Annotated in this window: 81 protein-coding genes (2 of these 81 only partly in view); 54 read left to right on the plus strand and 27 right to left on the minus strand. The window is 52.8% G+C overall.

Translation table 11 applies throughout. The annotated features are described in order from the left end of the window. The 3 genes from NSS83_RS29120 to NSS83_RS29130 all read left to right on the plus strand — a co-directional run. Positions 1-1,330, plus strand: the 3' portion of a protein-coding gene (locus NSS83_RS29120) for a 6-phospho-beta-glucosidase (RefSeq protein WP_341347004.1). The gene continues 128 nt to the left of window position 1, outside the view; 1,330 of the gene's 1,458 nt are visible here — the last part of the coding sequence; its start codon lies beyond the left edge, outside the window; it ends in the stop codon at positions 1,328-1,330. Between the two features lie 246 nt (positions 1,331-1,576). After that, a complete protein-coding gene (locus tag NSS83_RS29125) occupies positions 1,577-2,428 on the plus strand; it encodes a PRD domain-containing protein (protein ID WP_341187814.1) in 852 nt (283 codons plus the stop codon). A gap of 140 nt (positions 2,429-2,568) precedes the next feature. Continuing rightward, a complete protein-coding gene (locus NSS83_RS29130) occupies positions 2,569-4,464 on the plus strand; it encodes a beta-glucoside-specific PTS transporter subunit IIABC (RefSeq protein ID WP_341347005.1) in 1,896 nt (631 codons plus the stop codon). Positions 4,465-5,169: 705 nt separating this feature from the next. Here NSS83_RS29130 and NSS83_RS29135 read toward each other — a convergent pair. Then, positions 5,170-6,060, minus strand: coding sequence for a DUF2161 family putative PD-(D/E)XK-type phosphodiesterase (locus NSS83_RS29135; RefSeq protein WP_341347006.1), 891 nt, complete (start codon positions 6,058-6,060; stop codon positions 5,170-5,172). Between the two features lie 170 nt (positions 6,061-6,230). Between NSS83_RS29135 and NSS83_RS29140 the strand changes: the two genes are divergently transcribed. Next, entirely contained in the window at positions 6,231-8,126 is a 1,896-nt protein-coding gene (locus tag NSS83_RS29140; RefSeq protein WP_341187817.1) for a PrkA family serine protein kinase, read from the plus strand. 177 nt (positions 8,127-8,303) lie between these two features. Here the strand turns inward: NSS83_RS29140 and NSS83_RS29145 are convergent, their stop codons facing one another. Then, positions 8,304-9,203: a hypothetical protein gene (locus NSS83_RS29145; RefSeq protein WP_341347007.1), complete on the minus strand. Its 900-nt coding sequence runs from the start codon at positions 9,201-9,203 to the stop codon at positions 8,304-8,306. A gap of 162 nt (positions 9,204-9,365) precedes the next feature. On the opposite strand from NSS83_RS29145, the gene NSS83_RS29150 reads away from it, so the two are divergent. From NSS83_RS29150 to NSS83_RS29165, 4 genes are all read left to right on the plus strand, one after another. Then, complete coding sequence (locus tag NSS83_RS29150; RefSeq protein WP_341187819.1) at positions 9,366-9,950, plus strand: TetR/AcrR family transcriptional regulator; 585 nt, start codon at positions 9,366-9,368, stop codon at positions 9,948-9,950. A 91-nt stretch (positions 9,951-10,041) separates the two neighbouring features. Beyond that, positions 10,042-10,974: an AraC family transcriptional regulator gene (locus tag NSS83_RS29155; RefSeq protein WP_341347008.1), complete on the plus strand. Its 933-nt coding sequence runs from the start codon at positions 10,042-10,044 to the stop codon at positions 10,972-10,974. Positions 10,975-11,015: 41 nt separating this feature from the next. Continuing rightward, the gene (locus NSS83_RS29160) at positions 11,016-11,948 is read left to right on the plus strand and encodes a VanZ family protein (protein WP_341347009.1); all 933 of its coding nucleotides are present in this window, start codon (positions 11,016-11,018) and stop codon (positions 11,946-11,948) included. 38 nt (positions 11,949-11,986) lie between these two features. Beyond that, complete coding sequence (locus NSS83_RS29165) at positions 11,987-12,592, plus strand: DJ-1/PfpI family protein (protein ID WP_341348779.1); 606 nt, start codon at positions 11,987-11,989, stop codon at positions 12,590-12,592. A gap of 319 nt (positions 12,593-12,911) precedes the next feature. On the opposite strand, the gene NSS83_RS29170 is transcribed toward NSS83_RS29165, so the two are convergent. After that, a complete protein-coding gene (locus NSS83_RS29170; protein WP_341347010.1) occupies positions 12,912-15,335 on the minus strand; it encodes a transglutaminase-like domain-containing protein in 2,424 nt (807 codons plus the stop codon). A gap of 245 nt (positions 15,336-15,580) precedes the next feature. Then, a complete protein-coding gene (locus NSS83_RS29175; protein WP_341347011.1) occupies positions 15,581-16,978 on the minus strand; it encodes a SpoVR family protein in 1,398 nt (465 codons plus the stop codon). 290 nt (positions 16,979-17,268) lie between these two features. Between NSS83_RS29175 and NSS83_RS29180 the strand changes: the two genes are divergently transcribed. Next, positions 17,269-17,748, plus strand: a complete 480-nt coding sequence (locus NSS83_RS29180; protein WP_341347012.1) for a hypothetical protein — start codon at positions 17,269-17,271, stop codon at positions 17,746-17,748. Between the two features lie 104 nt (positions 17,749-17,852). Here NSS83_RS29180 and NSS83_RS29185 read toward each other — a convergent pair whose 3' ends face one another. Continuing rightward, a complete protein-coding gene (locus NSS83_RS29185; RefSeq protein ID WP_341347013.1) occupies positions 17,853-18,770 on the minus strand; it encodes a helix-turn-helix domain-containing protein in 918 nt (305 codons plus the stop codon). Positions 18,771-18,995: 225 nt separating this feature from the next. Here NSS83_RS29185 and NSS83_RS29190 point away from each other — a divergent pair, with 225 nt between their 5' ends. From NSS83_RS29190 to NSS83_RS29200, 3 genes are all read left to right on the plus strand, one after another. Continuing rightward, positions 18,996-20,792, plus strand: coding sequence for a sugar-binding domain-containing protein (locus NSS83_RS29190; protein ID WP_341347014.1), 1,797 nt, complete (start codon positions 18,996-18,998; stop codon positions 20,790-20,792). A 36-nt stretch (positions 20,793-20,828) separates the two neighbouring features. Further along, positions 20,829-21,944, plus strand: a complete 1,116-nt coding sequence (locus NSS83_RS29195; RefSeq protein WP_341347015.1) for a glycoside hydrolase family 88 protein — start codon at positions 20,829-20,831, stop codon at positions 21,942-21,944. Between the two features lie 119 nt (positions 21,945-22,063). Beyond that, positions 22,064-22,693, plus strand: a complete 630-nt coding sequence (locus NSS83_RS29200) for a hypothetical protein (RefSeq protein WP_341347016.1) — start codon at positions 22,064-22,066, stop codon at positions 22,691-22,693. A gap of 108 nt (positions 22,694-22,801) precedes the next feature. Here the strand turns inward: NSS83_RS29200 and NSS83_RS29205 are convergent, their stop codons facing one another. After that, positions 22,802-25,054, minus strand: a complete 2,253-nt coding sequence (locus NSS83_RS29205; RefSeq protein WP_341347017.1) for an FAD-dependent oxidoreductase — start codon at positions 25,052-25,054, stop codon at positions 22,802-22,804. A 138-nt stretch (positions 25,055-25,192) separates the two neighbouring features. On the opposite strand from NSS83_RS29205, the gene NSS83_RS29210 reads away from it, so the two are divergent. The 4 genes from NSS83_RS29210 to NSS83_RS29225 all read left to right on the plus strand — a co-directional run bounded on the left by NSS83_RS29210 (position 25,193) and on the right by NSS83_RS29225 (position 30,202). Continuing rightward, positions 25,193-25,990 (plus strand): AraC family transcriptional regulator, encoded by a 798-nt coding sequence (locus NSS83_RS29210; protein ID WP_341187830.1) that lies wholly within the window; start codon positions 25,193-25,195, stop codon positions 25,988-25,990. A gap of 107 nt (positions 25,991-26,097) precedes the next feature. Continuing rightward, positions 26,098-26,871, plus strand: coding sequence for a GNAT family N-acetyltransferase (locus tag NSS83_RS29215; protein ID WP_341187831.1), 774 nt, complete (start codon positions 26,098-26,100; stop codon positions 26,869-26,871). 283 nt (positions 26,872-27,154) lie between these two features. Continuing rightward, on the plus strand, positions 27,155-28,720 hold the full coding sequence (locus NSS83_RS29220; protein WP_341347018.1) for a glycoside hydrolase family 43 protein: 1,566 nt from the start codon (positions 27,155-27,157) through the stop codon (positions 28,718-28,720). A gap of 30 nt (positions 28,721-28,750) precedes the next feature. After that, positions 28,751-30,202: a glycoside hydrolase family 28 protein gene (locus NSS83_RS29225; RefSeq protein ID WP_341347019.1), complete on the plus strand. Its 1,452-nt coding sequence runs from the start codon at positions 28,751-28,753 to the stop codon at positions 30,200-30,202. 2 nt (positions 30,203-30,204) lie between these two features. Here the strand turns inward: NSS83_RS29225 and NSS83_RS29230 are convergent, their stop codons facing one another. Beyond that, positions 30,205-31,068, minus strand: coding sequence for an AraC family transcriptional regulator (locus tag NSS83_RS29230; RefSeq protein ID WP_341187834.1), 864 nt, complete (start codon positions 31,066-31,068; stop codon positions 30,205-30,207). Between the two features lie 73 nt (positions 31,069-31,141). Here NSS83_RS29230 and NSS83_RS29235 point away from each other — a divergent pair, with 73 nt between their 5' ends. From NSS83_RS29235 to NSS83_RS29250, 4 genes are all read left to right on the plus strand, one after another. Beyond that, positions 31,142-32,032 carry a pectinesterase family protein gene (locus tag NSS83_RS29235; protein WP_341187835.1) on the plus strand — a complete coding sequence of 297 codons (891 nt, stop codon included), beginning with the start codon at positions 31,142-31,144 and terminating at the stop codon, positions 32,030-32,032. Between the two features lie 55 nt (positions 32,033-32,087). Then, the gene (locus NSS83_RS29240) at positions 32,088-33,122 is read left to right on the plus strand and encodes an alpha/beta hydrolase family protein (protein WP_341347020.1); all 1,035 of its coding nucleotides are present in this window, start codon (positions 32,088-32,090) and stop codon (positions 33,120-33,122) included. Between the two features lie 34 nt (positions 33,123-33,156). Beyond that, a complete protein-coding gene (locus tag NSS83_RS29245; RefSeq protein WP_341347021.1) occupies positions 33,157-34,284 on the plus strand; it encodes a glycoside hydrolase family 88 protein in 1,128 nt (375 codons plus the stop codon). Between the two features lie 125 nt (positions 34,285-34,409). After that, a complete protein-coding gene (locus NSS83_RS29250) occupies positions 34,410-35,021 on the plus strand; it encodes a phosphoribulokinase (protein WP_341347022.1) in 612 nt (203 codons plus the stop codon). 81 nt (positions 35,022-35,102) lie between these two features. Here the strand turns inward: NSS83_RS29250 and NSS83_RS29255 are convergent, their stop codons facing one another. Further along, a complete protein-coding gene (locus NSS83_RS29255) occupies positions 35,103-35,594 on the minus strand; it encodes a DinB family protein (protein ID WP_341187839.1) in 492 nt (163 codons plus the stop codon). 261 nt (positions 35,595-35,855) lie between these two features. Here NSS83_RS29255 and NSS83_RS29260 point away from each other — a divergent pair, with 261 nt between their 5' ends. The 9 genes from NSS83_RS29260 to NSS83_RS29300 all read left to right on the plus strand — a co-directional run bounded on the left by NSS83_RS29260 (position 35,856) and on the right by NSS83_RS29300 (position 48,776). Next, positions 35,856-38,957 (plus strand): S-layer homology domain-containing protein, encoded by a 3,102-nt coding sequence (locus NSS83_RS29260; RefSeq protein ID WP_341347023.1) that lies wholly within the window; start codon positions 35,856-35,858, stop codon positions 38,955-38,957. 312 nt (positions 38,958-39,269) lie between these two features. Continuing rightward, positions 39,270-40,400 carry an IS4 family transposase gene (locus tag NSS83_RS29265; RefSeq protein WP_341182832.1) on the plus strand — a complete coding sequence of 377 codons (1,131 nt, stop codon included), beginning with the start codon at positions 39,270-39,272 and terminating at the stop codon, positions 40,398-40,400. 227 nt (positions 40,401-40,627) lie between these two features. Further along, positions 40,628-41,758, plus strand: a complete 1,131-nt coding sequence (locus NSS83_RS29270; protein WP_341182832.1) for an IS4 family transposase — start codon at positions 40,628-40,630, stop codon at positions 41,756-41,758. A gap of 284 nt (positions 41,759-42,042) precedes the next feature. After that, a complete protein-coding gene (locus tag NSS83_RS29275) occupies positions 42,043-42,792 on the plus strand; it encodes a response regulator transcription factor (RefSeq protein ID WP_341187841.1) in 750 nt (249 codons plus the stop codon). Further along, positions 42,789-43,724: a sensor histidine kinase gene (locus tag NSS83_RS29280; RefSeq protein ID WP_341347024.1), complete on the plus strand. Its 936-nt coding sequence runs from the start codon at positions 42,789-42,791 to the stop codon at positions 43,722-43,724. Before NSS83_RS29275 ends, NSS83_RS29280 begins: the two co-directional genes overlap by 4 nt. A gap of 104 nt (positions 43,725-43,828) precedes the next feature. Continuing rightward, on the plus strand, positions 43,829-44,746 hold the full coding sequence (locus NSS83_RS29285; protein ID WP_341347025.1) for an ABC transporter ATP-binding protein: 918 nt from the start codon (positions 43,829-43,831) through the stop codon (positions 44,744-44,746). Continuing rightward, positions 44,739-45,431, plus strand: coding sequence for an ABC transporter permease (locus tag NSS83_RS29290; RefSeq protein ID WP_341347026.1), 693 nt, complete (start codon positions 44,739-44,741; stop codon positions 45,429-45,431). Before NSS83_RS29285 ends, NSS83_RS29290 begins: the two co-directional genes overlap by 8 nt. A 241-nt stretch (positions 45,432-45,672) precedes the next feature. Beyond that, positions 45,673-47,487 carry an ATP-binding protein gene (locus NSS83_RS29295; protein ID WP_341347027.1) on the plus strand — a complete coding sequence of 605 codons (1,815 nt, stop codon included), beginning with the start codon at positions 45,673-45,675 and terminating at the stop codon, positions 47,485-47,487. 488 nt (positions 47,488-47,975) lie between these two features. Continuing rightward, positions 47,976-48,776, plus strand: a complete 801-nt coding sequence (locus NSS83_RS29300; protein WP_341347028.1) for a methyltransferase domain-containing protein — start codon at positions 47,976-47,978, stop codon at positions 48,774-48,776. 134 nt (positions 48,777-48,910) lie between these two features. Here the strand turns inward: NSS83_RS29300 and NSS83_RS29305 are convergent, their stop codons facing one another. From NSS83_RS29305 to NSS83_RS29315, 3 genes are all read right to left on the minus strand, one after another. Further along, a complete protein-coding gene (locus NSS83_RS29305; RefSeq protein ID WP_341347029.1) occupies positions 48,911-49,756 on the minus strand; it encodes a DegV family protein in 846 nt (281 codons plus the stop codon). Between the two features lie 203 nt (positions 49,757-49,959). Next, the gene (locus tag NSS83_RS29310) at positions 49,960-50,820 is read right to left on the minus strand and encodes an AraC family transcriptional regulator (RefSeq protein ID WP_341347030.1); all 861 of its coding nucleotides are present in this window, start codon (positions 50,818-50,820) and stop codon (positions 49,960-49,962) included. Positions 50,821-50,964: 144 nt separating this feature from the next. Beyond that, a complete protein-coding gene (locus NSS83_RS29315) occupies positions 50,965-52,650 on the minus strand; it encodes an alpha-glucosidase (RefSeq protein ID WP_341347031.1) in 1,686 nt (561 codons plus the stop codon). Positions 52,651-52,713: 63 nt separating this feature from the next. Here NSS83_RS29315 and NSS83_RS29320 point away from each other — a divergent pair, with 63 nt between their 5' ends. Continuing rightward, a complete protein-coding gene (locus tag NSS83_RS29320; protein WP_341188122.1) occupies positions 52,714-53,406 on the plus strand; it encodes an HAD family hydrolase in 693 nt (230 codons plus the stop codon). A 5-nt stretch (positions 53,407-53,411) separates the two neighbouring features. Here the strand turns inward: NSS83_RS29320 and NSS83_RS29325 are convergent, their stop codons facing one another. The 3 genes from NSS83_RS29325 to NSS83_RS29335 all read right to left on the minus strand — a co-directional run bounded on the left by NSS83_RS29325 (position 53,412) and on the right by NSS83_RS29335 (position 58,336). Then, the gene (locus NSS83_RS29325) at positions 53,412-55,730 is read right to left on the minus strand and encodes a glycoside hydrolase family 65 protein (protein ID WP_341187850.1); all 2,319 of its coding nucleotides are present in this window, start codon (positions 55,728-55,730) and stop codon (positions 53,412-53,414) included. A gap of 310 nt (positions 55,731-56,040) precedes the next feature. Then, on the minus strand, positions 56,041-56,703 hold the full coding sequence (gene pgmB / locus NSS83_RS29330) for a beta-phosphoglucomutase (RefSeq protein ID WP_341347032.1): 663 nt from the start codon (positions 56,701-56,703) through the stop codon (positions 56,041-56,043). Between the two features lie 598 nt (positions 56,704-57,301). Continuing rightward, the gene (locus NSS83_RS29335) at positions 57,302-58,336 is read right to left on the minus strand and encodes a LacI family DNA-binding transcriptional regulator (RefSeq protein WP_341187852.1); all 1,035 of its coding nucleotides are present in this window, start codon (positions 58,334-58,336) and stop codon (positions 57,302-57,304) included. Positions 58,337-58,921: 585 nt separating this feature from the next. On the opposite strand from NSS83_RS29335, the gene NSS83_RS29340 reads away from it, so the two are divergent. Further along, positions 58,922-66,610 (plus strand): pullulanase, encoded by a 7,689-nt coding sequence (locus NSS83_RS29340; protein WP_341347033.1) that lies wholly within the window; start codon positions 58,922-58,924, stop codon positions 66,608-66,610. 326 nt (positions 66,611-66,936) lie between these two features. Here the strand turns inward: NSS83_RS29340 and NSS83_RS29345 are convergent, their stop codons facing one another. Next, complete coding sequence (locus NSS83_RS29345) at positions 66,937-68,685, minus strand: alpha-glycosidase (protein ID WP_341187854.1); 1,749 nt, start codon at positions 68,683-68,685, stop codon at positions 66,937-66,939. A gap of 858 nt (positions 68,686-69,543) precedes the next feature. On the opposite strand from NSS83_RS29345, the gene NSS83_RS29350 reads away from it, so the two are divergent. From NSS83_RS29350 to NSS83_RS29380, 7 genes are all read left to right on the plus strand, one after another. Then, positions 69,544-70,878, plus strand: a complete 1,335-nt coding sequence (locus NSS83_RS29350) for an extracellular solute-binding protein (protein WP_341187855.1) — start codon at positions 69,544-69,546, stop codon at positions 70,876-70,878. 109 nt (positions 70,879-70,987) lie between these two features. After that, on the plus strand, positions 70,988-72,301 hold the full coding sequence (locus tag NSS83_RS29355; protein WP_341187856.1) for an ABC transporter permease subunit: 1,314 nt from the start codon (positions 70,988-70,990) through the stop codon (positions 72,299-72,301). Beyond that, complete coding sequence (locus NSS83_RS29360) at positions 72,298-73,146, plus strand: sugar ABC transporter permease (protein ID WP_341347034.1); 849 nt, start codon at positions 72,298-72,300, stop codon at positions 73,144-73,146. The genes NSS83_RS29355 and NSS83_RS29360 overlap by 4 nt, the downstream gene beginning before the upstream one ends. A gap of 117 nt (positions 73,147-73,263) precedes the next feature. Continuing rightward, a complete protein-coding gene (locus NSS83_RS29365; protein WP_341347035.1) occupies positions 73,264-75,444 on the plus strand; it encodes a methyl-accepting chemotaxis protein in 2,181 nt (726 codons plus the stop codon). A gap of 112 nt (positions 75,445-75,556) precedes the next feature. Further along, the gene (locus tag NSS83_RS29370; protein WP_341347036.1) at positions 75,557-76,216 is read left to right on the plus strand and encodes a Type 1 glutamine amidotransferase-like domain-containing protein; all 660 of its coding nucleotides are present in this window, start codon (positions 75,557-75,559) and stop codon (positions 76,214-76,216) included. 471 nt (positions 76,217-76,687) lie between these two features. After that, a complete protein-coding gene (locus NSS83_RS29375; protein WP_341348780.1) occupies positions 76,688-77,584 on the plus strand; it encodes an AraC family transcriptional regulator in 897 nt (298 codons plus the stop codon). 152 nt (positions 77,585-77,736) lie between these two features. Continuing rightward, entirely contained in the window at positions 77,737-79,242 is a 1,506-nt protein-coding gene (locus NSS83_RS29380; RefSeq protein WP_341347037.1) for an alpha-glucosidase/alpha-galactosidase, read from the plus strand. 478 nt (positions 79,243-79,720) lie between these two features. Here NSS83_RS29380 and NSS83_RS29385 read toward each other — a convergent pair whose 3' ends face one another. The 6 genes from NSS83_RS29385 to NSS83_RS29410 all read right to left on the minus strand — a co-directional run bounded on the left by NSS83_RS29385 (position 79,721) and on the right by NSS83_RS29410 (position 91,505). After that, a complete protein-coding gene (locus NSS83_RS29385) occupies positions 79,721-80,296 on the minus strand; it encodes a DUF2812 domain-containing protein (protein ID WP_341187860.1) in 576 nt (191 codons plus the stop codon). Then, positions 80,296-80,628: a PadR family transcriptional regulator gene (locus tag NSS83_RS29390; RefSeq protein WP_036692768.1), complete on the minus strand. Its 333-nt coding sequence runs from the start codon at positions 80,626-80,628 to the stop codon at positions 80,296-80,298. Before NSS83_RS29390 ends, NSS83_RS29385 begins: the two co-directional genes overlap by 1 nt. Positions 80,629-80,953: 325 nt before the next feature. Next, positions 80,954-82,114 (minus strand): sporulation protein YhbH, encoded by a 1,161-nt coding sequence (gene yhbH, locus NSS83_RS29395; RefSeq protein WP_341187861.1) that lies wholly within the window; start codon positions 82,112-82,114, stop codon positions 80,954-80,956. Positions 82,115-82,228: 114 nt separating this feature from the next. Beyond that, on the minus strand, positions 82,229-83,914 hold the full coding sequence (locus NSS83_RS29400; RefSeq protein WP_341347038.1) for a DUF11 domain-containing protein: 1,686 nt from the start codon (positions 83,912-83,914) through the stop codon (positions 82,229-82,231). Next, complete coding sequence (locus NSS83_RS29405) at positions 83,911-90,630, minus strand: hypothetical protein (RefSeq protein WP_341347039.1); 6,720 nt, start codon at positions 90,628-90,630, stop codon at positions 83,911-83,913. The genes NSS83_RS29400 and NSS83_RS29405 overlap by 4 nt, the downstream gene beginning before the upstream one ends. 230 nt (positions 90,631-90,860) lie before the next feature. After that, a complete protein-coding gene (locus tag NSS83_RS29410) occupies positions 90,861-91,505 on the minus strand; it encodes a methyltransferase domain-containing protein (protein WP_341187864.1) in 645 nt (214 codons plus the stop codon). A gap of 172 nt (positions 91,506-91,677) precedes the next feature. On the opposite strand from NSS83_RS29410, the gene NSS83_RS29415 reads away from it, so the two are divergent. Both NSS83_RS29415 and NSS83_RS29420 read left to right on the plus strand, forming a co-directional pair. Beyond that, positions 91,678-92,106, plus strand: coding sequence for a hypothetical protein (locus NSS83_RS29415; RefSeq protein WP_341347040.1), 429 nt, complete (start codon positions 91,678-91,680; stop codon positions 92,104-92,106). 199 nt (positions 92,107-92,305) lie between these two features. Beyond that, positions 92,306-94,582, plus strand: a complete 2,277-nt coding sequence (locus tag NSS83_RS29420) for a copper amine oxidase N-terminal domain-containing protein (protein WP_341347041.1) — start codon at positions 92,306-92,308, stop codon at positions 94,580-94,582. Between the two features lie 85 nt (positions 94,583-94,667). On the opposite strand, the gene NSS83_RS29425 is transcribed toward NSS83_RS29420, so the two are convergent. Beyond that, positions 94,668-95,123 (minus strand): hypothetical protein, encoded by a 456-nt coding sequence (locus NSS83_RS29425; RefSeq protein WP_341347042.1) that lies wholly within the window; start codon positions 95,121-95,123, stop codon positions 94,668-94,670. Positions 95,124-95,291: 168 nt separating this feature from the next. On the opposite strand from NSS83_RS29425, the gene NSS83_RS29430 reads away from it, so the two are divergent. Continuing rightward, a complete protein-coding gene (locus tag NSS83_RS29430) occupies positions 95,292-95,669 on the plus strand; it encodes a DUF423 domain-containing protein (protein WP_341347043.1) in 378 nt (125 codons plus the stop codon). Positions 95,670-95,755: 86 nt separating this feature from the next. Here the strand turns inward: NSS83_RS29430 and NSS83_RS29435 are convergent, their stop codons facing one another. After that, complete coding sequence (locus NSS83_RS29435) at positions 95,756-96,289, minus strand: hypothetical protein (RefSeq protein ID WP_341187869.1); 534 nt, start codon at positions 96,287-96,289, stop codon at positions 95,756-95,758. 213 nt (positions 96,290-96,502) lie between these two features. On the opposite strand from NSS83_RS29435, the gene NSS83_RS29440 reads away from it, so the two are divergent. Next, on the plus strand, positions 96,503-96,805 hold the full coding sequence (locus tag NSS83_RS29440; protein WP_341187870.1) for a DUF1805 domain-containing protein: 303 nt from the start codon (positions 96,503-96,505) through the stop codon (positions 96,803-96,805). A gap of 277 nt (positions 96,806-97,082) precedes the next feature. After that, a complete protein-coding gene (locus tag NSS83_RS29445; protein ID WP_036692784.1) occupies positions 97,083-97,544 on the plus strand; it encodes a Dps family protein in 462 nt (153 codons plus the stop codon). A gap of 76 nt (positions 97,545-97,620) precedes the next feature. On the opposite strand, the gene NSS83_RS29450 is transcribed toward NSS83_RS29445, so the two are convergent. After that, positions 97,621-98,100, minus strand: coding sequence for a MarR family transcriptional regulator (locus NSS83_RS29450; protein ID WP_341187871.1), 480 nt, complete (start codon positions 98,098-98,100; stop codon positions 97,621-97,623). 189 nt (positions 98,101-98,289) lie between these two features. Between NSS83_RS29450 and NSS83_RS29455 the strand changes: the two genes are divergently transcribed. From NSS83_RS29455 to NSS83_RS29490, 8 genes are all read left to right on the plus strand, one after another. Beyond that, positions 98,290-99,327, plus strand: a complete 1,038-nt coding sequence (locus tag NSS83_RS29455; RefSeq protein WP_341348781.1) for a nitroreductase family protein — start codon at positions 98,290-98,292, stop codon at positions 99,325-99,327. 149 nt (positions 99,328-99,476) lie between these two features. Beyond that, on the plus strand, positions 99,477-100,259 hold the full coding sequence (gene sufC, locus NSS83_RS29460) for a Fe-S cluster assembly ATPase SufC (protein ID WP_341187872.1): 783 nt from the start codon (positions 99,477-99,479) through the stop codon (positions 100,257-100,259). 25 nt (positions 100,260-100,284) lie between these two features. Next, entirely contained in the window at positions 100,285-101,586 is a 1,302-nt protein-coding gene (gene sufD / locus NSS83_RS29465; RefSeq protein WP_341187873.1) for a Fe-S cluster assembly protein SufD, read from the plus strand. Next, positions 101,583-102,809, plus strand: a complete 1,227-nt coding sequence (locus tag NSS83_RS29470) for a cysteine desulfurase (protein ID WP_341148910.1) — start codon at positions 101,583-101,585, stop codon at positions 102,807-102,809. The genes sufD and NSS83_RS29470 overlap by 4 nt, the downstream gene beginning before the upstream one ends. Further along, a complete protein-coding gene (gene sufU, locus NSS83_RS29475; protein ID WP_341187874.1) occupies positions 102,796-103,212 on the plus strand; it encodes a Fe-S cluster assembly sulfur transfer protein SufU in 417 nt (138 codons plus the stop codon). The genes NSS83_RS29470 and sufU overlap by 14 nt, the downstream gene beginning before the upstream one ends. Before the next feature lie 42 nt (positions 103,213-103,254). Next, positions 103,255-104,652 (plus strand): Fe-S cluster assembly protein SufB, encoded by a 1,398-nt coding sequence (gene sufB / locus NSS83_RS29480; RefSeq protein WP_341187875.1) that lies wholly within the window; start codon positions 103,255-103,257, stop codon positions 104,650-104,652. A 735-nt stretch (positions 104,653-105,387) separates the two neighbouring features. Next, complete coding sequence (locus tag NSS83_RS29485) at positions 105,388-107,157, plus strand: ABC transporter ATP-binding protein (protein ID WP_341187876.1); 1,770 nt, start codon at positions 105,388-105,390, stop codon at positions 107,155-107,157. Further along, entirely contained in the window at positions 107,154-109,022 is a 1,869-nt protein-coding gene (locus NSS83_RS29490) for an ABC transporter ATP-binding protein (RefSeq protein ID WP_341187877.1), read from the plus strand. The genes NSS83_RS29485 and NSS83_RS29490 overlap by 4 nt, the downstream gene beginning before the upstream one ends. Positions 109,023-109,124: 102 nt before the next feature. Here the strand turns inward: NSS83_RS29490 and NSS83_RS29495 are convergent, their stop codons facing one another. Beyond that, positions 109,125-109,373 (minus strand): hypothetical protein, encoded by a 249-nt coding sequence (locus tag NSS83_RS29495; protein WP_341347044.1) that lies wholly within the window; start codon positions 109,371-109,373, stop codon positions 109,125-109,127. Positions 109,374-109,638: 265 nt separating this feature from the next. On the opposite strand from NSS83_RS29495, the gene NSS83_RS29500 reads away from it, so the two are divergent. Both NSS83_RS29500 and NSS83_RS29505 read left to right on the plus strand, forming a co-directional pair. Continuing rightward, on the plus strand, positions 109,639-110,484 hold the full coding sequence (locus NSS83_RS29500; RefSeq protein ID WP_341187879.1) for a PRD domain-containing protein: 846 nt from the start codon (positions 109,639-109,641) through the stop codon (positions 110,482-110,484). A 246-nt stretch (positions 110,485-110,730) separates the two neighbouring features. Next, the gene (locus NSS83_RS29505) at positions 110,731-112,593 is read left to right on the plus strand and encodes a beta-glucoside-specific PTS transporter subunit IIABC (protein WP_341187880.1); all 1,863 of its coding nucleotides are present in this window, start codon (positions 110,731-110,733) and stop codon (positions 112,591-112,593) included. Between the two features lie 113 nt (positions 112,594-112,706). Here the strand turns inward: NSS83_RS29505 and NSS83_RS29510 are convergent, their stop codons facing one another. Further along, positions 112,707-113,747 carry an HD-GYP domain-containing protein gene (locus tag NSS83_RS29510; protein WP_341187881.1) on the minus strand — a complete coding sequence of 347 codons (1,041 nt, stop codon included), beginning with the start codon at positions 113,745-113,747 and terminating at the stop codon, positions 112,707-112,709. A gap of 108 nt (positions 113,748-113,855) precedes the next feature. After that, positions 113,856-114,104, minus strand: coding sequence for a molybdopterin converting factor subunit 1 (gene moaD, locus NSS83_RS29515; RefSeq protein WP_340755251.1), 249 nt, complete (start codon positions 114,102-114,104; stop codon positions 113,856-113,858). Between the two features lie 153 nt (positions 114,105-114,257). Between moaD and NSS83_RS29520 the strand changes: the two genes are divergently transcribed. Further along, positions 114,258-115,343, plus strand: the 5' portion of a protein-coding gene (locus tag NSS83_RS29520) for a bifunctional UDP-sugar hydrolase/5'-nucleotidase (protein WP_341347045.1). Its footprint extends 354 nt past the window's final position; only the first 1,086 of its 1,440 coding nucleotides appear in the window; its start codon is at positions 114,258-114,260; the stop codon falls past the right edge of the window.

Here is a 115,343-nt window from a genome sequence, read left to right on the forward strand (position 1 = left end):
GCCTAAGGATAAGCGCAAAGGGGATCATTCCATGGAGATCTCCTCGGAGCGGATCGCCCGGATTCTTGCCGGAGAGACGGAAGACTGGTTCCCGAAACGCGAAGGCGTTGACTTCTATCACCGTTACAAGGAGGACATTGCTCTATTCGCCGAAATGGGCTTCAAGGTGTTCCGGCTGTCCATTAACTGGGCACGGATCTTCCCGAACGGCGATGACGCTGAGCCTAACGAGCAGGGTCTGCAATTCTACGACGATGTATTCGATGAACTGCTGAAATACGGCATTGAGCCGCTGGTGACCCTCTCGCACTATGAGACACCGCTCGGTCTTACCCAGAAATATAACGGCTGGGCCAGCCGTGAAGTGATCGGATTCTATGTGAAGTATGCTGAGACTGTATTTACCCGTTACCGGAATAAAGTGAAGTACTGGCTGACCTTCAACGAGATCAATGTCATGCTGTTCAGCCCGTATACCGGCGGCGGAATTCTTACAGACCGCGTGGAGAACAAGCTGCAAGCGGTCTTTCAAGGTCTGCACCATCAGTTTGTTGCAAGCGCCTTGGTTACCAGACTGGGACATGAGATTATTCCGGGCTCACAGATCGGCTGTATGCTGGCCCGTATGGAGAGCTACGCGCATACCTGCAATCCGGCGGATGTGCGTAAGAGACAGCAGGAAGACCAGCTGAATCTGTTCTTCACGGATGTGCATGCGCGCGGCAAGTACCCGCGTTATATGAACCGTTATTTTGCCGAGAATCAGATTGAGATTGTCCGTGAGCCGGGGGATGATGAGCTGCTTGCTGCGAATACAGTAGATTTCATCTCGTTCAGTTATTATATGACGCTCACCGTGTCTGCAGGTCCAGAGGGTGAGGCCACGGAAGGGAATCTGCTGGGCGGTATCAAGAACCCGTATCTGAAGGCCTCCGACTGGGGCTGGCAGATTGATCCTGTAGGGCTGCGCATTACCCTGAACAACCTGTACGACCGTTACCAGAAACCGTTGTTCATTGTGGAGAACGGGCTGGGCGCCTATGACAAGGTGGAGGAAGACGGATCGATCCATGACCACTACCGGATTGATTATTTGCGGGAACACATCAAGGAGATGAAGGAAGCGGTACTGGATGGCGTGGAGCTGCTGGGCTATACGGCCTGGGGCCCGATTGACCTGGTGAGCATGTCGACTTCGGAGATGTCCAAGCGCTACGGCTTCATCTATGTAGACCTGGATGACACGGGAAGCGGCACGCTGAACCGCAGCAAGAAGGATTCGTTTGAGTGGTACAAGCAGGTCATTTCCTCGAACGGTGAAATATTGTAGTTGAAATGGGGCAAGCTAAGAAGCACAGGCCTTAATAAACCGTTTTCATAAAAGTGTTGTCATATTTACAATGATATGCTAAGATGCTGCTACAGGTAGAATAACTGGATTGTTACTGTTCATTCAGGCAAAACCAGAAACGGGCACTCTTTTGATGCCGTTTTGGTTTTGCCTTTTTTCACACAATAATGTTGTATCCCCGCGTGGTGGGGGGATTTTATTACTCTGACGGTGTAAGGTGATGGAATGAAAATTGCTAAGGTGCTCAACAACAATGTGGTCACCGTCCTCGATGCCAGCGGGAAGGAACGGGTCGTAATGGGCCGCGGAATCGCCTTCAAGAAGCAGCCCGGGGATGACGTTGAGGATGCCCAGGTAGAGAAAGTGTTCGCCCTGGAGAATAAAGAAGGTTCACAAAAGCTGATGTCGCTTCTCTCGGAGATCCCGCTGGAATATGTGGAATGCACCGATGAAGTGATCCGTTATGCCGAGACGGTGCTCGGGGAGAAGCTGCATGACAGCATCTATATCTCACTGACGGACCATATCCATTTCGCCATTGACCGTCACCGTCAGGGGCTTCAAATCAAGAATGCGCTGCTGTGGGAAATCAAGCGGATGTACCGCAAGGAATTCTCCATTGGACTCAAGGCGCTGCAAATTATCGAGGAACGGCTGGGTGTTCTCCTGCCGGAGGACGAGTGCGCTTTCATCGCGATGCATCTGGTGAATGCGCAGATGAACGGTGAGATGCGGGAGACGGTAAGCATCACGAATATCGTGAAGGACATCTTGAATATTGTCCGGCGTAGCTTCCTCATCGAGCTGGATGAAGAATCACTGGGGTATTACCGCTTCCTGACCCATCTGAAGTTCTTCGCACAGCGGGTGGTTCAGGGCACTCCGATGGAAGAGCGGGACCAGGATCATGCACTGCATGATTTGGTCATGAAGCAGTACCCTGCTGCCCATGCGGTTGCGGTGAAGATAGCGGACTATACCCGCAAGATATACAAAAGGGTCTTGTCCAAGGAAGAAATATTGTATCTGACCATTCATATTGAACGGATTATCCGTAGTGGGGATATAACAGAATAATGTGGTGCAGGATTGCTACTCGGTACAGAGGCAAAACCTAAACCCGGACAGTGCTGGAGGCAGAAGACTGCCTTTCCCCGCTGATCGGCGTTTAGGTTTTTTTTTGCGGAAAACATACTATAGCTAAGGAGCAACATCTTATGAATACAAAAGAGCTGTCCAAAGAAATATTGAAGCTTGTCGGCGGAGAAGAGAATATCGATCAGGTTACCCATTGTATGACCCGTCTGCGCTTCAACCTGAATGACAACAACCGTGCGGACAAAGCGGCCCTGCAGAAGACGGACGGGGTTATGGGCGTGATGATTAACGGCGGGCAATTCCAGGTCATTATCGGCAATGATGTGCCGGTGGTCTACAATGACCTGATTGGCAATATGTCCGTTTCTCCTGCGAGGAAGGCTTCCAGTGACAATGTGGAGAAAAAGAAGCAGAATCCGCTGAGCAAGCTGTTCGACTTCATCTCGGGAATCTTCACACCGATCCTGCCGGCCATTACCGGTGCGGGGATGATTAAGGGGATTGTCGCCCTGCTGGTAGCGGTGGGCTGGATGGGGACGGAGAACTCCACGTATATCATACTCTCGGCGATCGGGGACGGCGCCTTCTACTTCCTGCCGATTGTTCTGGCCATCAGCGCTGCCCGTAAGCTGGGAAGCAATATGTACATCGCTGCTGCGATCGGGGCGGCCATTCTGCATCCGACCGTCACCACGCTGCTGGGGTCTGGGGAGCCTGTTACCTTCGCTTCACTGCCGGTGGTAGCTGCAACCTACGCTTCGTCTGTCATTCCGATTGTGATTGCAGTATGGCTGGCCTCCTATGTGGAAAAAGCCGTTGATAAAGTAACCCATGCTTCGCTGAAGCTGATTATCGTTCCGACGGTTACCCTGCTGGTCATTGTGCCGCTTACCCTGATTGCCGTAGGCCCGCTGGGTGTTATTATCGGGGATGGCCTGACAGGAGGCATCAGCTGGCTGTTCGAGAATACGGGACTGTTCGCAGGCCTGCTGCTGGGCGGAACCATGTCTCTGCTGATCATCACGGGGATGCATTATGCCCTGATTCCAATTATGATCGCATCCATTGCACAGCTTGGCTATGACTATATGATTCCGATTATGATGGTAGCAAACTTCGCCCAGGCGGGCAGTGCGCTTGGTGTCTCTCTAAGAACGAAGAACAGCAAGCTGAAGTCCCTCTCTCTGTCTACAAGTATTACGGCCTTCATGGGAATTACAGAACCGGCCATGTACGGTGTGAATATGCGGCTTAAGAAACCGTTCATCGCTGCCCTGATCGGCGGAGCCGCCGGGGGTGCGTTCCTCAGCTTGTTCAAGGTAAAAGCGTATGTCATCGGCGGACTCGCCGGACTCTCCGGCATTCCGATGGTTCTCGGTGCGACCTTTGTCTATTCGGTCATCGGCTTCGCCATCGGGGCGGTAGTTGCTGCGGTTGTCACTTATATTATCGGCTTTGAGGATGAGCCGGAAGCTTCTGCTGCACCTGCGGTGACTCCTGCTGAGTCTGTAAACGCATCTGCCGCTACTGTAATCGGCGCTGCTGTTGAGTCTACGATGGTGAATCAAGAGGTATTCAGTCCGATTACCGGAGCGGTGAAGCCGCTGAGCGAAGTGAGCGACCCGGCCTTCTCGGAAGAGATTATGGGTAAGGGATATGCGATTCAGCCGTCCGAAGGCCGCGTAGTCTCGCCGGTTCAGGGAACGGTGTTCTCGCTCTCGAAGAGCGGACATGCGATTGGTCTGGTCAGCGATAGCGGAGCAGAGATGCTGATCCATATCGGCATCGACACGGTGAAGCTGAAGGGCCTGCATTTCTCGCCCAAGGTAACCGCCGGAACCCGGGTGGCTGTCGGCGATCTGCTGATGGAATTCGATCTGGTGGAGATTGAGAAGGCTGGCTACAGCACAATCACGCCGGTTATTATTACGAACATCCAGCAGTATCAATCCATCCAGCCTGCTGGCGCCAGCTCTGTTAAGGAGAAGGAACTGCTGTATACGGTGCTTGCTTAGGCCGAGCTAGGGGCCGGGCGCGAATAGCGAATGGCTGGAGCTTGGAGTGAATGAGTGAAGAGCTGGAGGTTTGGAGTGAATGAGTGAAGAGCTGGAGGTTTGGAGTGAATGAGTGAAGAGCTGGAGGTTTGGAGTGAATGAGTGAAGAGCTGGAGGCTTGGAGTGAATAAGCCAAGAGCTGGAGTATAAGTAAGTAGGATGTTCTAGAGTATAGGACAGGTAAGTGGATCGAGAAGGTACAAAGGAGTTGTCGCTCGCAGCAGGTCTGCGTGGGGACAACTCTTTTTGTTTGGCCGAATGTGTGCGGAAAACCGAATAGAATATGCTGGGGCGAGGCTGAGTGGGCCGGATGTATGCTAAAAAGCGAACACAATGCGCTGGGCGAAGGCAAGCGGGCCTAATGTGTGTGAAAAACTGAGTACAATCTGTTGGCGCCTGTCCAGGTAACCTTGTTCTGTGGAGATAGGTGGAAAACGAGCATCTAATTTGACTGGATTCCTGAGAATTGGGACTTTAGTTGGAAAAAGTACATTTATTCAGCTGGATTATGCTAGTTGAGCCAAAATGGTGGGAAGTAAGTGTTGTTTATCCAACTAATCTTTCGTGACGGGAAGAACTCAACAAATTAAGTGTTGATTGTCCAACCATTGGAGTGAGCTGCGGACGAACCCCGTGAGGTCCGCTACAGGCCAGGCGCGGGCGGGCCTACAACTTGCCCGCGCTGATCTCCGCGACCCTTGCATACTCGATCAGCGCCGCTTGTCCGGCGGCCGTGAGCGTGTAGCGGCCGCGCTGCACCCGGAAGAACCACGCATAGTAGTTCTTCTGCAGGATCGCAGCGGCGCCGGGCACGCCGCTGCGCTTCCGCAGCGCGGCGGGCGTGACGCCGCGCGCGCCCTCCGCCCGGCTGCGCGCAGCCGCCGGGCCCGGGCCCGCAGCGGCATCATCCGCCGCTGCGGCCTCACCCGCGGCCGCCGTCTCCCCGGCGGCCAGGGCCGTGCCCGGCGCGCCGCTTAGCGCCGCACGCCCTCCGCCGAGGCCGGCCGCTCCGGCGGCTTCGGCCTCCAGGGCTTGCAGCGCGAGTGCCACGCGCAGCGCCTTCTCGCGGTAGGCCGTCACGAGCTTGACGCGCGTGCTGCCGCCGGTGTTGTAGTCTCCGCTGCGTTCGCGGAACTCGTAGAGCAGCCGCTCACGGCGGCGGACCGCACTGCGCGCCTGCGGCGGCGCCTCGCCCGGCTCCGCGAGCACCTCGACGAGCGGGGCCTTCGTCTTGTAGAAGACGACGGTGATCAGCCCGAGGCCGAGCCGGCGGCACAGCCCGGTGAGCTCGCCCCAGCGCTGGTTGACCGCGCCCTTCTTCTCCCTGACGCGTTCTACCGCGAGGTAGACGTTAGGGCTAAGCCGCAATCGTTCAATCCCCTGCAGCAGCAGGGCGAGATTGAACGATTTTTTCATCTCCACAATGAGCGGCTGGGCCTCGTCCTCCCGGATGCCCACCAGATCACAGGTCCGCACCTCACCCTTGATGTCATAGCCTTGCCGCTCAAAAAAAATCTTCAAAGGAGCATACAGCTCCGTCTCCTGCTTGATCGCCATTCGTATTCACTCCTGCCCTGAATTGCAGCGTAATTATTCTATAGAAATCATGATTCTCTATTATAGCACAGCAAAAAAGAGGTCAACTATTCCGGGCTCGCCGCATAGGTATGTAATACACTTTCTAAGCTTGGTGGAGCAAGTAGGAGCGCAAGAGGAGGCAGCGAGCCATGGATATTTTTGAGCGTATAGCAACGCATCGGGCTGAGAACAACCGTTTGGCGTGGAGCGGCACTTTCAAGGATTATATAGAACTGCTTAGAGTAGACCCCTCTCCCGCCAAAACAGCTCATTCCCGCGTATACGACATGATCAAGTCACACGGCGTCGAGGACATTAACGGACGTAAACGGTATAAGTTTTTTGAACAGGAAATCTTCGGACTGGACCGTGCGGTGGAGAAGCTGGTGGAGGAATATTTCCATTCCGCCGCCCGGAGGCTGGATGTGCGCAAACGGATCTTGCTGCTGATGGGACCGGTTAGTGGAGGGAAGTCTACCTTGGTCACGCTGCTGAAGCGCGGCCTGGAGCAATATTCGCGCACGGATGCCGGAGCGGTATACGCCATTGAAGGTTGCCCGATGCATGAGGACCCGCTGCATCTGATTCCGCTGGAGCTGCGTCCGGAGATTGAACGGGAGCTGGGCGTGCGGATTGAAGGGAATCTGTGCCCGTCCTGCCAGATGCGGCTGAAGAATGAGTACCACGGGGATATTGAGCAAGTAACTGTTGTCCGGGTGCTGCTATCAGAAGAGGAGCGGGTGGGGATTGGCACATTCAGCCCTTCCGATCCGAAGTCGCAGGATATCGCGGATCTGACCGGCAGTATCGACTTCTCCACCATTACGGAATTCGGCTCGGAATCCGATCCGAGGGCCTACCGCTTCGACGGGGAGCTGAACAAGGCCAACCGCGGGATTATGGAATTCCAGGAAATGCTGAAATGCGACGAGAAATTCTTGTGGAATCTGCTGTCGCTGACCCAGGAAGGCAATTTCAAGGCCGGGCGGTTTGCGTTAATTTCGGCGGATGAGATGATTATTGCCCACACGAATGAGACCGAATATAAATCCTTCATCTCCAATAAAAAGAACGAAGCGCTCCAGTCCCGTATGATCGTCATGCCGGTTCCCTATAATCTGCGCGTCTCTGAAGAGGAAAAGATCTACGCCAAGCTGATCGGCCAGAGCGATATGAAGCATGTGCATATTGCCCCTCACGCGCTGCGCGCGGCGGCGATCTTCTCGATCCTGACCCGGCTCAAGGAGAGTAAGAAACAGGGGATGGACCTGATCAAGAAGCTGCGCATGTATGACGGCGAAGAGGTCGAGGGCTACAAGGAAGCGGATCTGAAGGAAATGCAGACCGAATACTTAGATGAAGGCATGTCCGGCATCGACCCGCGTTATGTCATTAACCGCATCTCCAGTGCCCTGATCAAAGGCGATCTGCAATGCATGAACGCGCTGGATGTGCTGCGTGCAATCAAGGACGGCCTGGATCAGCATCCTTCGATTACGAAGGAGGAGCGCGAGCGTTACCTGAACTTTATTTCCATTGCCCGCAAGGAATACGATATTCTCGCCAAAAGCGAAGTGCAAAAGGCCTTCGTCTACTCTTTTGAAGAATCCGCCAAAACGCTATTCGAGAATTATCTCGATAATATCGAAGCCTTCTGCAACTGGTCCAAAATCCGTGACCCGCTCACCGATGAGGAGATGGAGCCGGATGAGCGGCTGATGCGCTCCATTGAAGAGCAAATCGGCATTTCGGAGAATGCGAAGAAGGCCTTCCGCGAGGAGATCCTGATCCGTATTTCATCCTACTCCCGTAAGGGCAAGAAGTTCGAATACAATAACCACGACCGGCTGCGGGAAGCCATCGAGAAGAAGCTGTTCACGGATCTCAAGGATATCGTCAAAATCACCACTTCCTCCAAGACACCGGATGAAAGCCAGCTCAAACGGATCAACGAGGTCAGCCGCCGCCTGATTGATGAGCATGGCTACTGCCCGATCTGCGCCAATGAGCTGCTGAAATATGTCGGAAGCCTGCTGAACCGCTGACATAGCTCCACATAGACTTACCACTTCAGCGAAAAGGGAATATCCCGGGCCATCGTAATGGCTTAGGGATATTCCCTTTATGTTGTCTATATTGCCCGAGCCGCTGAGTAGCGAAGCCGTGCAGTGCAGACTGGGCAAGCGGTATTATCAGGTGAGCCCTTATCCTCTTGTAGGCTACTAATTCTCCTGCTCCTCCTGAGATTCCTGAGATTCTTTAGGCTCCTGGTGCTTCCCGCCAATCTTAAAGCTGAATTGGCCGTTATATTTGCCGAGCTGTCCGCCCAAGCCGATGCCGGCTCCCTGTCCGCCGCCGAGCTGCGCCTTGGCCTCAGCCCCGATGCCCTTCTTGCCGCCGAGCTGAACATGGGAGTCAAAACCTGCGCCTTGACTGAGGCCCAGATGAGCGCCCGCGTCAGCATTTAGCCCGTGATCGCCCCCGGCCTGCGCGCCCATCTGGACATCTGCTCCCTGTCCGCCGCCGAGCTGCGCCTTGCCTTGTGCGGCCACCCCGTATTTGCCGAAGGCCTGGGCTTCGGCGTTCACTCCGAGACCTTGCCCGCCTCCTAGATGGGAATCGCCTTGCGCTTCAATGCCATAGGAGGGGCTGCCGATATGGCCGCCTGCCTGTATATTTGCTCCGCTGTACGCCAGTTTTCCTCCGGCATTCAAGCCAATGCCGTGTTTACCCCCTAACTCGCCTCCTACATCGACATGAATTCCCTTGCCGCCGGCCTGACTTGCCCCGGGATGGCCGTCCACCGGCTTGTTCGCGGCAGCCGGATGTCCGCTTTCCAGGACATCCTGCGGTTTGCTGGCATTCTGAAGCTGCTGCCAGCCATCCGTTTTGTCCTCTGCATGGTCATTCTCAAGCTTACTTGGAGCAGCCTGAGATTCGGAGAACCGGGCAGTCTGCGTATTCCTGGCAGTTACACTCTGCTTATCAATCCTCGGAGCGGTCTCCTCAGCGGACTCCGAACGTACCAGGTGGTGATAATGCGAAAAGGGGAAGGGCTGCGGCAAATGCCGATAGCCTGACGGGTGAGCTTGACGGTCCGAATCTTCGTTCCTGTAATTCATGCGGGATACCTCCATTCTTGAATTCATTACAATAGCCTATTCGCCAATATTGGAAGTGATACGTGTCAGATGAATATAAAAGTGGATTGAAATGCCTGAATGGCTATGCTACATTGTGTGAATGAATGAAAAAGGATTCACTCAGATCTGGAGGGTGTACAGATGGAAGATAAGAAAGCAGAGATTTTCAAACGCGGCAAAGAGCTGTTCAACGCCAAAGGCTTCAAGGATACCAATGTGTCCGACATCACCAAGCTGTGCGGTTATGCCGTAGGCACTTTCTATAATTATTACGCATCCAAGGAGAAGCTGTTCATAGAGATCTACCTGCGGGAGAATGAAGAGCTGAAGCGGAGCATGATGGCCAAGGTCGATCTGGAGGATGAGCCCGCCAAGGTGCTTAAGCAGATGATGGAGCTTAATTACAGCGGGATGAATGAGAACCCTATCCTGAAGGAATGGTATAATAAGGCACTCTTCAACAAGCTGGAGAAGGAATTCTTTGAGCATGGCGGGATCGAGGGAATTCAGGAGATGATGAACAGCGGCATTTTGGAATTAATCCGCAACTGGAAGTCCAAGGGAAAAATCAGAACGGACCTGGAGGACGGGATGATTCTTGCCATGTTCAACTCCATACCGTATATCGATATCCACAAGGAAGAGATCGGGGTAAGCTTTTTTCCGCAGCTCCTGGATTATATGGTTGAATTCATTATGCAAGGCTTGACAGATACGCAGCGATAGCAAGGTTCGCAGACATCCTGCCTGATAAGCCGGGAATACAGCAAGTCTGGAACAGTCCCTCAAGCCGCCGCCTGCTATAATGTATTCACCTATGTCTATTGAAAGGCCGGTGGAGTCACTGAATTACAGCAGAGAGATCGGGCAGACGATTGATTATATTGAGGAGCATCTCATGGACCCGCTGACAGCGGAGCAGATTGCGGCGTATGCAGGGTATTCGCTGTATCATTTTTGCCGGATGTTCAGCCAGTCTCAGACCATGCCAGTCATGGAATATGTGCGCACCCGGAGATTGTCGCGGGCTGCCGTAGAATTATTCAACGGGCGGAGGATTACGGAGATTGCGCTGGAGTACGGCTTCGAGACACCCGGGGGTTTCGCCAAAGCCTTCCGCAAAACCTACGGCTACAGCCCCTCCCAGTACGCGGCGCGGATGAGCGGATATCTCCGGGACCGGTTAGAATATGAGATTAAGGACTATATTGCCGAGCCGGTGATGGTGGCGAAGTCTGCTTTTAACGTAGCGGGGTACGGGATTGAGACGGATGTGGAGGCCGGAAATGCCACGCAGGACGTAGCTTCGTTCTGGTATTACTATGATGGCGACAATCTGGAGGATCAGATGTACGCGAAGCTGAATCCGCCGAAGCACGGGGAGGTCGGCTTGTGCATTCCGGCAGACACTGGCGGCAACGCCGTTTATCTGCTGGGAGTTATAGTGGAGAATTTCAGTAAGGTTACTCCTGACATGCTTACGGCTGTTGTGCCTGCGGCGCAGTATGCGGTATTTACGACACCGCCGGTGGACGCTACGGATGAGGCGAGACCGGAGACTTTTGCCGAGGTGGTCAAGAGTACCTGGAGATATATCTTCGAGGACTGGTTCCCGGGCAGCGGCTATATGCACGACGAAGATAAGCTGAACTTTGAATTCTACGATGAGCGTTGTCACGCCCGGGTGGATTCGGTGATGGAGATTTATGTTCCGGTGCGGGAGCGCAGGTTTCATGAAACTGCTAAGTAGGTTATAGTAATATGTGGAAAATGGAGATAAAGGAGTTAACCATGGCTAAACAACGCAAGATTTTGCTAACGGTTACCGTATTGTACACATTGCTTGTGCTTTATTTTATGTTTTTTGCTTTCGGCAGAGGAGAGGCTTCGGATCATACTATCTACACCTTTATTTTCATGCCTGAAAACTTCATTTTGATGCCTGCTCCGTCTGATCTTTTTCCTCCCACCCTGATGGATTTGGTGGGTTTCGGGAACACGCTTGCGTTTATTCCTTTCGGTATATTGATTCCATGGCTGTACCGGGTCAGCTTCGTCCGGTTCATCACCTTATTCTTCATCGCGATTCTTGTGCTGGAGACAATCCAGGCTCTTACTTTCCTGGGCAGCTTCGATATCAATGACGCTCTTCAGAATTCGGTTGGTGCAGCCCTCGGTTTTGGGGCATACAAGCTGGGCTTCCGTTACCGGAGCCTCGGGCGCAATCTGGCGGCAACGGCTATATCAGGGTTGGTTCTATTTATAGCTTTATGGGGATTAGGGGCGGCGGTAGACAAAGTAATCACTAAGGTAGAGGGGCCGTTTACGGCGATCACGGAATGGACGGACACCTCGGGCAATTCATCCGCAGACAAACCGGACAGCATTCAAATCAACGGACAGCAGGTACCGGTCCGCTATAACCTGTATGGCGCTGAAGGCGGAGAGTCCAGAACGTTCACGTACAAGTCTGAAGGTCAGACGACCCTCATCTTCACTTTCGGAAACCCCGAACCCACAGATTATTCCGGTGAGATCAGTATTACCCGGGATGGCCAGGAGATTTTGAATTATAATGGAGAATTTCAGCGTACTAATCCTGAACAGTACCCTGTAGCATACGAGATGCCAGTTGAGCCGGGGCAAGAGCTGAAGATCACGATTAAGGGCGAATTGAACATATGGGATGTCGGGTATAAAAAGATGCAGTTTATCTGGAACTGAGTGCTTAATCTTCCATTAGGAGAGGATAGGTGACGCTAATGAGAATGGCATTTGTAGTATTCGACGGCATGACCATTATGGACCTTGTAGGGTTCTATGAAGCGGTGAGCTGGGTAGCCATCCTGAAGGCGAAGGAGGACGTATCCTGGACATTCTGCGCGAGCAAGGCGGAGGTGACGGATGACCGGGGGCTGACGATGAAAGCCAATGAGGTGTTGCCTGATCTGGGGGCATTCGATCTGGTGTTCCTCCCGGGCGGCCATGCGACCCGGACGCTCCGCTACGATGAGGACTTCATAAGCTGGATACGGACGGCAGAAGGCGCACGTTATAAGGTGTCGGTCTGCACAGGTGCATTGTTGTTAGGTGCGGCAGGATTCCTGGAGGGTAAAAAAGCGACCACGAACTCCTCAGCCTACGATCTGCTGGCCCCTTACTGCGGAGAAGTCATTAAGGCCCGGGCCGTCCGGGACGGCGACACCTTCACTGGAGGCGGAGTAACGTCCTCAATCGATCTCGGTCTGTACCTGATCGAGTGCTTAGTGGATACAGACACTGCGATCCAAGTGCAAAAAAGACTGGAGTACCCCTACTATCAGGCAGGTAAGCTGAGCGATATCTACTATCCGTATGAAGAGGAATAGAGAGGATTCACCAAGAAAGGCAAGCCCCTACTGCGGGGCTTGCCTTTTGTCCGTATATCCGGCGCATGCACCTTTACGCCTGCTCAATGTAATCGGTTTTTCGATTACATTTGGTCATATCCCTGCGCCACTGCTCAATGTAATCGGTTTTTCGACTACACTTGGTCATATCCCTGCGCCACTGCTCAATGTGATCGGTTTTTCGATTACATTTGGTCATATCCCTGCGCCGCTGCTCAATGTGATCGGTTTTTCGATTACATTTGGCCATATGCCTGCGCCGCTGCTCAATGTGATCGGTTTTTCGACTACATTAGCGTTATTGCTGGGCTGCGGCATCCAATTGAACCGCCACGTAGCTTCCCAGCTCAACCATGCCTGCACTATCCAGCTTAGCGGCATCGTATTGCTTGATGGCCTCGGCAGTTGTCTGCATTAGCTCGGAGCTGTCGGTATTGCCCAGAACGCGCAGGACTACCAGAGTCTCGCCTTTCTTCAGCTGTTCTGCCAGCTTGGTCTTGTATGCTTCCAGGGAGTTTACCTCCAGCCCTTGGGTCACGTAATAATCGTAAGCATTGCTGGTGGCCTTGAACAGAGGCAGCTCGTGGTCCAGCCAGTAGGCCTTATCCATCACATACTCTACATCGGTGGCTGTAGCATCATTGGAGTTATAGAGCAAATAAGGAAGCCCGGTATTGGTAGCGTTGTTGGTCGGGTCAACATTGACCCATTCGTCGCCGAGCTTCACCTTGTTCCAGGCGTGATTCACGCCGCTCATGGTTCCTGTGACGACCATCGAAGGGACCTGGACGAGATCCGAGAGCAGCTGGAAGGTATGGGCATAGCTCATGCATACGCCGACTTTTTTAACCAGAATGCCATAGGTATTGAAAGAATCGTTATACTTTGCATCAACTGTCTTGAACTCCTGCTCCTTGGCATTCTCCAGTGCAGCATCGTCATAGACGGTGTTATCATTCAGATAATTATAGATCGCCATCTGCTTCTCATCTGCACTCATGCCTTCCTTGATCACAGCAGCGATTACTTTATCTGCCTCGGCAAGGATCTCCTTCTGCTTGGAGCGGATGGTCTCGGCAGAATCATCGTAATTCACATTAAGCGTCAGTTTCTCATAATCGTAGCCATAACCGCGGAAGCCAAGAATGAGCGGGTTCTGGTAGACTACCTTCTCAATTACATCCACCAGGGCGCGGGCATTCTGCGCCTCCGGGAAGGCTTGCAGCGAGATTTCAGTCTCGCCGTTGATCATTGTTAATGCAAGATACTCCTCCAGCGCAGAGTCAGCATGAATCAGGTCTGCCCGTATCATGGTGCCCGGAACCGCCTGCTTGTTGCCTTCCTCTACCTTGTTCTTGGTATTTTCTTTTTGCTGGTCGATGACATTATCTCCAGGTTCGCTGGCGTTCCCGTTATTGCTGTTGTCGATGATGGTCGGTACATCCGGTGCAGGCACATAATCTGTGTCATTCTGCGGCTCTACATATCCCGGATTCGCCTTATTACTCTGGGCGGCTGCAAGACTGGCAATATCGGCTTTCGTCAATTGCGCAACCTGAACATATCCTTTGAGCGCAGTACCTTGAAGTGTGTACGGGACATCAGTTGGACCGGAAGACTTAAGTTTGACCGAAACAGTGTCGTAGAGAACAGTAACTGAAGCTTTGGAGCCATCAATGAACTGGACCGGAACGGTTTTGGGCAACTCTTTGGCATTCTTGTACAATTTCAGGTTGATGTTATCCTCAGAAGCCACGGTGCGCGGCAGCCGTTTGGATAAAGCCACGGTACCTGCCGAACGGCTGAACCGGGATTCTTTGTCTCCCTGAACAGCAGTGACGTAATATTCCCCTTGGACATTGTTATTCTGTATGCTGGTAATCGTCTCATCTACTATACCGAGCGCACCGCGTCCGTCCTTCATGAAGTCGTTGTACGAAGTACCCTGTACTGTCGCAATCAACAGCGGACGCTGATCCGCATAACCCTGCTCCGCACCGCTGAGCGGCTCATTCGTGTTCTCCATTGTAATGTGGGAAGCACTGTAAATGTTATAGCTCTCAGCGCCCGGCACCTCATTCCACACCAGCGTCAGTCTGCCGTCAGGACTGATGTCGGCATCCAGAGTCGGTGTGGGCAGATCCGATTTCACCGTGAACGGAATGATCACCGGCTGCTTCAGCAGAGTTGGCGACTTGGCATCCAGGTCATAGTTGAGCCGGATGTAGTAGACAGGCGCATTCCCCCAGGAGCTGGCTCCGGTTGCACGCAAGGAATCGGAGGGAAGAACGCCGAAGCCGAGCGGCTTGATGGAGTATACGCTTTTGCCGTCAACAAGCTGTGAGTCCTCAAGGGTCCCTACCTTGCTCTCCGGGAGTGCCTTGATATCGGTATGTACGGATAACGTCTTGCCGATGGCTTCTGAGCCAAGATCGGTATTGAATCTGAAGATGAATTCCATATCCTGCTCCACATTATACATCGGCATGATGCCCGGACTGTGATCTGCTTCATCTGAATCATACTTCTGCTTCAGATCGTACACGGTCTGTGAAGCCTCAGGCGGAGGATTTTCCGAAGTGTTCTTCGTCTCAGCAGTTGCCGTGGCGGCCGGGCTGGATGAAGGCGCTGGACTTCCTTCTTTGCTTTTGCTGTCCCCCATGCAGCCTGTCAGAATCACACAGATGATGAGCAGCAGTATTGCTATTTGTTTCACTTTCACTAACGTCCTCTCCCGTCTGGTTTCTGTATGAGGGTAATCATGGGCCATCCAGAATTACCCATTATAAATCACAGGAGATATATAACCCATTGGGTTACTATTAAAACAAAATTGGGATAATTTATATTTAAGTATTTTTTGCAGCAGGGTTTGACCTCCAAATCTAATACCATTCAAAAACAAGCCGCAGCGTAATTGCACATAGCAACTACACTGCGGCCTCTTGTGCGAAACCATACATTACTCTACATAAACCGCCGCTGCACCTTTTTGCCGTCATAGGTGAACAAGGCGTTTTTGTCTTCAACAACAGTCTGGAGATGCACGGTGCGGCCCCAGAGGGCGTAGATATGCGGGAGCGTGCGCTCCAGGTATTTCAGATCCAGCTCGACGCTCTCATAGCGGTGGGCAATCAAGAGTTCGCCGTTCCGCTCATAATCGGCATCCTGAATGACGAGGTACGGGGAGCCGCCGTTCACCCGGGCCAGCACCAGCTGGTCGCGCACATTCTCCCACGCTTTATCGGTAATTTTCCACTCCGGGCCTTTTTTCTCGAACACATAGAGGTCCAGGTCGTTCACCAGTTCCTTCGACAGATAGCTGCGGATGAAAGAGATGTCGGAATCCAGCTCGCGCACCTCGAACATTTTGTCCCGGTCCCAGCGCTTCTCAATGTCCTCGAAAATCTTCAGGCCTAGGTAGTACGGATTCAGGCTCTGGCGCGATGGCTGCACCACCGATGAATTCAGCTTGGCGTATTCGACCGTCTCTTCGGCAGTCAGGTCCAGCTCGCGCATAATCCGCTGATGCCAATAGGAGGCCCAGCCTTCGTTCATGATCTTCGTCTCCATCTGCGGCCAGAAATAGAGCATCTCGTCATGCAGCATCGTCATGATGTCGCGCTGCCAGTCCTCCAGAGCGGTAGAGTATTGCTGGATGAACCAGACGATATCTTTTTCCGGCTCCGGGGGGAAAGTGCGTTTACCAGCAGTCTCCGGCTCCTGCGGAACAGCATCGGTCTTCTCCAGATCCCACAGCTCACTGTAGGCATTAGGCGGACCAGATCCGCCGGGCGGGGAGTCCTTGCGTTCTTTCATTTTGGCTTCGAGCAGATGAGTCTTGCCCAGCTTGCGCGGCTGGATCAGACTGGGGTCGATATGCTCCTGGATCGCCAGCACGGAATCAATGAATCTCTCAACGGTGTCTGTGCCATAGGTGACGGAGTAATCATTGATGCGGTCGGCGGTGGCAGCCATACTCTCGACCATATCCCGGTTGGACATGGAGAAGCGCATATTGTTCTTGAAGAAGTCGCAGTGCGCCAGCACATGCGCAACAATCAGCTTGTTCTGGACCAGGGAATTGCCGTCGAGCAGGAAGGCGTAGCACGGATTAGAGTTGATGACCAGCTCATAAATTTTGCTCAGGCCGAAATCGTATTGCGACTTCATCTTGTGAAACGTCTTGCCGAAGCTCCAGTGCCCGAACCGGGTGGGCATTCCGTACGCACCGAACGTATAAATAATATCCGCCGGACATATCTCATAACGCATCGGATAAAAATCGAGCCCAAACCCGGAAGCAATCTCCGTGATCTCGGCAATCGACCGCTCCAGCGCTTTAATCTCATCATCACCGGGCATGCATCCATCTCTCCTTCCAGCTTGTGAACCGTTCTTCCTATGTATATGGGGGGAGGGGAGGGAGTATGATGGGGCAGCGTGCTAGATGAGGGGATAGAAGTATTATTGTACAAAAAATAGCCTAACCACAGCGAAGATGCTCGGAGATTAAGCTATTTATTCATTTTGGGTCTTGTAGAGTAATTGGGCAAACTCTTCTTCGCTGTTACTGTAAGTCGAAAATCAATAGTTTAGCGAATATAATATTATATTGTAGGAAATAATAGTTGGTATAGAAAGGGAGGGATAATATGTTTAACAAAATATACTTAATAGCCTTTGCAGTAACTATAATTTCAGGAGTGGAATTAATATCGAGTTTAAAAGCAGACACCTATCCAGAAATGTTTGCCGTGAATAAGACAGATCAAAACCTTGTTAACAGTAATTTTTCAACAAATAACGTGAAATCTGTAGAATCCGAAGAACCAGTAAAAAACGTAGAATCCGTAGAATCAAAAATCGCAAAAGGGTATTCTAGTCAATTCTATACACCTCATGGCATGTTCGTGCGAGCAGAGGAACAAAGTATCTTTAAGGAATCGGAGATAGCAAGAAAAATAGATGAAATCGGGCCTAATACGAATCAACTGATTTTTGATGACGCGTTTTTTCTAAAAGTAGATGAAGCAGAATTTCATAAAAATTATCCCAATTCGTTGCTCTTAGGTAAAACCTTAAATGATGAAAACCCGACTGATACTGATGTTCCATCAAGTTCATCAAAATAGTAATCTCATAAACAAAAGGCTCTCCAAAACGATCCTGCATCGTTCATGGAGAGCCTTTTTACGTGCGCATGTTGGTGATCGAAGCCCAGCCCCTCAAAGATTCTCTATTCCGCTTCCGTATAAAACAACTTAAGCAGAATATTCTGCGGATAATTTCCAAAGTGCTCCCCGAAGATGGTAAGGCCGCCTTTGTTAGTAGAATTCCCATCAATCCCAATCCTCAGCTTGATGAAGGGGGGCTCTTCGATCTTTAGCTCAGCGAGGGAGACCGATGATATTTTTTGACCGTCTATTCCAGTATCCTTTTTGGTGACTCTTAAATGCTTCAACAGGCCGTACTGGCTGAGCTCGTTATTCCACCAGGCCGGTGTTATTTTCCCGCGCACATCTGAGAAGTTCCCCGGTGCCGTCCAGGTGCCTAAGAATACATCGTTGATATAAAAAGCGATATCGCTCGGCCAATTATTGTTGGATTCAGGAAACTCTGAAGACAGTTCTAAGGATAACTCTAATAATTCTGCAGTGAAATTGTGGTTGAATTCATTCGGAATGATATATTCGACGAATCCCTCCGCGAACCAAAGTAAGGAAGCCTCGATCCGGTCATTGGAGACGAAGGTCCGTTGATCGTCTAACTTTCCGATAATTTTTGCCTGGCTGGCCAATCCGCAGGTGGGGGTGACTGAGAAATTAGAATAGTATCCCAGCTTGATTTCATTCGTAATGACTTTAAAAGGAAGATGGAGCTTTTGCGGGAAGTTGAGGGCAATATGATCAACCGCAACAATGAAATTCTTCTTTCGGCTGTCGGTAGCCTCCAGATTGTCCTGGAGCTTGATGATCTTGGCGTCCTCCAGTAACCGGATATGGCGTGAGACGATCGCTTTGCTTAAGTTAAGTTTTACAGCCAGTTCACTGACAGTAAGCGGTGTATGTAACAATAGTCTGAGAATCGAAGCTCTTGTGTCCGATGCCAATGCTTTCAAAACAGAAATACCATGATCGTCGAGTTCTAAGAACATATGAACCTCCGGTTGTTAACTTTTTAGTTTACAATAAACAGTCTGGTTAAGCGCTAATTTTATTTAGTATACCACAAAGTTGAAAATCAAGAATAACGTTGATATAACCTTGAAAGAACGCTTTCATCATGATAGTATTTGCTTGCCCGCGAGGAAGATTTACTATCTAAACCACAAAAAGTTAACTTTTATTGTGTGGACTACTAAGATGGGAGCTGAAGCTAAATGACACATAGGATGGAATACCCGCGTCCGCAGTTCGTCAGAGACGCATGGCTTAATTTGAATGGAACCTGGCAATTTGAATTTGATGACAGCAATGAGGGAGCCGCGCAGCGATGGTTTGATCCAAGTGAGAATTTCAGCCAGACCATTCAGGTTCCCTTTGCGTTTCAGACCCCTGCCAGCGGAATACACGATACGACGTTTCATGACTATGTCTGGTATAAGCGCAATTTCACACTTGATCCGGACTGGTATAAGAAGCGGGTGATATTACATTTTGGAGCGGTAGATTATAGAGCTTGGGTGTATGTGAATGGTCAATATATCGGGATGCATGAGGGCGGACACACTTCATTTTCTTTTGACATTACGCATGCCTTAACTGGACAGGAAGAACAGGTAACGGTTCATGTGGAGGACCCATCAACAGACGAGACTATACCACGGGGCAAACAGTTCTGGTTAGAGCAGCCCGAGAGCATCTGGTATACCCGCACGACAGGGATTTGGCAGACCGTGTGGCTGGAGGCAGTAAACCCTGTTCATATTCAGCAGGTGAAATTTACGCCAGATTTGGATCAAGGGAGTATTGGAATAGAAGTGAAGTCTGAGGGACATGGATCAGAAGAATTAGATTTGGAACTTCGTATTTCTTTTGGCGGAGAGCTTGTTATTCAGGACCGGGTACGATTATTACAGCCTATAACACGCAGAATGGTAGATCTGTTTGGTCTGAAAATATTCCGCACAAACTTTCATCGGGCCGGCTGGACATGGAGCCCGGAAGCTCCTAATTTGTTCGATGTGGAAATGAAGCTGTACGATCACGGGGTTGAGGTGGACTCTATAGAGTCGTATTTCGGCATGCGGAAGGTTCATACAGAGAATGGTATGGTCTATCTGAATAACAAACCTTATTACCAGAAGCTTGTACTGGATCAGGGGTATTGGCAGGAAGGATTGCTAACAGCGCCGACGGATGACCATCTGAAGAAGGATATCGAATTAGCCAAAGAACTAGGGTTCAACGGTTGCCGGAAGCATCAGAAGGTCGAGGACCCGCGGTTTTTATACTGGGCAGACCGGATAGGGTTCCTTGTATGGGGAGAATGTGCGGCAAACGCCTCTTACAATAATGATGCTGTAGCCCGCTTAACCAAAGAATGGATTGAGATTATTGACCGTGATTTCAATCATCCCTCGATTGTGGCCTGGGTTCCGCTTAACGAAAGCTGGGGGATTCCGATGGTGAAATCGGATAAGCAGCAGCAGTATCACAGCATAGCCATGTACAGTCTGATTCATTCATTGGATCATACCCGGTTAGTCATATCGAATGACGGATGGGAAATGACGCTGACTGACATTTGTGCGGTACACAATTATCAGCACGGCAGAGCGGATGAGCCCGATAAATATGAAGAGTTCAAGCGGATTCTTTCTACAAAAGATACCATGCTTGCTTCCAAGCCATCGGCCCGGAGTGTATATGCAGACGGATATGAGCATCGGGGCGAGCCGATCTTGTTAACTGAATTCGGCGGGATAAGCTATAAGGCTGGCGCTGACGACGGCTGGGGATATACCAGTGCACAATCTGCAGACGATCTTGTTCTGGAATACGGAAGAATTATGAAAGCGGTATACGCTTCGAAGATTATTTATGGCTATTGTTATACGCAGTTAACGGATGTGGAGCAGGAGATTAACGGCCTGGTGGCCTATGACCGGACACCCAAATGCGATCTGTCATTAATTAAAGAAATTAACGATCAGTGGCATCTGCGGACCATTTAACCGGAACTTATGAAATGATAAGGAGCTGATGAATCGATGACAAATGAAAGTTTGCTTCAAAAAATCGGGCTGGTCGTAGACAGGCTTATGAACCTGGGCGGCAGCGATTATGAAAAGGATAAAACCGTGGTTCAGGCCGATACCAGAGTAGGAATTGTGCAGCGCGATTTCGGCATTGAAGAATGGGATTGGCCTCAGGGCGTAGGTCTTTATGGTCTTTACAAGCTGCAAAAGCATTATGGCGATACGCGCTATATGGAATTTTTCCGGAATTGGGTTTCCCGTAATCTGGAGGCGGGCCTGCCTTCCAAAAACATTAATACAACAGCTCCTTATCTGCCTCTGGTGCTGCTCCTGGATCAGCTTGAGCCTTCCAGCGAACTGGAAGAGCTATGCCGGGAGCATGCAGATTGGCTCATCCATGAGCTGCCCAAAACCAAAGAAGGCGGCTTTCAGCACACGGTCACTGCGATTGGCAACCGGGATGGAATTCACCTGCACAATGGACAGCTATGGATTGATACGCTCTTTATGGCGGTTCTGTTTCTGAACCAGGCGGGGCGCAAGTTCAACCGGCCGGACTGGGGGCATGAGGCTGAACACCAGATTTTGCTGCATATCAAGTATTTGTTCGACAAACATACCGGCCTGTTCTTCCACGGCTGGAGCTTCGAACGCAATGATAATTTCGGCAGTATCTTCTGGTGCCGCGGCAATTCCTGGTTCACGTATGGGATCACCGATTACCTGGAAGCCTGCCAGGATTCAATTAGCCCGGGGTTCCGGCGGTTTTTGATTGATACGTATACCGCTCAGGTTAATGCCCTGGTCTCCCTCCAGGCAGCTTCCGGTCTCTGGCATACCGTCCTGCAGGACCCGTCCAGCTATGAAGAGGTATCCGGGTCAGCCGCAATTGCCGCAGGGATTATAAAAGGCATCAAAACCGGTATTCTCGATTCTTCCTATCAGGCTGCGGCAGACAAGGCCATTCAGGCGGTATGTCAAAATATTAGCGCAGATGGAACGGTGCTGAATGTGTCGGCCGGAACCGGAATGGGGATGGATAAGGAGCATTACAAGAACATTGCCCTTAGACCTATGGCGTACGGACAGTCTTTGGCTCTTATTGCATTGTATGAAGCTTTAAAATAAACGGCAAAAAGCCTAATCCCTGAGCGTTTACGCCAGAGGATCAGGCTTTTTTTCACAATAAATTATGTTAAAATTACATTAATTAATACTTGGATATCGACGAACGGGAGGGATAAGTAATGACCGATTTTACAGCGATTCGGGACCTGTTCCATATTACAGAACCGTGTGGATTTGATAAGGAATCATTAACACCATGGATGGAACGCTACGGGCATATTCCGCAGGTGTTGCGGGCGTATTATACGGAGCTTGGGGCCCACTTTGCATTGAACGCGACTCAGGATTTTCTGGTTCAGCCTCAGAATTTTCCGCGTTATATGGAAGAAGACTACTGCATCTTTTATACCGAAAATCAAGAAGCCTGCGTCTGGGGAATCCGTGCAGCGGATATGAAGCTCGATAATCCTCCCGTCTATGTGCGCAGCGGAGAGGAATGGGAGCGCCTGCGTTCGTCTGTTAAGGAATTTTTGCTGGCTATGGCCCATTTGCAGGCAGTGCTGGCGATGGAGTATAGCAGCGAAGAATATTGGGACATCGATGAGGCTGCTGCGGAGCGAATTGAACAGAACTTTCCTTCCCGCCAAGCGGATTCGGATTTGTACACGGGCGTACGTTTTTTTGGCCAGCCGGGTGAATTGATTATGATTATGAACAACAACGGTGGCCATCTGTTAATGTTCGCGGCCGAAGACGAGGAACGCCTTGATGAATTGTACAACCTCTTTGAGCAGTGGACGGAGCAGTAATCCGCGCCTCCCGGCAAAAGTACCGTATACGTGCCAAACAAGGGCCTGACCGCAGTCAGGCCCCGCTCAACACTCCTTCTAACTAAGCCAGACTAATAGCCCAGTCCCTTAACCATACACCCGCACCTCAATAATCTCCGCATACTCGCTGCCGTTGGTCTCCAGGACCATGACCCGCAGGCGGTCGGCTGTTACAGCTTCGTTCAGCGTGTGTACCCGCTTGCGCTTGTGGTTGTCATGTTCCCCGGCAACTGCGGTCCATTTGCCGTCCAGGTAAGCTTCAATACGGTAATCCTTAACGAGCGTCGGCAGGATTTCATATGGCGTAATATGGTGATGCAGGTTGATCAGGTCCTCGTTCACATCGTCATTGAAGGTAATGTGAATCTCGCGCAAGGTTACCGGCTCGTTCCAAGCCAGCTCCAGCCACTCCGGCTGGCCGGAGGCCATCCGGTCGGAGGACCACAGATGTGGCCCGCCGTACGGACGGAGGTAGCCGTCGGTGGCTTTGTCTGCGGCGAAGGCGCTTGTTGGAGCAGACAGGCGAAGGCAGGGAGCCTTGTGGTCATATTTCTTTTTGTCCCATTGCACTACCGGCTGTGCGGGCGGATTCTCGCCGAAGTCCCTTGAGGCAGCGGGGGTCTCGCTATGCCCGTATACCAGCATTCCCGAAGCTGGCTCATCTGCCATATGCAAGGACAGCGCAGCATTGGCCTTGACGGCCAGGAACGCGTTGCGCGGGGACTCCGGCTGCCACTGAACCGGAAGCTTCACCCACTGGACGTCTCCGGCCTGAACGGGAACGGATACAGACTCGACAAACATATGGGGAACATAATTCTCGGACCTTCCGGTCTCCCATAGCTCGACCGTCAGCTCTGCGGCTTCGGCCGCATCGATCAGCAGCTCAATCCCGTCCAGCTCAGGATCAACCGGAACAGTGATGCCGATGTTATCGGTAAGCGTTACGCTGAATGCAGAATCCTCTACAGCGAGCCGGCTCCGCTCGCTGGAGGCGCTGAGCGCAGCCTTCAGCGCCAGATCTGCTTCATCCTCGTTGCGCAGTCCGAGGACGGAAGCGTCCTGGCGCAGCATGGTCTGCAGCAGCTCGTTCAGGTGGGCCGCATGCAGTTCGCGCGGCGATATTCCCTTGGCGGCGCAGAGTGCCGCGCCGATACCGGCGGCTTCGCCGATGACCGCGCAGGTAGCCATGACGCGGGTTGTGCCGAACGCGACATGCGAGGCGCTGATGTCGCGGCCGGCCATGAGCATATTGCTGACGTTCACCGAATACAGCGAACGGAACGGAATGTGATAGCTGCCGTCCGAATACATATGCTTCGAGCCTGACTCTGTAGCGTACACTCCCTGCGGCGGATGCAGGTCAATGGACCAGCCGCCGAACGCCACGCGGTCCGGGAATTCATGCTGAGTCAGGATATCATTCTGATTCAGGACATAATCGCCAATGAACCGGCGGTACTCCCGCTTGCCCGGAGTCGAACCGACCCATTCCAGCGTCATGTTGTCAGCGTCGAATTTGCCGGAATTCTTAATATAGTCCCAGATCCCGTAGATCACAGACCACAGCTCGTCGCGGATGGCCTCATTGTCATGAACGGTGTCCTGCTCGCCGCCGAATTCGATCCACCAGTAGGCGCAGCCGTTGTCGCCGCTGCGGATGATACGGCGTTCGGCGATTGCGGTTTGTGTAATATCCTTTGCCATGGCCGGAGCGATATATTTGACCGGATGGCCTGCGTCCTTGGTATAGAAGAGCAATGTGCTGCCGAGCGTAATATCATCGGCAACCAGTGGTGCCCATTCCTCATTATATTCTTCGCGTGCTTCACGGCCCAGACGGTACTCTGCACCTGCCAGGAAGCCTACCAGGCCATCCCCCGTACAGTCCAGAAAGACCGCACTCTCAAAAGTAATTCTCCGCTCCGACCCCATCATCCAACCCGTCACGGATCGGATGCTCTGCTGGCCGCTGCCATCCTCGGAAGCATCGACCTCATGTACATCCGTGTTCAGAAACAGCTGAATGTTCGGTTCGGCCTTAACTGCTTCAAGCACAACCATATCCCAGAGATACGGATTGCCGTCTTTGTTGCGGTACTGGTTCTCCACAAACAGCTCGCCCATGATCCCCGTTTCACGGGCATACCGGTGGATACCGTGTGAGGTTGCGCCGCAGACCCATACCCGCACCTCGCTGCTGGAGTTGCCGCCGAGTACCGGACGGTTATTAATCAGCGCCACACGCTGGCCCAGCCGGGCTGCCGCAATCGCCGCGCATACCCCTGCCAGTCCTCCGCCTACCACCGTTACATCCGTGTTGACCGTTTCACTACGCATTGTTGAACCTCTCCTTTGGTGTATGTTAATATATCCGTAGTTTCATGATAGGATAATCATTAATCAAATGACATGCATATAATTTCTTGATCTATATACTTTATTTCGCTGAATAATGCAATTGGAGGGGAGTCAGACATGCGTATGAATTGGTCGGTTCGTCCGGCAGCCTATATCTATTGGGAGCAGAAAAAACAGTTCCTGCTGGAGCACGACACCTATCCTGTGTGGACGTTATTTGCGGTTGAGCAGGGACAATTCGCTTACCGCTTCGGAGACCACGAAGGGGAGGGCGGATTCGGGGACATCATTGTATGTCCGCCGGGGACAACCTTTTACCGGAGAACGCTTAGTCCGTTGACCTTTCATTTCATACAATTCGAATGGGCGGAAGAGGGGGGGCCGGAGGACGCTGCAACGCTTGGAGGCAGTTGGACAGTCAGGGATGTGGAGCGCCTAAGATCTACATACCGCTATATGCGGAGTATCGGAAGAGGGATTCAGGAGGAGCCGGGGTATAGCCGGATGAAGCATATGCTGGAGGATCTCTGGAGGCTGCTTGAAATCGAGCGCAGCAGTGCATCCGAGGAGCTGCGCTCTGAAGAGACAAGTCCGGGCCCGCTGATGCAGCAGGCTAAGCAATGGCTGCTGGAGCACGCTTGTACACCTATGACCCTGCAGGAGCTGGCCGCTACCCTTGATATTACTCCAGTGCAATTAACGCGGCGTTTCCGTGCGGCCTATGGGACGGCCCCTTCAGACTTCGTAACCGGACTCCGGCTTAGACGGGCCTGCCAGCTTTTGGAGGATTCCAGACTGCCCATTGAAGGGATCGCCCAGCAGTGCGGCTACGAGAACGGCTTCTATCTGAGCCGGGTATTCTCAGCGAAGCTGGGATTAACTCCATCCCGGTACCGTAAGCTGCACCGCGTATAATTAATAACAATTGTATAATTCAGCACATTACATTAGTATGTAATTAGTTAATCATCTAATTTTATATGAACTAAATAGTTTTTCGCTGTAGAAAGGATTGAATTGTAATGAAAATAGATGCTTCTGTCATCGCCGCAAGAAATATTATGGATGAGAGCCAAGGTAAGAGTTATCCCACATTTGCGTATTCGGTATTAGATCGTTACATTGACGGGGACATCATCATCGATAAGTCTTCGGCACTGATCGGTACTTCTTCAGGCATTTATACAGTGGTGGGGGATGAGACGAATGACGATTTTGCATCCAGGCTGCTGCACGAATTCAAGCATAGAGAGAGACTAGATCAGAGATTTACGTTATTTTCATCCTCTGAGGGGTGGGATCGCAGAATCAATGAGCTTTTAGGGGCGAAGCTGCAGCGGCTGCAGAGGTATTCTTTTACATTCAATGAGCAGCGTTTCCTGCAATCGGGAAGAGCGGGTATGCAGGAGAGCTTCCGGCTGAACAGGATAAATGAGGAATCGCTTGAGGGGGATAGAGAGTTCGATGCGGTGTACATCCGGAAATATTGGGGATCATTAGAGCGTTTTGCGGACAAGGGCTTCGGTTTCTTTGTTACGGAACACGAAGTAATTGCAGGAGAATGTGTCTCTATATTCTCGTCCGAACAGTATGCGGAGATTGATATCTTGACAAATCCCTTGTACAGGGGAAGGGGCATGGCGGGGTGTGTTGCCAAAGCTTTTATCCTGGAGTGCTTAGAACGTCAGATCACACCAAGGTGGGACTGTGACCTTCACAATATTGCCTCCATCCGATTGGCGCAGAAATTAAATTTTACCGCTCCAGAGACCTATTCGCTCTATGCGAGGAAGTAAGTCTGAATCACACAAGTGATTCTGAACAGTTAAGAGAATATGCTAAGACATTTGATTAAAATAACGAGAGTGAATTCTACTCCATAGTGCAGCGACAGTAAGAGACGTTATCCGTCCCCTGCTGCCGCTGTTTCTGTTTCCAGGACAAGAAAGTATAAAAAACAGGAAAAAGAACATAGAAAGCGCAAGAAAATTAAACTTATACGAACTATAATTGGTTATGCTTACATATCGTTGATTAATTATTCGTACCTATCGCCCGCGTGAAGGAGGACTTCCGAATTTGAGAACATTCCGTAATCCGGTGCTGCCGGGCTTCTACCCTGATCCTTCGGCTATCCGTGTAGGTGAAGACTATTATCTGGTCACTTCAAGCTTTGAATTCTATCCCGGGGTTCCGGTCTTTCACAGCAGAGACCTTGTCCACTGGCGCCAGCTGGGCCATGTGCTGGACCGTCCGTCCCAGCTTAATCTGGACGGGATTCTTCCGTCGAGGGGGATTTGGGCGCCGACCCTCCGGTACCATCAGGGTCTCTTTTATATGATCACGACGTTTGTTGATAATCACAAGGAACCGCATAATTTCTACGTAACCTCCGCTGATCCGGCGGGAGACTGGTCCGACCCTGTCTGGCTGGAGGATGCGCCCGGCATTGATCCCTCCCTGTTCTTCGATGAGGACGGCAAGGTCTATTATACCGGTAACCGGGTGCCTCCCGGAGGCCAGGATTATCCGAAGCATATGGACATCTGGCTGCAGGAGATTGATCTGGTGCAGGGCGGGCTTACCGGCCCAAAGTACAGTCTCTGGCAAGGAGCGCTGAAGACTGCGCATGCCCAGGAAGGGCCGCATCTGTATTTCATCGGAGGCTGGTATTATCTGCTGATCGCTGAGGGCGGCACCGGCCATACCCATGCGGTGACGGTTGCCAGAAGCCGCAGCGTGACGGGGCCCTATGAGGGGCACCGGGCCAACCCGATCCTGACCCACCGCCATCTTGGCAGGGACTATCCCATCGTGAATACGGGCCATGGGGAGCTTGTGGAGACGCAGCACGGGGAGTGGTGGATGCTCTGTCTGGCCTCCCGGACCTGCGGGGGATATTACCGCAACCTGGGCCGGGAGACCTTCCTGACTCCGGTCAAGTGGGAGGACGAATGGCCGGTAGTGAATCCCGGCAAGGGCGTCCTTGAGCTGGAGGGGCCAGCGCCGGATCTGCCGGTGACGCAGTGGCCGCTGTTGCCGGTGCGGGATGATTTTGCTGCCGGGGAGCTTAGCCCGATCTGGAACTTCTTGCGCACGCCGCGCGGCGAATTCTGGAGCCTCAGCGAGCATCCGGGGCATCTGCGGCTGCGGCTGAAGCCGGAAATGCTGGCGGAGACCGGTAGTCCGGCTTACATCGGAAGACGGCAGCAGCATCTCAGCTTCAAAGCCGCAGCGGAGATGCGCTTCCGGCCGGAGGCCGCAGGCGAGAGCGCCGGACTGGCCCTGCTCCAGAATGCGGACAACCACTTCCGCTATGAACGGGTGGCAGAGGACGGAGGGCAGCTGCTGAAGCTGACCGTCCGCAGCAGAGGAGCTGAGCAATTGCTGGCCTCTGCGCCGTATGAACTGGATACAGTACAGCTTAAGGTAGAAGCCCGGGGGCAGGATTACAGCTTTTATTATAGAGCCGCAGATTCTGACACCTGGACCGCACTGCATGAACGGGCTGACGGCCGGGTGCTGAGTACGGATTGGGCTGGAGGTTTTACAGGGGCCTATATCGGAATGTACGCCAGTGCGGGTGGAGCGCAGAGCAGCAATGTTGCGGATTACGGCTGGTTCAGCTATGAAGAGCTTGAATAGATCTTGATCAGACAGAGATGGAGGAATACGATGAAAACAATACATGATTCCGCAGCTTATCCAATCCCGGAGCTGCCGCAGATTCCGCAGCGGACCTTCCGTATTACGGACTATGGGGCAGAAGCTGAAGGGCTGTTATGTACGTCTGCTATACAGGATACCCTGGATGCCTGCGCTGCTGCAGGAGGAGGAACGGTTATTATCCCGCCGGGAATCTGGCGCACCGGGCCGCTGACGCTGCATAGCCGGATCAATCTGTGTGCCGAGCGGGGGGCGCTGGTATGCTTTGAACCCGACTACACACGGTACCCGCTGCTGTTCTCCCATTACGAGGGGACTGCCGGCTGGCGCTGCCAGGCTCCGCTGGACGGGGAGGATCTGAGCGATGTAGCCATAACCGGTGAAGGTATCTTTGATGGCAGCGGCGAGGCCTGGCGTCCGGTGAAGCACTTCAAGCGGACGGAACTGGAGTGGAATAGCCTGCTTGCCTCCGGGGGGGCCCTGGATGAACAGGGTCAGATATGGTGGCCTTCCAAGGAAGCGCTTGCTGGAGAAGCTTATGTTCTGCAGCTGAAGGAAAACGGCGAGACAGCAATGGAGGCTTATCTCCCTGCCCGTGCGTATCTGCGTCCTGCGCTGCTGAGCCTGCGGAATTGCCGGAGAGTGCTGCTGGAGGGGCCGACCTTTCAGAACTCTCCTGCCTGGTGTCTGCATCCCATGGGCTGTGAGCAGGTTACGATCAGACATATTCAGGTCCGTAATCCGTGGTACTCCCAGAACGGGGACGGCCTGGATCTGGAGTCATGTACACATGCGCTGGTGGAACATTGCAGGTTCGATGTAGGCGATGATGCCATCTGCCTGAAATCTGGCAAGGATGAGGAAGGCCGCCGGGCAGGAAGAGCCTGCCGGTACATTACGATCCGCCATTGTACGGTCTATCACGGACATGGCGGGGTAGTGATCGGCAGTGAAATGTCGGGCGGTGTGCATGCGGTCCGGGTGAACGACTGCGTGTTCATGGGTACGGATATCGGGCTGCGCTTCAAGAGTACCCGGGGAAGAGGTGGCGTAGTAGAGGATATCCTGGTGGAAAATATTCAGATGTCAGGCATCGTCCATGAAGCGGTATCCTTCCACCTGTTCTATGCCGGGGTTGAAGGGTCTGAGGGCTATGACGAGCAGGAGGTTCCGGTCACGGAGGAGACTCCGCAGTTCCGTAACATCACGCTGCGGAATATGGCCTGCCACGGGGCGGCAACCGCGCTGCTGGTGAACGGGTTACCGGAAATGCCGCTTGCTGCGCTTACGGTGGAGAACTTCAGCGCCATAAGCAGGCGGGGCATCATCCTGCGCCATGCAGCAGGGCTGAAGCTGGACGGGATTAGGCTGCAGACGCAGGAGGAGCCGCAGGTACAGATGCATAAGTGCAGTGATGTGGAGCTTGTCCGTTCAGGAGACCTAGCTATCACCGAGCTTTAACCTTAGGACTCCGGTGCAGGCTGTGACCCCGCTTCCTTGCGGTACTGGAGCGGGGTCAGGCCGGTTGATTTTTTAAAAGTTTTATTGAAATGGGACAGATGCTCGAAGCCGACTGCTCCAGCGATCTCCTGAATTCTGTCGGGGGTACCGGCCAGCAGGCGCTGGGCCTCGCGGACCCTGATATGGACGATATATTCCCGGAAATGAAAGCCGGTCAGACGATGAAATACCCGGCTCAAATAAGAGGGACTGATGAAAAAGTCCTTGGCGGTCTCTTCCAGCGTAAGTGCTTCCCGGTAATGGGCGCGGATATAGGTGGCGACATCGGTTACCAGATGGTGCAGCGGATGGCGGGTGCCGCCAGCCTGGGCCGTACTCTCCGAACGCTGGAGCAGGATCATCAGCTCAGTCAATAGGGCAGTAACACAGGTTTCGTAGAAGGGCCGCCGGATGCGGGATTCCTCCAGCATGCGGTTCAGCAGGGACTCCGCTTCATTCTGCTCGCGCAGGGTCAGCCTGAACAAGCGGTAGCGGTGGCTCTGGAACCACTGCTGCTCGTCTCTCAGCACCGGGGGCAGCAGCAGCGGGTCATAATTGATCAGAATCCGCTCGAATTCGGCTTTCTCGGAGCTTGCCGTGGAATGGAGCTCGCGGCCGGGAATCAGTATCAGCTCGCCTTTGTGAACCGTAACCACCCGGTCGTCCACAAAGTATACCCGCTCCCCGTCCGTCAGGTAATACAGCTCAGTCCATTCATGGCTGTGGGGGCGCGGCATCGCAGTGATGCCTTTGCGCTTCATATGCTGGATGCTGAAGCGTCCGTCTTCAAGATGATATTTGGGATTAGGGCCAGATACGCTATTCATACATCTCCTCTTCTCCTGGAAGCTGTTAGAGTTATTATAGAATACATTCAGGTTGCTGTGAAAGGAGCCGTCCATGTTAATTATAGTCTCGAAGAATGCCGGAGAAGGATACAGCAGTCTGCAGGAGGCGCTGGATTCCATTCCTCAGGGGGATATACAAGCCGTAACCATACGAATTAAGCCCGGGATCTACGAGGAAAAGGTTACGATCGCCCGCGAAGCCCCGCCCATCCTGCTGCTGGGAGAGGACCAGCATTCCACCATTATCTCGTGGAATGATAATGCTCATACGCTTGGCGCGGACGGTGAGCCGCTGCGCACCTTCCGCACCGGGACACTGAACGTGTTCGCAGAAGGCTTTACTGCCGAGAATCTGACCATCCGCAACACTTCCGGGCCGGGAACAGGCCAGGCGGTCGCGGCGTTCGTCGATGCCGGGCAGGCTGTGTTCCGGCGTGTACGTCTGTTAGGTGACCAGGATACCCTGTATACCGGGCCGGGGCGGCAATATTATGATGATTGCTACATTGAAGGGGATGTGGATTATATTTTTGGTCCGGCGACCGCGTTGTTTGACCGCTGCCATCTCCATAACAAGCGTTCCAGAGGGTATATCACAGCGGCTTCAACGCCGGAGGGAGCCGCCTTCGGTTATGTGTTCCTGGACTGCCGGATCACCGGCGGCGAAGGGGTAAGTGAGTGCTATCTTGGACGCCCTTGGCGCCCTTACGCGCATGTCGCCTTCATCCGCACGGTGATGGACGGCTCGGTGACCGGGGAAGGCTGGCATAACTGGGGGCAGCCGGACCGGGAGCAGACCAGCCGCTATGAAGAGTATGGCAGCAGCGGCCCGGGCGCATGCCCCGAGGGCCGGGTAGCGTGGTCACGCCAGTTAACTGCGGAGGAAGCCGCACAGTACCGGATTCTGTCTGTGCTGGACGGCTGGCATCCCGAGGGCTATTAATCGCCTGGGCCAGGGTACATCCAGACCCAGGAACCCGGAATTGGAGGATTTTCCGATGGAATCACTGGAACAATATATCAATCAACTGACGGCTTCTGCACCGCGCAGCTCTGCCTTCCGCAAGGACATCTCCTTTGCGGAGTGGCGGGCATCCCTTACCGCCGGATTCATAGAGCGGCTGGGCGGATTTCCCGCTCAGAGGGAGGCGCTTGAACCGGTACAGCTGGAGCGGACGGTCTGCAGCGGATACATCCGCGAACGTATCGAGATCACCACCTACGAAGGACTTAGAATGGCCCTGTATCTCCTGATCCCGGAGCAGCCGGCAGGCTCTCCCTGCCCGGCTGTGCTGGCTATTCACGGGCATGGCTACGGCAGCCGCGAGATTACCGGCTTGAATGCGGACGGGTCGGAGCGGACGGGGGACCCGGGTCTGCATAAGGATTTTGCCGTCGCCCTGGTGAAGCAAGGCTTCGTCGTGGCCGCTCCTGAGGTGCTCGGATTCGGAGACAGACGTCTGGCTGAGGATCTCGCCAGCGGCGAGCCTGGACGTAATTCCTGTTACCGCCTGTCCTCGGCACTGCTGATGGCAGGGCAGACGATGGCAGGCTACCGCATCTATGAGACGATGCGGGCGCTGGATTATCTGCAGGAGCGGAAAGAGGTTGACGGGGAACGGATCGGCATTATGGGCATCTCCGGCGGCGGGCTGGTGGCGGGCTTCACGGCTGCACTGGATGAACGGATCAGCAGTGCGGTGGTTAGCGGCTATGCCAATACGTTCCAAGCCAGCATTCTCACCCGGCATCATTGTCTGGACAATTATATTCCGGGCATTCTGCTGGAAGCGGAGATGCCGGATCTGCTGGGCCTGATTGCCCCGCGCGGGCTGTTCCTGGAGGCGGGAGACGCAGATCATCTGTTTGGTCCCGCCGGCGTGAGGGAGGCTCTGGAGCGGCTGGAGCAAATCTATGCTGCAGAGGGCCATGGCGGGCAGCTTGCGGCGGATTTTTTCACAGGGGGCCATGAGATTCACGGGGAACCGGCGTATGCCTGGCTGCTTAAGCAGCTTGCCGGTCCGCAGGAGTAGGGTTACAGTAACGCAAATGACAGGAGGAATAGAGATGTCTATATCAGAAGCAGTAAGCACAGGCTTATCCCGCAGAATTGCGGATACATTCATCGGTCAATGCAATGAACAAGGGGAGCACGAGTATGTAATGGAGCGCTGGGCGTATGTCCCCGGCATGCTGCTGATGTCAGTGGCCCGGGCCGGGGTTCAGCATGGCGAGCCTGAGTACCTCTCCTTCATGCAGCGGCATATGGACAGCTTCATCGGGGAGGACGGAAGCATCCGCTCCTATTCGCTGGAGGAATATAACCTGGATCAGATCAATCAGGGCAAGAATCTGTTCTGGCTGTACGCTCAGACGGGTGAGCAGCGCTACGCGGAAGCCGCCCATCTGCTGGCAGCACAGCTCATCGGACAGCCCCGGACCTCCGAGGGCGGCTTCTGGCATAAGAAAATATATCCCTTCCAGATGTGGTTGGACGGATTATACATGGCTTCGCCGTTCCTGGCCGAATATGGGGCAGTCTTCGGGCGTCCGGAGCTGATCGATGAAGCCGCCCGTCAGCTGCTGCTGATTGAGCGCAGAACCCGTGATCCGCGTACCGGCCTGTTCTATCACGGCTGGGATGAATCCCGGGAGCAGGAGTGGGCGGATTCCTCCACCGGATTGTCGGCCCATTTCTGGAGCCGGGCGATGGGCTGGTACGCGATGGCCGCCGTGGACTGCCTGGAGCATTTCCCGCTGACCCATCCGCAGCGGGGAACGGTGATGGGGATTTTTCAGCGGATGTGCGGTGCGCTGGTTGAGGTGCAGGATCAGGAGAGCGGCCTCTGGTATCAGGTACTGGATCAGGCGGGACGCAAAGGCAACTATCTTGAAGCGACAGGCTCCTGCATGTTCGTCTATGCGATGGCCAAGGCTCTGCGGCTGCGGTATTTGGAGCCTTCCTTCAAGGCAGCGATGCTAAGCGGTTACGAGGGAATCCTTAAGCATCTGGTGACCGAAGACGAACAAGGCGTTCATCTGCACAAGATCTGCCACGGGGCCGGGCTCAGCAAAGACCGTAACGGCTCCTACGACTACTACATTTCCGAAGCAGTTGTATCAGATGTACCTATGGGTGTAGCGCCGCTGCTGCTGGCTTCTCTTGAAGTGGAGAGGTACCTTGCCGGGCAATAACAGTCAGCGGAATAAGCTTCACCGTTGCCGGGATTTTGCCGGAAGGACAGCCGGTTCCCGGCCGCATTTTATGATAGTATAAGATGTTATTACATCTATCAATGATATGCGGAGGACACAGGTCAATGGATCAGGAATTACAGAGAATTGTCAAGTGGATCAGCGGTCAGACTGCGAGGGTCATCATCGGGATTTCAGGTCATGGAGCATCGGGCAAAACTACATTTGCCGGTCATCTGATCAGCTTGCTCGGGCAGGATAACGTGAATCTATTGAATACGGACCCCTATATTATCAGTTCTAATCTCAGGAAGTTCGCGATGATTGACTATGAATATGACAATGAACAATACCGTGATAAAATGACGGCGTGCCACCCGCTTGCCCATAACGTTGCCTCACTGGAGCGGGACATCCGTATGCTGAGGGACGGCCTCGGCCTGTATACGATGGATACCCACTACACCAAGAGTACGCTGTTATCTTCACGCAACAAGATTAATATTGTGGAAGGCATGAGTGTTGCTTTTACCGACCCGGAATTGTATGACCTCAAAGTATACCTGCATACGGATGGAGAGACTGAGCTGAGACGCAGGGGAATCCGGGATGTGGCTGAGCGGGGTACGGATATCGGATACTTAATGAGATCCCATGAACAGCGCAGGATTCAGTATGAATTATTCATGCATCCGTATCACGAGAGGTTCGATATTGTGATCAGGAATCAGGATTAAGGGTAGTTTATATCTCCAAAAGAATGATAAAAAGCTGAGGCTCCATCTATCCAGATTTCAGTGGACAGACGGGGCCTCAGTTTATGTTTTTGTGACCGCAACTGATGCTGCATACTTGTCTATCTGCTTTTTGTGATGCTTATCGTGGGAGATGAAATCTCTCAGATACTTGCGGATACTGAATTTCTTCCCGTCACCATCGGGATGATTCTGTTCAAGAGCCGCATCGCTGAAGGAGGCTGCAAGCCCGGTAATCTTGGTCCGGTACAGAACGAATTGCCGGGCGGCTTCTTGACGGGTTACTGTTTTGGCGTATAGGACCGCATTGGCATTGAATGCATTGAAGTCCAGATGTGCGGCTGTCAGCGGCAGGCCTTCTTGAATTTTGACCAGGGCCTCCTCATAAAAGTATTTGTCCCACAGCATGATGTGGCAAAGGAGATCCTGCAGAGACCATTTTCCGGCCTCCAGCGGAGCCTCCCAGTCTGCATCTTCGATGCTGTCCAGCGATTGAATATATGGGATGAAGGACTCGAATTCAAGAATGAGCTGCTTGTTGGTTTTGGCTGCCATGATCATACCACCTTGTCTGTCAGATTGAATAAGAGTTTATATCATTCATTATAATATAAGGAACTGGACTACAGCCTGTCAGGTTCATAGAATTTATCTACTGGATGATATATCAGTCATTAGGCGGGGTTTTTCACTTTCCTGGTTAGAAAATAAAAACCGAAAATATACCAATCTTTTACCGGAATCATGCTATAATTTTAACGGATTAATAGGGCTTAAGTAATAGATTTTTATAACTACATAGTCGGGGGAATCGGTTTGTTTATCAAAAGAAGTGTAAGAAAAAAAGTTATCGCAGGGGCACTTGCTGTATGCCTTTCGATCCTGCCGGCTGTCTCAGCTTTTGCGGGCAATGCATCCGATCTTAGTGGAAACTGGGCCAAGAATCAAATCAGTAAATGGATGGATCAAGGACTGATCGCCGGCTACCCTGATGGTGAATTTAAGCCGAATAACCTGGTGACTCGGGCGGAATTAACGGTTTTGATAAATAGGGCTTTTGGATTCACTGAAACGAAAAAAGCTAATTTTAGCGATATCTCCAGCAGTAAATGGTATTATTCAAGTATTTTGCAGGCTAATGCAGCAGGTTACATTCAAGGCTACGAGGACGGGACCTTTAAGCCTGATCAGAAGATCAACCGTCAGGAACTGGCTGTTATCATCAGCAAGTTGCTCAAGCTGACAGCGTCGGCTGCGGCTCCTGAGTTCGGTGATATGGCTAAGAGTGCAGATTGGAGCAAAGGTGCTATCGGGGCTGTAAGCGAGCAAGGTATCATGACGGGTTCCGGTGATGGGAATTTTCGGCCCCTCGCTTATGCAACCCGGGCAGAGACAGTAGTCATTTTGGATAGGGCTTTATCCTTACTAAATGCATCCGGTGAGTATGTAATCATCTATGAAACGCCAGGTACCTATGGTCCGCTGTCAGGAATTTCAGAAGTTGACAGTGATGTAGTGATCAACGTGCCAGGTATCACACTCCGTAATATGAATATCACTGGAGATCTGCTGCTGGGTGAAGGCATAGCTGAAGGTGATGTGCGGCTCCAGAATGTAACAGTAAGGGGCAATACCGCAATTGAAGGCGGAGGGCCTAACAGTATTCATCTTGCGGATTCCACACTGGGTTCTGTACGTGTTGACAAGGAAGAGGGCAGTGTAAGAGTAGTTGCTGAAGGAAAGACCCAAATCCATAACCTTCAGATTCAGTCCGCTGCTGACGTTGAATCCCTCACTGGTGCTGAGATTAGTACACTTACGTTATCACCTGAAATACCAGCCGATGCCCGCATTCTGTTGACCGGCAGCTTCAAGGCTGTAAATATTCTTGCATCACGCCTTAACATTGAAATCAGCGGGGGCACTGTCGAGACAATTAATGTTGATAAAACAGCGGGCAGTAATAAATTGGCTAATAGCAGCAATATCAAATCCATGACAATGAACGCCGGTATACAAATATCAGGCAAAGGCAATATCGCTAATGCGGTAGTCAACGCTTCGGGCATTACAATAGAGAATGCTCCAGGTAAACTTACGATCGGCACTGATGTTCCGGCAGATGTGAAAGTGAATATAGCTGGTTCTGATAAAATGGTAGCTGCGTCTTCTGCAGTACCAACAGCGGCTGTGTTAGTTGGCGGCGGAGGGGGAGGAACTGGCGGAGGCGGCAGTACGGCTGAAACACCGGCGCCAACAGCAACACCAACGCCAGTACCAACGGAGGAACCGACACCAGTACCAACCCCAGTACCAACGGAGGAACCGACACCAGTACCAACCCCAGTACCAACGGAGGAACCGACACCAGTACCGACGGAGGAACCAACACCAGTACCAACGCCAGTACCGACGGAGGAACCAACAGCGGCACCAACGGCAACACCAACAGCGAAGCCAACGGCGGTAACTTCACCGTCACCATCGCCGTTAGCGACACCAACAGCGGTGACTTCACCGTCACCGTCGCCATCTTCATCATTCCCGGGGCCAATACCCACACCATGGTCAACGGTGGCCCCCACACCGCCCATTGTAAATCATGGTGTTGTAAAAGGTTTCATTGAGCGAGCAGACGGGAACGCTGCTGATACAGGCATCTTGTACTTAGTACGGGATAACGATCAAATGATTTACACCACTGCTTTAACAAAAGGGGAATTCTCTATAGATTTGCCGGATGGGACGTACAGAATTTACTCCATGCGTTCCACAACTACACAAGAGAATATTTCACTCTACTATATGTTTTACGTTATGAATGGCAAGGCAGACAGGGAAGTGCATATTCTCATTCTTGAGCAGCAGGCAGGTACGATTCAGTATTCGGACGGGACAGCATTTGAGAATGGAGAAATTTTTGTACAGCGCCTCGACAGCGGGCCGATTGGCTGGTATAGTGCCGAAATCCAAGCAGGCAGGTTCAACTTTAATTTGCCGGACGGTCATTATAACGTAGAAATGTTAATCTATGGCGAAACTAACAATCAATTAAGAATTAATTATTTATTTGAGGTCATTAACGGGAAGAGCAATCTGGATATAAAATTGCCTCCAAAAATTGAAGGAAACATTAGCTTCGTGGATGGCTCCCCGATTGGCGACGGATGGCTGGAAATTAGAGAAATGAATGCTCAGAATTTCGGGATTTATACGGTCCCTGTGGTTGCAGGTAAGTTTGATCTTTATTTACCGGATGGAGATTATAACATACTGATGTTTAACACTGAGAATTCAAACAGTATACCCTTGCGTACACAGATAAAGATTGTTAATGGTGAACCTGCCGCCGGACCCATTAATATCAAGGTACCTTTAGCAATATCAGGCAAGATATATAATGAGGACGGAACTCCATATGCTGAAGGAGTATTAATGATCCAAGAGGTTGGTACTGCTTCACCGCTTCTATATTCGGCCCCTATTAAGAAGGGTATGTTTGATTTCTATCTGCCGGACGGCTCATACCGGGTACATCTTTTAGCGGAAAAAACGTCCTCCAGCTACAATACTAAATTTCCGTATTACAGGTTCTCGGTGCTGGATGGACAATCTGATCCGCGTGAGCTTGTAATCCATTTGCCAGCGAATAATGTGACCGGTACTTTGAAATATGATGATGGGACCGCGCTGCCGGATGGTTATATAGAGCTTGGCAGTGGTCTTGGCGGTAAGGATTATGTCAAAACAGCTGAGCTGAAAAAAGGGGAGTTCGGTGCTGATTTTCCGGATGGGGAATACGATGTATTCATCTATTGGGATGCTGAGCATCAGAAGAGAATCGATATAAATCGTAAATTTAAAGTTAAAGAGGGCCTGCTTGTTGATTCCTTGGACATTATTTTGGCTATGGAGTAATAACCGAATATAGCAGATTTCAAAAAGGACAGAGCAGCGATTCTCCATTTACAGGAGATCCGCTGCTTTGTTGCATACTTATTGGCGTATCAGCGGGTAATATGCAATCAACCCAGAGTTAAGCTGCTGAGCAGTGATGCGTATTTAAATAATGTTGCAGATATTACAACTTGGTTCTGTAAATAGCTTTTGTTCGGAGGGGTTTGTTGCACGAAATGTAAGCGTGTTGATTTCCCATAAAAAGGGACAAAAAAGGCCGCCATTTCGGGTAATGGTAAGTACGACCAAACCAAACCGAAATGAGGCGACCTCATGAATAAATATACCCCATTCTTGGCCGTGTTCAAACAAGTATTAACTTCGGAAGAAGTCCAAAAGGTAAGCGGGCAAACCAAGGACTACGAGGATACGGGAACCAAAATGACCGTCGGTGTGTTGTTCGACTACTTTGTCCAAGCCTGCTACCACCAATGGGATGGCTTTCGTCAAAGTGCTCGGGTGGGCTCGAACTACGGTTTGCCCAAGGTTCATTACTCCACCCTTTCGGGCAAAGCCGGTGAAGTGCCTTACGATATCTTCAAGCGTTTGTTTCAAATGCTCGTCCAGAAATGTAACCGGCAAACCCGGCGGCACCTGAATCTGCCTAAAGATCTGCTGCTGATTGACTCTACGACGGTTACGGCAGCCAACTCCCGCATGTCTTGGGCTCCGTATAAAAAATTTAGAGGTGGCATTAAACTGCACGTTGCTTTTTCGCAGGGACAGCATTCACCCGTGAAGGTGGTCGAATCGATTGCCCGGCGTAATGACGCTCCATTTGGAGAAGTCTTGGCCGATAAGGACTACCTTTTAGTTCAGGATCGGGCGTATGGCAAAATCGGTCGATTGGATCAATATGTGCAGCAAGGTCAGTCCTTTGTGATTCGTCTGAAAGACAACCTCCATTTGGTGATGCCGCGAAAGCTTCGGCGACCGGCGGAGGGAGACACCCAAATCGTACGCGATATCACCTGTTATATTGGTCAAGGGAAACACCAATCCGCCCAGCGCCACCGCGTCGTTGAATTTGAAAATGACCGGGGTGAAGTCGTACGTGTCGTGACCGATTTGAGAAAAGAGTCCGCTCAGGTGATTGCTGAAATTTACAAAGCACGATGGGAGATTGAAGTCTTTTTCCGCTGGGTGAAACAGCATTTGAATGTCCCATGTCTATTTGGAACCACCGAAAATGCAGTATATAGCCAATTGTTTGTGGCCCTTACCGCGTATGTGCTTCTGAAATACATTTTTGATGAAATTCATCCGAAGGTACCGGTCTTTGCTAGGCTGACTCTTTGGGAATTTATGCAGTACTGGCGTATATTTAATCTTCCGCTGGAGTGGCAGATTCAGTTGAGTCTGCTCAGGCGTAAAGATCATATAGGTGTTTTTGAAATCCCATAATATAGGTAATCAACACGCCTGCACGAAATGCAAGAATTTTTCTATTAATCCCTCTCTAGATGGAGAAATGCTGCAATTCCTACAACAATTCTAATTTATGGACGCTTTTATGAGCAGAATGTTGTATTATGGGTAAGCGTGTTGATTTCCCATAAAAAGGGACAAAAAAGGCCGCCATTTCGGGTAATGGTAAGTACGACCAAACCAAACCGAAATGAGGCGACCTCATGAATAAATATACCCCATTCTTGGCCGTGTTCAAACAAGTATTAACTTCGGAAGAAGTCCAAAAGGTAAGCGGGCAAACCAAGGACTACGAGGATACGGGAACCAAAATGACCGTCGGTGTGTTGTTCGACTACTTTGTCCAAGCCTGCTACCACCAATGGGATGGCTTTCGTCAAAGTGCTCGGGTGGGCTCGAACTACGGTTTGCCCAAGGTTCATTACTCCACCCTTTCGGGCAAAGCCGGTGAAGTGCCTTACGATATCTTCAAGCGTTTGTTTCAAATGCTCGTCCAGAAATGTAACCGGCAAACCCGGCGGCACCTGAATCTGCCTAAAGATCTGCTGCTGATTGACTCTACGACGGTTACGGCAGCCAACTCCCGCATGTCTTGGGCTCCGTATAAAAAATTTAGAGGTGGCATTAAACTGCACGTTGCTTTTTCGCAGGGACAGCATTCACCCGTGAAGGTGGTCGAATCGATTGCCCGGCGTAATGACGCTCCATTTGGAGAAGTCTTGGCCGATAAGGACTACCTTTTAGTTCAGGATCGGGCGTATGGCAAAATCGGTCGATTGGATCAATATGTGCAGCAAGGTCAGTCCTTTGTGATTCGTCTGAAAGACAACCTCCATTTGGTGATGCCGCGAAAGCTTCGGCGACCGGCGGAGGGAGACACCCAAATCGTACGCGATATCACCTGTTATATTGGTCAAGGGAAACACCAATCCGCCCAGCGCCACCGCGTCGTTGAATTTGAAAATGACCGGGGTGAAGTCGTACGTGTCGTGACCGATTTGAGAAAAGAGTCCGCTCAGGTGATTGCTGAAATTTACAAAGCACGATGGGAGATTGAAGTCTTTTTCCGCTGGGTGAAACAGCATTTGAATGTCCCATGTCTATTTGGAACCACCGAAAATGCAGTATATAGCCAATTGTTTGTGGCCCTTACCGCGTATGTGCTTCTGAAATACATTTTTGATGAAATTCATCCGAAGGTACCGGTCTTTGCTAGGCTGACTCTTTGGGAATTTATGCAGTATTGGCGTATATTTAATCTTCCGCTGGAGTGGCAGATTCAGTTGAGTCTGCTCAGGCGTAAAGATCATATAGGTGTTTTTGAAATCCCATAATATAGGTAATCAACACGCCTGTATTATGGGCATGATTTTAAAAAAGAAGCGGCGTACCCTCTACCACATACTGTAAGCTAATGGAGAGCTTGTTGCGGCAACGGCAGTTGGAAGTTCTTTACTAACTTAGTTCCAGGTATAGAGATAGCTCCTTTTAGTAGAATCGCGTCCGCAGCATTGGTATACTTTAACAAAAGCTCCATCCGATCATGAATTCAATGGTTAGTTTCTTATAGCTGCCTGTTACTACAGGCGATATCAAATAGAAGTACAGGAGGTTCATTATGCAACAGAGAGTGCTGCTGATCGAGGATGATGAAGCGATCAGCGAAATGGTCCATTCTTATCTGACCAAAGAGGGCTATGAGGTGGAGATCGCATATGACGGGGACGTGGCGGTGAGCAAGTTCATGGGCGGCCATGCTTACGATCTGGTGCTGCTGGATCTGATGCTGCCGAAGCGCAGCGGCACGGATGTGCTGCAGATTATCCGCAGCGGCAGCTTTGTGCCGGTGTTGATTATGTCGGCTAAGGACAGCGATGTGGACAAGGCGCTGGGGCTGGGCTTCGGCGCGGATGATTATATTACGAAGCCGTTCTCAATGATTGAGCTGGCGGCCCGGGTGAAGGCGGCGATCCGCCGGGCGGGGTATGCTGCGGCGGGCAGCCAGGCTACTGCCGGGAGTGGGGGGCAGGATGGCGGAGACACACAGCCGGAGAAAGCGAAGGGTATCGAACTGCGCGGACTGAGCGTGGATCTGGATAATTTCTCCGTGCGGAAGAACGGGCAAGAGCTGAAGCTGACCGCCAAGGAGTTCCACATCCTGAAGCTGTTCGTAAGCAGTCCGGGCCGGGTATTCACCAAGGCGCAGATCTACAGCCAAGTCTGGGAAGAGGATTATTATGGCGATGAGAACGTAATTAATGTACATATGCGCAGATTGCGCGAGAAAATCGAGGATGATCCCTCTCATCCAGAGTATATCAAGACGCTGTGGGGGATCGGCTACAAGCTGGGGGATGTGCTGCTGTGATCATTCTGTTGCTGGTTATGCTTGTACTGTTGCTTGTGGTCATTACACTGCAGTTCCTGAATTCACGGCAGCATGCCCGCCAGTTGGACTACATTCATCATAAGCTGGAGAGCATCATAGAAGGCGGATCGCATGAGCGGCTGCTCTTGATGAGCAGCAGTCCGCAGGTTCAGCAGCTGCTGACCGATCTGAACCGTCTGCTGGATGTTAACCATCAGGGAGCGGCGCAGCGAAGCAAGCTGGAGCAATCCATGCGCGGAATGCTGGCGAATGTGTCGCATGATCTGAAGACGCCGCTGACGGTAGTGCTGGGCTATATTGAGACCCTGCTGCATGATGAGGCGATATCCAAGGAAGAGCAGGAACGTATGCTGCGGACGATTCATACCAAGGCCGGGGAGGTCATTGCGCTGATGAACCGGTTCTTCGATCTGGCCAAGCTGGAGTCGGGGGACCGGGATATCCCGCTCTCGCGGGTGGAGCTGGGCGAGGTCTGCCGCCGGAATATTCTGGCCTTCTATGATCTGCTTAGCGAGAGCGGCACGGATGTGCAGATCGAGATCCCGGAAGAGCCGCTACATATCATGGGCAATGATGAGGCACTGGACCGGATTCTGACGAACCTGCTCTCCAATGCGATTACCTACGGTAATGCAGGGGGAGTGCTGGGGCTGAAGCTGTACCCGGACGCCGGACGGGTCTGCATAGAAGTGTGGGACCGGGGCAAGGGTATCGCCGAAGGCCACGAGGATAAGGTGTTCGAGCGGCTGTACACCCTGGAAGATTCGCGCAACCGCGACTATCAGGGCAGCGGCCTGGGGCTGACGATTACGAAGCGGCTGACCGAGCAGATGAACGGCACTATTTCCCTGAGCAGCCAGCCGAATGTGCGTACGGCATTTACGCTCTCTTTTCCCAGACAGTCCTTCTGAAGCTTCTTAAGAATTAAGTAAGATTTCAGTAAGAAAAAAGCAAATTCCGCCCTGTAGAATAAATACCAGGAAGAACAAGACGAGGCTAAAGGGGATAACGGAAAATGACAACGATACTCCGGACATGGGATCTGACCAAGGTCTATGAGGATAAGGAAATTGTGAGCAGTGTGAACATGGAGATTAAGCAGGGTGAAATTTACGGATTCCTGGGACCGAACGGCGCGGGCAAAACAACGGTGATGAAAATGATCACGAATCTGGTGAAGCCGACGGCGGGCGAGATTGAATTTGCCGGGGAGAAGATGACCCACCGCTCTTACGACATGCTGAAACGCATGGGCAGTATTATTGAATACCCGGTGTTCTACGACAAGCTGAGTGCCCGCGAGAATCTGGCGCTGCATGGAGAGTATATGGGCTTTTATGATGCCAACGCGATAGAGGAAGCGCTCGAATTAGTGAAGCTGAGAGCGGTGGACAGCAAACCGGTGAAGAATTTCTCCCTCGGGATGAAGCAGCGGCTGGGCATTGCCAGAGCGGTCATGACCAAGCCGGAGCTGCTGATCCTCGATGAACCGATTAACGGGCTGGACCCGCTTGGAATCAAGGAACTTCGCGAGGTGTTCCGTATGCTAAGCCGTGATTATGGCATGACGCTGCTGATCTCCAGCCACATTCTGGGCGAAATCGAACAGATTGCCGACACAATCGGCGTAATCCGTGAAGGGGTACTGGTGGAACAGGTGGCAATGGATACGATACGGAGCCAGCAAACCCAGTATATCGAGCTGGTGACTAGTGAGTGTACCAAGGCCGTCTTCGTCCTGGAGGGGAAGCTGGGCCTCCGCAATTACAAGGTGCTTGACCCGCGGACCATTCGTGTATACGAAGATATCCCGCAGCTGGAGCTGAGCCGGGCCCTGTCCGCAGCAGAGGTGGAGCTGGAGAGTATGAGCAAGAAGCATCATTCGCTGGAGGATCATTTTGTGGAACTGATGGGGGGCAACAACCATGCTTAAGTTAATCCGTCTGGAGCTGCGCAAGAGTAAATTTACTTTTCTTAAAGGTGTGCTGATTGCAAATTTGGCCATTCTGGGCTTCATGATTCTTATTGCTTTTACGGGTATTGATGAAGGAGACTTCGCGACGTATGGCGATTTATTTCAAGGGGTATCTGTTTTTGTAAAAGCAATCTATATCATCTTCGCCTCTGTACTGATCAGCAAGCTGGTCATCGACGAGTATAAGAATAATACAATCACAGTGCTGTTCATGTATCCGGTACCGCGTAAAATGCTCATGGCGGCCAAGCTGATTATTGTCTTTCTGTTCACCTTCTTTACTATTTGGCTGTCTAATATAGTGATCAGCGGTATTCTTGCAGGTGTTGGTTATTTCCTGCCTGACCTCATTCAGGGAACGCTTACAATGGATCTGGTTATCACCTACTCTATGCAAGCCGGAATGGATGCGCTCTACGCAGCCGGTATCGGACTGATTCCGCTATACTTCGGGATGCGCCGCAAATCGGTGCCGGCTACGATTGTCTCCGCCGTCCTGATCGTGATGCTGATCTCCTCCGGCTTCGGGAACGGAAGCTTCCGCATGGGTGATCTGCTTGGGATCTCGGTTAGCCTGGCCCTGGCCGGGGTGGCTGTTGCCTACTTCTCGATCCGCAATATAGAGCATCAGGATGTAAGCTGAAGCTGCCGGAATCGTAGCCGGTCCACTCTTAGAAATACAGCAGACAGTGCGGTCCTTCTGCAGGACTCGCACTGTTTTTTCGTTGTACAGTCTGCCCCAGTGCCATGTTTTTCTGGCGACCGCTTACGTTTTTTTTGCTATAATAGGAACTAATTCAGAGAGTTCTACATAATCAGAGCGTTTTTGCAGTCTTCGGACGCTAACGATAGCATAGTTGAAGCAACAGCGGAGGAGGTGGGCTATGCTTAAAGACTGGGCTTCTATTCTGGACAACGCGCTGTCAGGCGAAAGTACGTATAGAGCGTTGTTCGATCATCATCCGGACTTCATCATTGTGCTGGACAGGCAGGGGCGGTACAGGGACAGCAACCGGATGTTAAGTGCCGAGGAGGCAGGCATACTGAACGAATGCCGGATGCATCCGCCCGGTGAGGTATATTTCGCATCTGCCCTGGCCGGGATTACATCAAGCTTCGGGCTGGAATTGGAAGCTGCGGAAGGACACGAATGGACGGGCAGAGGGGCCGGCGGTGCGCGGAATGCCGACGGTACCGGAGGTACGGAAAGTGTAGTAAGTGCTGGTGCTGGGGGTGCGGGAAGTGCTAGTGCTGGAAATGCGGGAAGTGCTGGTGCTGGAAGTACTGGTATGGGAGGTGCCGGGCATGCAGTTGTTACGGTACGCTATGTGCCGCTTCACACAGACGAAGGCATTGCCGGTGTATTCGCTATCCTCCATGATCCCGCGAACCGGCCCCTTTCCAGTCTGCTGCATAGCTGGGTGAGCATGAGCAGCAGCCTTGCGGCAGGCGCTGACCGGACTGTGCAGGGAGGAGACGGGGATTCTGCGTATGCGGATGAAATGGCTGCCACGAAGGATGACGATGAGCTGCCGCAGGCTGAATTCATCTTCGAGATGGCTGAGGACAAACGGCTTAGCCTAATTCTGAACTCTGTCTCTGCCGGAATCTTCGGCCTGGACAACCTCGGCAGGACCATCTTCATTAACCGTGAAGGGGCACAGATGCTGGGCTACGAGCCGTCAGAGCTGACCGGGCTGCCCATGATGGAGATGATCCATTCTCTGCATGGAGGTGCGCCCCGCCATTCCCTGCTGGAGTGCCCCATTGTGCTTACCCTGCAAGACGGAGTTACCCGCAGCCTGGCGGATGAAGTCTTCTGGCGCAAGGATGGAACCAGCTTCTTCGTGAATTACCGGATCGCTCCGCTGCTGGACCGGGGGATGATCTGCGGTGTGGTTATTTCCTTCAGCGATATTACGAACGAACGGGAGGTTCTTCGCGCCAAGGAATCAGCAGAGCGGGCTGCACAGGCCAAGTCGGATTTCCTGGCGATGATGAGTCATGAGATCCGCACGCCGATGAACGGAATGATCGGCATGGCCGACCTGCTGCTGGAAACCGAGCTTGAGGAGGAACAGCGCAGCTATGCCGAGATTCTGCGCAGCAGCAGCTACAGTCTGCTGCAGATCCTCAATGACATCCTCGATTTCAGCAAAATGGAGGCCGGCAAGATGCCGCTGCAATCCGAACGCTTCGATCTGCGGGAGATGATGGAGGGCATCATTGATCTGTTCACTCCGAAGGCGGAGGAGAAGAAGCTCTCCCTGCGCTGGTGGGCAGATACCAGTGTGCCGGACATCGTCACGACCGATCCGAGCCGGCTGCGCCAGATTATCGTCAATCTGGTCGGCAACGCGCTGAAATTCACTGATCGCGGCAGTGTTACCTTGTCAGTCAAGAACATCCCGCTGCCTGCCTCAACGGAATATCTGCTGGAGTTCTCGGTCCGCGATACCGGCGTAGGGATTGCCGACAGCAAGCTGAATCTGCTCTTCCAGTCCTTCTCCCAGCTGCATCCGTCCATTAACCGCAAATACGGCGGGACCGGACTGGGACTTGCCATCTGCAAGCAGCTCGTGGAGCTGATGGGCGGAACGATCTTCGTGGAGAGCGAGGAGGACCGGGGATCGATCTTCCGGTTCATGCTGCCTTTTATGAAGGAAGAGCCGGAGCCCGAATACACTCCTGAGGCTTAGCCGGGGCCGGGGCTGACGCTCACTTGTGTTCACGTTTATCGAGTCAAGCAGCTGTATTCTCAACTATCAAGCCAGATAACCCGCTCCCCAAGATACAGTGGGAGCGGGTTATCTCTGTGTGTTATATCCACTCTAACGCATGGGCAGCGCAAACCATTGGATTTTCTCCACTTGCTTATCTTCGATAGGCTCTTAGTAGGATAGCAGTTGGAAAATCAGCACTTAATTTAGGCCAATTCAGCCTAAAAGGTAAAATCATCAATTTTAGTTGCTGTTTTTCCACTTGTTGCTCCATGATCCGCTGAATCCGGCGAAATAAGCTGCGTTTTTCCATTTGCTTGCTGGCAACGGCCATCTTCTTCTCTCAGACTTCTTGGTTCATTTGTAAGAATTTATTTGGCGCAGCCGTTCTGCATGTTGCATTATAAGTGGATTATAGTAGAATCAGAAAGTGTCATTTCCAAATTCTTCTTATAAGGGGGAGTAACATGCAAGAGCAGATGTCACGTACGAATAAGGCGGCTTGGGAGACAAAAGCGTATCAGGCTTGGACACACTATCATGGTTCGCCTGGGGAGCTTGCAGTGCAGCTGCAGCAGGACCCCGCACATACGCTGCGGTATTGGCTCAAGTACACAGGCGATCCTTCAGGCTTGAAGGTGCTAAATCTGCTCGGTTCTCACGGCAGGAAGGCGATTTGCTTCGCCTTGCTGGGGGCAGAGGTCACCGTCGTGGATATCTCGGAAGAGAACCGCTTATATGCCCTGGAAGTAGCGGAGTCGGCAGGGGTGAGGCTGAACTACCTTTGTGCAGACGTCATGAATATTCCCGAAGAAGAAGCCTTGGGAACGTTCGATGTGGTGCTGATGGAGTTTGGAATTTTGCATTATTTCGCAGATTTGAATGAGGTGTTTGCCTTGGTCCGCAGGCGGCTGAAGGCAAATGGACGGCTCCTGCTGACCGATTTCCATCCGTTCGCCAGGGCATGGCTGACCACTAAGACGCTTCAGCATCCCACCGGCAATTATTTTGACGATACGCTTAGAGAAAGTGAAATTGCATTCGCCAAGCTGCTTCCTGAAGGGGAGCGTTCCGGCTTAGGGCAAGTGGTGGTGCGGAGCTGGACGTTGGGGGATATCCTGACCTCTGTCGCTTCGCAAGGGTTATCTATCCGTGCCTTTGAAGAAATCAAGAGTGCCGAGCATTCGGGATTCCCCGAATTCTACACGCTGGTTGCCGATGCTACTGAGGTGCAGTTGAGCCCGTTATATCCCGATAGGACAACATAGTACTATGTTCTAAACAAGAAACAGCAGGTCCCCCGGGAGGCCTGCTGTTTCTTGTTGACAGAATGTAATCGAGCAAGCCATGCAATCGGGGCAGCCACTACCGGACTTGATGCCTGCTACTGGCCCCACCCGCTCTAGCGCATATACATCAGACCTACCGTAGCAGGTCCGCAGTGACTCCCGATTACACACCCGGCATGAATGACAGCAATTTCCTCGACACCGGTCTGCGCGCGCAGCGCGGTCTCCAGCATCTTGGCATCCTCTTCTGCCAGCGTATGGGCAATAATGAGCAGCTCCTTGTCCATATCGGCGGCATTCGCCAGCGCATGATGGAGCATCTGCTCTACCGCTTTTTCCTTCTTACCGCGGATGCGGGCAACGGGGACGATGGCCCCGTCCACCAGCCGGAGAACCGGACGGATCTTCAGCAGGCTGCCGATGAAGTTCTGCATGCCCGAGCAGCGTCCGCCCATGTATAAGTAGTCCAGCGTATCGACCACGAATTCCGATTCCACCCGGTTACGGGCTTCGGTAATCATCGCTGCGATGTTGGCAGCGCTCTCGCCTTTGGCTGCGGCACGGGCAGCCTTCATGACCAGCAGCGCGATTCCGCCGCATAAGGTCTCAGAATCTACGACATGCACCCGGCCCTCCGGGAATTCACCCGCTGCCAGCAGTGCATTCTGATATGTAGAGGATAGAGCAGACGACAGGCTGATGTATACGATATCATGGCCGCTGTCGATCACCGGCTGAAAAGCAGTGATGAAGTCACCAGGGGAAGGGGCGGCTGTCTTGGGCAGAGCACCTTTTGCGGCCACCCGGCGGTATACTTCCTCAGGGGTAATCTCTACCCCATCCTTGAATGTGCCGTCCTCAAAGACGACATATAACGGAACAATGCCGATATCATACGTGTCCTTCCAGCCTTGCGGCAAATCGGAAGTGCTGTCTGAAAAGATTCTTACGATAGACATGAATATCTCCTTCACCGATCTCGGATGAGAATACACTAGATTAAGAAAACTATAATCCATTTATTATACCAAGCTTGTGGTGAATCTCAAAACAAAAAAATGTAACCGGACAGACATACAACGCCCCCGCCCATGCCAAAACGGCCTCACCGTCCATGTTAGACAGCGAAGCCGTTCCCGGATACCACATCCAGCCTTGCAGCTTATTTCTTCATTACCGGAATCCATACTTCACAGACATAATCCTCTGAATTCGTATCGCCGGGCGGGTATAGCTCGATCTCAGGTCCGCCGGTATGCTCGTAGCCGGTTCCCGGGAACCATTCCTGATAGATACGCTGCCAAACCCCTTGAATCGCATGCGGCAAGGCACCTTCGGACCGGAATACGGCCCAGCTGGCAGCCGGAATGACAGTGGTCTCATAACCTTGAGCATCTGTCTGAGGAGTACCTTCGACACCGATCCAATAGGTAAGCTGTTCCTTTTTCATATCCATATTCGTGCAGATGCCAAGCCATTCGCGGGAGGCGCTAAGCTCAATCAGCTTGTCGGAAGTGCCGTCCTCATTGCATTCGTCCCAGAACTGCGGGATTCTGCGGAAATTCTCCCCGTCCCGGGTAGTTACCTCTATTGATTTGCCGATGACGGTAAAAGCTGGTTTATCCACGATTTTGTAGTCCATGTCCTGATCTCCCTTCAATGATAGGTGGAATGAGATACGGGGAAAGGCTTTGAGCTGGACGCCTGACTTACGCGCAGCCGAAGGGGTAATCCCATGGGCTTTACGGAACGCCTTGGCGAAGGACTCCGGCGAATCATATCCGTATTTCAGCGCCACATCCAGCACACGGATCTTGGATACGGCCAGCTCCTGGGCGGCCAGTGTCAATCTGCGCTTGCGGATATAGTCCGCCACAGTGAAGCCGGTCAGCATACTGAACATGCGCTGGAAGTGGAACGGTGAGACAAAGGCCACCTCAGCCACTTCCTCAATGCGCAGCGTTTCAGTCATTTTCAGCTCCATATAATCCAGTGCATTCTTCATTCGGATCAGCCATTCCAAAGCTCCCCATCTCCTTCTGAAATCATCCTATCACGCCACCGCACGTATGTTCCTGTTATTCTCTGCTCATTAGTGACAGGTTTCGTCCGGCAGTCTGTCCATCTATGATGCCATGGATGAAGGGATTTGTCAGCCTTCGTTACGCTAACCGATCCGGCAGACTCTGGCCTCGTATGGGCGAAGGGTACTGCGGTCCATGGCTGCTGGCTCCTCTGGATAATTTCCGATGATCGTTTCGTTGACGGCATTCAGCTCCTCTGTAAGCCCTATAGTCTGCGGGGCATCACTGAAGTTAAGCAGGATCAGCCACTTTTCACCTTCCAGGGTGCGGGTATAGGCATAGATATATTCATGCTCCGGCAGCAGCAGATCATAATCGCCATAGACCATAATCAGATGCTGCTTACGCAGCTTAATCAACTGCTGATAATAGTAAAAGACGGAGTCCTGATCAGCCAGCGCCTGCTCCACATTGATCTCCGTATAGCGCGGATTGACCTTCAGCCACGGGGTTCCATCGGTGAATCCGGCATTGCTGGAGGCGTCCCACTGCATCGGCGTGCGGGCATTGTCGCGGCCTTTGGTATGAATCGCCTGAAGAATGGTGTCGTGGTCTGCGCCGCCTTCGGTCACCTTTTCCCGGTACATATTGAGAATCTCGATATCCTTATAGTCATCAAGCGTGGGGAACTTTACATTAGTCATGCCAATTTCCTCGCCCTGATAGATGTAAGGCGTACCTTTGAGCGTGTGCAGCAGGGTAGCCAGCATTTTGGCCGATTGCACGCGGTATTTGCCGTCGTCTCCGAACCGGGAGACCATCCGCGGCTGATCGTGGTTGTTGAGATAGAGGCTGTTCCAGCCCTTGTCTGCAAGCCCCACCTGCCATTTATGCAAAATATCCCGCAGCCCCTTCAGCGTCCACGGCACCACATTCCACTTCCCGCCCGGGCCGGAGTCCACGTCCATATGCTCAAACTGGAAAACCATCTGCAGCTCATGGCGGTCTTCGTCCGTGTAGAGAATGGCGTCCTCGACAGTGGCTCCCGGCGTCTCTCCTACGGTCATTACGTCATATTTGGACAGTACCTCACGGTTCATCTCCTGCAAATATTCATGGACCCGGGGGCCGTTCATGTAGTACTCTCCGCCGCCCGCCAGCTCGCCCGGGGCCAGATCCTCATGCTGCACCGAAGGCAGGCCGTCCACCTTGGAGATCAGGTTAATGACATCCATCCGCAGCCCGTCGACACCCTTGTCGAGCCAGAAGGCAATCATTTTGTAAAGCGCCTCACGCAGCCGCGGATTCTCCCAGTTCAGATCCGGCTGCTTGCGCGAGAACAGGTGGAGATAATATTCGCCGGTCGCCTCATCCCGCTCCCAGGCGGGTCCGCTGAAGATGGAGCTCCAGTTGTTCGGCAACGCGCCGTCCGGTCCGCCGGGACGCCAGATGTAATAATCCCGGTAGGGATTATCCTTCGAAGAGCGGGATTCCGCGAACCAGGCGTGCTCGTCCGAGGAATGGTTGATGACAAGATCCATCATCAGCTTCATGCCGCGTTCATGCAGTCCGGCCAGCAGCTCCTCCCAGTCCCGCAGCGTGCCGAACTCATCCATAATATCCTCGTAATCGCTAATATCGTAACCATTGTCATCGTTCGGCGATTTGTAGACCGGCGACAGCCAGACGACGGTAACGCCCAGCTTTTGCAGATAATCCAGCCGGGAGACGATACCTTGCAGATCACCGATGCCGTCTCCGTTGCTGTCCTGGAAGCTGCGCGGGTAGATCTGGTAGACTACGGCTTCTTTCCAAAAGGTTCTTTTCATTGGGGAACGCTCCTTCTATGGTATATTCATTTTAATAGGCTACAAGAAAAGGAAGTGATTGAACTGACAATCCAAGCGGTTCTTTTTGATTTGGATGGAACACTGCTGGACCGTGACACCTCTCTGTTAAAGTTTGTCCAAGATCAATACCGGCGCTACCCGGAACTTCAAACCGTTGATCATGAGCTGTTTGTCCAGCGCTTCATCGAGCTTGATAATCACGGTTACCTATGGAAGGACAAAGTTTATCAACAGCTCATACAAGAGTTTTCTATTCCAAAGCTGGACTGGAGCTCACTGCTCAATGATTACGTATACAACTTCCAGCAACATTGTTCAGGTTACCCGAATTTGTTAGCTATGCTTACTGAGCTCAAGAATCATGGTCTGAAGATTGCGTTAATCTCGAATGGTTATGGCCAATTTCAATACGATAATTTCAAGGCCTTGAACATCGGGCATTTATTCGATGAGGTGCTTATCTCCGAATGGGAGGGACTGCGCAAGCCAGATCCGGCTATTTTCCATCGCGCTTTGACCCGGTTGGGTGTAGCCGCAGAGCATGCTATTTTTGTTGGCGATCATCCGGATAACGATATACGTGCGAGCCGCGAAGCAGGAATGAAGGCTGTCTGGAAACGGAATGATCCGTTTGTCACAGTGGTCGAAGCGGATGCTGTCATTGATGATTTGGCAGAATTAGTGGAGCTCTTATTGAAAAAAAGCCCCGAAGAAGCCAAATATCTTCGGGGCTGATCAAATTACACCGTGACGGAAGCGCCCCCGGCACTGACAGTGCCCAGCCCATTCACCGTATACTCTTTGCCGTGAATGGTGAGGGAGGCTGGAACCTCGGTTTCGTTGCTGACGGTAACCTGTGCATCGGTCACGGTGACCTTCAGCCGCGAGCCGCGGAACATGATTTTGAACGAATAAGAGGTCCAGTGTCCCGGGTTTGACGGGTTCAGAACCAGCCGGTCATTCAGCACGCGAAGTCCGCCGAAGCCGTGAACAACCGACATCCACGTGCCCGCCATGCTGGTGGTATGGCAGCCATCCTCCGTATCGTTATTGTAATTGTCGAGATCCAGCCGCGAGGTCCGCAGGTACATCTCGTACGCCTTCTCCTTGTAGCCCAGCTCACAGGCCAGAATCGCATGGATGCAAGGGGAGAGGGAGGACTCATGCACGGTAATCGGCTCGTAGAAGTCGAAGTTACGCTTCTTAGTCTCCAGATCATATCGGTCGCCGAGGAAGTAGAGTCCCTGAAGCACATCCGCCTGCTTGATGAAGCAAGAGCGCAGAATCCGGTCCCATGACCATTTCTGGTTCAGCGGCAGGTTCTCCGGCAGCACATCCTTGACCTGGATGATCTCCTTGTCGAGGAAGCCGTCCTGCTGGAGGAAGATGCCGCGTTCCTCGTCAGCCGGATAGTACATTTTGGCGATAATCTCATTCCACTTGGCCGTTTCGCTCTCCAGCAGCTCCAGCTTATCAACCAGCTCGGCGTAACGCGTACCCTCATTCTCCTGCAAATAGGCCAGAGCCTCCAGCGTGTATTCCATCGTCCAGGCGGCCATCCGGTTCGTGTACCAGTTGTTATTGACGTTATTCTCGTATTCATTCGGGCCGGTGACGCCCAGCATGACGTATTTGTCCTTATGCGCCACATAGTTCACACGCTCCTCCCAGAAGCGCGCAATCTCTACCAGCACCTCCAGGCCGTATTGGCCCAGATAAGCCTTGTCGCCGGTATAATTCACATAGTTATAGATGGCATAGGCAATCGCGCCGTTGCGGTGAATCTCCTCGAATGTAATCTCCCACTCGTTGTGGCACTCCTCACCGTTCATCGTGACCATCGGGTAGAGCGCGCCTTTACGGTAGCCGAGCTTGCGGGCATTCTCCTTGGCCTTCTCCAGGTGCTTGTAGCGGTAGATCAGCAGATTGCGGGCAATCGCGGAGTCGGCGGTACTGAGATAGAACGGCACACAATAGGCTTCCGTATCCCAGTAGGTGCTGCCGCCGTATTTTTCCCCGGTGAAGCCCTTCGGTCCGATGTTGAGCCGGTCGTCCTCACCCGTATAGGTCTGATTCAGCTGGAAAATATTGAACCGGATCGCCTGCTGCGCCGACACATCGCCTTCAATAATAATGTCGCTTTCCTTCCACTTGTCACCCCAAGCCGCAGCCTGTTCTGCCAAAAGCGCCACAAACCCGGTCTCCCGCGCACTTTGCAGTGCAGCCGATGCGGCATCCGTGAGCTGTCCCAGCCCGTAATTGCGGGAGGTAACATTCGCAGCATACTTATAAATAACCAGCTGATCGCCGGATTCTACCGGTACGTTCACTGTACTGCCCACATATTTATCCTGCTCCAGCACCGCTGCTTCGGCCGCAACCGGCTCCCCATTCAGCAGAATGTCGAAGACGAAGGCGGAGGTGACATGGAAATCGAGCTTTTTGGTCTTCAGGGTCAAATGCCCGCCTTCTGGTCCGGCCTTCTTCTCCACCTCGTTCCAGAATTTCTCGTCATAGTTGGCATCCTTGTTCTTGATATCGCCGTCCAGGTAGGGGGTTACGGTGATTTCGCCGGAGAAGTTCAGCGGGCTGATGGAATAGCGGATCGCCCCGATCTCATGGCGGACCATGCTGACAATCCGGATGCTCTCTACCTTAACTTCTTTGCCGTCCCGGGTGGTTGCGGTGAAGCTGCGGGAGAGAGTGCCTTCCTTCATATTGAGTACCCGGCGGAACTCGCTGACTCTGCACTCTGCCAGATCCAGCGGCGTTCCGTCCAGCTCAATATTAATTCCAATCCAGTTGGTGCTGTTCAGCACTTTGGCAAAATACTCCGGGTACCCGTTCTTCCACCAGCCAACCCGTGTCTTGTCAGGGTAATAGACGCCAGCCATGTAGCTGCCTTGCAGGCTGGGTCCGCTGTACTGCTCCTCGAAGTTGGCTCTGCCGCCCATGTATCCGTTCCCGATACTAAATACGCTTTCGGATATTTCCTGGGTCTGCGGATCAAAGGACTCTTCGATAATGGACCATTCGTTGATTGTTAAGTATTGTTTCATGATTTTGGCTCCTTTAAGGGGGATGTGAAATGAACGGTGTGCTCCAGTCTTGCCGGTCCGTGCAGGCCGCTCCGAATGCGAAAGGATGTTACGATCGCTGCCGCTTCTTCACATTCCTTTCGCTTTCTGCGCTGATCACGCACCTATGAGATTTCACACACAGTTCTTTTACAGAGGGTAGGGTAGAAGATGCAAGTGCAGCATCCGTTCTGACTGATGATCTGAGATGATGAATTAAATTGATAAGTGCATACAGTATATGCCGTTTTCTGCACCCGGAGCGAATAAGCTCAGCCTCAGTTACTATTCGTCATACCGTGGCAAAAGATTCCTTCAGCGTAGCAACTGTGAGCTGCTGCAGGGAAGGGACGACGAGCGTTGCTTCGCCTAGCGTTTCGGGAGAGCCGATGCCTACGCTGCGCATACCGGCGCGGGAAGCGGCCAGGATACCGGCTGCGGCATCCTCGAAGACGACGCATTGTGCGGGAGCGGTGTCCAGGGCCTTCGCACCCAGCAGGAAGACCTCCGGGTCTGGCTTGGCCGCGCTGGTATGCGTGCCGTCAATGATGGCATCGAAGTATGGGGTCAGGCCGGTATTGTTCAAGATGGTCATCGCGTTCTTACTGGCTGAGCCGAGGGCTACCTTGATGCCGGCTGTCCGGCATTCCTTCAGGAAGTCCAGGGCGCCGGGCAGAATCTCCGAGCTGTCCATCTTGGCGATATACCCGACATAGCGGTTATTCTTCTGCTCCGCCAGTCTGGCTTTGTCATCTTCGCTAAGCGTGATACCGCCGATCTCCAACAGGATATTCAGCGAAGCGGCCCGGCTAACGCCCTTGAGCCGCTCGTTATCCTGCTCCGTGAAGACAAATCCAAGCTCCTCGGCCAGCTCCCTCCAAGCAATATAGTGGTACCGGGCAGTATCCACGAGAACGCCGTCCAGATCGAACAGGCAGGCATTGATTTCAGACATGTTTTGAACCTCCTAAAATGATTAGTGAATAAATAGATGTGGGCAACCCGCCAAATGGGCGGAATTCCTGCAAAAGGTGCAACATTCCTGTGCGAATTAGGTCCACGCTGGCGGAAATCCTGCACAAAGTACAACAATGGGTGAGAATTGCGCGCCAAATGGGCGAGAATCCTGCAAAACATGCAACAATTGTCTGCGAATCATGCCCTGGTGGCGGAAATCCTGCAAAAGGTGCAACATTTCTCTGCACAGGAGGGAGGGCTTTAGAGTAGCCTCGAACATCCCAGAGTGTGTATCAGCCCCGGAGCTACAGGCTCTGTATCAATCCCGGAGCCAGCCCCAGGATCAGCGCTAAGGTCAGCCTAGCTCTATCACCAGCCTCCGTTTCAGCGCCGCCATCAGTCCCGGGCTCTATCACCAGTATCGGTCCCGCCGCTAGCACCAGTATCAGCATCACATTAGCACAGGGGAAACGCCGCTGCCGGCAACACTCTTCTATATCAGCGCAAACGTTTGTACAAAGCTCCAAAAAATAAATGAAGCGAAGGTCTGCTTCATTCATTTTCTTGTACATGCCTTACTGTTGCTTCTACATGTCTTAATTTCCCGGAGCATGCATAGAGGACTCCCGTACGATTAGACGGTGGGGAATGACAAAACGGTTGGTATAACCGTCTTGATTATCCGGCTTCTGAATGTTCTGGATCAGCACCTGCGAGGCTGTATAGCCAAGATGATAAATCCCGATATCAATACTGCTGATAGGAGGACTGGACAGCTCGGAGAGCGGGATATTGTTGAAGCTGACAATTGCCAGATCCTCAGGGACCTTGTACTTCAGCTCGTTCAATCCGCGCAGTACCCCGAATGAGACCATATCATCCACCGCGACAAGCGCTGTCGGACGGTTCGGAAGATTCATGAAGAAGGACATCGCCCTATAGCCGCTGTCCTGCAGGAACTCGCCTTCAACGATCCATTCATCCTTCATTTCCAGCCCCTTACCCTGCATGGCCTTGCGGTAACCCTCCAGCCTGTCGCGTGAAACGATAAGGTTCGGCGGGCCGCTGACGAAGCCGATGCGTTCATGTCCCATAGAGATGAGATGATTCGTCGCATCATAGGCGGCCATGATATTATCATTGTCCACTGACAGAATATCCTCGTAGCGGTCGCTCCGTCCAACCAGGACAAAGGGATAACCGCCCGACTGCAGAAAATCGATCACCGTATCGTCTTTACGGGAATACAGCAGAATAACGCCGTCCACACGGCGTCCCTTGAGCAGACGGGAGACAGCTTCAAGCTCCTCCTTCTCGTTCGCCCCGGAACTGATCAGCACATCATAGCCGGAGCGGCTGGACTGAGTGACGATCCCGCGGATTAATTCCATAAAAAACAAATTGGAGAACAGCTCTTCAGCCGGTTTTGGAAGAATGATGCAGATACTGTTAGTGGTCTTGGATACCAGACTTTTGGCCATCATGTTCGGGGTGTAGCCCATTTCTTCCATAATCACTTTGACCTTACGGGAAGTTTCTAAGCTGATTCTGGGATGGCCTGACAACACCCGGGACACTGTGGAGGGAGAGACCCCCGCTTTCTTGGCAACGTCCTTAATGGTAACTGTCATAGAAACCTCCTAATGGAACCGTTTGCTTTACACAGTAATATTAATCGAAGTGGGGATGATTGTAAATAGTGAAACCTCGCATATGGCGCAATCCCCGCAGCTTATGCGTTCCGGGCATCGTGAAGCGTAGTTGCTTAAGCCATTCTGAGTCTGGAATTAATCCAGGATTTGCGCAAATTCGTGCAATTTTCGGGAGGTATTTGTGCAAAAAGTGTGCAAATAGATTGTGGGATTACTAATCAATCTATTGAAAATAAGTAGTTGACAATTACTTTGCCGGGAGATTAGTATGTTAACGAATTGCAGCAAGCGTTTACAAAGCTGATTTTACAGAGATTTAAGGGAGGATCTCTGGTTGATTCCAGCAATCAATACACTACACTCTTTTTTGCAAACGTTTGCGCATGTTTCGTACTGAATCAGATTAATTTGTAGCGTTTTTAACTTTAAGGAAAAGGAGGTTCATATTCATTTAGTCTGGCCTTAAGCGGCCGTACTTACAGCATTTGTCCGTAAGGAGGGAAGAGTAATTATCCCGGCCCTGCGGGCTTAGGCACCATCAAATTCTTGGGGGGATTAACGGATATGAGATTTGCTGTACGGGCTAAGAAAATGTTTACTGTCCTGATGGTTCTCGCTCTGATCTGCTCCGGCCTCGGCATTGGTCCGGCCAGAGTAAGCGCTGCGGCGGTTAAAGCGGTACTTGTTGGCGATCTGCAGACGAAGTTCGCCGGGCTGGACCCGGCGGAGACGAAGGACTGGAACGAGACCTCAACGGTAACGGAGATGACCTATAAGGGGGCGGGCTTGTACATATTCTCAGGCACACTGCCCAAGGGAACCTATGAATACAAGGTAGCTCTTAACGATAGCTGGTCGGAAAACTACGGCTACAGCAGCTATACGAATCCGAATGGAGAGGATGCCGGGGGCAATATCCGGATTTCGTTAACGGAAGAGACCCGTGTGACTTTTTATTATAATGACCTGACTAAGGCTATTGCGGATTCGACGTATTATTCCCCGGTTGCGCCGGAGCGTCTGCCACGGGTTATAGGCAGTGTGCAGACTGCGCTTGGCGATCCGGCTGAGACCTCTCCGGCGGATGCCGGGACGCTGCTTCATGATGCGGATCTGGACGGAGTGTACGAGCAGACTGCGCTGCTGCCGGCAGGTGACTTTACTTACCAGGTTTATCTGCCGGGCGCGGAACCCTCCGCAGGGACGGCTTACCCGGAACCTGCACAGGAGCTTAAGCTGCCTGCGAAGCTTCCGGTAACGTTCCAGTACCGCGTAGCGGACCATAGTGTCTCCGCTCTGTATACCGCTCCTGCCGGAGAAGGTGAGGTACAGCCGGTTCCGGCGGGCCACCTGCGGGTTCATTACTACCGTGCGGACGGCAATTATGCCGATCTGGGCTTGTGGACCTGGGGAGATGTGGCTTCCCCGTCCGCAGACTGGCCGAAGGGTGCGGTCCCCTTCCCGGCGGGACAGACGGATGCCTACGGCGCATATGTCGATCTGCTAGTCAAAGATGGGGCGAAATCGGTCTCCTTCCTCGTGGTTAACCGCATCAGCGGAGTCAAGGAGATGGAGAACGGCGACAAGACCTTCCTGATCGGCACTCCGCAGACCAATGAGGCCTGGATCAAGGAAGGCTCCAATCTGGCGACGCCTTACGAGCCGGTGTCTCTCCCGGAGAATACGGTGCGGATTCATTATTCGCGTGCGGATAACAATCAGAGCCAGTACGGCCTGTGGCTGTGGGACGATGTAGCCTCGCCTTCCGAAGGATGGCCTAAGGGCGCAACTCCGTTCGCACCGGAGCATAAGGATGCTTACGGTGCTTACGTTGACATCCCGCTCAAGGAGAACGCGAAGACGATTAGCTTCATCGTCATGAAGCCTGTAAGCGGTGACAAGGATGGTCCGGCAGGCAATGAGAATAAAAGCTTTACACTGCTGGACCGCTACAATCAGCTATGGGTGAAGGAGAATGATCCGAACGTCTACACTTCTCCTTTCGGCGAGACGCCGATTGGCCTGTTGTCTGCGGAGGTGCTGTCTGCCGGCAAGCTGGTGCTGGGCTTCACTATGACGGACGGGCTGGACCCTGCTGCGCTGAAGGCCGCTATTACCGTGAAGGATGCGGAAGGGACGGCCATTCCGGTCACAGCGGTGACGATTACGGGCGGAGGCACCCTGGAGGTGGCTACTGGTGCTTTTGACCTGGGCAAGATTCCGCTCCGTGTAACTTACGCCGGGACAACGGTATCCGCTTCCACCGGCTGGAGAATGCTCGATGAGATGTACAATTACACCGGGGATGATCTGGGAGCCACGTACCATCAGGACGATCATTCGGCAACGCTGAAGCTGTGGGCGCCGAAGGCAAGCTCTGTAACTGCCGTGGTATATGATGCAGCGGATGCTGACCGCACGGTTGGCCGTGTGGAGCTGACCCTTGGTGAGAAAGGTGTCTGGTCGGCCCGGCTGAGAGCCGCTGATCTCGCAGGTGCACCCGGTGCCGGGGATGTGAGAGGCTTTTACTACCAGTATGAGGTCACGAATGATGCGGTCACCCGGCAGGTGCTTGATCCCTATGCCAAGTCGATGGCGGTGTTCACCGTGAATACGGCGGGGGAAGCAGGCGCAGGCGGCGATACGGTCGGCAAGGCGGCTATTGTTGATCTCACCACAACAAATCCGCCAGATTTCAAGGCGGCAGATATTGCGGGTTATGAAGAGCGGGAGGATGCGGTAATCTATGAGGCCCATATCCGGGACTTCACCTCTGACCCTGCGATTCAGTCCAGTCTGGGCGGGGAGCGTTGGGGCTCTTATGCCGCTTTTGCCAAAAAGCTGGATTATATCAAGTCCCTTGGGGTGACCCATATTCAGCTGCTGCCGGTCATGGCCTGGTATTACGGGGATGAGACGCGGATGGACGAGCGGGAGCCGGATTACTCGGCTCAGGGCAATGAATACAACTGGGGATATGATCCGCACAGCTATTTCTCCCCGGATGGGGCGTATTCCCAGCATCCGGCTGACCCCGAAGTGCGGATCAGAGAGCTGAAGGGCCTGATAGACGCGGTGCATGAGGCCGGAATGGGCGTTATTCTTGACGTGGTCTATACCCATATGGCCAAGAAGGAATTGCTGAACGATATTGTGCCCGGATATTATGCCTTCCAGGATGCGCACGGTAATTTCATTGGCGGCTTCGGCAACAATCTGGCGACCAGCCACAAGATGGCCGAGAAGCTGATGGTGGATTCCGTGAAGTACTGGTTCGAGGAATATAAAATCGACGGGATGCGCTGGGACATGATGGGCGACGCCACAGCAGACGCCGTCCAGGCGGCTTATGACGCTGCGGCTGCTATCAATCCTAAGGCGCTGTTCATCGGCGAAGGCTGGATTACCTTCGGAGGAGATGCGGGTGAGCCTGATCTCAAAGGAAAAGGCGCAGACCAGAAATGGATGGACAAAACGGACAGCGTCGGCGTGTTCTCCGATGAATTCCGCAACGAGCTGAAATCGGGCTTCGGCTCGGAAGGAGAGCCGCGCTTCATTACCGGCGGTGCGCGTGATCTGAATACGATCCTAAATAATATCAAGGCCCAGCCATCCAATGTTCCGGCGGATGATCCGGGCGATATGGTGCCTTATATCGAGGCGCATGACAATCTGACACTGCATGATGTGATTGCCTTAACGCTCCGTAAGAATCCGCAAATTGCGGAGAATGAGCTGGAAATCCAGAAGCGGATCAGGCTTGGCAATCTGCTGCTGCTGACTTCACAAGGAACAGCCTTTCTTCATGCAGGACAGGAATACGGGCGCACGAAGCAGTGGATGGCGGCAGGCGTTCCCGAGCAGAAATATACTGAGGTCCGGGATGCCGGGGACCAGTCGGTCAGTTATTTCATCCACGATTCCTACGATTCGTCTGATAGCGTGAATAAGTTCGACTGGGCTGCAGCAACGGATGCAGTGAAGCATCCGGTACAGAATGAGACCAGAGCCTATACGGCCGGACTGATCCAGCTCAGGAAATCGACCAATGCCTTCCGGCTTGGCGATATAGGGCTGGTGAATGCCAATGTCAAGCTGATCCAGGCTCCGGAAATGAAGGCGCAGGATCTGGTCATCGGCTACTCCAGCAAGGCTACGGATGGAACAGGCATCTATTATGTCCTCATGAACGGCGATAGCAAGGCGAGAACGCTGACTTTGCCGGAGGATCTGTCCGGGGCAGAAGTGCTTGCCGACAGCGATCAGGCCGGAACACAAGCGATTGCTCCGGCGGAGCAGAGCGGCTTCCGCGTGAACGCTGAAACGATTACGATCGACCCGCTTACCTCGGTGATCCTGCGCAAGGAGGCACCGGCAGCGGTGTTAACCAAGCTGGCAGCCGACAAGTCTGCCTATACACTGCAGGCGGGCGGCACACATCAGGCCAAGGTGACTGCCACCTACGATGACGGAGCCTCAAGCACCGTTACCGCCAAGGCGCAGTATGTATCGGATAAGCCGGAGATTGTCACTGTTACGAGCAAAGGTCTGATCAAGGGATTGAAGGCAGGCTCGGCTACCCTAACGATTACGTATGGCGGCTTGTCCGTTCAAGTCGCGGTTGAAGTCACCGCTCCTCCGGCGGACAGCAAGCGGTATGTGCAGTTCACCTACACTCGTCCTGACAAGGACTACAAGGATTGGAGTGTATGGCTGTGGTATACCGGAGCCACTGACGGCGAGGTTAAGCTGCCGGAGCCTGAAGAAGGTTCCGCAAGCTCCAGCGTGCTAATCGAGGTGGGCAAGGAGGCCACCCGGGTAGGCTTCGTGCTGATCAAAGGCCTGGACTGGGCAGACAATAAACAGGATATAGCGGAGGACCGCTATATTGAGCTGGCGCCGGGCGAGCTTTTCACCAAAGTCTATGTCACCAGCATGGTTCAGGAGCTTAACGTGATGCCGGCTATCCGTGGTCCGCTCCTGCAAGGAGAAGCTGTAACGTTCCTCTACCGGGATGACGAGCTGTTCCGCAGCGGGGATATGTCGGCCATTACGGAAATGAAGGTGAAGGTGAACGGAACCGAATATCCGATGACGTATGATCCGGCCAAGGAGTGGTTCAGCTACCGGCTGGAAGGACTTCAGGAGGGTACTTATAAATATAGCTTCCTGGTTACTAAGGATGGTGTGACCCGCGAGCTGACGGACCCGCACAATACGGTGGACGGCGAATCGGTGATCCGCTACCACAAGCCGGAGGTGCAGATTACAGCAGAAGTCAGCCCGCCTGCGGTGAATTTCAATGAGAACGCTGTGATTACGGTAAAAGCAGCCTCTGCGGAGGAAGTGTCCTACACGGATGCTTATCTCGATCTTACTGAACTGGGCGGACCTGCCAAGGTCAAGCTCGATACCGGGCTGATGCAGCAGACCGTGTCGGTGAAGCAGGATGTAACGGCCGGACTTAAGGAGATTCCCGTGGTCCTGGTGGACCAGTACGGCAATGTGCACCGGCAGACGGCTGAGATAGAAGTTAAGGCCAGAACGTATAGCGGCGCGAAAGCGGATTTTGACTGGGATGAGGCACGGATCTACTTCGCACTGACTGACCGCTTCAAGGACGGCGACCCTGATAACAATGAGAATGTGGACACAACCCATCCTGAAGCGTATCACGGCGGCGATTTCAGAGGGATGATCGATAATCTCGATTACCTGAAGGAGCTGGGCATCAACACACTCTGGATTACACCGGTTGTCGATAATATCGATTTCAACCAAGGGGTAAGCTTCGGCGGCAAGCAGTATGCCTACCACGGGTATTGGGCGAAGGATTTCACCAAGCTTGATGAGCATCTGGGTGATATGGATACCTTCAAGGAGCTGATTGACAAGGCGCATGACCGTGGCATCAAAATCATGGTCGATGTCGTGCTGAATCATACCGGCTACGGGCTGAAGGAGAGCGACGAACAGTCTGGAGTGACGGCAGAGGACAAGGCGCGCTTTGCAGGTATGCTACGTACAGACGGAGTACAGGCAGACAAGGATGTCATCCGGGGCGAACTGAGCGGGCTCCCGGACTTCCGCACCGAAGATCCTGCAGTCCGCGAGAAGCTGATCGCCTGGCAGACCGGTTGGCTGGATAATGCACGTACAGAGCGCGGAGATACGATTGACTATTTCCGGGTAGATACGGTTAAGCATGTGGAGGATACGACCTGGAAAGCGTTCAAAAACGCGCTGACCACGATTGATCCAAGCTTCAAGCTGGTGGGCGAATACTTCGGCGGAACCGCCGATAATGACGGGGGGACGCTGCAGAGCGGCCAGATGGACGGGCTGCTGGACTTCGGCTTCAAGGAGCAGGCGAAGCGGTTCGCCGGCGGGTCCATTACCGCTGTCGATGCCTATCTCCAGGAGCGTGAAGCGAAGATCAGCAACACCCGCATGATGGCGCAGTTCCTGAGCAGCCATGATGAAGACGGCTTCCTGTCCGAATACGTGGACGGGGACAAAGGCAAGCTCAAGGTTGCCGCCGCCCTGCAGATTACAGCCAAAGGCCAGCCAGTTGTCTATTACGGCGAAGAACTGGGCCGCTCAGGCAAGAATGCGGGCAATATGGCTGAGGGAGAGTTCAGCAGGAACCGCGGGGATATGCCGTGGGATCAGCTTGCCGCTGAGCAGGGGCTTCGCGATCACTACAAGAAGCTGTTGAATATCCGTGCGAATTATTCTGAAGTGTATGCCAGAGGAACCCGCAGCTGGCTGGCAGGTAATGATGAGTCCGGGTATTTAGCCTTCAACAAGCAGTATGGCAAAACGAATATTGTGACGGTTATCAACAGCAAGGCGGAAGGTCTGAACGTGGAGATTCCTGTTCCGTATGCCCCTCTGTCAGCAGTGAAGGATGAATATAGCGGCAAGGAGTATACGGTATCTGCTGCCGGGAAGGTTAGCATTGATCTGCCGGGCAGAGATGCTGGCGGTACGGTCATTCTGTCGGCGAAATCCGAGGTGGTGGTGCCGACGCCAACGCCAACGCCAACACCGGCGCCAACAGCAACAGCAACGCCAGCACCGGTGGTAGACTCCGGGAGTACTCCGGTGACAACACCTTCGCCTAGCGCTGCTGCGGTTCCGGGAGATACCCAGGAGATCAGTGAAGCGCAGCTCAGTGCAGCCAAGGACGGCCGATTGGAGCTGCGTCTGGAAGCGGGCAAGACAGCGGTACTGCTCCCGCTCGGGGCAGCCAGTTTACTGGGCAAGAATGAGCTGGTCATACGCTCGGAGGAGATGTCTGTTACGCTCCCGAGTGCAGTACTGGCCGATGCTGGTAACAGGGTTCAAGGAGCGGATGCAGCAGGATCGCGGATTCTGCTGGAGCTTCGTCCGCTGAGTCCGGATGCGGTACAGGAGGAGGTCCGCAGGCTCAGTACAGAGAACAGATTAGCAAGTGCGGAATCTGGAATCTTCGAGCTAAAGCTGCAATTGATCAAGCAGGACGGCACGCGCCTGCCTGTTAGCTTATTCAAGCAGCCTGTAACCTTAACGCTGAAGCTTACAGGCCAGCCGGTGAAGGATTGGACAGGTGTATTTAGTCTGGAGGATGGCGGTGCGCTTCGGTACATGGGGGGAGCAGTCCAGACGGACGGTTCCTACACGGCGGCAGTTACACAATCCGGCAGGTACGCAGTGCTTGAGGTGCATACCTTATTCAAGGATGTACCGGTCACCCACTGGGCTTCTGCTGCAATTACATCGCTTGCTGCGAAGCAAGTCGTTACCGGAGTGAACGCTGAGGCCTTTGAACCGGCCCGGAAGGTGACACGTGCGGAGTTTACGGCACTGCTGATGCGGGCCTTGGGACAGTCCGGTCAAGGGCAGACAACGTTCGAGGATGTCCGTCCGGGTGCGTGGTACGCCTCTTATGTAGAGGCAGCTGCAAGCTTGGGCATCGTCAGTGGACGCAGCCGCAGCTCCTTTGCGCCGGATGCGGCCATAAGCCGTGAGGAGATGGCTGTGATGGCTGTCCGTGCCCTGGAGTTCAAGCAGGGAGAGAAGCTGGCAATGGCTGCGCCACCGGCCGGGTATGCAGATGCTTCCGGCATTCGTGAATGGGCGAAGGCTTATGTCAATGCCGCTACAGCCTTGAAGCTTGTAGAGGGCAGAGAGCAGCGGCAGTTCATTCCGCAGGGGCTGCTGACGCGTGCAGAGAGCGCGCAGGTGATCTATAACCTGCTTCGCCAGTAAGCCTGTATAAGTCGGATTCATAACGAAACAGGGTATTCCGCCAGCCTGACGGCTTCTGCGGAATACCCTGTTTGTGTTGCCGGTAATTGCCGGTGTATGGTGTATTCGGTAGAAATAAACCTCCAGCTGGTTAGCTTTCATCTTCCGCCAAATGCATTTTATCGGCCTGGATTGTGTTTGGAGCATACGTTGACTAACCAATTGCATTTCGTACACTAGAAACCTCCGAATTGGCCGTTAAATCGGACGCTATTGTAGTTCGTACATTTGCCCTCGTTCAAGCGTATACAGCAGATCCAATCCATAAATTTATACCTGACAATACCTTAGGACATCTGGGCCTGAAGTACAGCGAAGCCGTATGCCGGCAGCCGCAGTGACAGCTTGCCTCGTTCGGCGCGGAGCGCTTCGCCGGTCCAGAGATTCTCCCAATTGCGTTCCTGAACATCCAGCCGGAAGGTCTGCACCGTCTCCTCCGTATTGATCAGCACGATGATCAGATCATCGTCCAGACTGCGCTCGTAGGCCAGCTTACTGCCCCCGGCTCCGGCTTCAAGGAAGGTGAAACGTCCGGTACGCAGCGCCGGGTGGCTGCCGCGGATCTCAATCAGCTTACGGTAAAAGTTGAACAAATCGCGGTCCTGCTTCTCCGGGTCCCACTCCATGCATTTCCGGCAATCCGGGTCTCCCCCGCCATCCATTCCGATCTCGTCCCCGTAGTAAATGCAGGGCGTGCCCATGAAGGTGAACTGGAACAGCGCAGCCAGCTTCATGACATTCTTATCACCCTCTGCCACAGTCAGTAGCCGCGCAGTATCATGGCTGTCGAGCAGATTGAAGGCAACCTCGCTGGCCTGGAGCGGGTAACGGGACAGCTGTCTGCCGATCGAATGGGCGAAGCCTTCCGCATCCAGCGTTCCGTAGACGAAGAAGTCAAGCACCGCATCCGTGAACGGGTAGTTCATGACGGCATCGAATTTGTCGCCTTCCAGCCAAGGAGCTGATTCATGCCAGATCTCGCCCAGAATGTAAGCCTCGGGGTTGGCACGCTTCACCACTTTGCGGAAATCACGCCAGAATTCGTGATCCACCTCGTTGGCCACATCCAGACGCCAGCCGTCGATGCCGACCTCCTTAATCCAATACTCTGCGACCTTCAGCAAATATTCCTTCACCTCAGGATGCTCTGTGTTCAGCTTCGGCATCAGCGGCTCGAAGGCGAAGGCATCGTAGGTCGGAATATTGTTCACGACCTGGAGCGGATATTCCCGGATATGGAACCAGTTCTTATACTCCGAATCCTCACCCTTCTCCAGCACATCCACGAACGGGGCGAAGGTACGGCCCGCATGGTTGAAGACCGCGTCCAGCAGCACGCGGATGCCGCGCTCATGACAAGCATCGACCAATCTTTTCAGCGTGTCTACATCACCGAAATGCGGATCGACCTGCATATAGTCCTCCGTGTCATATTTGTGATTGGTGGTGGCAGTGAAGACAGGTGTGAAATAAATGCCCGTAATGCCCAGCTCCGTCAGATGGTCGAGATGATCAATGACGCCCTCCAGATCTCCGCCGAAGAAATTATCCGGCCGGGGGGTTCCGCCCCAAGGCTCCACATTAGCAGGGCTTATGCCGGGATTGCCGTTCGCGAACCGTTCCGGGAAAATCTGATAAAACACCGCATCCTTGACCCAGGCCGGAGGCGTGAAGACATCACCGCGGCTTATGTAGGGGAATTCAAACAGCCGGTTGGGATTCGCGGGACGCTCCTTTTGGAAATCACTCTCTGTCATCCAGATCCGGTCCTGGCCCTGCTGCAGCAGGAAGCCGTATTTCAGCCTGCGGTAGAGCGGCACCGATTCGCATTCCCAGTAATCGAACATCGCATCGGAAGTGAACAGGGTCATCGGAATCAATTCCTTAGTGGTGTCCCAGGCATATTTATCACCCGCCCAGGCGAAAACCTCCGTCAGATCCCCCTTCTTGGCCCGCAGCCGCAGGTGGATGGTGTTGTGATCATAGGCATACGACCAGTTCAGACGGGGACGATGATACACGGCTTCTAATAACATAATAATTCCTCCTAGATTTAGTTTGGCTATATAGATTGAACTTAGATGTTTAAGGTTAAGGGAAAAGTGGCGGAGGGGAATTTTGGAACTGGAGGAGCGGTAGCGCCCGCCTTTGTATTTGGATTTCTACCGCGTAGAGCGGTTTCTAATCAGGAAATCTAAATACAACAGCGGCTGGAAGTCCAAAACTTCTCTGGAGTCACGGCTAATCCCAAAACATAAAAACCAGTTATTCAATTTATATAGATTACGCACCCGATTCTGCACATGGCAAAGAGGCACAACCGCCGGTTAGATTACGCCGAGGTTGTACCCGATAAGGAACAGTGCCTTTAGATTGGTGAAGAATGGGGTGTTTCATGATGGTTTGGATTATAGCACGGAACAAAATGAGGTTCAAGAGGTTTGTACAAACAGTTGCACAAAGAATAAACAACGGGAAACCGATTTCCAAAGTCTGTAAATTGATAATATTTAGCAAATATACAACAAAATCCGTCTAAATACGACAAAAAATGCAGAAATAAATTTTGAAATTGAAGTATAGCGAAGTTATTTAAAGGAATCATGCGATAAAGAGAGTAAAGTTAAAGATATGCATTTTAAATGGCTTAATTTCATTGATTTAACTATGTGCAAACGTTTTTACAACTGCAAGCCTGCTGATGTATTATGAATTCAGGAATGAAGCGCTTTCTAAACCGGGTATAACGTATTCGGAAGAGGCAATGGGAGAAAGCAGAATTTTTTTTGAATTCTCTGAAATCGTTTGCGCAAATTGGGGAGCATCATCGTCAAGTCAAAAGAAGCATCATCGTCAAATCAAGTGATATACACACACAGGAGGGGTTAAAAGGAATGGATCTCAAAAAACTTATGGTTCTCACCGCAGCGTGCTCCATGGCAATCTCAATTACGGCGTGCGGCTCCAACAACAATACCGGGGGAAATGCAGCGGCAACTAATGCGCCTGCGGAAAGTGCGGCAGCTACAGATAATGCAGGGGCTGGCAGCGACAACGCTCCGGCAGCGGGTGAGATCGTCCCTGAAGAAGGCGCTTCCCTAGTGATCTGGGAGAGTAAGGAAGAAAGACAGTTCGCCGAAGAAATCGCGAAGCAGTTCACTGCCAAGTATAACGTACCTATCAAAATCGAAGAGGTTGCCCCGCCGGATCAAGTCGGCAAGCTTACCCAGGATGGTCCTTCCGGTCTGGCTGCGGACGTCATCGTCATTCCTCATGATAATCTCGGCAAGGCGGCCAGCGCGAGCCTGCTGCTTCCAAACGATATTTTTGCAGAACAGACCAAGGCGGAGAATACGGAGGCTTCCATCGTAGGTTCTTCCTATGACGGCGAACTGTACGGCTATCCTAGAGCGGCAGAGACCTATGCGCTGTTCTATAACAAGTCTCTGGTCAAAGAAGCTCCGAAATCCTTCGATGACGTTATTGCCTTCAGCAAAACGTTCACCGATAAAGCCAAAAACCGGTACGGCATTATGTGGGAAGTCGGCAATATGTACTTTAACTATCCGTTCATCGCCACAACCGGCGGCTACCTGTTCGGCAAAGACGGTACCGACAAGGACGACATCGGCCTCAACAATGAAGGTGCGATCAAAGGTCTGACTGAATTTGCGAAGCTGAAGGAAGTCCTGCCTATCAAGAGCGGTGACATCAACCCGGACATTAAGCGCAGTCTGTTCAACAGCGGGGATGTAGCTATGGATATAACAGGACCTTGGGAGCTTGCCGGATATAAAGAAGCGCTGGGCGACAACCTGGGAATTGCTCCGGTTCCTACCATTGACGGCAAAACTGCCATTACCTTCTCCGGGATCAAAATCTTTACCGTCAACGCCTACACGCAATATCCGAATGCGGCTAAGCTCTATGCCCACTTTGCTTCCGGCAAAGATTCGCAGCTGACGCTTAACAAGCTGATCGGTTCCGTACCAACGAACAATGAAGCTTTGAAGGACCCGCAGATTACGGGTGATCCGTTCGTATCCGCTTTTGCCGAACAAGCGAAGAACTCCCAGCCGATGCCTTCGATTCCTGAAATGGGGAACGTATGGAGCCCGGTGAATGCAGCACTTCCGGCCATCTGGGATAACAATACCGATCCGAAGGCAGCCATGGACAAAGCTGTAGAGCAAATTAAGGACTTGAACAACGGGGCTTCAGCCCAATAACTACTAAACTACACAACCATCAGCTTACCGTGGAATTAGAGTTGCCCGCCGCATAGTCTGCGGCGGGCAGTTTCCTTGAATTCCGCACGGAGAGGAGAACGGAAGGGAAATGCAGCGACACAAAGCGAGAGCTGGAATACTGTCGGCCATTTTTATGGGATTGGGACAAATATATAACCGCCAATTCATCAAAGGGCTTATGTTCATAGCTGTAGAAGCTGTGGCACTTATCTATTTCATTAGCAATCTGGGAAGAGCCTTCTGGGGGATCACCACACTCGGGGAATCGCCAAGCCGTCTGGAAAAGGTCAAGGGGATTGCCAAAATGGTTCCCGGGGACCATTCCATCGTCATTCTGATTGAAAGCCTGATTACCCTGCTGTTCTTTGTGTTATTCCTGATTGTCTGGTACATGAATATTAGGGATGCCTATAAAATCGGAGCAGAACGCGAAAACGGCCGTCCATCGCATACATTTAAACAATCCGTACGTTATATTCTGGATTATAAATTCGCCCAGAGCTTCCTGTTGCTCCCGGGACTTGGGATTCTGTTCTTCACCATTATGCCGATCATCTTTATGATCATGCTGGCCTTTACCAACTATGCTGCACCGAACCACATTCCTCCGGCAAAGCTTGTAGACTGGGTTGGATTCGAGACCTTCCGCAATCTGCTGGTGCTGAAATCATGGAGCCATACCTTTTACGGTGTACTTACCTGGACGATTATCTGGGCGGTTCTTTCGACTGTAACTACTTATTTCGGCGGGATGCTGGTTGCCCTGCTGATTAACCAAAAAGGTATCCGCTTCAAGGGCATGTGGAGAATGCTCCTGATCATTCCTTACGCCATTCCGCAGATGATCTCGCTCCTCTTGATGCGCAACCTGTTCAACGGGCAGTTCGGCCCGATCAACCAGTACCTGGGTTACTTCGGACTAGGCGGCCTGCCTTGGCTGACTGATCCGTTCTGGGCTAAAGTGACAGTTATTGTCGTGAACATGTGGGTGGGTATCCCGGTATCCATGCTGCTGATTATGGGAGTGCTGACTACCATTCCGCGCGATATGTATGAGGCGGCTGAGGTGGACGGTGCGACCAATTATCAGAAATTCCGCATCGTCACCCTGCCGATGATTCTGTTCTCTACCGCGCCTACACTGATTATGCAGTTCGCCGGTAACATCAACAACTTCAATGCGATCTTCCTGCTGACGGGAGGGAACCCGGTGAACGGGAACTACCAGTATGCGGGTTCAACGGATCTGCTCGTTACCTGGCTGTATAAGCTGACGCTGGATCAGAACAAGAATAATATGGCGTCTGCAATCGGCATCATCCTGTTCATCATTGTTGCCGGGTTCTCCCTGTACAATTACCGCCGGACCAAATCGTTCCAAGAGGAGGACATGATTCAATGATCATCGGACGCAAGGCAGCGAATTTTATTCGTCTCTTCTTAAGCTATATCGTTCTTGTTGCACTGGCGGTTGCTGCAATCTATCCGGCACTCTGGATTCTGCTTGCATCGTTCCGTCCGGGTAAATCCCTGTACAGCAAGACGCTGATTCCTGAGACATTCACTCTCGCCCACTATAAGGAGCTGTTCACCTCACCGGTCTATATGTTTGGCACCTGGTATGGGAATACGCTTAAGATTGCGGTGTTCTCGATGCTGATCGGGGTCGTGCTGACGCTGTTGACCAGCTATGCCTTATCCCGGTTCCGGTTCAAAAGCCGTAAGACTACCATGTCCACACTGCTGATTCTCGGGATGTTCCCGGGCTTCATGAGCATGATTGCCATCTATCTGCTGCTGAAGGAGTTCAATCTGCTGGATACCCATCTGGCGCTGATTATCGTCTATGCGGCCGGAGCGCCGCTTGGTGGAACGCTGATTGCCAAGGGCTTCCTGGACACGATTCCGCGTTCGCTGGACGAAGCCGCACGGATTGACGGGGCGAGCAACTTCGGGATTTTCACCCGGATTATCCTGCCGTTGTCCCGTCCAATGATCACCTATATAGCGCTGACCCTGTTTGTCGGCCCGTGGGTGGATTTCATCTTCGCCAAGCTGATTCTGCGGACCAAGGAGAACTGGACGGTTGCCGTGGGGATGTGGGATATGGTCAATACGATGCAGAATTCCAACTTCACGCTGTTTGCGGCGGGTGCCGTGCTGATCTCCGTACCGATTATGATTCTGTTCGGCTTCCTGCAGCGCCTGCTGGTTGACGGGCTGACGGCGGGGGCAAGCAAGGGATAGGAAATAGCAATTAGACAATGTATGTACGAATAACGGGTGCGGCCTTGAAGCAGTTCTGAGGGGCTGCACCTTTCTTTTGTGGAGAAATCGTGATCTGGATGATAAGGGGAGAATGTAATGCGGCAGCGGCGATTCATTAATTTCAGCTCGGTTGGCGTCAAGTTATTCGTAATTCTGTTCTGTACTATTGTCCTGTTGTCCTCCGTTCTGGGCTTAACCTCCTATTATGCGGCAAAAGGGATCATTACCGATGAGGTGGCAGCTGCCTCCTCACAGTCCATTGTCCAGGCGGCGGACAAGCTGGATTTCCTGTTCGCTGAATATGAAGCGCTCTCCAGGCAATTCGCTGTAGATCCGGCGCTAAAGGCTGACATGGAGACGGTTAATCTTCCAACCGCCGGTACGGTTGCGCGGGCGGCCGCAGAGGACCGGATACGCCGCAAGCTGGACTCCGTGAGAGGATCGGATGAGCGGCTGCTGGGTGTCCGGCTGGTCGCAAGAAGCATGGTGGACGCCGAATCCTACAAATCGACGGGGATTAGCGGTGTACGAAGTGATGAGGGCATCCTTGCACGGATGAAGGAGATCGATAACGCTAAAGGCAATCCCGTCTGGTTCCCTGTCCGGGCTAAAGGCTTCTTCGATGCGTACAGCCAGTCCGCTATGACGATGGGCCGTCTGCTGCGGAATATTCAGAACCCGGCGGCAGAGTATTACATGCTAATCGAGGTGAAGGGCCAGGCGCTGACGGATGTGCTGTCCAACCTGCATATCGGGCTGAGTGGGGAGATCCGCATCCTCGATTCTTCGGGCCGGGTTGCCTACAGTGCTGACGATGCACTGCTCGGGCAGGCTTCTTACATACATACCGGAGAGTTGAAGGCCGGAGCACAGACCGGAGTGCAGAAGAAGGAGGAGCAGAAGCTGCCTGCGGCGGGGAAGAGTGAGGAGCCGGATCTGACCGGGAAACGGGAGAGTGAGGGACAAGAGCCGGCCGGAGCACGCCAGGGGGATGACGGGAAGCGGTCCTTCACGGCCGGGGATGAGCAAGGGAGTCCGCAGCTTGTAGTCTACCAGCCGCTGAGTACGGCGGACTGGACGCTGATGGGTTACGCTCCGGTGAGTGATTTCACCCGATCGGCCGACCGGCTGCTCTATATTACCTTGCTGGTAGTCTTGGCTGCCGCTCTAATTGGTCTGGTCATCGGCTATGTCCTGGTGCGGCTGATCGGCCGACCGCTCGGCAAGCTGGCCCGGCTGATGGAAGAGGGTGAACGGGGCAATCTGCAGGTACGGACCAGCTTCAAGGGTCAGGATGAGATCGGGCGGCTGGGCTACAGCTTCAACCGGATGATGGAGCAGATCTCCCGGCTGGCCGGGCAGAGCAGCAACTCGGCTGCGGAGGTATTAGCGACCTCAGAGCAGCTCGTTGCCGCTTCCGGTGCGATTAGCGGTCAGGCCAGTGAGGTCGCAACGGCTACCGGCGAAATCGCCGGGGGAGCGGCCAGTCTGGCAGCCGAGGCCGAGAGCAGCAATGCCAAAGTAGAGCTGATGGGCGGCAAGACTAGCGAAGTAGCAGAGAACAATGCAGTTATGGCTGCATCCGCAGAGAAGGTGATGGAGGTCAGTGACCAGGGAGCGGAGCGGATGAAGAAGCTGGTATCGCAGAGCGAGGGTGTGCTGAAGCTGATGGACCTGATTCAAGAGAATTCAGCCATGCTGCGCGACAGCACGGTGCTGATCCGCAGCATCCTCTCCCCGATGATTGCGATGAATAAGCAGACGAATATTCTGGCGCTGAACGCATCGATTGAAGCCGTGCGCGCCGGTGCCGCCGGGAGAGGCTTCATTGTCATTGCCAATGAGATCAGAGGGCTGGCCAATCAATCGAGCGAGTCGATTGCCTCCGTCTCCCGGATTACCGAGGAGATCAGCGGCCATATCGAGAATACGGTCAAGGTTGTGAGTGAGGCTGCGCCGATGTTTGACAGCCAGCTGGCCTCGGTCCGGGAATCCTCGCTCATCTTCGGGAGTGTAAGGGCCGAGATGGAGGTGTTCAGCGGAGTTCTGAACCAATCCTCGGCGGCAGTCTCCGAACTGGCTGAATACCAGCAGCAGCTGGGACAATCCATGGCGAGTGTGATTTCGGTAGTGCAGCAGACCAGCGCCTCTACGGAAGAGGTAGCGTCTATGTCCTCACAGCAATTCACGGTCAGCAGGGAGCTGGTCGCCCTGTCGCACAGGCTGGAGGAGCTGGCGGAGCAGCTGAAGCAGTCGATGATTTCTTTTCAGGGCTAAAGGGACAAAAGGATAAGGGGAGCGGGTGAGGAAGCATATTGCGGGGGCCTGCGCTTTTCTATAAGATGGATGAGGTTAGATGCAGGATATCCTGAATACTGAAGGTGATGTCATGGACAAGCATTTATTTCTGAACGGGGGCGGTCCGCCGTTTACCCGTGGACTGGCACGGAGGTTCGTAAGCACGATGACAGCAGCCGCAGAGCCTGTCGCTGTGTTATTTGAAGAAGGGGAAGACTGGCCGGACTATATGGCTGCTTGCATGCAGCCGCTGGCTGACGCGGGGATAGCCGAATTCTGTTATCTGCCGCTGAAATCGACTCAGGTGAGTACTGCTATAGAGAGTCTCAGGACCTGCGGCGGGATCGTCATCGGGGGCGGGGATACGGATCTGTATGCCGACCTCATTGTGGATACCCCTATCGGCGAGGAGATCCGGCAGCGTTATGAGTCCGGAATACCGGTTGCGGGATTCTCCGCAGGAGCCTTGATTAGCCCGGAGCGCTGCGTAATTTCCGCCAAGGATAATGAGAGCAGACAATTCAAACACCGCAAGGGACTCAATCTGATTCCGGAGCTGCTGCTATCCGTTCATTTCACCCAGTGGGATGAGGAGGAGCATTTACGGACAGCGGTCCGTACCCTCGGCGAGCTGCCGAATTACGGCATTGACGAAGAGACCGGCATCTACCTGCTGAATGGACAGCCCGAAGAGATAGAGGGCGGCGGGATGTATAGTCTGGTGAATGGAATATTGACAAGAATCCACTGAGGATGATGAACGGGAGCAGAGGGCGCGGGCCTTCTGCTCTTTTTTTTGCGCCGGGAAGCCTGGGTATGTAGGGCGTAAGCAGGCTAGGAAGCGGTGGGCGGAATGTAATCGGAAAACCGATCACAATCGGTTGGCGAGAGGTGCCTGGGCGGAATGTAATCGGAAAACCGATCACAATCGGTTGGCGAGAGGTGCGTGGGCGGAATGTAATCGAAAAACCGATCACAATTGGCTGGCGAGGGGTACGTGGACGGAATGTAATCGGAAAACCGATCACAATTGGCTGGCGAGAGGTGCGTGGGCGGAATGTAATCGGAAAACCGATCACAATCAGCTGGCGAGAGGTGCGTGGGCCGGAGCGTAGACTTGTGGATGGTAGAGGGGGTCACCCCGCTGCTTGTCCTGCCTTCGCTCAAGCGATACACTTGTGCTATCGATACTGGGAGAGGGGAGGCGGGCGGCGTGGCGGAGATGAACGGAAGTCTTTTTGCGCAGGGATTGCTGGAGCGGGATTACAGTCCGCACTTTCTGGCTTACTATTACAAGCAATGGAGCAATTACACGATGGCTTACCATCATCACAATTCTACGGAGATCATGTATCTTATCTCTGGCAGCTGTGTGGTGGAGGTACGGGATGAAACGGGCGGCGATACACCCTTCCGGCTGAAGCGGGGAGAGATGATTCTGCTGGATGCGGAGGTGCCGCACCGGCTGATCGTGGAGGAGGGCTCCTCGTGCCGGATGTTGAATGTGGAATTTGCTTTTACCGAATACGGGGGCGTAGTTCCTTCCATCGGCAGCTTGGCCCGGGAGGAGGAGGTGCTGGCAGAGCTGCTGCGGCATCCGTTCGACAGTCTGGTGTTGTCAGATCAGGAGGAGGTGTTCCATGTGCTAAAAGCGCTGGTGCTGGAGCTGGATCAACGCGGGCGGAAGGGGAGCAGCATGGTGCATCTGCTTTTCGCGGAGCTGCTGCTGCGTCTGGCACGGCTGCGCATGGAGTCGCTCCCGTCCAGCCAGCAGCCTTCACAGCTCTACGTGCGGCGGGCCATCGAGTTCCTGCACCAGAATTATGACCGGAGCATCCAGGTTAAGGAAGTCGCGCTCTCTGTGAATGTTCACCCGGGCTATCTGCACCGTATCTTCCGGACGCATACTGGGCAGACCCTGACGGACTACCTGAACCAGTTGCGTATGGAGAAGGCGAGGATGCTGCTGGGACAGGGCGAGATTCCGGTAGCAGAGATTGCCGACTATGTGGGGATCAGCAGCAGGCAGTATTTTCATCTGCTATTCAAGAAGTATTCAGGCTGCACTCCTATCGAATACCGCAACTCTATCGAACGCCATTATTGGAGTGAAGAATAGCTGCGTGTCCATTCCGGGCTTGTTATTCTGCACGTAAGGTTAGGATTGTTGACAGGTTATCTGCAAAATGGTCATGATATTGGTTACGCTTCCGGCAGCCTCCTTGCTACAATGAACAGGAGTCAATAATTCATTGCCGGAGGATGATTATTATGTCTTTTAAAGTAACCTTTATCGGGGCAGGCAGTATCGGTTTCACCCGCGGACTGCTGCGCGACCTGCTGACTGTGCCGGAATTTCGTAATATTGAAGTTTCCTTCATGGATATAAACAGCCATAACCTGGATATGGTCACCGAGCTGTGCCAGCGGGATATTAAGGAGAATGGTCTGGATATCACCATCTCTGCCACCACGGACCGCAGGGAAGCGCTCAAGGGGGCAAAGTACGTATTTTGTACTATTCGTGTGGGGGGCCTGGAGGCCTTCGCCACCGATGTGGATATTCCGCTGAAGTATGGCGTGGATCAGTGTGTAGGAGATACGCTCTGCGCAGGCGGGATTATGTACGGGCAGCGCGGGATTGCGGAGATGCTGGAGATCTGCCGTGATATCCGTGAGACAGCTGCGCCGGATGTGCTGCTGCTGAACTACTCGAATCCGATGGCGATGCTGACCTGGGCTTGCAATAAATACGGCGGTGTGCGGACGATCGGGCTCTGCCATGGTGTACAGCATGGACATCAGCAGATTGCTCAGGTGTATGGCCTGGAGAAGTCGCAGGTGGATATTATCTGTGCCGGGATCAATCACCAGACCTGGTACATCTCTGCGAAGCATGAAGGCAAGGATCTGACAGCGGGCTTGCTGGAGGCGTTTGAGAAGCATCCGGATTACAGCCGCACGGAGAAGGTGCGGATTGATATGCTTCGCCGCTTCGGCTATTACAGCACAGAGTCGAACGGCCATTTAAGCGAATACGTTCCGTGGTACCGCAAGCGCCCCGAGGAGATCATGGACTGGATCGATATGGGGGTATGGATTAACGGCGAGACGGGCGGCTACCTGCGGATCTGTACCGAAGGCCGCAACTGGTTCGAGACAGACTTTCCGAACTGGATGAAGGACCCGGCGATGGAGTATATCCCGGAGAAGCGCGGCGAGGAGCATGGCTCGTTCATTATTGAAGGACTGGAGACCGGACGCGTCTACCGGGGACATTTTAACGTGGTGAATAACGGTGTCATCTCCAATCTGCCGGCTGATGCTATTATTGAAGCGCCGGGCTACGTGGACCGCAACGGCATTTCGATGCCGCTGGTCGGCGACCTGCCGCTGGGCCTTGCGGCAGTCTGTAACGTCAGCATCTCCGTGCAGCGACTGGCGGTGGAAGCGGCTGTGCATGGTGACGACAAGCTGCTGCGCCAGGCGTTCATGATGGACCCGCTGGTCGGTGCCGTCTGCAATCCGAAGGAGATCTGGCAGATGGTTGACGAGATGCTGGTGGCCGGAGAACAGTGGCTGCCGCAGTACAGCGCAGCCATTGCGGAAGCTAAGGAGCGCCTCGCTTCCGGTGATCTGATCCCGACGAAGGCGGACAACGAAGGCGCTGCCCGGCTGAAGGTGAAGACGGTGGACGAAATGATGCAGGACCGCGAGGCCGCGAACAAGAACGCCGGGGAATCCGATAAGGGCAAGGACCGCGAGAAGGTGCAGTAAGCGGAGCGGGTGGAGTAGGCATAAGCCTGGGCGAAGCGAATGTTAATTGGAATAAGGGCTGTCCCAAAGTCATGAAATGACTGCTTGGGATAGCCCTTTATTTTGGTAGAGGTGTGGGTAAGCGCGCAGGGACCGGGTGTATGTGTATGCGAAAAACCGAACACAATTTACTCAGGGTAGGCGCTTGGGCCAGATGTATGCGATAAACTGCTCTGCTTGCCGCAATGGGGGAATAGGTGGATTTTGGGCACTTGTTATCGAACCGATCGACGATACTCCGGCAAGAGTTGGAAAAACAACACTTAAATGTTTGCAGAGCGCCCCCTTGGAGCAAAACCGGCCCTAGCAGATGCTGTTTTTCCACTTGTTTACCTGTAATCGTAAGAAATTGAAGAAATAAGCAGCACTATTCCACTTGTTATCTGTCCTGTTGTTAGCTGCCGTGACACTGTCTATTGAAAGGTTGTAAACCAGCCCCTCACTCCCGAATCAGCTTCTCCTGCTGCAGCCGCGCAATCTTGCGGCGGACCGGCAAACTGAGCCACACGAAGAACAGGCCCAGAATGATAACGGACACTCCCACGATGAGGTTGATTTTGTAGATGTTAGAGGAAGTATTCAGCATAATCAGCATGATATTGAAGGAGCCGATGATCAGCTCAAGGAACGCAAGGGACAGATAGACTTTATAGATTCGCTGATAGTGTTTGATTTTGGAATCCGCATCAGTATAGATCTGGAAGGGGCCTTCCGAGGCCTTCCTTCTGAAGAACACCCAGCGCTGGTTCATAAATGCACGATTGGCCTTGGTAGGAGGCCCGGACGGCACACGCTCGGCTCCGGTCTCTTCCATGAATTGCAAGTAGCCGGCCGCCTCCTTAGGGTCCTTCTCCAGCAGCTCAATCCGGTAAATATACTCCCCCTTGGCGCTCTCCTCGAACACATAACGGGCCCAAGAATGCTCCACCAGTGCCCATCCCTTGGCCGACATCTCATTCAGCCACGCTTCTTCCTTCTCGAAATCCATGAAAAATTTGCGTACCACCTGACTCATTACACTTCGCCTCCCAGTAGCTTTCTTCCATTTGTGAGCAACTCGTCAAGCCTTGTCATTTCACTCTGGACTATCGATTTGCCAAGCTCCGTAATCTGATATTCCTTCTTGCGTGAATCTTCTCCACCGGCCAGCAGCTTGATCCAGCCCCGTTCCACCAGCGTGCTTAACGCTCCGTATAACGTGCCTGCCCCCAGCTCTACGCGCTGATTGCTCAGCAGCTTCACATTCTGCATAATGCCGTAGCCGTGCATCGGGGTGAGCAGGGACAAGAGGATATAATAGACGCCTTCGGTCAGCGCCCCGTATTCATTGTTGCCGGACAATGCCATCACCTTCCTTATCTTGCATCTTTGGGTCTCATTCCACAGACCAGGTCATTTCCTTTGTATCCTTCGGCGTTATAGCATCTGACGGTATACCATCTGTCGTTATATCGTCAACCGATATAGTTAGTATATCGGCTGACGATATAATAGTCAACAGAATTATGCGGCGCAAGTTCCAAGCCAGCACAAAAAAACCGCACAAAAACCCCGCACACCGCAAGAAGCGGCAGGGCGGGGCGGGAACTCACAGCGCAAGAATGCGCATAGCGGTTATGGCTTAACTGCTTAATTGCTCGTTGCTCGACTGACAGTCCTGAAGTGAAGCTGCTTAAGCTTCAGTAACCTTTTTGCCGAAAAAAACTTTCAGCGCCTGATACACTTCCTTCTTATCCTTAATCACATAATGCATGAACTGCTCCTGCTTCAGGTGGCGGTAGGCGGACATCAGGGTGCTGCTGCGGTTGTACTGGTTCACCTCACCGTAGCCGAACATATTGCTGCGCTTCAGCAGCTCGCCGATCAGCTTGACACAGCGCTCATTGTCGGAGGTCAGATTATCGCCATCCGAGAAATGGAAGGGATAGATGTTGTACTTGGCAGGCGGATAGCGGCTGTCGATAATCTCCAGGGCTTTCTGGTACGCCGAGGAGCAGATCGTCCCCCCGCTCTCGCCCCGGGTGAAGAAGTCATGCTCGCTGACCTCTTTGGCTTCCGTATGATGGGCCAGAAACACAATATCCACCTTCTCATACTGGCGGCGCAGGAAGCGGGTCATCCAGAAGAAGAAACTGCGGGCGCAGTATTTTTCAAAAGTGCCCATACTGCCCGAGGTGTCCATCATGGCAATAATCACGGCATTCGAGTGAGGAACCGTGATGTCATCCCAGGTTTTGTAACGCAGATCATCGGGGCTGATGCTGTGTATTCCAGGGTTGCCGCTGCTGGCATTGCGCCGCAGATTCTCCAGTAATGTTCGTTTCTTGTCGATGTTCGACATCATGCCTTTTTTGCGGATATCATTGAAGACAATCGATTTGACCTCAATCTCTTCCTTATCCTTCGGCTTCAGATGGGGCAGTTCCATGTCCTGGAACAGAATATCCTCCAGATCCTCCAGATCGACCTCGGCTTCAACGGTATCTGTTCCGGGCTGATCGCCCGCTTTATCCCCTTTGCCCGGCTGGGCCGACTGGGAATCGCGACCGAGGACATCGCCTACCTGGCTCTCCCCGTCCCCCTGGCCGACATGCTTCTGCTTGCGGAAATTATAAATAATCCGGTATTCATCCAGACTGCGGATCGGCACCTTCACAATCTGCTTGCCGCCCGACAAAATAATGTTCTCTTCAGTAACCAGATCGGGCAGATTGCCCTTGATGGCTTCTCTGACCTTTTGCTGGTGACGCTCCTGATCCTGATGGCCTTTGCGGTGAAGGGACCAGTCTTCTTTGGAGACGACAAAAGTGTATGGACCGGACGGCTGGGACAAGGATGACCACCTCCCATGGACTGTGTTATTCGGTATTGTCACTACGGAGACTAAGACGAAGCAGCAGGTTGTAACTAAAGTATATTCAGGGAGATGGGGGATATGTGAGCTGTATTATTCACTGATTTCTTCCAGGAGCAGCTTGTAGGTATTAGAACGGGCCTCGCCGGAGTACCGCCGTCCGTCGATGGTGAATAGATACAGGGCGGCCGTAGAGCCTTGAAGATCCTTGCCCATATAATCCGCATTTATTTTGACAAAATAAGTGAGTGTGGAAGTCTGCCCCGCTTCCAGCGTTCCCAGAGCAACGGTTCCGCTATACGGCGTACCGGGTACAGTGATGGCGCTTATTGTAACGATATCGGGATCAATGACGGCACCCTGTGGCACAATCCGGATCACGGAGACCTCAGCCGGATAATTCCCGCTGTTGGACACGTAAATGTTGAATTCTGCGATGCCTCCAGGCTCGACAACGGGCGGCTCTCCCTCAATCTGGATCGAGATGATGGGCGTGAACAGCAACGTGGTCACCGCATTCGAGCGGGAGACCTGCCCGACATTGCGCCCGTCCGGCAGGGAGAATGTATACTGGACCACTCCCTGATTCTGAATGGCCGGAGTCTGGCGGATATCGGTGGCACCCGGAATAGATACGAGAAAATCAATCACCATAACAGCGCCTGCCCGTAAGGTGCCCAGCGGGATTCCGTCTCCGGGGCGCACGCCCCTCTGAGGAACCCCGTCAATACGGACGCTGTCCCAGACGAACAGTACGCTGGGCGGAACGGCGTCCGTGAGCCGTGCGTTCACAGCCAGATTGCCGCTGTTATTCACAGTGAACTCGTACCGCAGATTGTCGCCGGGCGCTGCACTGTAGAGATCAACCTTCAGCCTTACCGATAATCCAGGCTGGATGACCGTAATCTGAACCGTATTGCTTGTGGTCGAGGTTCTGGTGTCGTTAGCGTCATAAGAGATTTGTGCGTTCGCCAGAATCACCGAGCCTGGAGGATTCGAGCTCACCCGGACACGGTAGGAGATCTCGGAGACTGCTTCTGCAGGGAGCGAACCCAGCCCGATGCCTGATGCCGGGTCGGCCTCAGGCTGATAAATCCCGCCAGCGATAACACTTCCGGGAAGTAAGGTGGTGCCTTCCGGAACGGGAAGCGTGACAATGACTCCGGTCAGCGGCCGGGTGCCTTCATTCCTGAGCTGAAGGGTATAAGTGACGACATCCCCAATGAAGGTTGTGGGGGTGCTGGCTGAGAGCAGGGAAGACAACTGGTAAGACAGCAGGGAGACACTAACCGGATTGGAACGGATCTCCCCGTTTACCGCTCTGCCTTCAGGTGTATTGAAGGAATACGTGCCCACCGCCCTGTTAACCAGCTCGAGTGAAGGCGGAAGCGAGATGACAATGACCTGGAAGGCGATACTTACTCCCGAATGAGGAGCGAGCAGGCCAAGGGGAATGCCGGAAGATGGAGTAACCCCCGGAAGGGGGACTCCGTCTCTAAGCACACTATTGGCAATGAACGAGACGCCCGGAGGAAGCACATCCGTGAGGGTGACAACTGCCCCGGTATTGCCGCTGTTCCTGGCGGTCACAGTGTAGACGAGCGTCTCCCCCAGGGAGGCGCTCGGGCGGTCTGCTTGCTTTTGCAGCGATAACACAGGGCCCACGACAAGCGTATTGACGGTATTGGAATAGGTAACCGAGTCGGTGCCCTCTGCTGAGCTGTACAGAACCATGGACTGATTACTTACGACAGGCTGGAGCCGTGAGCCGTCTGTCATATGACGATGACCTGGACCTGGAAGGTTACCGTTGAGGTTGCTCCCGGTGCGATCGTTCCGATCAGGATACCGGTGCCCGGATTTGCTCCGGGACGAGGAGTGCCGTCTACAGTTACGCTGCCTGTAACGAACTGGCTGCCGGCCGGGATCGGGTCAACGAGGACCACGTTGTTGACGGGAACAATGCCGTTGTTGGTGACGGCAATCGTATAAGTGATGATATCACCGACAACCGCATCGACAGCCGGAGTGCTCTTAACTGCGGTTACGTCCGGTGAAGAGACGGGGATGACCAGCGTATTCGATACAGCAGATCCGGAGAGCGAGCGGCCATCCGGCGGCGTGAAGGTAAAGGTTGCGGCGGCCTGGTTCACCAGCTGCTGCGGTGAAGGCAGGGAAGCCAGCGTAACCTGCAGGGTGACGAGCATGGTAACAGTAGCGCCCGCTGGAACTGTACCCAGGTTGATTCCGGTAGTCGGATCAGCGCCGGGAACGGGCTGGCCGTTAACCAGTACGCTGTTCGGAATGAATACAGCTCCCGCAGGGATGGAGTCTGTTAAGGTGACGACAGCCGCAAGATTGCCTGTATTGGTAACGCTGAGTGAATAGGTGACGGTATCTCCCACCGTCGCATTCGTGGTATCGGCAGCCTTCAGAATGCCGATAACCGGCTGGAATACCGGAGTGACCAGCGTGTTGGAATAAGAGGCACCCGAGAATGCGCCGGAGGTGAAACTGATGGAAGCCAGATTGCTTAGTGTGGCTGGATTGGGCAGTGTATTAACCAGGATGTTGAAGGTAACCAGAACGGTAGCTCCTGGAGCTATGGTTCCGAGCGAAATCCCGTTTGCCGGATTGCCCCCGGGCAGCGGAGTGCCGTCCACGACTACGCTGCCGGCCACAAAGGAAGAGCCGGCCGGAATGGGATCACTCAGCACGGCATTATTAACCGGTGCAATGCCGTTATTGGTGACTGCAATGCTGTACGGAACGGTATCCCCCGGGACTGCATCAATTACAGTAGTGCTCTTGGCTACAAGAACATCCGGCGATGATACCGGAATCAGATTGATGTTCGAGCTGGCGGACTGGTTGAAGACGCGTCCATCCGGCAGCGTATAGTTGAAGGCGAGGATGGCCTGATTGCTAAGCTGCTGGCTGGCCGGCAGCGTGTCGATCACTACGGAGAACACTACAGTCAGCGCTGCACCGGCTGCAATACTGCCCAGGGTGATTCCGGTAGCAGGATCAGCACCCGGAGAAGGAAAGCCGTTAATCAGCACACTGTTCGGAACCAGAGTTGTACCTGCCGGAATCGTATCGGTCAGCGTGGCTGAGGCCGCATAGTTACCTGAATTGCTTACATTGACGGTATACACAATGGTGTCGCCTACCGTTGCATTTTGAGCGCTGGAGCTCTTGGCTGCGGCGATGATCGGCTGGAATACCGGAGTGGTCACAATATTGGAGAAGGCCGCACTGGACAGGGCGCCGGAAGTGAAGCTGGCTGAGGACTGATTGTTCAGTAACCCGGAAGGAGGCAGTGCTGTAACCGTCACGTTGAAGGCCACTGTGACGGAAGCCCCGGGAGCGATACTGCCTATGGTCACCCCCGTAGCCGGTGAAGCCGCAGGGCGTGCCACGCCATCCACGAGCACGCTGCCCGGAACGAAGGCGGTCCCGGCAGGCAGAGCATCCGTGAATACCACATTATTGACTGTCGCAATACCGTTGTTGGTTAAGGTTACGGAATACGAGATGGTGTCTCCGATATTGGTTGCGGTGGTTGCGGTAGTTTTGACGACAGCCAGGTTCGGGTTCGAGACCGGCAGGGTCACGGTATTAGTGAGGGAAGAGCCTCCCAGGGTTCTTCCGTCCGGCAAGGTGAAGCTGGAAGCCACGGTTCCCTGGTTGACCAGAACCTGCGGCGATGGCAATGAAGTGATGACCACCGAGAATGTGACAGCTACAGCCGCTCCCGGAGCGATGGTGCCTGCGGCAATTCCTGTGGAGGGATTAGCCTGCGGCAGAGGCAGCCCGCCGATTAGCACACTGTTCTCCTCAAAGGTAGTCCCGGCCGGAATATTGTCCGTGACCGTCAGGCTGGCTCCATAGTTGCCCGTATTGCTGATGTTAATGGTGTAGGTCACGGTATCCCCGACTGTGGCATTGGTGGTACTTGCAGCTTTGGCTGCTGCGATCACCGGCTGGAAGACGGGGACCGCCACAGGGTTGGAGAAGGTCGAGCCGGCGAAGACACCTGAGGTATAAGTGACGCTCGCCTGATTATCAATGGAGGCATCTGCAGGTACGGAGGCGACGGTGACACTGTAAGAGACAACGGCTGAGGCACCAGAGGCAAGCGTACTGACTGGAATCCCTGATGCCGGATGGGCATTAGGGAACGGAACCCCGTTCACGGACACGCTGCCGGGCACAAAAGTGGCTCCATCCGGTGTTGGATCGCTGAGGATCACATTGTTTACCGGGTCTGCCCCGTTATTCGTGATATCGACGGAATAGGCAATGGTGTCACCGATTGCTACTGAAGTGGAAGCGGTGCTCTTGACCACCGACAGGTTGGGGGCAGAGACGGCGATGGTTACGGTATTGGAGACGGCGCTGCCGCTGAGCAGCCGGCCGTCAGGCGGTGTGAAGGTATAGGTAGAAGCTGCCTGATTGACCAGCTGCTGCGGGGACGGCAGGGACACGATGAAGACCGTGAAGCTGACCGGTACACTTGCCCCGGGAGCGACAGTTCCGACAGTAATTCCGGTATCCGGTGCAGCCCCCGGCTGAGGAAAACCGCCGACAATAACGCTGTTAGGGTCAAAGGTAGTACCAGCCGGGATATTGTCGGTTAACGTAACATTGGCGGCCAGGTTACCGGTATTGCTGACCACAACGGTATAAATGACCGTATCGCCAACTGTGGCGTTCAGGTCACTGGCGCTTTTGACAAGCGAGATCTGCGGCTGTGTGACCGGTGTGGTGGTAACATTGGACGATGAAGAGCCGGAGAAGACCCCGGAGGTGAAGCTGACGGTCGACTGGTTATTGACCTGTGAAGGAATCGGCATGGTTATTCTCACCTCGAATGTGACGGCAACGGAGGCTCCAGGCCCCAGGCTGCCGATTGGGATGCCGGCGGACGGAACTGCCAACGGCTGGGAGACGCCGCCGACAATTACGGTTCCGGGAAGGAACGCTGCATTCTCTGGCAAGGGATCGCTGAGAATGATGTTGCTGACAGAGGCAATACTGTTATTCGTCAGCACGGAGGTGAAGGTGAGGATATCACCGGTGACGGCATCAATGGCATTGACGCTTTTGACCACACTGACATTTGGTGCCGAGACGGGTACGGTAAGGGTGTTCGACACGGTGTTACTGCCAAGCTGACGCCCATCCGGCAGGGTGAACGTGTAGGAGGCCGCTGCGGTATTGGGCAGCTGCTGGTTCGGGGGGAGCGCAGTAACCGTAACAAGGAAGCTGACTACGACGCTGTCACCCGGAGCAAGCGGACCCACCGGAATGCCGGTTAAGGGACTGTACCCCGGCAGCGGCGTTCCGCCTATACTTACGCTGTTGGTCTCGAATACCGTCTGCGGCGGCAGGGCATCGGTCAGATTCAGCATGGCCGCGATATTGCCGGTGTTGCTGGCCAGGATGGAGAAGGAGAGCAGACTGCCGACAGAAGCCTGCGCAGGATTTGAGCTTTTGACAAGTCCAATGACTGGAATGAAGACCGGGGTAGACACTGTATTAGACAGGGCTGTTCCGCTGAATGAGCCGGCCGTAAATGAGGCGCTGGCCCGGTTGCTCAGTTGTGGCGGGCTTGGAATAGAGGTCGCATTAACCTGGAAGACAACGATGCTTGTTGCGCCCGCAGCAAGTGTACCGAGAGCAATCCCGGCATTAGGATTGGCAGAGGGTACGGCCGTTCCGTTCACCGTGACAGTTCCCGCTACAAAGGCACTGCCTGCCGGAGCCGGATCAGACAGCACTACATTGTTAACAGCTACACCGCTGGGGTTGGATACAGAGACGGTGTAAGTAAGATATTCGCCTACAGCCACAGAGGTGAGATTGGCATTTTTGAGAATCGTGATGTTCGGGGCAGAGACCGGAATAGTTACCGTATTGGATACACTTCCACCGGACAGAGAGCGTCCGCTGGGCAACTGATAGGTGTAGCTGCTGCTGCCCTGGTCCGTCAAGGTTGCCGGAGACGGCAGGGATTGAACAGTGGTGAGGAAGGTTACGGTCAAGGCGGCTCCCGGTGCTACGGACCCGAGCGGAATTCCGCTTACCGGAGAATCTGACGGACGGACCACGCCGTTTACGGTGACGCTTCCGGCGACGAAGGCAGATCCGGCAGGAATCGTGTCAGTTAAGGTTACCGTTGCTGCGAGATTGCCGGTATTTTGGACTTGCAGGGTATACAGCGCATTTCCCCCAACCGTGGCGCTGCCGGGGCTTGCGCTTTTGGTAATACCGATCACGGGCTGGTATACGGGAGTCAAGGTTGTGTTGGACTGTGTGATGGCGTTGAAGGACCCAGAGCTGTAAGAGGCCGATGACTGGTTAGCGAGCTGGCCGCTTCCCGGCACAGAGTTGACACTCACCTGGAAGGTTACTGTTACGCTGGTCCCTGGCGCAATGGTGCCTACGGATATCCCCGAAGCCGGATCAGCAGCTGGCCGGGCAGTTCCCGCCACCACCACGCTTCCCGGCACCAGAGTGCTGCCCGCGGGTATCGGATCAGAGAGTACAACATTCGTGACGGCGACGATTCCGTTATTAGTAACCACAGACGTATATTGCAGGGTATCGCCTACAGCGACATCCGGGAAGCTGGCGCTTTTGACAAGGGCGACATTCGGCAATCTGACAGGTATGGTGAGCGTATTGGAGGCTGCCGTACCGTTCACTGTCCGCCCGTCAGGAACCAGGAAGGTATAGGCGGCTGTAGCCTGGTCAACGAGCTGCGGAGGAGAGGGCAGGCTGTTCACCAGCACGCGGAACTGGACGGTCGAGCTTCCTCCTGCTGCGATGGTGCCGATGGCGATCCCGGCGGCGGGATTACCCGCCACAGGCGTACCGTTTACCGTGAAGCTTCCCGGAACATAGGAGCTGCCTGCAGGAATGTTATCCGTGAGCGTAGTAGTGGCGCCGATATTGCCGGTATTGGAGATTTGCAGAGTGTAGAGAATCTGGTCTCCGACGGTTGCGTTGGTAGTATTGGCGCTCTTGACAATGCCGAGAACCGGAGAATATACCGGCAGCGATTGTGTATTGGATGGAATAACCCCGCTCACAATCGGGCCTCCGGCCACACTCTGGAAGGTGAAGGCGGCGGTGGCTGTGTTGGGAACGAACTGCGGATTCGGCAAGGAAGTCACTCTGGCTTGATAGGTAACCGTTATAGAAGTGCCAAGGGCCAGCGATCCCAGCGGGATGCCGGAGGTTATATCATAAGTCGGCCTGGAAACACCGGCCACCACCACGCTTCCTGCGACAAAAGTAAGACCTGCCGGTAAGGTATCCGACAATACAACACTGGCTGCACTTGCCGTACCGGTATTGTTGACCGTTACGGTGTAGGTGACCAGATCGCCTACGATAGTACCGGCGACATTTGCGCTTTTGGTCAAGGAGATCTTGGGAGCATTGATGTCAATTTGCAGCCCGTTGGCGTTAACGACATACGCATCGCCTGAAGTAGTCAAGGTCAGGAGTGCAGAGGACTGGTTATTGACCAGACGCGCAGAGACATCCACATTCGTGATATCCCATCCCTGCCGCCCCCCGACAATGTTGGAGCCCGGACTGCCGTTGGTCTGGTTGCGGGTACCGAACGTTCCGGTCGTATTCAGATTGCCGGCATCATTGTTAATCTGTGAGGCGAAGAAGTTGTTAGCAAAGTTGTTAGGCCCGGACAAGGCGACCTGGGTGGCGGAGGTAGGGCCGAAAAGCGCCTGGTCACCCGAGCGGTTAGCATCTCCTTCCTGGGCGCTGAACTGGATACGTCCGCCTAGCGCGCCGGTAACCGGTGTGGCGAAGCCGGTAATGGTGGTGACCACCGGAGCCGAGGAGGCTTGGACAAGGACTGCGCCTGCGCGCAGAGACATGTTGCGGAAGGGCAGCGACGGATTCTGGTAGATGACGGCAAGTGTCCAGCCCGCATGGTTGGCAGTGGAATCACCAGGAATAACAATAGTCCCGACTACACCGCCAGTGACATAGGTTCCGGCACCGGAGGCTTGAATGGTGCTGGTGACATTGGCGGAACGGACATACGCGAGTGCCCCGCCACCCAGATCCACCGAATTGGCTGTGGCTGAATCGGGGGTGACACTGACCGTGTTCCCGAGCGGTGTAGTAAAGGATACAGGGTTGTTGATTGCCGCGGTGAGATTGACGGTGCCGTTAACATAGGAACCGCCCCAGATCAGCTCGGCATACAGAACCGTGCTTCCGGCAGGGAGTACTAGAACTGCTGCTGAACTGTTGCTCTGATATAAACTGGTAGTGCCGGCAGGGTAAGTGCCGTATACAGAAGCTGTATTGATCGTAGAGAAGCCTCCGATACTGTCCTGTGTACCCGGTACACCGGCAATTTCAGAGCGGCTTAGTCCCAGTGTGTTGCCTGTGAAAGTGATGGCGCCTGTTGCATTAACCGTAGACCGAACGACTAGAGGAATAATTTTCACCTCCTTTTGAATAGAAGCTCTGACAGCAAGTGGAAACGGCTTTGCCGTCCTTGTAAAGGACGGTACCGTTTCAGCGAGAAATAGAAGGATAAGTTATCATGTGAAACAAATAAATTCTTCTATTTTCAAAAAAAAAGCAGACCGGCTCCTGTGTGAGCCGATATGCCATCTTGCTTGTGTTGTATTAGCCTATGTTCCTTTGTGGGCAATCTTGTATGTCCATCTGAATTTTATAACATATATTTCCTGTTCTGCAGGCGAAGCCGGCGCTCTAGCAGCGCCTGTGGTTCAGGCAGCACCTTCCGGCTCATTGCCTCCAGTTCCTCACCCGTAATCTCCCGCTTAATGACGGCGAAGTGGTACATAATTTCATGGATGACATTGGACTGCAGCGTCTTCAGAACCTCCAGCTCTTCCGCATCATACAGATTGTCGTCATACGGATATTGATAGAACAGCTCCATCCGCAGCAGTCTGAAGTCAAACGGCGGCAGCGGTACGGGATAATCCGGGATCTCCGGGCACAGCGGACTCTGATAGGGCTGGAAGAAGCTGCCGGTGAAATAGCGGGGGGTATACTCATCGAACTTTTGCTTAAACATAGGGTTAGAGGCATGCGGGAAGCTATGGGCATAGGGTGAGAGAATGCAAACAACCGCTTGGTGCGTGCTTATTCTATAAATCTCTGACATCGCTGCAAACAGATCGTTCACATAAGGCATGACCCGGCTGGCCATCACGAATTCGGCCGTATTGTCGGGCAGGGGGATTCCTTCGCAAATATCGCAGACGATATCCACCCCGGGGTACTGTGTGCGGTCGATTCCCAAATACCCGGACTCTTTGCCGGGGCCGCAGCCGATATCGATTCTCAAGGATACCACTCCTTCAAATGCTGAATAAGGCTCTTCATGTATTGTATTAGTCCGGCGCTTCTGTGCGTACGGCTGATGCCCAGCCCGTAACGGCAAGTTTACACTACCCGTCTTGCGGGGTAATCCTTAGGTAAGGTAAGCAGCACACAACTAAGCAGAGGAGGTACACATCATGAGATTAGAGCGTACGCTACCCGGTATGACAGCAACTGCTATATTAATGTTCACCCTGACGGCTTGCGGCGGGAACAACCCGGCGGGAGCCCCCGGAGAATCTTCTTCAGCAGGCTCTTCGGGCATCCCTGTACAGACGGCGGCGGTACCTCTCGCCAGTCCGGTGCTTAAGTCTAGTCCTTCCGCAGCCGCAGAGTCGGAGAAGATTCAGGGCTCAGGCACTTACGTCGGGCAGATGGACCCCCATTCTGTGGAGATTGTAACAGAAGAAGGGCCCACAGCCTTCGAACTCGGTGCAGGCACAGAGGATGCGCCGGAAGGGCTTGAGATGGATGAACCTGTAGTATTTACTTATGTGGAAAAAATAGTCGGAAAAGATCCTGTCGTGATTCAGCGGGTCTTGTCCAGTCTGACCAAAGCGGACTGATTCGGCAGGGTGCCGGGAACCGGGACTGCAATGGCGGAATATCCCATGGGTATTCTCTGTTGCAGTCTTTTTGCCGTTTTTGGAACCGGCTCCAAAGGTTATTTTTTTGTAACCGGTTCAGAGAGAAACTTTTTCCGCCCGGCTTACGTCAAAGAGATAGCAAAATGAGAGATGTTTCCTATTTCGGGAGGGTGAGCTTGTGAAAAAGTTATGGATTTCGATTGTAGCAGGATTGTTGGTGTTCCCGATGTTGTTTCAGGCCCCTGCCCAGGCAGCAGCTAAACCCATCAAAGTTATTATTGATGGAGTGACCTTGTCCACCGATCAGCCTCCGGTAATGGTGAACGGACGGACCATGGTACCGCTGCGGGCTATCTTTGAAGCCTTCAATGCCGACATCAAGTGGAATCAGAAGACACAGACAGTAACTGCCTCTCAGAATGATACAACGATTGTACTGAAGATTGGCTCCAAAATTGCCACAATCAACAACAAGGCAGTCAGTCTTGATGTGCCGGGCCAGAATCTGAAGGGCCGCACCATGGTACCTACCCGGTTCGTCAGTGAAGCGCTAGGCCGCGAGGTCGGCTGGAATCCGGCTGCGCAGATTGTAACGATCACCACTCCGGTTCCGGCAGGTGGGAATGCGGCTCCGGTATCTGGGGTAACCGCCCAGGATATCGGCGATTATGGAGACGGCCGGGATCTGCAGGTCAGCTTCAACCGTGCGGCCGACGAATCGCTGGTGGATCACTACCGCGTGCTTATCGCCAAGAACGGCACCACACTAAATCTGTCGTCTGCACTGGCAGTAGGGTCCTATAACTACTCTGTTGCTCTGGTAACAGGAGCCAATCCTGTTGTGAAGCTGAATGCAGCCGCCAGAACGATCGACGGTGACCTGATTAAGAATAATCAGGGATATAGCGTATATGTAGTGACAGTCGGCAAAGGCAATAATACCAGCGCACTCTCCAGTGCATCTGCCGTTATTACATTGCAGAACAAGGCTGTTCCGGCATTGGGCACCGTCCAGGCAACGGATGCCAGTGATTACGGGGACGGACGGGATCTCTCCGTCAGCTTCAACAAGCTGGCCGATGAGAGTAAGATCAGCACTTACCGGATCTTCGTAGTCAAAGCGTCGAATTCCCAGGTGTTTGATCTGGGCAGAGCTAATCAGGTGTCCAGCAGCAATTACACGCAGATCAACAAGACGGGGAACAATATCAGCATGAATCTCTCCTCCGGCTCCAGAGATACAGATGGAGCACTGATCAAGACGGGTGTCAGCTACCGGGTATATGTACTGGCGGTTGACAGCAGCAATGCCGCGAATAATGTGCTGTCACCTGCTTCGGCGGCCCTTACACTCGCCAATGCAGGGGTATCCAACCTGAATGTGACCGATGTGAACGATTATAATGACGGGCGGGATTTGAAGGTTACCTTCAACCATGCCTCAGACGAGACTAACATCAGCCAATACCGCATTCTGGTTGTGCCTGCGAACTATTACAGCAGCTTCAGCCTAAGTGATGCGAATAACGTATCCAGTGCGAATTATACGGCGGTAAACACATCAGGAACGTACACCGAACAGATTCTGAGCTCCTCCAGCAGAGATGTGCGCGGTTCCCTGATCAAGAACGGCACCAGCTACAGAGTGTATGTGCTCGCAGCAGGCAACTGGAACAATTCGGGCTCAAATGTACTATCTGCTGCTTCTCCGGCGATTACGCTGGTGAATACCTCCGGCCTCAGTGCCATATCGAATCTGAGTGTGAGTGATGTGAACGATTATGGAGACGGCCGTGATCTGAGAGTATCGTTCAATCATGCCGTAGACGAATCTTACATCAGCCATTACCGGATTCTGGTGGTGCCTATGAATTATTACAGCAGCTTTAGCTTGTCAGATGCCAATAATGCGGGCAATTATACTACCGTTGGTACATCCGGGGACAGCACCAATCAGGTGCTCGACAGCTCAGCCAAAGACGTACGCGGCGCAGCCATCAAGCCGGGAATCAGCTACCGGGTATATGTATTGACTGTTCGAAACGGCAGCTATCAGGGAGCTAACGTATTGTCGGAGGGATCGGCAGCCATTACTTTATCGGCTAAGCTACCTGTCACCTCCGTGACGAATGTGACCTATGGCATGGATAACGGTAAAGTTGTGGTTAACTTCACCAAGTCCGCCCGTGAGTCGAATATCTCCGAATACCGGGTATTCGTAGTCCCTTCCAAGCAGAGCTTCGGTACAGCTGAGGCCCTTAGCGTGCAATCGTCTTACTACAGATCGGCAGTCCCCAACGGAAGCAATCTCTCGATAGCGGCTGCAGCCAGAGATATTAATGGTAACCCGATTGTCAAAGGCACCAAGTATAAGGTATACGTGCTTGCGGTAGCCAACAACTCTGGAGTGCAGAACGGCGGACTGTCCGATTCAAGCGAAGAGTTCGAGATCTAAACGTCCAGTCCTGTTTCTATAGTTGCACCAAAAAACACAGCATGTCCCGGTTAGGGGATATGCTGTGTTTGCTGTGGAGCGGTTATCAGGACGCTCCGGCATTCACGAACACAACGGATAGCAGAAGCATGAACAGAAGCAGGAAGCCGGCGTTGATGATGGTGCCGATGACAGCAAATACCTTGCGCCGTCTGCGCAGGGTCAGGCCGATAATGCCGGTAACCGTCCCGATGATATTCACTGCGACCAGGATCAGCATGGTCAGGCCCAGATACATGATCGTTTCTGCCGAATCGGCAATCAGTTTATTATGCTCATTCATCAGAGAAGACGCTTGCGCCCCTACATACACAAAGGTAATGGCATAGCAGACCAGTGTGAGCAGAGCAATTACGAACGAAGCGATACCGGGGCCGGAGTGTTTATAGTCGCGTTTGTTCTCCTGGTATGCGTGATCCGAGTTCGTGTCTTGTTCCGAAGAGCCCCATCTTGCAGACTCGGTTGCGGCGTTGTCCGGTTTGGGAGGTGAATGATAATCCATGGGCTGCACTCCTTGAGATGTAATAGGTTATTACTACCACTTCATCATAACACCGCTCTAAATGCAAGTCTTCAAGGCGCATGAGCTATGGAATAATGCGGCTGGTAAAAGGCGAAGCAGATACGTTAAGATAGGAGAAGTTCAACTCAGGGAAGGAGCTATGTATCCATGCAACGAAGATTGATAGGCTTGGGAGCCTTGCTGGGAATGCTGTCCGTTGCCATCGGGGCGTTCGGATCGCATATCCTGAAGCCAAGAATAAGTGAGCACTATCTGCAGGTGTACGAGACGGGCGTACAGTATCATATGTTCCATGCGCTGGCTCTGATACTTATCGGGCTTGCCGCAGGGCAATGGGGCGAAAGTGTCCGTCTGCGCTGGGCAGGGCGGCTGATAGTTGCCGGGGTGATCCTGTTCTCGGGCAGCTTGTATATCCTCAGTATTTCCGGCATCAAGGTTCTCGGTGCGATTACTCCGCTTGGAGGCGTATGCTTCATTGCGGGCTGGATCTGCCTCGCCTTGGAGGCTTTCTCGCGCAAGAAGTAAAGTGCGGCCGGAGCATATATTCACCACAATAACGGTAAGACGAAGAAGCACCCGCCCCCGGAACCCGGAGGGGGTGCTTCTTCGTCTTACAGAAATTCATCGATTTCATTAAGCTTGAATGTGTAGACCTGCTTCTCGTCCACATGGTATACACTCAGCGAATTCTCAGTTTCGTCAAAATTCAGAATACGGCAGGGCATGGACACCTGCTTGCCATGCCGGTTCGCACGGAGCCGGACCAGCTGGTTATTCTGAATGTACTGCCTGATTTTGCCGAATACATCAGCAGGAGTTTCTACCGGTGCTGCCGCTGGTCTCTTGGCGGCGGGCTTCTCCGCAGGCTTGGCTGCAGGAGGGTCTGCCGGCTTCTCCGGCAACTTCACCTGTACGGGAGAAATTGTCGAACCGTCATTCTTCAGAGACATTTTTGCGGACTTCAGCAGATGATCAATGGCTCTTCCAAGCTCCAGCCCGGAGTTGATGTTGAAATCCGTGACTTTGTCGCTGGCATTCAACATTTCAAGCAGGAACTGCAGCGCAAGCGGGTTCGTTCGGGCATTAATCAGGATGTCGACATTAAATAGATAATTGCCGTCGGTGTGTTGTAGTTTCTTATCCATTAATCCCCCAGCTTAATCGTTAGTCACGATTTCTTTAATTTAAATTAGTATATAAACTATACCACTAAATTAGCGGAAATTATATACCCTCCTGCATAGAAATAAGGACTTCTGACCCTCCAATTTCTCTACGAACTAGGACCATCGTCCACACGCGCTTTGAACCGTAAGCATAACCTACAACGTGAATGTGAAAAGAAGGAGGTGCTGCAAATGGTAACGTTAGAGCCTATGCAGGTGGGCGACCATGTCCTGGTGGGTGTTGAGGTGAAGCTGCCCAAAACTACACTGCTCAGCATCAGTACAGACAAGGGATATATCATGTGCGGGGCGCTGGACATTGGACTGCTGAATGAGACGCTGAGCGACCGGCAGATTATTGCGGCAAGAGCTGTGGGGGTACGCACGCTTTCTCAGCTGCTGGCCGCGCCGCTGGAGTCTGTAACTTTAGAAGCGGAGAAGCTGGGAATTGTGCCGGGCATGTCCGGTGCAGAGGCCCTGCTGCTAATGATGTAAGGCGCATAGCGATGGTGTAGTCAGCCAAGGAGCTTCCCTGCCCCTTGGCTGATTGTATTCTGTCTTTGAAGCGTAGCATTAAGCATAACCGGCGACTGCTTTGTTCATCCTACGGGGTAGGACAAAAGCTTGCATCTGGTGACGGGGATGAGGGCTTGCCCGGGGTCAAGCTTGTTTCGCCCTCCAGGCAGAAGGGTAAATGAAGAATAGACAACTGCAAGGCCGGACAATGGACAAGCAGCCGGCTAAATTCTATGGATAAGGAAGGGATCATCTCATGGCTAAAGCATCAAACAAAGTGAACACCGCTTCATTGGAACAGGTACTGAACCGTCAGGTTGCCAACCTGAACGTATTGTATGTGAAGGTGCATAACTATCACTGGTATGTGAAGGGTGAGCAGTTCTTTGCCCTTCATGTGAAGTTCGAAGAGCTGTACGATGATATTACTCTTAAAATGGACGAGGTGGCTGAGCGCCTGCTGAGCATCAAAGGCAGTCCTGCAGCAACTATGAAAGAATATCTGGAACTGGCTACCATTCAGGAAGCCACAGGCAAAGAAGATGCACGCGGTATGGTTCAGGCGCTGATTGAGGATTTCGCTACAGTAGCGGAAGAACTGACAGAAGGCATCGAGCTGGCGGAAGAAATCAGCGACCAGCCGACCGCAGACCTGTTCATCAAGATCCGCACGGATCTGGAGAAGAACCAGTGGATGCTGCGCGCTTTCCTGGGCTGAATGCCGGGTAGCGTCCAATAATGGAGAAGACGAAGCCAAGCCTCCCGCGGGAGGCTTTATTTTTTTGATAGTGGGGTTATTTTGGACTTTGATCAATTATCGTTTGGACGAATTTCAGGGAAGCCTGCAGCTCCGGCTCTGTGAAGGAGTTCATGCTCTCAAGAAATTTCTGTTCAAGGTGCTCATGCATCTTGGCGTGGATGTCAAAGAGCTGTCTGCCTTTAGGGGCAAGGCTGAAGTATACCTCTTTCTTGTTGTCGTTCATCCGGCTTCGCTTGATGCAGCCATCCTGCAGGAGCTTGGTGCTGATTTTGGTGATGCTCGCCTTGGACAGCTTCATTTTGTCCGCAATTGCAGTACTGTTAATCGGTTCGTTATTGCCGATACAATCGAGGACATGAATGCTGGTTAGACTGGTTGATGATAACGTAATCCCGTGCTCCTGCAGGAGATCAGCAAAAGTATTCTCCTCAGCGGTAAAAATTTCTTCTGATAAATGTGATAAATGGATAAAACGGTCATACAGCAGGCGCTTAAGTCCTTCGGCTGGATACATGGGGAAAGGCCACTCCTTCTTATATATATTAAATCTATTCTAATTCATAATTATTTATCAGTAAACAAATGATTAACGGATTTAACTCTTGTGATAACGGATTGACATTCCTCGAATTTAAAAATATAGTTTACTGGTAAATCATTTTATACGCCAAGCTATATTCAGGGAGGAATGAGAGTGAAGAATATGTCCGGCACCATAAGAGAACGGCGGACGATTAGGAGATTCAGCGATATCCCAGTTGAGCAGGGAATTATTGTATCTTTGCTGAATGAAGCTGCCGCTTTATACGAGGCCGAGGGAACACCCCGCTGGCGCTGTCTTTTTGCCGGGGACCCCGAGTCCCGGAATGAACTGGCTGAATGTATGATCGCGAAGGTGAAGGGAAGCACTCTCGCCAAGCTCCTTCCTGCCAAAATGACCGATCTTATGAAGAAGCAAATCATAAATACACCGGCCCACCTGCTATTCATTGCTGAATCCGGTGAAACGGAGCGCCAGCAGGATATCAATTATGCCGCAGTATGCAGCATCATGCAGAGTGTCCAGCTTTTGGGCTGGGAGCAAGGGCTCGGTATGTTGTGGTATACAGATCCAATGATGCTTAGCGAACCCTTTTATAAGAAAATTGGTTTGCGGGCAAAAGAAAGATTTGCCGGAATTCTGGAAATCGGCTACTTTGACAAAGCACCAAAGGGGCGGAAAAGAACGCCGGCTGAGCGAAGCTGGACTATCATTGGTGAGGAGGGCAGCTTGCTTGCAAATTCCGCTCTGCCTGCTCCACAAAGCGTACTGAAGCTGCTGAACGAAGCAGTCTGGGCACCGAATGACGGCATGCGGGAGCCGTGGCGGTTTATCTATGTAACCGGCGGCGAAGTTGCCCGTCAACTCAGCTCCGTAGAGGAGCAGATTGTGCTGCCGTTGCTTCTGGTTGTAGCCACAGAAGAAGCCGATCCTCATAAGCAGCAGGAGGATTATGCCGCAGTCTGCTGTCTCGTCCAGAATTTTCAGCTTCTGGCCAAATCTGAACCGTGGCAGGTACGCCGCCACATTCCGGAATGGGTGTATGAACGGGAACGGTATAAGGCACTTGGACTTCGTCCGCTGGAGCGGATCGTTGCTGTGCTGGAACTGGGCGGGTACAAAAGAGGTCCAGAATCCAGAGCTTTACATCCAGAAGTAAGAATAGAGCTGAATTCATTTGTAAAAACCGGACCTTTGTAATAAAATTAGTGAGAATCATTGATAATCATCCTGATTCACTTTATAATAATTACAATGTGATAAAAAATCTAAATGCTTGTAATCAGGGTTAACCTGTGACAATACAACTTTCTGATTTCGCAAATCGATCAATGGAGGGAATAATAATTATGGCAGCAGAATTTGTCATTGAGGGACTGAAAGCGACGATTGAAGGAAAAGAAATTCTGAAGGGGATTAACCTTCAGATGAAGGGCGGAGAAATTCACGCGATTATGGGCCCGAACGGTACTGGTAAAAGTACGCTGGCCTCAGCGCTGATGGGACACCCTAAGTATGAGGTTACAGAAGGCACCGCTGTACTCGAAGGCGAAGACCTGCTGGAGATGGCAGTGGATGAACGCGCCCGTGCCGGATTGTTCCTGGCGATGCAATATCCGAGTGAAATCAGCGGAGTAACAAATTCCGACTTCCTGCGCAGTGCGATCAACTCCCGCCGTGAAGAGGGCAGTGAAATCTCGCTGATCCGTTTCATCCGGCTGATGGAAGCCAAGATGAAGGAGCTGGATATGAATCCTGAATTCCTGCACCGTTATCTGAACGAAGGCTTCTCCGGCGGGGAGAAGAAGCGTAACGAGATTCTGCAAATGATGATGCTGGACCCGAAGATCGTCATCCTTGACGAAATTGACTCCGGCCTTGATATCGATGCCCTCAAAATTGTTGCCGACGGCGTGAACTCCATGCGCAGCCCGGAACGCGGATTCCTTGTTATTACCCACTATCAGCGGTTGCTTAACTATATCAAGCCTGACTATGTGCATGTCATGATGCAGGGACGGATTGTGAAATCCGGCGGTCCTGAGCTGGCACAGAAACTGGAAGCAGAAGGTTACGAATGGATCAAGGAAGAGCTCGGCATTGAAGACGAAACTGTAGGACAAGAAGCTTAGAAACGCTGGGAGGAGGAAACCACTTATGACGACGCAAACCATACTTCCCGTGGACGCCCAGCAGCTCAGCGCACAGTCGCAGAGCAGCGGCGAACCGGGCTGGCTGAAGGACAGCCGCTTGAAGGCTCTGGGTCTTGCCGCTGAGCTTGATCTGCCGAAGCTGGAGAAGACGCGGGTTGACCGCTGGAATATCAACAACTATGGGGAATACAAGCCAAGCCAGGCGCTGGCGGCACTTCAGGATGCACCGGCCTCTATTGCCGGGCTGATTGAAGGACAAGAGGAAGGCAGCCTGATTATTCAACGGAATTCAGGGGCTGTGTATGCCCGTCTGGCTCCGGAGCTGGCTGCGCAAGGCGTTATTTTCACCGACTTGCAGAGTGCAGTCAGAGAGCATGGAGACCTTGTTCAGCGTTATCTGCATAAAGCAGTATTGCCTGAAGAGCACTCCATCGCCGCGTTGCATGCAGCATTATGGAACGGCGGGGTATTCCTCTATGTTCCGAAGAATGTCATCCTCGAGACTCCGCTGCAGGCGGTGCTGCTCACGGATGACGCTGAAGCTGCTTTTGTACCGCATATTCTGATTGTAGCCGACACGAATAGTTCCGTGACTTACGTGGATAACTATGTATCGGATAAGTCGGAAGCAGGTCTGCATAACGGAGCGGTTGAGGTCTTCGTCGGTGCTGGCGCTACAGTGAGATACGCTACGGTACATCAGCTCGGACAGGATACTACAGATATTACTTACCGCCGCGCCGTTGTGGAGAATGACGGTACTATTGAATGGATCATCGGTGAGATGAACTACGGCGATACGGCCAGCGATACCAAGTCGGTGCTTAAGGGTAATGGCTCAAGCTCAGATGCGAAGGTCATTGCTGTAGGCTCCGGCTCGCAGAAGCTGAGCTATACTACACAGGCGCAGCATTTCGGACGGAATACACCGAGTGATATGATTACCCGTGCTGTTATGCGGGATTCAGCAACCTCGATTATTAACGGAATTACGAAGATCGAGAAGGGCGCTACCAGAGCTGACGGACAGCAGACAGAGAAGGTTCTGATGCTAAGCCCCAAAGCGCGCGGAGACGCCAACCCGATTTTGCTTATAGATGAAGATGATGTTACCGCAGGCCATGCCGCTTCCGTAGGACAGGTCAATTACGAGCAAGTCTATTACCTGATGTCCCGGGGATTATCGCGGCATGACGCAGAAACACTGATCATTTACGGCTTCCTTGCACCTGTTGTGTCGCAAATTCCACTGGAGGGACTGCGCAATCAGCTCCAATCTCTTGTGGAAAGGAAGTTAGGCCAATGATTAGCAGTCAGATCCGGGAGCAGTTTCCCATCCTGAACCAGAAGATCAACGGCCATCCGCTCGTCTACCTGGACAGTGCGGCCACTTCACAGAAGCCGCGCCAGGTCATTGAGGCGGTCAAGTCTTACTATGAATGGGATAATGCCAACGTACACCGCGGGGTACATACCCTGGGGAGCCGGGCAACCGATGCGTATGAAGGCGCCCGCGAGAAGCTGAAGAACTTCATTAATGCCCGCAGTGTGAAGGAAATCATCTTCACACGCGGGACAACGACCGCACTCAATATTGTAGCTTCCTCATACGGTCCTTCCGTCCTGAAGGAAGGGGATGAGATCGTGATCACCCAGATGGAGCATCACAGCAATTTCATTCCCTGGCAGCAGCTGGCCAAGAACACCGGGGCCACCCTGAAATTCCTGCCGCTGCAGAAGGACGGGACGATTACGCTGGAGGATGCCGAGCAGACGATTACTGCCCGGACGAAGATCGTAGCCATAGCGTATGTATCCAATGTCATGGGGGTTACCCATCCTATCAAAGAGCTTGCAGCCATTGCCCACCGGAACGGTGCAGTAATCGTTGTGGATGGGGCACAGAGCACACCGCATATGAAGGTAGATGTGCAGGACCTGGATTGCGATTTCTACGCCTTGTCCGGGCACAAGATGCTTGCGCCTACGGGTATCGGGGCTCTCTATGGCAAGAAGGCATTGCTGGAAGCTATGGAGCCGGTTGAATTTGGCGGCGAGATGATCGATGATGTCGGGCTGTATGAGTCCACCTGGAAGGAGCTGCCGTGGAAGTTCGAAGGCGGAACACCGATTATTGCAGGTGCCGTCGGCTTAGGGGCAGCGATTGATTTCCTCCAGGAGGTCGGGATGGATGAGATCCACCGCCACGAAATGCAGCTTGCCGCATATGCGGAGCAGAGGCTGTCAGAGGTCAGTGATCTGACGATCTATGGTCCCCGCAACCGTCAGGTGGGGGTAGTCACCTTCAACCTGGGTGATGTCCATCCGCATGATGTGGCCACCGTGCTGGATGCGGAAGGCGTGGCTGTCCGAGCGGGGCATCATTGCTGCCAGCCGCTCATGCGCTGGCTGGAGGTCAGCTCCACCGCCCGGGCAAGCTTCTACCTGTATAATACAGAGCAGGATGTAGACGCACTGGTTCAAGCCTTACTTAAGGCAAAGGAGTATTTCAGCTATGAACTTGGATGACTTATATAGACGCGTAATTATGGATCATTACAAAAATCCCCGGAATCGCGGCTCATTTGAAGACGACGTACTTAAGATCGAGCTCAATAACCCTACCTGCGGCGACCGTATTACGCTTCAGCTTAAGGTGGAGGATGGCGTTGTCCAGGACGCCCGTTTCAGCGGCGAAGGCTGTTCGATCAGCATGTCGTCGGCTTCGATGATGACGGAAGCGGTCAAAGGCCAGACAGTAGCGCATGCGCTTGAGATGGCCGACAGCTTCTCCTCTCTAATGAAGGGTGAGGAAGCAGATTTCGGAGATTACGAAGATATTGAAGCCCTGTCCGGTGTAAATAAATTTCCGGCGCGGATCAAATGTGCCACTCTGGCCTGGAACGCGCTTCGCAAAGGCATAGAAACGTAAAAAAAGCTCATCAATAACATTACACTCAAGGAGGCTGACACCATGGCTAAGAAAGCGCCTGATATGGAGGAATACCAGTATGGGTTCCGTGACGAGCACAAGTCGATATTTCAGTCTGGTAAAGGACTCACGGAAGAAATCGTCCGGGAAATCTCCGCGATCAAAAACGAGCCGGAATGGATGCTGGAATTCCGGCTGAAATCCCTGGAGCAATTCCGCAAGATGCCTATGCCTAAATGGGGCGGCAATCTGGACGATCTGGATTTCGAGGATATTCAATATTACGTAAGACCTTCCGAGAAACAGGGCAAGACCTGGGAGGAAGTTCCTTCCGAGATTAAGGAGACCTTCGACAAGCTGGGGATTCCGGAAGCGGAGCAGAAGTTCCTTGCAGGTGTCTCTGCACAGTATGAATCAGAGGTAGTCTATCACAGCATGCAGAAGAACCTTGAAGATCAGGGTGTTATCTTCACGGATACGGATTCCGCGCTGCGTGATCACCCGGAACTGTTCAAGAAGTTCTTCGGTACGATCATTCCTCCTGCTGACAACAAGTTCGCCGCACTTAACAGTGCTGTATGGTCAGGGGGCAGCTTCATCTATGTTCCGAAGGGTGTGAAGTGTGAAGTTCCTTTGCAGGCTTACTTCCGCATCAACTCCGAGAACATGGGACAATTCGAGCGTACTCTGATTCTGGCAGACGAAGACAGCTTCGTGCATTACGTTGAAGGCTGTACTGCCCCGATCTACAGCACGAACTCGCTGCACAGCGCCGTGGTTGAGATTCTGTGTATGAAGAATGCACGTGTCCGTTATACAACCATCCAGAACTGGGCACCGAACATCTATAACCTCGTTACCAAACGTGCGGTTGCTGAAGAGAATGCTACCATGGAATGGGTAGACGGCAACATCGGCTCCAAGCTGACGATGAAATATCCGGCAGTGGTGCTTAAGGGCCGTGGAGCAAAGGGTTCTGTATTATCCATCGCAGTAGCGGGCAAGGACCAGCATCAGGATGCAGGCGCCAAAATGATTCACTTGGCACCAGACACCACCTCTACGATTGTCTCCAAGTCGATCAGCAAGCACGGCGGCAAGGTTACTTACCGCGGACTCGCCTCCTTCGGCCGCAAGGCAGAAGGTGCGAAATCCAATATCAAATGCGATACACTCATTCTGGATAACGAGTCCACCTCGGACACGATTCCTTACAATGAGATCATGAACGATAACATTGTGCTTGAGCATGAAGCGACGGTCTCCAAGGTATCTGAGGAGCAGCTATTCTACCTCATGAGCCGCGGTCTCTCCGAAGCCGATGCCACGCAGATGATTATCATGGGCTTCATCGAGCCGTTCACTAAAGAGCTGCCGATGGAATATGCGGTCGAGATGAACAGATTGATCAAGTTCGAAATGGAAGGCAGTATCGGGTAACCGGAAGCTTCCTCCAATACTCAAACCTATAATTAGTGAGTGTCCACAGAACTTTGATGCAGGTTGGTCAAAGGTCTGTGGGCATTTTTGTGTTTTATTAGGGCTGCTTGAGTTTTTTCTGTAGTAGGGATGAGGCGGACTGAGAAGCTCTTATTTCTTCAAAAAAGCTCATATTGGTGCTGAAACGGACTGAGTTTCCCTTATATTGTCTTTAGAGATGTTAAAACAGGGACGGTCTGTGAAATAAAGGAACCTGAGTCCGTTTGCTGAGTAAATACTGCTGATTTTCCCGATTAGCGGAATTTCAGTCCTCTTCAGAGGCCATTACGCAATGAAAATACATAAAATACCTTTTATTAGGCTTCCAAAAAGCTGCTTCGCGTCGTTGAATCTTGCTATATCTTAATTGAGCAGTATTTGCGAGGAAATAGCAGCATTTAAAACGACGGGCGTCCTTTAGCCCCTGCTTAAGCCCTGTTTATTCCGAAAAAAGAGGGAAAACGGTGGTTTCTCCCCTTTGCCGCATTAAATTAGGGATGATAAACTGCTTAAAGTCACTAAATTGGAAGCGCTAAAAAAGCTGGCTTACGGTGCGATATTTAGAGGCTAAGTTCTTGCTTACGGAGCAGGTTACTTCGTAAAGCTAAGTTTATGCTTACGAGGAGGTTACTTCGTAAAGCTAAGTTTATGCTTACGGAGCCAGCTTTACTTCGTAAAGCTTTAAGGAGGAGAGATATGGATGTTCTCAGGCAACTGCGGGGCTTTTATCGGGAGAAGCTGCACTATCTGATTCTGTCGATTGTATGTTTGGCGGCCGCAACTGCAGTGGGGCTTATAACCCCCAATTTGTTAAGGAGATTGATCGATGATGTTATTGTTCCCCTAAAGTTTACTGAGGTGCCCGTACTCGCTCTCAGTGTGCTTGCTGTCATTATTGTCAAGGCGTGCCTGCAGTTTGCCCATGGATTTTTCGGCGGACGGCTGGGGAATTTCCTGGCTTACCGGCTGCGCAATGCCTGTTATGAGAAGCTGCAATTTCTGTCCTTCCGGTATTATGATACGGCGAAGACAGGTGACCTGATGTCCCGGCTGACCGGGGATTTGGAAGCAATCCGCATGTTCATCGGCTTCGGATTTGCCCAATTGCTGAATGTGTTCTTCATGGTTCTGTTCGGCTCCATTATGATGTTCACCATCAATTGGCAGCTGACGCTGGTTACTCTGATCACAATGCCGTTTCTGGCGGTAGTTGCACTCAGATTTGAATCCAAGATTCATCCGGCCTTTCAGGAGATGCGCCTGGCGTTAAGTTCCCTGACAACGGCTGTACAGGAGAATGTCACCGGGGTAAGAACGGTCAAATCGTTTGCCAGAGAGGCCTACGAAGTTGAGAAATTCTCACACCGTAATGAACGTTATAAAGATAATCAGATTTTTGCGGCCGAGCTGTGGAGTAAATTCTTCCCGTTCATGGAACTGCTGGCTTCGGTCAGTGTAGCTATTCTGCTGGGTGTCGGCGGTACACTGGTTATTAACAAGCAGATGTCGCTGGGTGAGCTGGTTGCGTTCTTCAGCCTGATCTGGTACATCATCGGTCCGGTCTGGGGACTTGGGTTCCACATCAACAACTATACCCAGTCGAAAGCCTCCGGCGAACGTGTGCTGGAAGTGCTAAATCAGCAGATTCATGTAAAAGATAAAGAGAATGCCCGCGAGCTTGTTGCAGCTGAAGTGAAGGGAGAGGTGGAGTTCGACCATGTCACCTTCGCTTACGGAAACAAAATGCCGGCAGTCAAGGATATTCATTTCCATGCCGAGCCCGGTGCGGTCATTGGCTTCCTTGGCGGAACGGGGTCCGGTAAATCCACGATTACCCAGCTGATGATGCGTGCCTATGATGTGAATCAGGGGAGTATCAAGCTCGACGGTGTGGATATCCGCGAATTCCAGGTCCGCAGTCTGCGTTCGCAAATATCGACGGTGTTCCAGGAGACCTTTCTGTTCTCCTCATCAATCCGCAATAATATCTCTTATGGACTGAAGAATGTCAGCATGGATGAGATCATCCGTGCCGCCGAGCTGGCAAAAGCGCATGACTTCATTATGGAGATGCCGGAAGGCTACGATACCGTAGTCGGGGAGCGCGGGATGGGTCTCTCGGGCGGTCAAAAGCAGCGCATTGCCATCGCCCGCGCACTGCTGAAGAATCCGCGGATTCTTATTCTGGATGATGCGACCAGTGCGGTAGATATGGAGACGGAGCATGAGATTCAGGCCGGCTTCCAGGAGGTTATGCGCGGACGGACGACCTTGATTATTGCCCATCGGATCTCCTCCCTGCGCCATGCCGATCAGATCATTGTCATGAATGAAGGTAGAATGGTCCAGCAAGGCACCCATCAGGAACTGATCGCGGTCCCGGGGCCTTATCAGGATGTGTACCGGATTCAGTACGCCGATTATTTAGCCAGGGATAACGGACGAGAGGCAGGTGATCCGGCATGAGTCTTGAGACCTCCAAGCAGACTGCTGACGGTGTATTAAATACCGACAACAGTAAGGTTGAAGAACAGACGCTTGAAGAACGTTTTATCTATAAAGACGATGATGTGATTGACAAGGCTTTTGACTGGAAGCAGTTCACCCGCTTATTCAGCTATATGAAGCCATATGCAAGACAGATGCTGCCGCTGGTCTCAATTATGATGATTCTGGGTACGATTACCAAGCTGACAGTTCCATTCCTGACCAGTATGGCGATTGATAAAGCGATTGCTCCAAAAGACGGAAACACCAGCTTGACGCTGCTCTACACATTAACAGCCAGTGTTATCATTCTGTATCTGATTCAATGGATTGCCGGCGTATACCGGATCAAATATACGAATGTGATCGGCCAGCGGGTGATTTATGACCTGCGCTCGGACCTGTTCCGGCATATCCAGAAGCTGTCCTTCAACTTCTTCGATAAACGTCCGGCCGGATCAGTCCTCGTCCGGGTGACCAATGATATCAACTCGCTGCAGGATTTGTTCACCAACGGGGTCGTCAATCTGATGATTGACTGTGTGCAGCTGTTCGGTATTATGATTATTCTGCTGCTGATCAACTGGAAGCTGGGGCTGGCCGTGATGATTACGGTGCCTATTATGTTCCTGATCTCGACCAAGCTGCGGCAGAGAATCCGAATTGCCTGGCAGGATGTGCGCATGAAGAACTCGCGGATCAACTCCCATCTGAATGAGTCCATTCAAGGGATCCGTGTCACACAGGCCTACACTCAGGAAGAAGAGAACATGCATTATTTCGATGCCATGAATATGGACAGCCGGAAATCGTGGAACAAGGCCTCGGCCATGAACCAGGCGTTTGGTCCGATCATTGAAGTCACCGGCGGCTTCGGAACGATGATTCTCTTCTGGTTCGGGGCTTACCTGATTCAGTCGGGAGAGCTTACGGTTGGCTTCCTGGTTGCCTTCAGCAGTTATGTCAGCAACTTCTGGGACCCGATCAACCGGCTGGGACAGATGTACAATCAGCTGCTGGTTGCAATGGCTTCCTCCGAGCGGATCTTCGAGTATCTCGATGAGCAGCCTGCGGTTCAGGATAAACCGGGAGCGACCCCGCTATCCAAGATTAAGGGAGATATTCACTTCGATAATGTTGTGTTTGAATATGAGAAGGGCCGTGCGGCCCTTAAGGGCATTAACCTGGATGTCCAGGCAGGCCAATCCATTGCTCTCGTAGGACATACCGGCTCCGGCAAAAGCACGATCATCAACCTGATCGGCCGGTTCTATGATATCAAGAGCGGCGGCATCACCATTGACGGGCGGGATGTCCGCGATGTTACCCTCCAGAGTCTGCGCGAACAGATCGGGATTGTTTTACAGGATACCTTCATCTTCTCGGGAACGATCCGCGACAACATCCGCTTCGGACGGCTGGATGCTACGGACGAAGAGATTGAAGCGGCCGCCAAGGCCGTAGACGCCCATGATTTCATCGTCAAGCTGCCTGCCGGCTATGATACCGAAGTCGAGGAGCGGGGAAGCGCACTGTCCATGGGACAACGCCAGCTGCTGTCCTTCGCCCGGGCGCTGCTGGCCGATCCGCGGATTCTGATCCTCGATGAAGCGACCGCCAGCATCGATACAGAGACGGAGATCAAGATTCAGGAAGCGCTGAAGCTGCTGCTTCAAGGCCGGACCTCCTTCATCGTCGCCCACCGGCTCTCGACCATCCGTCATGCGGATAAGATTGTAGTGCTGGATCACGGCGAGATTAAGGAAGAAGGCAATCATGCCGAGCTGACCAAGCATGACGGCATTTATAACGGTTTAATTGAAGCACAGTTCCGCTTCTTATAGAAGCACCTGTAGAAGCAGATACAGCAGCCTGGCCCCGATGTGGGGATGGGCTGCTGTTTTTATGTGCTGGAAAGTATAGGTGGCGCGCTGAGTTCCTTTCCATCAAGACCTTTTCCCCGGCTTCCCGCTTACCCGGACCTCCAGCAGCTGCGCGCTGATCTCTTGTTGCCACCCGGTATCATGAGTATCCGCTGCCAGCAGGGCTTCGATATGGAGACGGGCCATTTCCCAGCAGTAAACGGTGTTGACATGCAGGCAGTGCTGAAGCTCGTCTTGCTCTGCCGGAGCCAGCGGACGCTTCAGACTCAGGGTATATAACTCGGCAAGGCGCTGATGAACCGCAAGCATCATATCTCCTCCTTGGATTACTGTCTGCTATTAGCGTGGCCCTCGAGAGCCGGTTTCAAACCGGAATGAAGCCTAATATGAATATTCAGATCTTTAGAATAAATAAAGTTCTTGAAATCGCTTTTATTTATGCTACAATAGCAGTAATACAGGATTGTGACCGGTAACGCGGGCAATGCCTAAGCTGATGCGAGTATCATTTTACGAATGATATTGGGATCAACTTAGGCTTTTTTTGTACAAACTACACATCAGGAGGTGAATAGAGATGATTATCGAGAAGGTGCTGAACAATAATGTGCTCCTGACCAAGAACCAGAAGGGCAAGGAGGTTATTGTGATGGGCAGAGGAATTTCCTTCAATAAGGTGGCGGGGGATTATGTTGATCCTGCTAAGGTGGATAAGATTTTTCTGCTGAACGAGAATGAATTCACCGCCCGGCTAACTGAACTGCTGAATGATATTCCCGTAGCTCACCTGGAGCTGGCCAGCAGCATCGTCACCTACGCGAGTGGAGTGCTGCACACGGAGCTGAACGATAATCTCTATCTTACGCTGACGGATCATATCCATTTCGCGCTGGAGCGTTTTGAGAAGGGGATTCAGCTGAAGAATGCGATGCTGTTTGAGATCAAGCGCTTTTACCGGAAGGAATTCGGGATCGGGCTGGATGCCCTGAAGATGATTGAACAGACCACCGGCCTCTCGCTGGGTGAGGATGAAGCCGGATTCATTGCCCTTCACCTGGTCAATGCCAGGATGGATGGCACGGAGGTAAGATCGACGATCAAGATGACAGAGATCGTTCAGAATATTCTGAACATCGTTACCTATCATTATAAGGTGGTGCTGGACGAGACCTCACTTAACTACTCGCGGTTCCTGACCCATCTGCAGTATTTTTCCATGCGGGTGCTGAAGAAGGAGACCAATAATAGCGGGGAAGAGTTCCTGTACAACCAGGTGAGAGTTACCTATGTCAAGGCTTTCGAATGCGTAGGCAAGATCAATGAATATCTGGAGAAATCGCATGGTCAGAGCCTCAGCAAGGACGAATATGTCTATTTGACGATTCACATTCAGCGTGTAACTGAACGCAATAACCTGGAGTAACACGTAACATGTAACACATAACATACGTAAGACTACAATATTTCATATATTTTCATATCATCTGTCAGGGTGTAACTGGTTATGCAGGCAAAACCTGAGCTGATGGCAAAAAAGCGTGTACTAACGTCTTTTTTTGCCTTGAGTTCAGGTTTTTCTTGTTTGCAGAGGGGAACAAATAGAATACGCTGGCACCATTCGCCTCTGCAGCGATGCTTATATTACAGATCTCAAAAGGAGCAAACCCAAATGAGCAATAAAGACTTATCCAAACAAATTATCACACTCGTTGGCGGAGAAGGAAATGTGAATTCTGTCTTCCATTGTGCCACACGCTTAAGATTCAAGCTGAAGGATAACAGCAAAGCCAATAAAGCAGCGCTGGAAAAAACGCCGGGAGTCATTACAGTCGTCGAGAACAGCGGACAATTCCAGGTGGTTATCGGCAACAATGTCAGCCAGGTATTCGAGCAGATTATGAAGGAAACCTCGCTTCAGGATGCGGAGAAAAGCGGCGGCGACGAGAGCTCGGAGAGTACCGGCGTTCTAGGCAAAGCGGTAGACATTATCTCAAGCATTTTCTCGCCGATCCTTGGAGCACTGGCCGGAGCAGGGATTCTCAAGGGCTTGCTGGCTCTGATTCTGTCCCTGGAGTGGATCAGCGCTGCCAGCGGCACTTACATGATCCTCAATGCGGCTGCCGACAGTGTATTCTATTTCCTGCCTGTCTTCCTTGCGGTTACAGCAGCGCGTAAATTCAAGGCGAATCAGTTCGTGTCGATTGCCATAGCCGGAGCCCTGATCTATCCCGCAGTCATTGCGGCCGTAGGCTCGCCTGACCCGCTGCACTTCCTGGGGATCAAGATCGTACTGATCAACTATTCCTCCAGCGTGATCCCGATTATTCTGGCGGTATGGGTGCAATCCTATGTGGAAAAATGGTTCCGTTCGTTCATTCATGAGTCGGTGCGCAATATTCTTGTTCCCATGTTCGCACTTCTCATTGTGATTCCGCTGACGTTCCTGGCCTTCGGACCGGTAGGCTCCCTGATCAGTGACGGATTGGCTTCCGGCTACACTTGGCTGTACAACCTCAGTCCGCTGGTGGCCGGAGCGATTGCCGGGGCGTTCTGGCAGGTATTCGTAATCTTCGGGGTACACTGGGGCTTCGTGCCGATCATGCTCAGCAATATTGCTACCTTGGGACAGGATACCATGCTGCCTATTCTCAGTGCGGCCGTCCTGTCACAGGCCGGAGCTGTATTCGGCGTATTCCTGAAATCGAAGAACCCGCAGCTTAAGGCGCTCGCTGGTTCCTCCACCCTGTCGGCAGTCTTCGGAATTACAGAACCGACGATTTACGGTGTTACCCTGAAGCTCAAAAAACCGTTCATCTACGCCTGCATCTCCGGTGCTATTGGCGGTGCGATTATCGCCACAGGCGGCGCAAGAGCATTGTCCTTCTCGCTGCCGGGTCTGCTGGCCCTGCCGACATATTTCGGCACCGGATTTGTCTGGGTAGTCATTGGTATCCTGGTAGCTTTTGTACTGGCCGCTGTACTGGTATTAGTGCTTGGCTACAAGGAGCCTGAGACAGATGCTGCGGCATCCGTTAACTCAGGAGGAACTTCGGTTACGACTACACCGACGCTGATTGATAAAGAACTGGTTGTAAGCCCGCTGGCGGGAATGCTGCATCCGCTGGGCACTCTGCCTGACGAAGCTTTTGCTTCCGGCGCCATGGGTAAAGGCATTGTAATTGAGCCTTCTTCGGGCATCTTAACCAGCCCTGTGAACGGCACAGTAACTACTGTATTCCCGACAGGACATGCTATCGGCATCACTTCGGACGGCGGTGCGGAGCTGCTGATTCATGTCGGTGTCAACACCGTGAAGCTTAAGGGTCAGCATTTTACTAAAAAAGTGAAGGAAGGCGACAAGGTGGTCAAGGGTCAGCTATTGCTTGAATTTGACCTCGAAGCTATCCGTGCGGCCGGATTTGTAACGGCGACACCGGTGATTGTCACCAACTCGGCACAATACCTTGATGTGCTTAAGAGCACAGGAACAGAAGTACCTAGCGGCGAACTGCTGCTCACACTCATCCGGTAAAAGTATTGGGGCTATGACTGCTGTCATATTACTCACGAATAAGGGCTGTCCCGGCTTGGCCAATTAATGGCTCACTCGGGACAGCCCTTTCGTGTGAAAATGCTCAGGTAAGGCTACTCCATATAAATCTCAACGACGGCAATTGTGCGTTCGCGTGACAGGTCAAGGAACCTGCCTTCGCTCTGTACAAGCGGACGGAAGACATCCAGCGGGTTGTTCATCACGATCACACCCATATCTCCGGTGCTCAGCAGAACGCGCTTGCCGATGAAGTTAGGCATCAGGTGATTGATGAAAGCCTGGACCGGTTTGCCGTTCAGTTTGCCGAAGCTGAGGGAGTTGATCTCACGCAGAACGGAAATCAGCTCCTGCTTGGACTGATAGACCCGGTGAGTGGTCATAGCGCTGTAAATATCCGCAACGGCTGCGATTTGGGCGTAGGGATGAATATCTGTCTTGGTCAGCTGCTTGGGATAACCGGAGCCGTCCTCGCGTTCATGATGCTGCAGGGCAACCAGAGCTGTGAAAGGATCGTTCATGGAATTCTGTATGATTTCGTATCCGTAAACCGTATGTAATTTGATCTCTTCGTATTCTTCAGGTGTTAATTTGCCGGGTTTGTTCAGGATGGCGGGGGAGATGCGGCATTTGCCGATATCGATCAGGTATCCCGCACGTCCGATCTCATAGCATTCCGTCTTGGAATATCCAAGCCACGAGGCAAGATAATAAGAGAGCATGCCTACCTGCAGGGAATGGTTGTAAGTATAATTATCCTCCCTGTCCAGCAGCAGCAGCAGTGTCACTACATCCTTATGTTTGTCCAGCGTGGACAAGGTCGGCTGAAGAATATCATCCACTACGGATTGATTGAAGCTGCCTTTGCTGAGCGCTTCCATATATAGAGACTCAAAACCGTCAATCGTGGTATCGAAGCTGCTGGCTGCGGCCTGAATGATTGAGGTCCGGCTGGAAGGGGCGGGCTCTTCCTGTACCGCTTCAATATCTACATAATCAACGCCGTGCTGTATCAGCTTGGCGATTTCCTCCATTTGCAGCCGTGACCCCTTAGGGAGTACATGCAGCCCGCGGGAGCTGAAGGTATCCATCCGCAGATGATCACCCGGTTTAAGATCCATCACGTGTACTCTCAATGAATAGGCCACCTTACTATAGCAATTTTTTACAGCATAGCAACAAAGTCCGCAATATTCAATGGTGTATGTGAAGCTGTGCAGATTCGCGGAAGGAGAACGGTGCGGTTAGCCGCCGGACACAGGCGGAATGAAGGCCACCTCTGAGCCTTCGGTAATATCCGTATCATCAGGCGCATATTCCTGATCAACGGCTACCAGAGATACACTGATCTGCGGCGCGGCATCGGGATAGGAGGCGGAGAGGAGTTCCTTCAGCCGGCCTGCTGTTACAGGGGACTCATGGGCGTGGAAGACCAGAGTGGAGGAGCCGATAATTTCGGCCAGACCGGCGAACAGCCGGATCGAGATATGCATGCGTTCTTCACCCTTTCTGGACTTAAGCTTAGGACAGCTTATAATGATTACAATATACCATATTGAGTCTGAAAATGTTATGCTAACTCTAGAACAGAACAAGCCTGCCGCTTACTTTATAAACGGCTGTACAAGTGGGAGGGAAGCCAGCTTATGAAGCCTGGGCCGCAAAGATTAACCATTATTCATACCAATGATATACATAGCCACTTTGAAATGATGAGTCCGCTCGCGGCAGTGATATCCTCGATGAAGGCAGCGGCGGGCGAGGAGCCGGTGCTGCTGCTTGATATCGGTGATCATATGGACCGCGCTGCTGTAGAGACGGAAGGCACGATGGGACAGGCCAACATCGATATTATGAATTTGACCGGATACGATGCAGTCACCATCGGTAATAACGAAGGCCTCACCTTCTCCAAGGAGATGCTATCAGCCATATTCACAGGCTTACAGTGTCCTGTAGTATGCTGCAATTTCCTGGAGTCCGCTACCGGCGAGCCGCCGCACTGGATGCAGCGCCGCGCGGTTCTGGAGAAAGACGGGATCAAGATTGGACTAACTGGTGCAACGGCGGCGTTCACCTCCTTCTATTCCTTGCTCGGCTGGGATGTGCTGGACCCGGAAGAGGCGCTGCGTGAGCAGGTTCAGCTGCTTGCCCCGCAGGTGGATATCGTGATCATTCTGTCACATCTGGGGCTGCCTGCAGACCAGAGGCTGGCAGAGAAGCTGGAAGGCGTGCATGCCATTCTGGGCGGGCACACCCACCATATGCTGGAGCAGCCGCAGATGATTAACGGGACAGCCGTATGCGGCGCCGGCAAATTCGGCCGGTACGCCGGACGGGTGGTCTTCGAGCAGGAGCAGCCAGGCGGAGCATTTCACCTGGCCGAAGGAGGCTGCACGGCAGTCGATCCTGCCTTGACGGAGGAGCTTATCGCTCCGGCGTCAGCGATCCATCTGCAGCGCGGCCGTGAGGCTCTGGAGGAGACGGTTGCCATCAGCGACCGCATGCTGCCGCTGGATCTGCAAGGGGAGTCTCCCTTTGGCAACCTGCTGGCACAGGCGGTCCGCCAGTTCACAGGCAGCCCCATCTCACTTGTTAATACAGGCCAGCTGCTCGGCCCGCTGCCGGAGGGCAACATCACAGCAGGCATGCTGCATGCCTTATGTCCTTCTCCAATTAACCCATGCACAGTACAGCTGACAGGCAAGGATATCCGCATTGCACTGGAACAG

This window comes from Paenibacillus sp. FSL H3-0469 (assembly GCF_038051945.1).
Classification (GTDB): Bacteria; Bacillota; Bacilli; order Paenibacillales; family Paenibacillaceae; genus Paenibacillus_AQ.

Bases quoted from the DNA above. Each gene is read 5' to 3' on its own strand.
- NSS83_RS29195 (WP_341347015.1), top strand. From the start codon at position 20,829: ATGACAAATGAAAGTTTGCTTCAAAAAATCGGGCTGGTCGTAGACAGG.
- NSS83_RS29145 (WP_341347007.1), bottom strand. From the start codon at position 9,203: ATGAATTACAGGAACGAAGATTCGGACCGTCAAGCTCACCCGTCAGGC.
- NSS83_RS29440 (WP_341187870.1), top strand. From the start codon at position 96,503: ATGGTAACGTTAGAGCCTATGCAGGTGGGCGACCATGTCCTGGTGGGT.
- NSS83_RS29165 (WP_341348779.1), top strand. From the start codon at position 11,987: ATGAGAATGGCATTTGTAGTATTCGACGGCATGACCATTATGGACCTT.
- NSS83_RS29445 (WP_036692784.1), top strand. From the start codon at position 97,083: ATGGCTAAAGCATCAAACAAAGTGAACACCGCTTCATTGGAACAGGTA.
- NSS83_RS29285 (WP_341347025.1), top strand. From the start codon at position 43,829: ATGACAACGATACTCCGGACATGGGATCTGACCAAGGTCTATGAGGAT.
- NSS83_RS29270 (WP_341182832.1), top strand. From the start codon at position 40,628: ATGAATAAATATACCCCATTCTTGGCCGTGTTCAAACAAGTATTAACT.
- NSS83_RS29470 (WP_341148910.1), top strand. From the start codon at position 101,583: ATGATTAGCAGTCAGATCCGGGAGCAGTTTCCCATCCTGAACCAGAAG.
- NSS83_RS29185 (WP_341347013.1), bottom strand. From the start codon at position 18,770: ATGTTCTTAGAACTCGACGATCATGGTATTTCTGTTTTGAAAGCATTG.
- NSS83_RS29380 (WP_341347037.1), top strand. From the start codon at position 77,737: ATGTCTTTTAAAGTAACCTTTATCGGGGCAGGCAGTATCGGTTTCACC.
- NSS83_RS29345 (WP_341187854.1), bottom strand. From the start codon at position 68,685: ATGTTATTAGAAGCCGTGTATCATCGTCCCCGTCTGAACTGGTCGTAT.
- NSS83_RS29225 (WP_341347019.1), top strand. From the start codon at position 28,751: ATGAAAACAATACATGATTCCGCAGCTTATCCAATCCCGGAGCTGCCG.
- NSS83_RS29385 (WP_341187860.1), bottom strand. From the start codon at position 80,296: ATGAGTCAGGTGGTACGCAAATTTTTCATGGATTTCGAGAAGGAAGAA.
- NSS83_RS29365 (WP_341347035.1), top strand. From the start codon at position 73,264: ATGCGGCAGCGGCGATTCATTAATTTCAGCTCGGTTGGCGTCAAGTTA.
- sufB (WP_341187875.1), top strand. From the start codon at position 103,255: ATGGCTAAGAAAGCGCCTGATATGGAGGAATACCAGTATGGGTTCCGT.
- NSS83_RS29425 (WP_341347042.1), bottom strand. From the start codon at position 95,123: ATGGATTATCATTCACCTCCCAAACCGGACAACGCCGCAACCGAGTCT.
- NSS83_RS29500 (WP_341187879.1), top strand. From the start codon at position 109,639: ATGATTATCGAGAAGGTGCTGAACAATAATGTGCTCCTGACCAAGAAC.
- NSS83_RS29255 (WP_341187839.1), bottom strand. From the start codon at position 35,594: ATGGCAGCCAAAACCAACAAGCAGCTCATTCTTGAATTCGAGTCCTTC.
- NSS83_RS29235 (WP_341187835.1), top strand. From the start codon at position 31,142: ATGTTAATTATAGTCTCGAAGAATGCCGGAGAAGGATACAGCAGTCTG.
- NSS83_RS29265 (WP_341182832.1), top strand. From the start codon at position 39,270: ATGAATAAATATACCCCATTCTTGGCCGTGTTCAAACAAGTATTAACT.
- pgmB (WP_341347032.1), bottom strand. From the start codon at position 56,703: ATGTCTGAAATCAATGCCTGCCTGTTCGATCTGGACGGCGTTCTCGTG.
- NSS83_RS29295 (WP_341347027.1), top strand. From the start codon at position 45,673: ATGCTTAAAGACTGGGCTTCTATTCTGGACAACGCGCTGTCAGGCGAA.
- NSS83_RS29400 (WP_341347038.1), bottom strand. From the start codon at position 83,914: ATGACAGACGGCTCACGGCTCCAGCCTGTCGTAAGTAATCAGTCCATG.
- NSS83_RS29415 (WP_341347040.1), top strand. From the start codon at position 91,678: ATGAGATTAGAGCGTACGCTACCCGGTATGACAGCAACTGCTATATTA.
- NSS83_RS29200 (WP_341347016.1), top strand. From the start codon at position 22,064: ATGACCGATTTTACAGCGATTCGGGACCTGTTCCATATTACAGAACCG.
- NSS83_RS29155 (WP_341347008.1), top strand. From the start codon at position 10,042: ATGTCTATTGAAAGGCCGGTGGAGTCACTGAATTACAGCAGAGAGATC.
- sufD (WP_341187873.1), top strand. From the start codon at position 100,285: ATGACGACGCAAACCATACTTCCCGTGGACGCCCAGCAGCTCAGCGCA.
- NSS83_RS29130 (WP_341347005.1), top strand. From the start codon at position 2,569: ATGAATACAAAAGAGCTGTCCAAAGAAATATTGAAGCTTGTCGGCGGA.
- NSS83_RS29175 (WP_341347011.1), bottom strand. From the start codon at position 16,978: ATGCCCGGTGATGATGAGATTAAAGCGCTGGAGCGGTCGATTGCCGAG.
- NSS83_RS29230 (WP_341187834.1), bottom strand. From the start codon at position 31,068: ATGAATAGCGTATCTGGCCCTAATCCCAAATATCATCTTGAAGACGGA.
- sufU (WP_341187874.1), top strand. From the start codon at position 102,796: ATGAACTTGGATGACTTATATAGACGCGTAATTATGGATCATTACAAA.
- NSS83_RS29160 (WP_341347009.1), top strand. From the start codon at position 11,016: ATGGCTAAACAACGCAAGATTTTGCTAACGGTTACCGTATTGTACACA.
- NSS83_RS29275 (WP_341187841.1), top strand. From the start codon at position 42,043: ATGCAACAGAGAGTGCTGCTGATCGAGGATGATGAAGCGATCAGCGAA.
- NSS83_RS29205 (WP_341347017.1), bottom strand. From the start codon at position 25,054: ATGCGTAGTGAAACGGTCAACACGGATGTAACGGTGGTAGGCGGAGGA.
- NSS83_RS29125 (WP_341187814.1), top strand. From the start codon at position 1,577: ATGAAAATTGCTAAGGTGCTCAACAACAATGTGGTCACCGTCCTCGAT.
- NSS83_RS29340 (WP_341347033.1), top strand. From the start codon at position 58,922: ATGAGATTTGCTGTACGGGCTAAGAAAATGTTTACTGTCCTGATGGTT.
- NSS83_RS29305 (WP_341347029.1), bottom strand. From the start codon at position 49,756: ATGTCTATCGTAAGAATCTTTTCAGACAGCACTTCCGATTTGCCGCAA.
- NSS83_RS29140 (WP_341187817.1), top strand. From the start codon at position 6,231: ATGGATATTTTTGAGCGTATAGCAACGCATCGGGCTGAGAACAACCGT.
- NSS83_RS29190 (WP_341347014.1), top strand. From the start codon at position 18,996: ATGACACATAGGATGGAATACCCGCGTCCGCAGTTCGTCAGAGACGCA.
- NSS83_RS29390 (WP_036692768.1), bottom strand. From the start codon at position 80,628: ATGGCATTGTCCGGCAACAATGAATACGGGGCGCTGACCGAAGGCGTC.
- NSS83_RS29325 (WP_341187850.1), bottom strand. From the start codon at position 55,730: ATGAAACAATACTTAACAATCAACGAATGGTCCATTATCGAAGAGTCC.
- NSS83_RS29435 (WP_341187869.1), bottom strand. From the start codon at position 96,289: ATGGATAAGAAACTACAACACACCGACGGCAATTATCTATTTAATGTC.
- NSS83_RS29370 (WP_341347036.1), top strand. From the start codon at position 75,557: ATGGACAAGCATTTATTTCTGAACGGGGGCGGTCCGCCGTTTACCCGT.
- NSS83_RS29250 (WP_341347022.1), top strand. From the start codon at position 34,410: ATGGATCAGGAATTACAGAGAATTGTCAAGTGGATCAGCGGTCAGACT.
- NSS83_RS29300 (WP_341347028.1), top strand. From the start codon at position 47,976: ATGCAAGAGCAGATGTCACGTACGAATAAGGCGGCTTGGGAGACAAAA.
- NSS83_RS29240 (WP_341347020.1), top strand. From the start codon at position 32,088: ATGGAATCACTGGAACAATATATCAATCAACTGACGGCTTCTGCACCG.
- NSS83_RS29505 (WP_341187880.1), top strand. From the start codon at position 110,731: ATGAGCAATAAAGACTTATCCAAACAAATTATCACACTCGTTGGCGGA.
- NSS83_RS29490 (WP_341187877.1), top strand. From the start codon at position 107,154: ATGAGTCTTGAGACCTCCAAGCAGACTGCTGACGGTGTATTAAATACC.
- moaD (WP_340755251.1), bottom strand. From the start codon at position 114,104: ATGCATATCTCGATCCGGCTGTTCGCCGGTCTGGCCGAAATTATCGGC.
- NSS83_RS29290 (WP_341347026.1), top strand. From the start codon at position 44,739: ATGCTTAAGTTAATCCGTCTGGAGCTGCGCAAGAGTAAATTTACTTTT.
- NSS83_RS29350 (WP_341187855.1), top strand. From the start codon at position 69,544: ATGGATCTCAAAAAACTTATGGTTCTCACCGCAGCGTGCTCCATGGCA.
- NSS83_RS29450 (WP_341187871.1), bottom strand. From the start codon at position 98,100: ATGTATCCAGCCGAAGGACTTAAGCGCCTGCTGTATGACCGTTTTATC.
- NSS83_RS29180 (WP_341347012.1), top strand. From the start codon at position 17,269: ATGTTTAACAAAATATACTTAATAGCCTTTGCAGTAACTATAATTTCA.
- NSS83_RS29455 (WP_341348781.1), top strand. From the start codon at position 98,290: ATGTCCGGCACCATAAGAGAACGGCGGACGATTAGGAGATTCAGCGAT.
- NSS83_RS29210 (WP_341187830.1), top strand. From the start codon at position 25,193: ATGCGTATGAATTGGTCGGTTCGTCCGGCAGCCTATATCTATTGGGAG.
- NSS83_RS29360 (WP_341347034.1), top strand. From the start codon at position 72,298: ATGATCATCGGACGCAAGGCAGCGAATTTTATTCGTCTCTTCTTAAGC.
- NSS83_RS29245 (WP_341347021.1), top strand. From the start codon at position 33,157: ATGTCTATATCAGAAGCAGTAAGCACAGGCTTATCCCGCAGAATTGCG.
- sufC (WP_341187872.1), top strand. From the start codon at position 99,477: ATGGCAGCAGAATTTGTCATTGAGGGACTGAAAGCGACGATTGAAGGA.
- NSS83_RS29375 (WP_341348780.1), top strand. From the start codon at position 76,688: ATGAACGGAAGTCTTTTTGCGCAGGGATTGCTGGAGCGGGATTACAGT.
- NSS83_RS29135 (WP_341347006.1), bottom strand. From the start codon at position 6,060: ATGGCGATCAAGCAGGAGACGGAGCTGTATGCTCCTTTGAAGATTTTT.
- NSS83_RS29355 (WP_341187856.1), top strand. From the start codon at position 70,988: ATGCAGCGACACAAAGCGAGAGCTGGAATACTGTCGGCCATTTTTATG.
- NSS83_RS29315 (WP_341347031.1), bottom strand. From the start codon at position 52,650: ATGAAAAGAACCTTTTGGAAAGAAGCCGTAGTCTACCAGATCTACCCG.
- NSS83_RS29150 (WP_341187819.1), top strand. From the start codon at position 9,366: ATGGAAGATAAGAAAGCAGAGATTTTCAAACGCGGCAAAGAGCTGTTC.
- NSS83_RS29485 (WP_341187876.1), top strand. From the start codon at position 105,388: ATGGATGTTCTCAGGCAACTGCGGGGCTTTTATCGGGAGAAGCTGCAC.
- NSS83_RS29495 (WP_341347044.1), bottom strand. From the start codon at position 109,373: ATGATGCTTGCGGTTCATCAGCGCCTTGCCGAGTTATATACCCTGAGT.
- NSS83_RS29430 (WP_341347043.1), top strand. From the start codon at position 95,292: ATGCAACGAAGATTGATAGGCTTGGGAGCCTTGCTGGGAATGCTGTCC.
- NSS83_RS29215 (WP_341187831.1), top strand. From the start codon at position 26,098: ATGAAAATAGATGCTTCTGTCATCGCCGCAAGAAATATTATGGATGAG.
- NSS83_RS29335 (WP_341187852.1), bottom strand. From the start codon at position 58,336: ATGACAGTTACCATTAAGGACGTTGCCAAGAAAGCGGGGGTCTCTCCC.